Genomic DNA, 115343 nt, shown 5'->3' on the forward strand with positions numbered 1-115343 from the left:
AACCAATAATCAGGATTATGCTCACAACTGTCCCAATTGAGCAATTCTTCGGGATGAAAGCTGTGTTGAGCCATCGCATCAAAACGAACTTTTCGATTTAAATCTTCAATATCCACACCAATATTGGCGATTTTTTCACTGCTGGCCAATACATAATGCTGCTGACTATGACTATGATTAAAATGAAAATGTGGCAAATCCGGAAGAAAAGGCTTACCAAACGCAGACTTTGAAAAATCTGAATTTTCAACTGACCTATTTAGCCGCTGCCCGAGTAATTGATTTCGATATTGGTAAATGGCTTGTTTACGCACGGCAATTACCTCTTGACGACTCAAGCCATGCGGCTCCACAAAGAAGTCAGTAATTGCACTATATTCAAGCTGAATTTTCGCCATAAGTTATTGATCCAATATCTTTTACACTACGTCCATGACGCTATATTTTATGCGACTCTCCGACACAAAATACACCACAATACAGATGAGCGCATCGGTCCTTTGACTTATCGAGATTTTAAAACTCAGTTTAAAAATATTTCAAACCACTTAAGAAATACTTAATATTATAAATATATTCAAATACTTAAGTATAATAAATATTTTAAATACATCTTCAATTAGATAAAATACTCTAGATTCTTATAACTTTAATTTAAAACTCGGGGTAAATCAGATGCTAAGAAAAATCACGTTAATCAGTTCACTTTGTGTCCTACCATGTTTCGCTCAAGCAGGCTTATTGGATGCAGCTGTTGCAGTAATGGGTGCCAAAAATGGCGCGATTATGGACCAAGCTGAAGCGCGTATGAATCAAAGCCGTCAAGAAGCTGCCAATGCTGTAGCTCAAGCAGACCGTGGCTATGCCTCAAATTTCAATCAAGCTAACCAAACCAACAATAGTGTTTATAGCACCAGTTATTTAAAAACCTTAGATTGCACTGATCTGAGCGTTGAACGTAAAACTTTCGAACGCACATTGGAAGCATCGCAACTGGCATTAAGCCAAGTGTCTGCACAGCAAAATAATCAAGTTTCAAAATGGGCTGGTCTTGCTGGCAACGCGCTATCCGCATTTTCAGGTCAATCTGAAACAGCCGCGCGTATGGGACAATTTGCGACAGCTTTTTCTGGCAATAAAAATACACAACAGGATAGCAGCAGCGCACAGCAAGCCATGGAAATTGCTCAAGCTAATCTGGATAATATTGATATTTACCGCCAAGCTAAAAAGTGTAAAAACTAATTTCTACATCTTTTTAGATAAATAAAGTGAAATAAAAAAGCCTGCATATCTGCAGGCTTTTTTGTTCATCTAAACTTAGCGTTTGAATTTCTTTTCCGCCTTTTTGAACTTCTGAACATAACGACGTTTACGTGCCGCCGTACGCTCATCGATTTGGGATTTACGACCTTCAAATGGGTTATCAGAGGTTTTAAATTCAATTTTGACTGGCGTACCTTCAAGTTTATAAACTTTACGGAACACGTTTTCTAGGTAACGACGATAGTCATTTGGCGTTTTATCGACCTTGTTACCATGAATTACAATCGTCGGTGGATTTTGTCCGCCCATATGCGCATAACGCATTTTGATACGACGACCTTGAACCATTGGTGGTTGGTGCGCATCAGTTGCATCATTCAAGATCTGAGTGATTTTCGCAGGTGATACTTTCAAATGCGAAGAATCATAAGCACGGTGGATCGATGGATAAAGATCACCAACACCTGTACCGTGAAGTGCAGAAATTAAGTGAATTTTTGCCCATGGAATAAAGTCAAAACGACGTTCAACATCTAATTTACATTGTTTACGGTCGTAGTCAGACATGTTGTCCCATTTGTTGATGGCAATCACCATCGCACGGCCTGCTTCAAGCGCATAACCGATCAAATGCAAGTCTTGCTCAACGATCCCTTCACGTGCATCGACAACAATAACCACAACATGCGCATCTTTCATCGCTTGTAAAGTTTTCACAATCGAGAATTTCTCGATCATTTCGTCCACTTTACCTTTACGACGTACACCCGCAGTATCGATTAATGTGTATTTACGGCCATCACGTTCAAATGGGATATAAATCGAGTCACGTGTAGTACCTGGTTGGTCAAATGCAACCACACGGTCTTCACCCAACAAACGGTTCACTAGAGTCGATTTACCCACGTTTGGACGACCAATAATCGCTAAACGTAAGCCTGTGTCTTTATCGTGTTGTTCTTCACTTTCATCTTCAGGCACTTCAGCTAACACTTCTTCAAGCATTTGCTGAACACCACGACCATGGCTGGCAGCCACTTGAAGTGGTTCACCCATACCCAATTTGAAGAATTCAACTAAAGCTGCTTCGGCATGTACACCATCAACTTTGTTGGCAACAAGATAAACTTTTTTACCTAGCGTACGTAAGTCACGTGCAATTTGCTCATCAGATGCCAATAGGCCTGCGCGCGCATCGACCACGAAGACAATAATATCTGCTTCATTAATGGCAGTTTTTGACTGTTCTGCCATGTACGAGTCGATACCGCCCTCAGTTTCGCCAATACCCCCAGTATCAACGACGATAAAGGATTTATTTTGATAAGTCGCGTCACCATACTTACGGTCACGAGTCAGACCGGCAAAGTCAGCAACGAGAGCATCACGGCTCTTGGTTATCTGGTTAAACAACGTTGATTTTCCGACGTTCGGACGACCAATGAGCGCAATTACGGGTTTCATAGATTAACCTTTATTCCAGATCAGCCAGTTTGGTCTGGTCTGAACATCAGAAAGCTTAGGAAGAATGGAAATAGGATAAATGCCTAAAATAAATAAAAACACGGGGCATTGATGATTCAATCCCCCGCGTTAAAAATACGGTTTGGCTTATTTTAACATAAGCCGCAGAAAAATTAACGGTTCTGCCAAATGCTTAATGCACCCTTACGTGTCGACACATATAATTGGTTGTCAATTACACGTAGTGAACGTACTTCACCACTGGTTTTAGAACGACCAACCAACTCGCCTGTCGCTGGGTTGATTAAGTGAAGTACACCATCCAGATCACCAACCACAAGGTCTTGACCTAACATCACTGGGTTACTCAAATTACGATTAAGCAATTGGTCATTTTCCCACAATGTTTGACCAGTGGTAATTTCATAAGCCACAATTTTACCATCAGTTTGTGCCACAAAGACACCATTGCCCGCAACTTCAGGACGCTGAATGCTGCTCGCATCATTGCTCCAGATCACTTGTTGTGAGGCAAGATCAAGCGCTGTCACTTGGCCTTGATAACTGGTGGTAATTAAAAATTGACCTGCTACAGTCGGTTCACCGTCAATATCAATGAGACGTTGTACATCTGAACGACCGTCTGACACTGCAACACGACGCTGCATTTTCGGAATACCGCTCAATGCATCAATCACATAGATATAGGCATTTGAAGAAGCGATGAGAACATGACGTGCATCAAGTGATACCGGTGCTGCCATACCACGTAAACTAAATTGCACATTTGGCAAGTTATAGGTCCAAGTTTGTTGACCCGTTGCCACATCGTTTGCGTATACCGTACCATCGTTGGTGACTGAAATAACGCGACCTGCTTGAATCAACGACGGTGAAAGTAACGCGCCGGTTAATTGCGCCGTCCACTTTTGCTCACCTGTTGCCTGATCCAATGCAAATAATTGACCTTTTGCATTACCGACAACCACAATACCGTCAGCAGCTTCTACACCTGCAGTCAAACCTTGTTTAGAGATTTTCTTCTGCCATAAACGCTCTTTGCCTTTGTAGGCTTGAACTTCACCGTTAGGATTTACGCTAAAAACAACGCCGTTATCTGCATCCATACGTAAACGCAGTGGATCTGCTTCTTCAGTTGAAGCCACACTGTTTGAAAATACAGGTGCTAAAGTTTTTGCCTGTTCCAATTTTGGTAAAGGATTTGGTTTTACTTTTTCTACTTTTCCTTTATTTGCACAACCAGCCAAAGCAAGTGTTAAAACTGTCAGCGCACAGGTAATTTTGTATTTTCTATTCATTCAGTTGCTTCCACTTGTGTATCTATAATCGGACGTTCAATTTCAGGATCATCAACTAAAACGCCTACACTTTCGAGTTTAATTTGTAAAATTTGACGTTCTTCTTGTCGCTCAACCAAAGCATCCCATGCACTTTGATAAACTTTCTTTGCATTTTCGATATCATTTTTCGCAACATAGACATCGCCACGGGCTTCATCTGCAGTTGCTTGAAAAGCAGGTTCTTTAACCGCTTCTAAAGTTTTTAATGCTTCATCAAATTTCTTTTGTGCCAATTGTGCATACGCTAAACGTAATTTCACCAATTGAACTAAGCCCGCATCGTCAACTTTTGAATTTTCAACTTTTTTCAAAGCTTTTTCAGCGTTGGCATAATCCGCTTTATCATACGCCAATTTTGCCATAAGCAACTGAGTTTGGATGGCTTGTGGCGAATCTGGCGCTTCTTTTACAATTTTATCTGCAGTCGCAGAAAGTTGTGTAAAAGCGTCACCCGTCGCCGACTGAGCATCATCCATTAACTGCTGGACTTTGGCTGTTTGCATTTGCGATTCAGCCAAAGTTTTCTTCTGCCAGTATTCCCATCCGAAAAAGGCAATCAACGCAATTAAAATGCCGCTAACAATGGCAGAGCCATATTTTTTAGCAAACGATTTTAAATTATCAAGTTGTTCTTCTTCACTCAATGCGCTCATGAAATTACCTTTTTCCTTATGTTATAGGGATTATTTTGAAGAAATTTTTTCGATAATGAAGGCAACAAAGTCTGCCACATTCACTTCGTGTTGTTCTGCAATCGCTAGCTCTTTTACCAGCACTTGCCCTGCTGCTTGCTCACGTTCACCGTAAATCACAGCAAATAAAGCACCCGATTGGTCAGCTTTTTTCATTTGCGATTTCATTGAACCTTGTGAACCAACTTTTAAGCGAATGTTACTACCCGCTGCTTCAAGTTGATCACGTATTTGTTCAGCAAGCACCAACGCTTTACCTTGAGTTGCAGGATCTGAAACCAAGAATAGCTCACAGTCACGCACTGGGGTATTGTCTTCCACTTGTTCAAGTAGAAGAAGCAAACGCTCCATACCCATTGCAAAACCAACAGCAGGCACCGACTGGTCTGCTTTACCTTTAAGCTGACCGACTAAACCGTCATAACGACCACCAGCACATACCGTTCCTTGAGAACCTAAGTGTGTAGTTGTCCATTCAAAGACCGTTTTATTGTAGTAGTCGAGACCACGAACCAATTTTTGATTGATCACAAAACCAACACCAGCATCAGTCAAATACTGCTGCAATTGAGCAAAGTGAGCCAACGTTTCTTCACCCATAAAGTCGTGAAGTTTTGGCGCATTTTCCAAAATGCTTTGTGTTTTTGCATCTTTAGAATCCAAAATACGCAGTGGATTCGTAGTTAGACGACGCTGTGAATCTTCATCTAAGTCATTTTTATGCGACTCTAAAAATTCAACCAATGCCGCACGATAGGCAGCACGTTCATCAGACTCACCTAAAGTATTAAGTTCTAATTGAACTTTATCTGCAACGCCCATGCGTTTCCACAAACGCGCAGTCATTAAAATCAATTCTGCATCTTGATCTGGTGTTGCAACACCAAAGGTTTCTACGCCAAATTGATGAAACTGACGGTAGCGACCTTTTTGTGGTTTTTCATAGCGGAACATTGGGCCGACATACCATACACGCGGTGTAGCACCACGAAGTAAGTTATGTTCAAGCATTGCACGTACACACCCTGCTGTTCCTTCTGGACGCAAAGTCAAAGACTCAGGCGGATTACCTTTGTCTAAGAATGTGTACATTTCTTTTTCAACGATATCCGTTGCATCACCAATAGAACGTTTGAACAGATGAGTCTGCTCCACAATCGGCAAGCGAATTTGCTGATAACCATAAGCATCCATCAGGCTAGATAGATGCTGTTCTAGACGTCTCCATGCAGGACTTTGCGTAGGGAGAATGTCATTAAAACCTTTGATTGCGACGATTGAACTCATGATCTACTCAGAAAAACTTGTGCGAATAATCTCTTTAGCTTTAGCGTCTTCAAGATCGCTAACACGTTGACGAACCATCGCTTCGATTTCGTCAACCAACTGATTTGTGTCAATTAAATGGCTCTTTTCGCCATTACGATACACCAGTGAACGCGGACTTGCACCTACTACACCAATATCGGCTTCTTTGGCTTCACCCGGACCATTTACTTTACAACCAATCACCGATACATCCATTGGGGTACGAATATCTTCTAAACGCTCTTCCAATGTTTGCATGACTTTGATGACATTAAACTCTTGGCGCGAACAACTTGGGCATGCAATAAAGTTAATGCCGTTTGAACGTAAGCCCAATGATTTTAAAATATCAAAGCCAATTTTGATTTCTTCTTCAGGCTCTGCGGCCAATGAAATACGCATGGTGTCACCAATGCCTTCCATCAACAAACCGCCTAAAGCGATAGCAGATTTGACTGAACCCGTGCGGTAGACACCTGCTTCAGTCACACCTAAGTGTAATGGGTTATCAATTTGTGCAGAAAGTAATCGGTAAGCATCCATCGTCAGAAAGACATTGGATGCTTTGACTGACACTTTAAATTCATGGAAATTTAAACGGTCTAAAATATCAATATGGCGCATTGCAGATTCAAGCAAAGCCTGACCTGTAGGCTCACCATATTTCTTTTGAATATCTTTTTCCAGTGAGCCTGCATTGACACCAATACGCATTGAAATGTCATTGTGCTTCGCTGCCGCAACCACTTCACGAATTTTGGCTTCAGAACCAATATTACCCGGGTTAATACGCAAACAATCTGCACCAAGGTCTGCAACACGTAAAGCAATTTTATAATCAAAGTGAATATCGGCAACCAGTGGCACTTGCACACGTTTACGAATTTCACCAAAAGCTTCAGCAGCTTCCATACTCGGTACAGAAACACGCATGATGTCCGCACCGACGTCTACACAGCGCTGAATCTGTGCCACGGTCGCTTCGACATCACAGGTTTCAGTATTGGTCATACTTTGGATGCTAATCGGCGCATCACCACCGACATACACCGAACCTACTTTAATTTTACGCGTTGGACGGCGCTTAATTGGATTTTCAATCATTGTTCAGTCTGCTCTGTTGTCCCTTAACGTGATAAACGGAAATCTGCTTTGCCGTTTACGGTATATGGTGACAATGAAATATTTTCATTATTTAAGCTTAATGACACTGCTGTTGCATCATCCAAACGAATTTGGAATGGTGTTTCACCGTTTAAGTTGAGCGTCGATGCTTGACGACCTGTCGCCAACACCTTACCCGTCGAATCAACAATATGTACTGAAGTCGGGCTACTGAAGGTCAATGTCAATTGATCGCCACTGACCGCTGCATTTCCGCCATTCATGTCGAGGACTTGAACTTCTGAAGCGACATCACTGGTCACAGCGTCTTCATTATCGCTGCCCGAGGTCATGCCTTGAATCGCTGCCACGATCGCACCAATGACCACCAACACCGCCAATGCAATCAGACCCCGTTTGATCCATTTACGATTACGGTCACGATTAGAACCGGGTAATTTACCCATTATTTTAATCGGTGAATTGTTTAACGCGTGATTTGGCAACAATCCCGTATCGTTGGCATAAATATCATCAAAACGTTGAATGATATTGGTTGCATCAACTTTTAAATATTTGGCATAAGTGCGGTAGTAACCTTTAATAAAGGTCGCTTCAGGCAATGACTTATAATCATCTTGCTCAAGTGCAGTCAGTGTTTTTAATGGAATATTGAGTTCTGATGCGACAGCTTCAAGTTCCAGTTTTTGCGTAATACGTACTTGACGTAAATACTCACCTGGGCGTTGTACATTTCCTAATGCATTTGGAGCTACGCTCGAACCATTCGATTGCGGTGAATTAGGATTTACTTCCATACGGCCTCAGTACTGTACTGTAATTGCAAATAGCGTTGGTATTCAGGACTTTCTGGGAACAAAGCACGTAACTGGTTAACCAGTACTTGCATACCCAAATTGTCGCCATTGGCACGCGCTGTTCGAATGCCAATCCAGAGTGCACGCGCACCCTGATTTTTTTGTCCTACTGCACGTACAAATTGTTCATACATTTGTGTGGCAGCAGGGAACTGCTGATTCAAATAAAAGATTTCAGACAACTCTAACATTGAAACATAGGAATCACGATTAGCCTGCAAAGCTTGTTTGAATGATTTTTCAGCATTCGCCACATCACCCACTTTCAGGTAAATTCGACCTAAATTTTCCAATGCTTTGAAACGTTGATCATAACCTAAAGTTGAACCTGCGATGCTGAACTGTTCAATCGCATCATTATAACGCTCAACTTGGTATAAATACGTACCGTAGTTGTTACGTGCTTGAGAATTTTTTGAGTCTGCTGAAATTGCACGCTTAAAATAACTATCTGCTTTTTCTAAGTTGGCTGGACTGCCTTCTCGTTGTAGTAAGACACCCATCATCATATTGGCTTGGGAATCGCGAGAATCCACCTCTAAAGCCTGATCTAATGCACGTTTAGCAGAGTCCAAATCCCCTGCTTTCAGGTGTTCAACAGCCAATTGCGTTCTGATTTTTACGGCTTTCTCTGGGTCTTTTTTCCCAATCTCAGGCGTTTGACATGCTGTTAATGCCAAAACCGATGCACATAAAGCTGAAACGAAAGTGAACTTATACGTTAACTTTTTCAATTGGCTGCCTCTTTATTATCCTTGTGAGCGCAGTATCTCATTTTGCTGCGCAACTTTCTTTTTCCATTGCTCCGCACGACGAGTACGGTCAGCAACTTGCCCCACGAGTTGTCCACACGCAGCGTCGATATCATCACCACGTGTCTGACGAATCGTACACACAAAACCGGCATCAGACAAAGTTTTTTGGAAAGAAATAATACGGTTACGGCTTGAACGACCGTATGGCGCATGCGGGAACGGGTTAAACGGAATTAAATTAATTTTGCTTGGTAAGTTTTTCAACAGCTTTAACATTTGCTGTGCATGTTCAGGATGGTCATTTACACCATCTAACATCACGTATTCGATGGTCACGTGTTTACGCGAACTTTCATTACCATCTTTGGCGATATAACGCTGACAAGCTGCAATCAACTGTTCCAACGGATATTTTTTATTGATCGGAACTAGTTCGTTGCGTAATTCATCATTTGGCGCATGGAGTGAAATGGCCAAGGCCACATCAATGTCTTGTGCCAATTGGTCAATTTTAGGCACCACACCTGATGTTGATAAAGTCACACGACGCTTCGACATGCCATACGCAAAGTCATCCAGCATGATACGCATTGAATTCAATACGGCATCATAGTTCAACAGTGGCTCACCCATGCCCATCATCACCACGTTGGTCACTGAACGTTCACGATCCGCAACTGGCACATCTTCCATATAAGAGAAGTTCGCCATCCAAAGCTGTCCAATAATTTCAGCTTGACTCAAGTCACGTTGGAAGCCTTGTTTACCAGTTGAACAGAATGAACAATCCAGAGCACAGCCCACTTGTGACGAAATACACAAGGTCTTACGTGCGCCGGTTTTATCTTCTGCAGGAATGAGCACGGTTTCAACCAATGAACCTGCACCATCACCTACACGGAACACCCATTTACGAGTACCGTCTTTTGAGTAATTTTTATGCACCACTTCAGGCGCTTTAATTTCACAAATCTTTTCTAGTTTTTCACGCAATTTGCCTGAAATATTGGTCATTTCAGCAAAATCAGTCACGAAGAACTGATGAATCCATTTCATCACCTGCCCAGCACGGAACTTTTTCTCCCCCATTTCTTCGAAGAATTTTTCCATTTGCGGACGTGACATGCCCAGTAAGTTCACTTTCTCCACAGTATTTTGCTGCGTCGGAGCGGATGGAGATTGTTGCTGTGCATCAGAAACAGCTGATGTAGCGACTACTTCAGTACTCATGTGTAATTACCTAAACCATGTCTAAAGATCAAAGGAGATGCTCAGTATTTGAGCGAAGAATTATTCAGAGAATAAAAAAACCAGACAAGCAGTATACCACTTATCTGGTTTGAATACTGCGAATTAACGAGTACGTGGAGCGATCTCAGTTTGAGCGAAGAAGTAGTTAACTTCACGATCAGCAGATGCTACAGAGTCAGAACCGTGAGCAGCGTTTTCGTCGATGCTTACAGCGAAGTCTGCACGGATAGTACCAGGAGCAGCTTCTTTAGGGTTAGTTGCGCCAAGGATTTCACGGTGAGCAAGAACTGCGTTTTCGCCTTCAAGAACTGAAACTACAACTGGACCAGAAGTCATGAATGCAACTAGGTCACCAAAGAAACCACGTTCTTTGTGCTCAGCGTAGAAGCCTTCAGCTTCAGCTTGAGTCAAGTGTTTCATTTTAGTTGCAACGATTTGAAGACCAGCTTTTTCGAAACGAGCAAAGATGTCGCCGATGTGGTTTTTAGCAACTGCGTCTGGTTTAACGATAGATAAAGTACGTTCAATAGCCATGAGAGGCTCCTTAAGTCAATTTGACGTGAAAAATTTGCCGCATTATACCGAATAATGCGCTATTTTCTGCTTTTGCTATACAAAAAAATTGCTTTTTTCGATGTAGGGATTAACTTGCCTCATCAATCCAGGCCATCTGAATTCCCTCAAGCAGACCTTCAGTCGACTTTTCAGGGTCATCAGTGAAATTTGGCAATGCACATACCCATGCATGTAGGTCAGTAAAGCGAATCCATTGCGGATCAACATCAGGGTGAGCTTCATACAGCTCAATTGCGATATCAATGGTATCTGTCCAGCGTAAACCCATGGGTCTTCCTAACATCGTCTATAGAATGATGGCTTACTTTAACAAATTTCAGCAATTGGACGTGATAAACCCTTTTAATTTTTTTATTACCAGATTTTGCAATTGTGATGTCCACATCAAACTATAAAACCAAACCCAAAAGAGGTGCACAGAGAATAATCGCCACACCCACTGCAGCACCTATTGCAGCACCGACAGCAACATCACTCGGGTAATGCAAACCTAAGATCATGCGAGATAATGCCACCAATAACGTAAAGGGCAACATTAAGACCAACAGCATGGGTTGAATATAGCCCAGTACTGTTGTTGCCATCACTGCATGTAGAGTATGCCCCGATGGAAAACTAAAATGATCTAAAGGGCGTTCACCTAAGCGAATCACTTGATGCACTTGGTACGGTCTTGGGCGCACAGTTTTCTTTTTGAGGAGTTTATAGATCGAGGTGCCGACGGAACCACCCAGTAATACATAGACGATTTGCAAACTGTAAGACATGCCCTGCACGATCCAAACCGTCGCCAACATGACATACCAAAACACACCATCACCAAGTCGACTCACCATTTTAAATATGTCAGCGACAACTTGTTGATGCGAAAAATGATTGAGATAAATACAGCCTTTTAAATCGAGATGCAGCATTCTTGTTTTTGCATTTTTAAAATTCATCGCTAATCTCCTATCTACAATCAAAGCCTGACTGTGTTGGGGTTGAGCTAGATTTGTGTTGTTATTTTTACAAGTTGAGATCTGTATTTGACTCAGCTTAAGTTATATTTTTGACAGTGCAATGATGCTTTGATGACAGTTCAATGAATATTGGTTATGAGGATGCTCAACTTTTCTATACAACCAATAGCGCTAGCTTCATTGGCTCATCATGGCTTGATCCACCACGCGATATAGCGCGTGCTCAAATTGCTGTACAGGATATTGCCAACCAATTTTAGCTGCGTCGTTTGCCGCCTCGATGCCCATGGTTTTTAATTTAGCGCGTTGCGGTAATTGCTGCATGAGGCGAATAAATTCATCGGTTCGAGATAAATGACATAACCATCCCGTTTGCTGATTTCTCACGTGCAGTTGGGCACATGCAGCATTATATGCAATCACCGGCAATCCGCTGGCCATTGCCTCCAAAACCACATTACCAAAAGTCTCAACCTGACTTGCGAAAACAAAAACATCCGCACTGGCATAGGCTTCCGATAAAGCCTGACCACTTAAACTTCCCATAAAAATAACATCTAGGGATTTTGCCAGTTGCATTAATCGCTCACGATCTGGCCCATCCCCCACAATGACCAATTTCGTTCGTGCATCCATGGTCAACATCGAACGATAGGCTGAAATTAAAACATCTACCTCTTTTTCAGGAGATAGCCGACCGACATAGAGCATCACGCGGGTATGTTCATCTGCTTGCCACTGTTGTCTCAGTTCTGCTCGATAATGTGAGGGAGAAAATCGACTATGCTCCACACCTCGCCCCACCACCACCAATGGACAACTAAAACCTAATCGATGCAGGGCATCCGCAGTATCTTGGCTCGGGACACAGGTGAGTTGAGTATTGTTATGAAACCATCGTAAATAATGTTGTACAGGCTTCATGAAAAACGCTAAATCAAAGAAGCGACTAAAATCATGAAAGGCCGAATGAAAACCACTGGACACAGGAATCTGTAATGAACGCGCCAGTTGGAGCATAGCAAAACCCAAAGGCCCTTCAGTGACTATATGCACAATGTCGACTTGGGCTTTTTTTAAAGCTTTACTGAGTTTGATCAGTTGCGGCCAGCCAAATTGTAAACCTGAATACTTAGGAATCGACTGCGCTCGAACCAAACACTCTTGATCAGGTCTGAAATCCTGACAACTTTCGGACTGTTCAGGGCGTATTAAAAATATTGAGTTGCCTTGTTGCTGCAAGCCTTTACACAACTGCAATAAAGAATGTGCAACACCATTAATTTCTGGCGCCCACGTATCTGTAACAATGGCGATTTTTAGACCTGGACGGATTAATGTTGAGACCGTTTGCACATCCATTCGTGATTGCATATGCTTAAATTGGAACTGAAATCGCGCAGGTTCATCCTGCATACGCCCTAAATTAATAGCCGATTCTGTCATGATCTTACATGCTTCTTATAAATGTATAGTCACAGTTTAAGCAGCAGTTTTTTGCATTTTGATGATTATTTGATGACAGTTTATTGAAAAAAATTGACTAATTTCTTCTACAAAATCATGATTTATCCGTAATTTTTAATCACTTTTAAAATCGTCTGACCCGCACGAGAAGTGATTTGCATATCTGCGTTCATCCGCTCTAAATGCCCACTCATACTACGAAGCCCCACACTCAAACCGGCTTGATTGACCAAATTCACATCAAACCCCACACCATTGTCTTCTACTTCCATTATCAATGCCGAGTTTTCATAATAAATCCGAATCTGCACCACGGTCGCATGACTATGCTTCACAATATTGGTTAATGCTTCTTCGGCTACACGCTGTAGGGTTAAACATTCCATTGGAGTAACATCCACTTCCCATTTTGCAGGAACTGACCATTTAGCGTGTATATCGAGCTAATCAAATAACTGATTAAAACGGTGCCTAAAGGGTGCCATCCATAACAATGGGGTTTCAGGCAGTTTGGTGCCTAAACTTGAACCGCTATCAATGATATGTCGTAAATCATCTCTTAAAATTTTCAACATCGATAAAAATTGCGAATTGGTCAGATCTTTGGAACTCTGCTCAACCGATGCCATTGAACGAACCAAGGAGCCACCTAAGCCATCATGTAGCTCATGTGCAATTTGAATACGCTCTTGCAAGCGGGTATTTTCCATTTCTAACTGATAATGATTTTGTAGGGTATGCGTCAACTCTTCCTTTACTTGAGTGACCGTTGTTGCCAACGTTTGATTAAACTTTTCAATTCGTCTCACACTTTTAGTCAAGCGTAGTGCAAAAATAATCGCCACACCCAAGGTTGTTATCGGGGAAGCATATGCCGAAATCAAATCCCCTTCATTCATCATTAAGCGCCAACCGTCATGGGCACCAATTGGGACATAAATCAACAACATAATCCCTGCCAGCAACTTGGCTTCAACTTGTCCTGATTTATAAGCAATCCACGAAAATGTCAGGCAATTCAGCATATAGCAAGCATAGCCCACCATAAAACTCAAATCTAAGACAGGTTGTACCAAAGACTGTGGTGTAAAAAAAATCAAGCAACCCAATACAAAAACAGTCATCCCCATGACTTTTTCAAGACGTGGAAATTTTCGTCCTGCAAAACGCCAAGGATAGAGACAAGTCGCTGTCGTAAAACAAAGAAAGATAAAGATATGCAAACGATAGAAATCTAGCGTTGATAGCCCCCAAAGCGTCTCGGTAGCTAAAAGTTGCCCAACGTATAGCACCCAAAGAAAACTGGTTATGGCATACCAACCAAAAGCGTTCTCTTCGCGTCGAAACAGCCAAACCAGCCCCGCAATGATCCCCAAGATAAACTCAAAAATAGTGGTGTAGCTATGCAAGCCTCGCATAGCCAACCAATGTTTTTCATACACTTTGGTATTATCGTGATAGCGGTTTAAACTAACCTCACCAAGCCCTAGATTCAGTGCATTGACGCCCACCACTCGTATCAGCACTTCATTCTGACCTTGCTTTAGGCTGTTGGGTGGAATTACCCATTGCCGAGGCATATTCCAACTTCGTGACAAAGGCTCTTGTAATGAATCATCCTGCCAAAACAGCTGACCATTCAAATACACTTGCCCTGCCATATTGATGTAACTCACCATCAAAGAAAGCGGATCTGAGCCTGCATCTTGACACGTGTATTGCCATTTCAAGCGATACCAAGCTGTGCCAGAATAATTATCCCAACGATCTTTCCAACGATCTGGTAACTTTTCTATCGTTTGCCAATGCTCATGCCCGGTCAATTCTCCGCTTGGCATCTGCGCCTGAGCGACTTCTTGACTGACTAATTTTGACTGACATGATTGGGCAATAGCTTGTGGACTTAGCCCAATTGCACCAAATACAAGACAAAGAACGGTAAATTTCAGCTTTAAAGGTTTAATTAGAGAAATGAGGACATTTAAAAATGTCAGACGTGTTTGAACGCAATACGCCAAGCACATCGAACCTTTTTTCCGACATGCGCAACTTGGAGCATTTGAATGATAGCGATTCAATACTGACCTTCCCCGTTAGCCGAAATAAAATGGCTAAAATAAAAACAAGATCACATATTAAACCTATGAACTCTAATAAGAAAAACTTTTTCTGAATTATTTATTCTTAACGCTATATCGATATTTTAACATCTCGAATACTCAAGACATTCACATCCAACTTTATATTTGCAACAGAGAATGGAGCTACTTAGATTGAAGCTAGAGACTCACATTAATATCTATACTCAAGCTTCAATCTAGCGACATGAACTTAGCACTCTGCATATAATCACCTTAACCATGAAATAAAATCACTCGCTAAGCCTCTCAAAACACCATATTTACAAAGACTGTATCGCGGTAGATTCCTGCAGGTGTCGTTGCATTCACTCGCTCCACCAAACGCACAGCAATCACATAGTTATTTTTGCCAGCGCCTTGCTCTGTAGAAACATTCCACAGATTTTCCATCGCACCTGAAACAGTCATTCGTGTTTTGAGCTTAATCGGGCCATTCGTCACAAAACTACTGCCCGAAGTATCCTGCAAATTACGGCTATTAAAGCGTATGCGGTATTTACCGGAACAATCGACACTAAATGAACTCGCCGCTTGACTATTATAGTAATTCGCCAAGCGCATATTGGTTTCACTGATTCGTCCCATTTCACAACGATTCGGTGCAGCAAATGTTATTGAACTAAATAACGCTGCTGAGATGAGTAAAATACTTTTCATTGGAAATACTCCTTTATTTACACTGCAATGTAATTAATTCAGGAGTTTGGTTTTCTACCTTTTTCGGCACTGTTAATGCTGTTTGGCAAGATCGACCACCACTGGTCCTCACCGTCAACTTGTAGTAGCCTTCAACCAAACCATATAACATTACCGTGCCATCTGAACCCACTGGATAAACATCAGCTTCTGGGGTATCAATTGCAACTTCACTTCCTGCAACAAATTGATGACCTTGTTCATCCAATATTTTGACCAATATTTGTTGTGTATCAAATACTGAAAAATTAATGTTATAACCACGCTGTCTTAATGCGACTAAACGATGTGCAGCATTTGGAACTTTGCTTTCGATCGGTAATTGATTTTCATCAAATGAAATATCGTAATTAATATAAGGAACGATATCGTGTACAAAGGCATAGCCTTTTTTATTGGTTTTCGCGACTGGAGACATTGAACGCATGACATCAATATCTTCACGACCACCAACATTCACTAAAGCAAAGGCATTATCGACAAAACTGGTCAATGCGTATTGACCACCCAACCACACCATAGCGCCACGGTAGCCAACCTGTGTTGTTGAATCATTTTCACTATAGAGATGACTTAAGGTTAAATCACCAACATCAGTGGACAAACCACCATAGGCATTTAATACCGTTTCATCATTACGATAATCCACACCGAGCGCATAATTTGCACCATATTCACCGAATGCATTTTGAATGAAACGGACACCGCCGGATTTATTGGTACCCGCATCAGCCTGAATACGCTTACCACCACCAAAATTATAAGAAAATGTAATAAAGGCACCTGAGTCATCGCTATCTCCAAATTCTTGGAAATAGTTGGCGGTATACATTAAATTCGGTGTAATTTCGCGACTCACACCCACAGTGAGCATTTTGCGATTCTCTAACTCAAATAAAGGATCATTAGATTCATACTGGGTTTGTTCGATATAGTTCAGACTTAAATTTTGAAAGAATGGAAAATTAGCAAAACTCAAATACGCCATATTTTCAAATTTTGGAAAAATATGATTATCTTCATAACCTAACGCCCGATAATCATTTGTAGCGTAGCGTGAACTCACACCAAAATTAAGTTTCCCGAAATTACGACTGATAGCCAAACCTGCAGAATAGCCATCGTCATTATCGGTTTTACTGCCTAAAAAAATACTGTCTAAAACAAACCATCGATTGACCGCTTGCGTCCATAGCAGTCCTGCATTTTTTACTTTGTCACTATAGGTAGCACTTGCACCCAACGTGGTACGACTGGTGACACCTCTACGCCAATAGGCTGAACTGAAAAAATCGCGATAATCGCTATTTTCTTCGTCATAACTGAAGCGTAGTTTCCCTAATGATATGTTGTAATCATTTAAATTTTCTTTGAGCAATTTACTGCTAATTAACACCGGAAAACTTCGAACAGTGGTATTCCCCAATACATCTTGTACAACCATTTGCGCTGTACCAGCACTTTCAATATTGGCACCTGTTTGTAGGTTATAATCTCCAGGTGAAATCTTTTTCTGATAAATATTTACGCCATCAATATATAAATCAACAGTCGAAGGTAAAACTGCACTACCTTTTAGACTTGGAATATTCCAATACACAAAATCTGGACGTGACGTATAGTCTGTACCAAAACTCAAACCACCAAATCGCACACCATGAATTAATGCGCTATAGGCAGAGGTCGTATCACCAATAATCAGCTTGGTCGCATTTTTGGAGAAATCAAACTCAAGACTACTATTTAACCTTACAAATTTTTCTTCACGATAATCATCCCCTTTATTATTTCGATAAAAGGCATTATTTCTTAAAATCCAATTGTCTTTAAACACCCCAAGTTCAGGCAGTACACCAAAATTATTATGTTGAGTGTTATTTTCAAAGTGCATTTCATAATTGAGAAATGCACCAAAATTTGCAGGCATCGGCTGACTGATTAAGGCATCCGTTTCTAGCCCAAAGAAATATTTTGATGGAAGATTAATTTTGATAGCTTGCAATTGAGGATCAAATCCAGAATGAATATCTTGATCCGTTACCAAACAAAATGAATTTTTAGTTGCATGTCGTTTCAGAATTTCTACTTTAATTTGCAGCTTATCAAGATCTGCGCACTCTATATAAAACTTGTTATTTTCAGTCAGTAATAATACTTCGCTCTTGCGGTCTACTTCGTTTACCCAAATACTGGTTGGAAATAAATCATCAGGCATATCAACAGCTTCTGCATGAGCAGAATTAGCACATAAAATACAATATAGAAGCAATGTAATTCTATTCATAGCCACTACTCAACTAAATTAAACTCCAAAGGAGTGTCACCTTTATCTGTTTCCACAACGACTTTATAATTACTAGCGCCTTGTAAAGAAACACTCCCGATGTCGTATTGGTTTTTACCTAATGCCAATAAATATTTCATATCGGAAGATTCAGCGACTGTTTTCTTGCTTTTATCGATGACATAAAGTTTTTGGATTTGAATGTGTGATTTTGCTAAATTTTCAACCTGAATAATGGTGCGACCATTCGATTTTTTAGCAATAAATTTCAAATAAGCGGGTTCTTGTTTGCCGACAAAAAATGGCACATTAATACTTAATAACAGTGCAATTTTCGATTCAGAGTTCGTCACTTGTGGTAGCTCAGTATAAAGAATACGCCATGCTTCTTCTTGTTGTAGATTCATACTTTCTACAGATTGAGTAAATCCCACACGAACCATTTGTTTTGAATTTGGTTTTAAAATAAAGTTTTTCGGATTGATAATAATATTGGATTCAGGTGAAAGAACATCTTCGCCTGCAGCATTTTGAGTCCATTTAAATGCTTGAGCCTCAAAAATACGTGGTGTCTCATCATCCCCTTTCGACTCCAAAGTAAATGTCGCACTGCGTTGTTTAGATTTATCGGTTAAATATAACTGCACAGGGCTAATTGAAATACCTGCAAATATTTGAGGACTCAATAAGCAAGTCATTAAACTAAATGAAACGACTTTGAATAAACTTTTCATACACCCACCCCAGTACATTTAAATATTATTATCAATTCAAAAATAAAAAGAAGTTGACCCTAACTGTGTAGAATCAACTCCCTAAATTTGGATTAGTAAGCTACTTTGATATATAAAGTATCTTTGTATGTACCAGCACGTTGAGTACCTGAAATTGTATTTTTTGGAGCTACAGATACAGCAAAGTTATCAACGCTCATACCAGCTACAGGTGTAGAACCGATTGGATAATTCACACCACCTTTTGAAGTCGTGATTTTTGTAAATACTTTATCACTAGTGGTTTCATGTTTTACAAAAGTATCTGCACTTGAACCCGCGTTTAGCGTAGATAGATTTAATGTATATGGAGTGTTCGTTGTAACTGTAAAGCCACTAGCACCCGTATAACTGTCTTCAACGAGTTTGATGTCTTTACCTACCAAAAGCTCACATGCTTTAAGAATCTGTAACTTTATGTCGATTTCGCCTTCACACGGCGCACCGCCACATTGTTTAGATTCTTTTTTACCACCAGCGATTGCAGATGTTGCTGGAAGTGCTACGAACAATGTTGCAGATAGTACTGCGGTTAAAATTTTAGATGTAGACATTTCACTTCTCCATTCTCATATGAGATTTATTAGTATGTGCATCAAAGGATATTTATTAAGAAAAACTAATTAATCTTACTTTCCCTAGGTGCTGATTCATTCTTAATCATGTGGAGAAAAAAAGAACCTAATGTGGAATATTCACACGAATATTAATGTAATATTATTTTTTACGAATATTTAAATTATGTGGCTGTAATATATTAAATATTTTTAATTTTTATGTTTTTATTTAATTTTCCTCTTTATCCCAAATTTTGGGGATTTTTTTCATATCCCTATTTCTTGGTATAACATATCTTATTGTTTTTATTAAATTTAGTAACATTAAAAATAATATAGGCTGTTACATATTTCACCAAATATTTGTGAAATAGTTCAAAATAATTTTCAAACAAACCAATACTACGTGAATATTCAACTATATTAATAGTAAAGACCGATTAAATTTAAATTTTAAATAGAATCTCGAATGTATAATCACCACTTTCAGGTATGTCTTTTGAAACGCAATACAAGAATTACGTCACCAAATACTAAGCCTTTGTATTAAATTACAGGTTTTGAAACACGTCTTAGTTTCCAATGTTAAGCTTTTGTAAATCATATTTTCTTTCTTTAAATTTCAGATTTTTGTTTTTCAATTTTTTAGAATCTCATTTATTACATGAATTATCATGCATATTGAAATTCAGCTCCTCTCTTTCAACGCACTTTTTTACTTTGATTTTTTATTCAAAATACTGAATACCTCTTTTAAAACTGCCTACATTCTTCTTTAGAAAATTCTATAAATAAAAAAAGCCCCAAGTTATGGGGCTTTTTAAAAAATTTAACTTACTCACTGACTGGATAAAGCAATCCTTGATCGACTCGAAAGATTTGACCTGATCCAAAGTCAATCTGCTGCAACTCTCCTTTTAATTTTGGGAAGCCAGCAATTTTTTCCAATTGTGGTGAGCGTTGAAAATTTTTCGTTTTAGGATTGTACATCCAATAAATAAATCGCTTATCTTCTATTTTTCGACCTTCAGAGGTATCTGAGAGTACCACATCATAGTATCCATCAAAGTTTACATCTAAGAATCCCATACTATTACCAAATGCACTAAAGCCTTGTAATGACTGCAAGACTTTGTCATTTGACTTATTAATGACATCTACGCGTTTTAGAGACTTCCCATAAGGTTGGTCTGCGGATTGCACCCCATAGAACTTAAACAGCAGGATAGGTTTATCTACAGCTTTAAACGCAGGCTCAAACTGTAGATAACTTGTAGATGGTGGTGCCGTTTGTTCCGTCAGTTCAGCTTTAAACGATCCTGTATTTGCATTCAATGTTCCTGCCAATCGATAAGCTGTTACCGCATTTTGTTCAGTCACAACATTGACTGAGTTCAAGTCAATAAAATCTGCTTTTTGAGTCCCTTTAAAGTTAATTTGTTTGGGCTCTTGCAAATCAGTCAAAGTCCCGTGCGGATTCCATATGCCAGCATACAAATCTAAGAAATAACGCCCTTCAGTAGAGCGAAGCATCCGCTGCATGGATATCCGAACATCAGGTAAAGGCTTTAACTCAGACTGTGCTATATCTGAAACTTGTGCAAAACTCACCACAGGTAGACAAAGAGCGAGTAAGAGAGAGAGTTTTGATATTTTCATTGCAATTACACACTCCATGCAGCATGAATAATGCCTACTCTATCACAACCTAAATTCAACACAGATGACACAAATATAGGAGTTTTGAAACTACCTACGACTCAAACCACTAGATTAAATCGGTACCGCTTTTAAAGCCCATGTTTCCAAATCTAATGAAATACATTTCAAACCAATATTAGATTCAATACATAGATCTTTCAGCAATTCAAACTGATCTACCTTATGATCAATTACGGGCTTCACAAGCTCTTGCTTTCTTCTAAGATCAATATATGCATTTTTCCCAACATATACTTCAACAAAGGCTTCTTCAGGCAATTTTAACGTATAAATTGGACGCGTTTGCAATTGGACTCTTTGCCAAAGTTGGTCATTGATATATGCATGTGTTTTTGTAGAATAGTGATACCCGAATTGACCATCGCTAATATTTTTTACAATACGCACTTCCTCTTCGTATGCCCATTCCTGCATTTTATAAAGCAAACCATGCTTTATTAAAACTTCTTCATTATCCCAATTTAAAATATTTGAATTTCCTACCGACATTAATTTTTCAACACTTGCCACATTGGCCTGCTTCGGCGCTGTTTTTAAATATCTTAACTCTCCTTTTGTTGAAGGAATAATAAATTGATCACCATCTTCAAAACCTGCTTTGCATGTGTCTATTCCGATCACGACACCTTTTTTAACTATCCCCATAATGTGGCCAGATGAGTAGATTTAAAGCAGTTCTAGTCAAACTTAAAATCACATATTTTCTAGAAAACTGATTTCGGAATGCCCTACTGCTACCGATGTCGGTACATCCAAATCATAAAAACCAAAACCAGTGCATTCAAATGGGTCATTAAAATCTTCTAAATGTGAAAAACCTAGAGATTTTGTTTTCAAAATCGTTAAAGCAGCTTCAAAACTCACATATTTATATAAAATCATTATTCTAACCCACGCTAATATTGGGTTCCTTGTATCATAAAACTCAAAAGATAATTAAATAAATTCTTTTCTTTGCTTACGATTTTGTTCGATTGGATCCAAAGTATGAACGAGTACAAAACATTGTTTTGTACGAAGTACAACGAGGCAGCACACTGTTCTGAGTGACGCGTAAGAAATGAAAGCACTACTTTTTTATTTTTAAGGCACGTAACTTTAAATATTAAAAAACCCACTCAAAATGAGTGGGTCTTCGTATTCAAATCAATTGATTCAAGAAATTAGTTTTTCTCTTTATCAACGATTTTGTTTGCTTGGATCCAAGGCGCGAAAATGATGAAAGTATCGCTTACATCATTTGAGGCTCGTAGCCTTGATGCCGTCTTTTATAAGGGATAAAAAAGCCCCTGTTAAAAACAAGGGCTTTTTGACTTAGATATCAGAACTTCGTTCTTTTCTTTGTCTACGATTTTGTTCGCTTGGATCCAAGGTACGTAAAAATAGAAAAGCATGCTTTTCTATTTTTAAGGCACGTAACTTTAGATATTAAAAAACCCACTCAAAATGAGTGGGTCTTCGTATTCAAATCAATTGATTCAAGAAATTAGTTTTTCTCTTTATCAACGATTTTGTTCGCTTGGATCCAAGGCATCATCGCACGTAACTTGTTACCAGTTACTTCGATACCATGCGCCGCGTTTTGACGACGACGAGCAGTCATAGATGGGTAGTTCAACGCACCTTCTTGGATGAACATCTTCGCGTATTCACCAGATTGAATACGTTTAAGCGCATTACGCATAGCTTCACGAGACTGTTCGTTGATTACTTCAACACCAGTTACGTATTCGCCATATTCAGCATTGTTTGATACTGAGTAGTTCATGTCCGCGATACCGCCTTCGAACATTAAGTCAACGATCAATTTAAGTTCGTGTAGACATTCGAAGTAAGCCATTTCTGGTGCATAACCAGCTTCAACAAGAGTTTCGAAGCCCATTTTAACCAATTCAACAGCACCACCACAAAGAACTGCTTGCTCACCGAAAAGGTCAGTTTCAGTTTCTTCACGGAATGAAGTTTCGATAATACCAGTACGACCACCACCCACACCTGAAGCGTAAGAAAGCGCAACGTTACGTGCATTACCAGAAGCATCTTGGTGAACAGCGATAAGATCAGGTACACCTGAACCACGTTGGAATTCTGAACGTACAGTATGACCAGGCGCTTTTGGAGCAACCATGATTACGTCAAGGTCAGCACGTGGAACAACTTGGTTATAAAGAACAGAGAAACCATGAGCAAATGCTAGCGTTGCACCTTGCTTGATGTTTGGCTCAATTACGTCACGGTAAAGTTGTGATTGGAACTCATCTGGAGTCAAAATCATAACTAAGTCAGCTTGAGCTACAGCAGCAGGAACTTCTGAAACTTTAAGACCAGCATTTTCAGCTTTTTTCCAAGAAGTAGAACCAGCACGTAGACCTACAGTTACGTCAACGCCTGAATCTTTAAGGTTAAGCGCATGAGCATGGCCTTGTGAACCATAACCAATGATTGCTACTTTTTTGCCTTGGATGATAGATAAGTCTGTGTCTTTATCGTAAAAAATTTGCATTGCTGTCTCCGCTAAAATGCTTTTGTTTCCTTTAACTTGATACCGTGATTCTGTTTGATTATTCACGTTTCAAGTACCTCACCCATAGGAGTGAGGTGAATATATAAAATTAGATAGTTAAAACTTTTTCGCCACGTGCGATACCTGAAACACCTGAACGTACAACTTCTAGAATTGTATTTTCAGCTAAGGCATCAATAAAACCATCTATCTTTTCAGTTGTACCTGCGATTTGAATGGTATATGTCGTTGGTGTTACGTCTACGATTTGTCCACGGAAAATATCCGCAGTACGTTTAATTTCTGCGCGCGCTGAACCAAGTGCTTTGACTTTAATTAACATCAATTCACGTTCAATATGAGCACCTTCAGACAAATCAACAACTTTAACAACTTCGACAAGCTTGTTGAGTTGTTTGGTGATTTGTTCAATTTTATGCTCATCGCCATACGTGGTTAAAGTCAAACGCGAAAGCGTCGGATCTTCTGTTGGCGCTACGTTTAATGTCTCAATGTTATAACCACGCTGAGAGAATAAACCTACCAAACGTGAAAGCGCACCTGCTTCGTTTTCTACAAGTACAGAGATAATATGTCTCATTGTGTGCGCTCTCCTTTGCCTAACCACATATCTTTCATTGACTGGCCAGCAACCAACATTGGATATACATGCTCTGAACGGTCAACCATCACGTTAATAAACACGCACTTGTCATTGATCGCCATCGCTTCAGCAAGCTTCGACTCGAGTTCATCTGCATGGTCAATTTGAATACCTACATGACCATACGCCTCCATTAATTTAGGGAAGTCAGGAAGTGACTCAACATAAGAACTTGAGTGACGACCTTCGTAGTTCATGTCTTGCCATTGCTTAACCATACCTAATGCACGGTTATTCAAGCATAGAATTTTTACATTCAAGCCATATTGCTTACATGTAGAAAGTTCTTGGATACACATCTGAATCGATGCTTCGCCAGTAATACACACTACTTGTTGATCTGGGAAGGCAAGTTTTGCTGCCATAGCATATGGCAAACCTACACCCATGGTTCCTAGACCACCTGAGTTGATCCATTGACGTGGACGTGTGTATTTGTAGTAAAGCGCACCAAACATTTGGTGTTGACCAACGTCTGAAGTAATGATGGCTTGGCTATTGGTAATTTTATCCAACGCTTCAACAACTTGCTGTGGCTTCATTGAACCATCAGTTGGTTTATCATAGTTCAAACCATGAACTTGACGCCATTCATTGATTTGTTTCCACCAAGCCGCGATATCTTCTGGATTTGGTTTAGACACATTCAATTGCTTTAATTGAGCCAACATTTCAGTCAATACAGGCTCTACTGCACCCACAATTGGGATGTGCGCCATAATTGTTTTTGAAATCGTTGCTGGGTCTATATCAATATGAATGACTTTGGCATTTGGACAGAATTTCGCTGGATTATTGGTTACACGGTCATCGAAGCGCGCGCCCACACACAGAATCACATCTGCATTGTGCATCGTCATATTGGCTTCGTAAGTACCATGCATACCCAACATGCCGATGAATTGTTCATCATTGCCCGGATACGCACCAAGACCCATTAAGGTACTGGTTACTGGATAACCCAGTAAATGTGCAAGTTCTGTCAACTGTGCAGAAGCATTGCCTTGAACCACACCGCCGCCTGAATAAATAATTGGGCGTTTAGCATGAATCAATTCATCAATTGCTTTACGAATTTGACCTGAGTGACCACGATGCGGCGGTTGATACGAACGCATTTTCACTTTTTCAGGATATTCGTAAGCAAATTTCTCTGCAGGATTCGTTGCATCTTTTGGAATATCAACGACAACAGGACCCGGACGACCACTTGAAGCGATATAAAATGCCTTCTTAATAATCGAAGGGATTTCGCTTGCATGACGTACTTGGAAGCTGTGTTTTACGATTGGGCGCGAAATACCAACCATATCCGTTTCTTGGAACGCATCCTCACCGATAAGATGGCTTGCAACCTGACCTGACAAAATCACCATTGGGATTGAGTCCATATAGGCAGTTGCAATTGGAGTTACGGTATTTGTTGCACCCGGACCAGATGTCACCAGTACGACACCTGTTTTACCTGTGACACGTGAGTAAGCATCAGCCATATGACCAGCAGCTTGCTCGTGGCGCACTAGGTAATGATTGATTTTTTCTTGTTGAAATAGCGCATCATAAATATGCAGTACTGCGCCGCCTGGGTATCCAAAAACATGTTCAACGCCTTCGTCCGCTAAAGCGCGTACGAGCATTTCACCACCAGATAAAAGTTCCAACGTGATTCACCCTAATCTTTTTTCACGCACAAATGGAGGGCATTTGTCGTGGTTAATTCATTAACTGTGTGCTCTGTTATAGCACACAAATTTCATAGTTTTCATAGCAATAAGAAAAAAATCTGACCTGCTTGCTGTTTGAGCAATATGGGGTCTAAAACATGTTGGGATAAACATATTTTGTTGGCTTTGTTCAACCTCTCGGCTAGAGAAGAAGTCCATTGCTAAAATGCACTCATTCGAAGGGTGATCGATCTAAGGCATATAAAACTAAAGACAGCATTTTTGTAGTTTCAACCATTAAAGTCAAGTTTAAAAATCGGCTTTTTTCTGATTACTTACAGACCGTTTGTTTTTTAAGCACTCTCTCTTTCTTTGCATTCTTTGTAGTTTGTTTATTTATAACCAGTTAGCATGTATTTAATAAAATACTTTTATAAATCTAATAAATAAATTAAATGAATGGCTGTGGGTTTTTCATTCAATTGCCTCACTTTCAACTTAATGCATGGATTGGATCATAAGAACCCAACATTTTTATTGCTCATTAATTCCACAATTCATCATTCACAAAGTTACTCATCCCACGCGATGCCCCTTTTATCCTTTGTGCTAAAAAATGCATAGATTCTGCTGTCAAAAAAGCGCAAAATTTTCAGCATAATTTTGCATGATCACTATAACTTTGGGACTGAATTTATGATGAAGACGACGATTGCACGAACTGCCTGTATTTTATCTAGCATGGCGTTTTGCCTGACCAGTTTGGACCTTTCAGCGAAAGAATATTACAAATGGGTGGATGCTAAAGGTTCAACGCATTACACCACCACGCCACCGCCAAAAAATGCGCAGCGTAAAGGTAAAGTAAATACCTATGGCGCAACAACGACTACGCAATCAACTCCAGCAAAAAACCAAGAAGAGGTTTCACGTGAAGCCGAACAGTCGAATGAACAAAATGAGCAACAAGCAGAACAACAACGCGAAGCCAATGCAGCACTCCGCCAAGCTCAAGCGGTAGCTGCCGCAGCACAATAATTCACGCCAAAGTCCTGCTATATCGACTTAAATTATTTACATCTAGGCAGCATCGCAAAATTCACTCTAGGCGTATTTTGCGCTATGCTGTAGCACAAACTTTTTAACCGTTATTTCTATTTACGTTTATGACTACTCACATTGACCCTGAATATCAAGCCAGTGCGATTGAACCTACAGTCCAACAAGACTGGGAAAATCGCAAAGCCTTTAAAGTTGCCGACCAAGTAGAAGGACCACGTCGTTATATCCTCTCTATGTTCCCTTATCCAAGTGGCAAACTGCATATGGGTCATGTGCGTAACTACACCATTGGTGATGTGATCAGCCGTTTCCACCGTTTACAAGGTGAAACTGTGCTACAACCCATGGGTTGGGATGCTTTCGGTTTGCCTGCTGAAAACGCGGCAATTGCACATCAGGTGGCACCCGCAAAATGGACTTTTGAAAACATTGCCTACATGCGTGACCAGTTGAAAAAGCTTGGTTTGTCTGTAGATTGGGATCGTGAATTTGCGACTTGCACACCGGAATACTACCGCTGGGAACAATGGTTATTCGTTCAGCTTTATAAAAAAGGCTTAATTTACCGTAAGCTTTCTACAGTGAACTGGGACCCTGTAGACCAAACTGTTTTAGCAAACGAACAAGTTGAAAATGGTCGTGGCTGGCGTTCAGGTGCATTGGTTGAGAAACGTGATATTCCAATGTACTACTTCCGCATCACTGACTATGCACAAGAATTACTTGACGATCTAGACACATTAAAAGACGGCTGGCCACAGCAAGTTCTTACCATGCAACGTAACTGGATTGGTCGCTCACAGGGTATGGAAATCACCTTCCCTTCAGCGAATCCAGATATTTACGCAGATGGTTTAACTGTATTTACAACTCGTGCTGACACCTTAATGGGTGTGACTTATGTTGCAGTTGCAGCAGAGCACCCAATGGCACTTAAAGCTGCGGAAAACAACCCAGAACTTGCTGCATTTATTGAAGAATGTCGTATGGGCTCTGTTGCTGAAGCTGACCTTGCGACTGCTGAAAAGAAAGGTATGGCAACAGGTTTATTTGTTAAACACCCTGTTACTGGCGAACAAATTCCTGTTTGGATCGCAAACTACGTATTAATGTCTTACGGCTCAGGTGCGGTGATGGCAGTGCCTTCACACGATGAACGTGACTTCGAGTTTGCGAATAAATATGGCTTAACCATTAAGCAAGTGATTGATGCCAAAGGTGCAGACGATGCAGACTTTGACGCAACAACTTGGCAAGAATGGTACGGTTCTAAAGAAGGCAAACTGGTGAATTCAGGCGAATTTGATGGTTTAGATTTACAAGGTGCATATGATGCATTCCTTGCAAAATTAGAACCGACTGGACTTGCCAACTCGAAAGTTCAATTCCGTTTACGTGACTGGGGTGTTTCTCGTCAGCGTTATTGGGGTTGTCCAATTCCTATGATCAACTGTGAAAAATGTGGTCAGGTTCCAGTACCTGAAGAACAACTTCCAGTTGTATTGCCAACGGACGTGGTTCCAGACGGTTCAGGCAATCCACTCAACAAAATGCCTGAGTTCTATGAAACCACTTGCCCATGCTGTGGTGGCGATGCTCGTCGTGAAACAGATACTTTGGATACCTTTGTAGAATCATCTTGGTACTATGCACGCTATGCATCTCCAGATTTCACTGACGGTATGGTAAAACCTGAAGCGGGTCAAACTTGGTTACCTGTGAACCAATACATCGGTGGTGTTGAACACGCAATTCTTCATTTACTTTATGCACGCTTCTTCCACAAATTGATGCGTGATGAAGGTGTGGTACAAGGGAACGAGCCATTCACCAACTTGCTTACTCAAGGTATGGTTCTTGCGGATACTTACTACCGTGAATCAGAGTCAGGTAAGAAAACTTGGTTTAACCCTGCTGACATCGATTTAGAACGTGATGAAAAAGGTCGTATCATTTCTGCGAAATATCAAGGTGATGGTCAAGACGTCGTGGTTGGCGGTCAAGAAAAAATGTCGAAATCGAAAAATAACGGTATCGACCCGCAAGCCATTATTGACCAATACGGCGCAGATACTGCACGTGTATTCATGATGTTTGCTGCACCACCAGATCAATCACTTGAATGGTCTGACGCAGGTGTTGAAGGTGCAAACCGTTTCTTAAAACGTGTATGGCGCCTAGCATCTGGTTTCCTTGAACAAGGCAACTCTGCTGCAAACATCGACAAAGCGACACTATCTACCGCTGCACAAGACTTGCGTCGTAAAACACACGAAACCATTCAAAAAGTGGGTGATGACATTGCACGTCGTCATGCCTTCAACACCGCCATTGCTGCGATGATGGAACTTTTGAATGCAAACAATAAGTTTGAAGCCAAAGATGACAATGACGTTGCCGTTGCACGTGAATCAATCATTACCCTTCTAACTTTACTTGCTCCTTTTGCGCCACATTTAAGCCAAACCTTATTGGCTGAGTTTGGTATCGAATTAACATCAGCACGCTTCCCTGCTGTAGATGAATCTGCGCTGACTCGCAATACACAAACGATTGTAGTGCAAGTGAACGGTAAGCTTCGTGGCAAATTAGAAGTATCTGTCGAGGCCTCTAAAGATGACATTCTGGCACAAGCAAAAGCATTACCTGAAGTTCAACAATTCTTGACTGGTCCAACCAAGAAAGAAATTGTGGTGCCGAATAAATTAGTGAATTTGGTGGTTTAATTTAATCCCCCTAAATCCCCCTTTACAAAAGGGGGACTTCCCGCTCCCAATAAAAAATCGGGTCTCCTCCCTTTTTTAAAGGGAGGTCGGGAGGGATTAAAAAACAATTCCCAAACAAAGCCCGTTGCCAGTCAACGGGCTTTGACTTTACAATCCACACAGGATTTCAACATTATCCCTTCGGGAAACAGAGGACACTTTATGCACTTGGTTCAACGTGTTGCTGCAATTGTATTAACTATGGGCCTGAGCGCAGGCATGGTCGGTTGTGGTTTTCATTTAAAAGGCACCAACCCTGCTGCTGTACCTGTGGCCTATTCCAATATGCGATTGGCACTTCCTGAAGATACGGATGACTTACATGAAAAGTTAGCGATTTATTTAGGTTCTGCAGGCGTGCAATTGAGTAATAATCAAAATGCATATGTCTTACATGTGTTGGATTACACTCCGCGACGTTTAGAACTCAATGGTAAATTGGTTGAGACTTTATTGCGCTTAAACGTGACGTTCCAAATTGAAGATGCTCAAGGCAATCCTGTAACTGAACCCCGTACATTGATGGCAACACGTAGCTACCAATACGACGTTGCAACCGTGAACACCGATGACCAAGAAGAAAAATATTTAAAACAAGTGATTATTGATGACATTGCACAACAGATCGTGCGCCAAATTTCATCAAACCGCTTACCGAAAGCAAACCCACTAACTGCACCGACCAAAGCTGAGTAATTTTGATTTATGAAACTTGACTATCTTCAGGCATTAAAACGTGTAGATGAAGCGCAAGGTGCCTGGGTGCTGCATGGTCAAGAGCCTTTACTTGAACAAAATCTCCTGGATGCATTTCGTAAGAGTTGGAACACTCGAGAAGTCGAGCGTCAACGGTATGACATTAGCTCTGCTGCTGATTGGAAAAATGTCTTTAATGCTTTAAATAGCTTGTCATTATTTTCCAGTCAACTGGCAATTGAGGCACATGGCAGCATTAAACCCGATGCCAATGGACTAAAACTGTTAAAAAGCTATTTGCAGCAAAATGAAAGTAACTTGCTGCTCGTGGTCATGCCGAAGCAAGACAGTGCGAGTTTAAAGACCAGTTTTTTCCAAACCATTGATGCCAATGGAGTCAATGTTGCACTGACTGCAAACTACCCTAAAGATCGTCAGCAAATCTTAGCCACCGAGGCGCAAAAGCTTGGCATTCAACTCGCCAATGATGCTTGGCAATGGCTAGAACAGCATCATGAGCACAATTTACTGGCGGCAAAAAATAGTTTAATGCGTGTCGTAGATACTTTTCCTGAAGCAGAGATGATTCAGATTGATCATCTGTACTCTTGCTTACAAGATCAGTCACGCTACACCACTTACGATTTAAATGATGCAATGCTGCAAGGCAATTTGGCGCAATCAATTAAAATTTTTCAATATTTGATTGCATCTGGTGAGCCGATGTCACTCATTTTATGGAGTATCAGCAAGGAAATGCGCTTGCTGATGCAACTGTTTGAGCAACCACAAAATGCCTTACAAATTGGCATTTGGAAGACCAAGGTCGGGCTGTATCAACAAGCTTTACGCCGTTTAAATGCCAATGAGTTTTTGACGTGGCCTGCCCTGTTGTTACGTTTAGATGCCTCGATTAAAGGTTTGGGACATGAAAATGCCGAACATCTGATTATGCAAGCCATTGCTCAGATGTGCGGTAAAAGGTTATTTCCGTCCCTGTTGACTTAACTAAAAAAGCGAGCAAACCAACTTTTGCCTTTTTTCTGTTCCTGCGAGCGCAGATAGTGCAGCATATTGTCTCGCACTGAATCTACATAATCTTGATCATCATGCTGAATGTGATTAATCAGCCATTTAGACAATAAACGATATAAATCTTGTTCAACCGAAACACCATTTTCAAATTTGGTTCGATACTCATTCAGTCGCCTCACAAAATGCTCATGAATCCCACGATGAGACGGCAAATACTGATAATGTACCTGTTCCAATAAATTTTCTTCAAAGCTGAAATGCGATTGTGTATAGTCAATCAAATCATCCAAAACCTCTTTGATTTTCTCTCGACTGCCATTCACGAGGATTGCTTCCAACGTATTGATATAATCTAAAATCTGGCGATGTTGATTATCAATAACATCAATGCCGATATTATATTTTTCATTCCATTCCATATCTAACCCCGACTTATATTCCTATTTTATTTTGTATATTTAATGAAAAAAAACCACTTATCATTAAACCCATAATTTTTTTATGGGTTTTGATCTTAGCTGCATTTTTAGAACAAGACTATTGCAAAAAATCACACACGCTCAACAAAAACTGTGCACACTAAAGCACAAACACAATGCATATTTTTATTTTAATATCATTAACATAGGCTACAAAAAAGCTTTATAGCACCACTTTTTTTAATTTTCATTCAACTTTTTTCTAATTTGAAATTAGATTCAAATAAATAGGCATGAAATATGCTTTTTGTACTTTAATTGGCATTTAGTTACAGTTAAAAAATTATTTTACGCAGTAGAATGAGTCTGTTTACAGATTCTGCTAAGTCCCTTCATATCAATCGGAAAGCCTAAAGGGAAATAATAATCATTACTTCTTTGCTAAAATATTCACAATTTATCCGTATTTAACTCTTATAATTCAAATAACTTTCTTAACGCTTTACTGCCAATCATGCCAAAAATAAAACCAGCAAAATTGATCGTAGCCATCATCGCTGCTCTGGCGATCGCTGTCACAGCATGGCATTTTTTCAAACCAAAACAAGAGCAACCTCAGTACATTACGGCCGAAGTCAGCCGTGGGGATATTGAAAACTCAGTGCTTGCCACTGGTGTGCTTGAAGCAACTAAAATGGTCAGCGTAGGAGCGCAGGTTTCAGGTCAAGTAAAAAAAATGTATGTGCAACTTGGCGATGAAGTAAAACAAGGTCAATTGATTGCCCAAATTGATTCAGTGCGTCAGGAAAATGACCTCAAAACAGCCGAAGCCAGTATTAAAAATCAACAAGCGCAATTGGCAGTAAAAAATGCAAATTTAGCCAAAGTCGATGCTGAATATAAGCGTCAACAAGCGATGTATGCTCAAGATGCGACCAGTCGTGCAGAACTAGAATCTGCGCTAGCAAGCTATAAAACCGCACAAGCTGATATTGCAGCCATTGATGCACAAATCGAACAATCGCGCTTAACTTTAGCGACTGCAAAAGAAGACTTAGGCTATACACAAATTGTTGCACCCATGGATGGCACCATCGTGGCGATTGTGACGGAAGAAGGTCAAACCGTAAACGCCAACCAAAGTGCACCAACCATTGTGAAATTGGCAAAACTCAACACCATGACCATTAAAGCTGAAATTTCTGAAGCCGATGTCATGAAAGTCCAAGAAGGTCAAAGTGTTTACTTTACGACGTTGGGCGACAGTGAAACAAAACACTATGCTACCCTGCGCCAAGTTGAACCTGCACCAAATTCAATTAACACCGAAAGCAACAGCAATACCTCTTCGTCTTCAAGTACTGCGGTTTACTACAATGCGTTATTTGATGTCCCAAATGAAGATGGCAAATTGCGTATCGATATGACCGCTCAGGTGTATATCATTTTAGATGAAGCCAAGAATGTCTTAACGGTACCTGCCGCTGCCGTACAAACCTCAAACCGTCCACAACGTAGCCGAAATAATACGTCTACCGATGGTCAATCTGCGGATAAAAATGCCAACGCAGAAGCTAAATCGAACAAAGACCATCCAAATCGTCCTAAAGGTTTAGAACTGACTGAAGCTGAAAAGGCACTGGTCAAACAAGGTAAAGCGAGCGTTGCCATGGTGCGTGTATTACAAGCGGATGGCGCTGCGCAACCTCAACCCGTATTACTTGGCTTAAATAACCGTGTGACCGCACAAGTGATTCGTGGCTTAAAACAAGGTGATCAAGTCGTGATTGCCGACGGTTCAGACACTAGTAATGATTCTGCAAAACGCAGTAATCGCGGCGGCCCAATGAGAATGTAATGATGAGTCAAAATCAGACGCCTCTACTCGAGGTCAAGAATCTGACTCGTGAATTCCCTGCTGGTGAAAGCACAGTCCAGATTCTAAAAGGGGTTAATCTTGAGATTTACCCAGGTGAACTGGTGGCGATTGTAGGTCAGTCCGGTTCTGGTAAATCTACCCTCATGAACATTTTGGGGTGTTTAGATAAGCCAACCAAAGGCAGTTACAAGGTCAAGGGGCGTGAAACCCGTGAACTTGAACCTGATGAACTGGCACAGTTACGCCGTGAATATTTCGGCTTTATTTTCCAGCGTTATCACTTACTCGGTGATTTGAATGCTGCGGGTAACGTCGAAGTTCCCGCTATCTATGCCGGTGCAGATGCAACCGAACGTAATGCACGTGCCAAGCAACTGCTGACCGACCTAGGATTGGGTGAAAAAACTCAAAACCGTCCGAGCCAACTCTCGGGTGGTCAGCAACAACGTGTGTCGATTGCCCGCGCCCTCATGAATGGTGGTGACGTTATTCTTGCCGATGAACCCACCGGTGCATTGGATAAGAATAGTGGTATTGAAGTGATGCGGATTTTACGCGAACTCAATGCCAAAGGTCATACCATTATTTTGGTCACGCACGATCATAATGTTGCAAAAAATGCGACTCGAATTATTGAAATTTCAGACGGTAACATCATTTCAGATCAGCCCAATGTGCCTGAAACAGATGATGAACCTTTAGAAAAGCAACAACTCGTTCCAAACACCCAGAAAAAAACCTCGAGTTGGCGCTCTGCCGTTGACCGTCTTGGTGAAGCATTCCGTATGGCGATCCTTGCCATGAATGCACACCGGATGCGGACCTTCCTCACCATGCTCGGGATTATTATCGGTATTGCCTCTGTGGTCTCAGTGGTGGCCTTGGGTAATGGTTCGCAAAAGCAAATTTTAGAAAATATCAGCAGCTTGGGAACCAATACCATTACGGTTTATCAAGGTCGAGGCTTTGGTGATAATTCCAGATCATCCCAAGCCAAAACATTGATTCCTGCCGATGCGACGGCCCTTGCTGAACAGCCTTATGTCGATGGCGTTAGTCCTTCAGTCAATTCATCTGTTACAGCACGTTTTAAAGACACTGAAGCGTCGACCACAGTGAATGGCGTGAGTGAAGATTTCTTCTATGTCAAAGGAATGAACTTCGCTTCTGGTCAACCTTTTGATAAAGAAAGTGTGACTGAGCAAGCGCAAGATGTGGTGATTGATAGTAATACTAAAAATACTTTCTTTGCCGATGGCACCAACCCTGTGGGTCAAGTCATTTTGTTAGGCAGTGTGCCGAGCCGTATCATTGGCGTGATCGAAGAACAAAAAAGCATGATGGGCAACTCAGATAGCCTGAATGTGTATTTACCCTATTCAACGGTCATGAGTCGTATGTTAGGTCAGTCGAATGTACGTAGCATCATTGTCCGAGTGAAAGATGAATATCCAAGTGCTGCTGCTGAGAACGCCATCTTAAGCTTATTGGTACAACGTCATGGCGCGCAAGATGTCTTTACACAGAACTCCGATAGTATCCGCGAAACCATTCAACAAACCACGGCAACAATGACCCTATTAGTGTCTGCGATTGCCGTGATTTCATTGGTCGTCGGTGGTATTGGGGTCATGAACATTATGTTGGTTTCTGTGACTGAACGTACCCAAGAAATTGGTGTGCGTATGGCCGTGGGTGCACGTCAAAGTGACATTCTGCAACAGTTCCTGATTGAGGCGGTGTTGGTGTGTATCTTAGGCGGTGTGCTTGGGGTTTTATTATCTTTAGGTATTGGACAATTGATTAGTCATTTTGCCGGTGGAACATTTCAAATGGCCTATTCAACGACGTCTATCGTTGCTGCATTTGTCTGCTCAAGTATGATTGGTATTGTGTTTGGCTTTATTCCTGCACGTAATGCCGCACAGCTTAACCCTGTCGATGCGCTTTCTCGCGAATAAGGAATTAATGATGCAAATGACCTTAACTAAACTTGCAAGTGCCTTCATTCTCGGAAGTAGCTTAGTCGGCTGTGCCGCTGTGGTTAAAACGCCGTACGAAGCTCCTGCAACACAAATTCCGACGCAATTTCAAAATGCGAAAGCCATGAGTCAGCAAGTTCATGCAGATACTTATGCTGACCAATGGTGGACATTGTTTAATGATGCTCAATTGAACCAGTTGGTGAATCAAGTTTTAGCTGCCAATACTGACCTTGCTGTTGCAGGTATTAATTTACAGCAAGCTCGGCTACAAGCAGGTTTAGCTGAAAATAAACAAGGGCCACGCGTGAGTTCAAGTGTTTCAACTGGACATAACTTTGACCTTAATTCAGGTGATGATTCCTCAAAAGGTGTATCACTCAGCGGTGGCGTCAGTTATGAAGTAGATTTATTTGGTCGTTTGGCTAGCCAGACTGAAGCAGCAAAGTGGGAAGCTTTAGCGACTGAACAAGACCTGCAAGCCACTGCCCAAAGCTTGATTGCAACAACAGCAAACCTATATTGGCAACTTGGCTATTTAAATGAGCGCTACAGTATTGCGCAGCAAAATTTGGCCAGTACGCAAAAAACCTATGACTTGGTCAAGGTGCAATATAAAGCTGGCGCTGTGTCAGGTTTAGATCTAACCCAAGCAGAACAGTCGGTCCAAAGTCAAAAATCGACCTTAAGCCAAATTGCCCAACAAAAAGTGGAAACACGCACTGCATTGGCTGTGTTGTTACATCAACCTGTGCAACAACTGAATATTTCAGAGCCGCAGCGTTTACCTCGAATTGCATTACCTACGATTGCTGCAGGTTTACCTGCCGAGTTGTTGTCTCGCCGTCCAGATTTACAAGCGAGCGAATTAAGATTACGTAAAGCTTTGGCAAATAAAGATGCAACGAAAGCGAGTTACTATCCTTCGATTAGTTTGACTGGCAATTTAGGATCGAGCAGTACCTCTTTGAGTAATTTATTACAAAACCCTGCTTTGGCTTTGGGTGCAAGTTTAAGTTTACCTTTCTTGCAATATAACGATATGAAGAAAGACCTTGCGATTAGCGATTTAGATTATGAAAAATCTATTATTCAATATCGTCAGACCTTGTATCAGGCTTTTGCCGATGTGGAAAATGCACTATCCAATCGTACTGAGTTAAGTCAACAAGTTGCTTTGCAAGAGCGTAATGTACAGCTTGCAGAAAAGACTGAGCGTTTGACTGAAGTACGTTATCGAAATGGTGCAATTGCGTTGAAAAACTTGCTAGATGCACAGGAGACCACACGTAATGCGCGACTGTCTTTGGTTCAAACCAAACAGAGTCAATATAATGCTTATGTAACTTTAATGCAGGCGTTGGGTGGCAGTCCGATTCAACAGTTACCTTGATTTATATAAAAAAAGCCCTGAGGGGCTTTTTTTACATCTAAAGGGTTTAAATAACAAAAACTCTCTTTTTGAGATATTAAATTTGCTTTATTCTTTGGCAATATTTTAACAACTCTATAATTTTTAAGAATATGATCAATCAAAACCTAGCCATTATTTTACTATCAACCTTTGCTTTAAGTGCATGCGCAAAAACTACCAACGAGACTCAAGCACCTTCTAATCATCAAAATAATGCTTCTCCCGAATTACAAGCACAAATTCAAAAATTGCTAGAAAAAACCAAAAAGAATATGATTTTTGTGGAAGGTGGTACTTTTATGATGGGGGATTTTGATCATTATGACAGCAAGATTGATAGCAAACCTGTTCACAAAGTAACTCTAGATAGCTTTAGCATGTCTGCTTATAAAGCCACCTATGCAGATTTAGACATATACAGCGCTGCAACCAATACCCCTAAAGTAGGCTCAACCGAGTCTCACTCTTCACAATTTAGATATCCTGTTTCTTCTGCAGGTGTTTCTTGGCAAGAGGGACGAAATTATTGCCAATGGTTAGGTACACAACTAAAACTTGACATAGACCTCCCGACCGAAGCTCAGTGGGAATATGCTGCCCGCAATAAAGGCCAAAAGATTCATTTTCCAACCAATACAGGAAAAATCGAAAATGGCGTAAATGTATGGAGTTTTAAACAGCGACAAGCATTATTTCATGAATTTAAGTCTATTGGTGCTGAAATTTCTGTAATAGGCAGATACCCAGCTTCAGCACTAGGTTTTTATGATTTAATTACAGACAACTATGAATGGATGCTTGATTGGTATGCAGCAGATTATTATCAACATTCCCCTGAAAAAAACCCGAAAGGCCCTAAAGCAGGAACTGAGAAAGTCCTCCGTAGTGCTAAACCTCTAGATGGCCAAACCTTGCAGATGGGGGAGGGTTTAACTGTACGGCGTAGTCATACTCACCCTATTCAACCAGTAGATTTCCCTGAAAGATTTAAGGGAGTAATCAATCCAAACTTTGACAACTCTGTACGCTGTGTAGTAAACCAAACTAAAAAGATTCTATAGTCTAACGTAACGTTCAGCTCTATCAAGCTCAAGCTTGATAGAGCTGTATGTCCTTGTCGTCAAATGGAGCTAAAATATCTAAATTTGTAGCTAAAATTGCGTCGTTATCTGCATAACCATTCATATAATCCAACTGTTTAAATTGCATATCATCTTGATTTTTTACAATTAAATGATTCAAAGGGTAACCTTGTATCGGTTTTGCCTGCTTACGGTATTTAAGGAAATCTTTTAACCATTGGTTCTCTCGACCACCTGCATAATCTCCCCCGGAATTGAGTGCAATAATAATATCTTCAGCAATACTGACATCTTCGCCATAGTTTAAAAAGCGAATAATATCCCCTTCAATTTTTTGCATATTACTTTTGGACTGGGTTTTAGCACGAGGATGCACATGTTGAATGACATTCATCCATTCCTGAGTGGAGATACAGGTTTTAAATATATTAATAATGGCATTTTTCCGTGTTACAAAACGGTTAATCTCTACATCTAAACCACTCATGCTAATCGTCATATCAAATAAAGAAGCTGTACGAGTTGTCCAGTGTGTTACCCCATAGATCAATATCCCCTTGGTTTCAGGTGAGGCAATGACTAAACCATCTAAACCACTAGGTGAGTTGATATTCATAGCGGCTCTATAACGTTGTTGATCAGAAGAAAGGCCACTTATCCAAACACTAAAATCAATGACTAATTCATTAACATTTTGTGTCAAAGGATGATTATCTCCAATACAATAAGCTAATATTTGCGCTAATGCAGTGAAAGCTAATTCATTAATATATAAAAGCTGTTTAAATGACGCTTGTAATAATTGACTTTTTACAAACAGCGCAAAATACCACATTTGCTTGAAATCAACTTCAAAGTCTAAAGCTCCCTTTGCCCCGATCCCCCAACATACATGCAAAGCCACACGAAATTTAAATTTTCCACCTTCAAGAAATATTTGAAATTTCCCCTCAAACCCTCCACCAATACTTCCACCCACCGTCGGTGCTGCAGAGGCCAAATTAACAAACTTAGCTGGACTCTCTGTCTTATCGTTATACCACTCTATAGAGCCTAAAGCAGTAACACCCATTTGGGCTCCACCAAATGCTTTTACTTCAGCTGTCACTTGATTTTCTGTTGTTTTGTCAAAATCAGCATCATCAGGCTTTAAAATACCGCGGGAAGTAGCATTAGTACGCCTTGGTGTCCGTGTCGTAGGATAAACAACTTGAGGCGCACCAACAGTCATTGGCAAATCAACCGATAAATTACCTGCCAATCCAATATTTGCACCAGCAAAACCATGTAAACTACAACCGCGAATAAAGCGAATAGTACCTAGTGCCATATCTCCGACCTCTAGATTCCAACCATTTTCACTTGGATAAAAGCTTCTCCATTCTTTTTGCTTTTCAAATAATACAAATTTTGCAGAGAGATCGCCTTTTGCTCTAATTGAAGTTCCTTTATTAGTCGCATGTATTGAAGCTTCACCTCCATTTCCAGCAACTAAGCGCATCCATTGCGACTCAACACTAACATTGACCCCATTACTATTTTTATATTGTTCTGCAATTTCTCCACCAATCCCACCTATCATGTCGTAGATAACTTTTTCATCATCACCAAATTTCTTTTTATAAATTTCTACGCTTAGTTGCTCTTTTAAATCATCGAAGCTTTTCTTCATATCTAGTAAGTCAATTTCTATATCACCATCTTCTTCATAATTCCTAGATTTAATCGCAGCAGTTTTTATTTTTATTTTTGATTCACCATTTAGTCGCTTTGACTTTAATTGATCATATTCCTTCGCCGTTAAATATTTTCTTAATAGTTGTTTTTCCCCTGTTTTAGTATCTCCTTTGGTTTCTAAAACCAAAACTTCTCGCAAATCTGCTTTATTTCCAAATTTTTCATTTAATTTTTCTATTGCTTTTTGTTGATTAATATTTAATCTTTTTTCAATTTCTTCAATTTCAGCAGTAGACTTAGCAGTAGAGCTAGATAAATAGTTCATTTTTTCATCTAATTCATATTTTGTACGATGTATATTTTTTATAGAATCTTCTAAGTCACGCGTTATTTTTTCAAATGTATCGAAAGCATCCTGAGGTAATATTAACAATTCATCAGTATGAGGATTTACTACAATTGGTATTTTTTTAGCTTTACCTAAGCCGACAGTAGTATTTTCATTCGGGCTGCTCCCACCGATTGCTACACCTATACGAATTTGATTAATTTGATTTTTATCAATACAAGTGATCGAGGGAAAAAATTCACTCTCTTTATCTTGATTTCCTATTTTATATTTAACCTGACTACTTTTGGTAGTGAATGCAATTCCTGTTACCCCATTTTTTTCAGCACTCTTTGGAAAATTGTTTAAAATTGGCTTCTTATTATTTTTCTCAAATACTTGATATTGAATATTAGATATAGGTTTTGACTGTGAATTCATAAACTGAAAAACAGAATACGTCTTCAAGAAAAATACCTTAGCTTTATAAATTTTTTTTGTACATTTCTTTTTATATTCAATATAATTATTGCCTAAATCTTTAAGTGACCGTTCAAATGGTTCAATCAAACCATTACTATTACTTAAGTTTTTATTTTTCAGTATTTCTGCAAATTTTGGGTCTATTGGCTTACTACCCGATAATTCAAAAACTGATTTTTGAATGTTAATTTTTCCGATACCATTGTTTGAAAAAATTCCCTTCGTAGAATTCTCTTTCATTACTTTTATTGTATTTCTTAATTCTTTCTTTCTTAATTCATATTTCTGTTCACTTGGAAATTTAGAGTTTTCAAGTAACTTCTCTTCATCAATGACAATAATATTACTTACATCACTTTTAGAAAATAATGGGATCATCCATTCACTTTTAGCTGAATAAGGACTCTTAAATCCATAAACAAAAAATCTTAGTTGGCAAATACTCTCTACTATTACATTTTTTGTTTGCCCATTTTCATCAGTTACATCCTGTAGCTCTTTTACTACTTTGTTATTTTGTACTATTTGTACTTTATATTTTACTTTAGAGAGCGCTCCACCCCCCTGCTTACTAAGCTGAATTTTATTATCAATAACGTAATATTTATCCATTTTCTTATCCAATTTAGTTATTTTGCAAAATTTTATATTTTGAAGCGTCTTTATCTGAAATATGCACACCTATTCGCTCTGGACCATCAGTTTCGAATCTTTCCGTTTTACCATTAGCATCAGTCTTACCAATTTTTTGCGTACCATCAGATTTAAAAACTACATATTCAACACCTTGTCCTGGCTTACCAAATTCATCGACAATTTCAAATGTTAAGTAACAAGGTGACGAATTTAATTTAATTGGTGGAACCTCCACCTTTTCCCCTTCCACAAACTTATGCTGCCCCGCTTTCGCTTCAAACTTGCCACCCGTAGTCGGAAACACACCTGAACCATTTATTTTGATCTGTGAACCACCCGCAGTTAAATTAACCTCTTTAGGGCTGGTGATATAAACCGTATCTTCAGTAGAAACAATTTGAATGCCTTTACGTGCAATTAGATCGAGTCCATCACCTTGTGCCTGAATTTCAACTTTGCCTTTGCCAGCAAATGCACGTAAACCATCTTGTGCTGCAAATAAACTGATTTTTTTACCTGCATGGCCAATTAAGGATTTTTGCGTGGAAATATTCATACTATCGCCTGCAGTTTGGCTGATTTGACCATTTGCAGATACATGTATATCTTCATTACTGCTTAAAGCAATCGAATTGGGTGTGGCCAAGACCATAATGGCTGATTTAAACTCGGCAGCTTTTTGCTGATCATCCTGACTTAATATCTCAATAAAGGCTTGAAGACTCTCTAAAACTTCAAGCGGGTCGGTCTGTTGGTTTTTCGCTACATCACTCAGCCCTTTAGCATTATTCAATGCGCTTTCGATTTGAGTATGGGCTTCATTGCTCGCTAAATGCACCCCACCTGCCTGTGCTTGCTGATGTGTCGACACCAATAAACCTTGTCCAGCTCGAACTGCCCCCCATTGATCCGTCCTCAGCTCAAAACCTTCACCCCGACTTTCACTCTCAACCTTTTCTTTAGGATGACTTAAATGACCTAAATTCAGTTGTGTTGCACCATGGCTACTTTGCAACTGCGTACTAATTTGTCCCGTGGTGTCATCAAAGCGTAATTGACCAAATCCCTCTCCCGCCACTTCTTTAGAACGAATTCCCGCGAGTTTTTTGGTATCTGGTAATTGTCCTTTATTGTCAAATTTAGTGGGACTACGCTGCGCTTCATGAATACGACCCACGACAAAAGGTCGGTCAATGTTGCCATCAAAGAAATCAACGACAACTATTTCACCAATTCGAGGTAAGAAGCGTGCGCCATAACCTTCGCCGGCCCAAGGCGTCAGTACATCAACCCAAGCCGAGTCTGTGTCATTATTATTCGCACCTGCACCGCCATCATGACCATGATCATCGGAACGGGTAAATAGGAAACGGACTTTTATCCGTCCCCATTCATCAACATGGATTTCTTCACCAGCAGGACCCACAACTTTAGCACGCTGTGGATGTGTTACTGGTCGATGTGTGAGCGGATTAAATTCAGGGACGGTCGTTATATTTCGACGTTGCAAAGCCAAGGTATTGGCTTGGCGTTCATCCGCATCGCTTTGTTTGACTTGCCACTGACTTTGATGGATCAGTTGTGTAACTTGATCGGTTAAGTCTTTGGGTAAATTATTTTGGTTATAAAAAGACTTGGATAAAATCAAAAACTCTTGATCGGCACCACGATGCTGGTCAATCTCTGGATGCTCATCCAATTTGAACCAATAACCAACTTGTGTATCACGCACGGTACTTTTGGCAATAAATTGTTTGGCTTGAGCTGCATAATAATCACTAAAATTTTGATTGAGACGTTCAACTTGAGCACTATTAGAAGCTGTTGCAGCATCTTCACCATTCAGATCTTGCATCCATGCAGGGCTCACATGCCATGCCTGCTCTAAGCTTAAGCTCGCATTATCTTGATTTTGACTATGTAGGTGCTTGCTTTGTACTGCACCACCACCCTCGTCCTGTTCAAGCACATCCGCCTGCCACCGCTGCACATGCACCGACGTCGGTTGCAGACTGCGCTGACCGATAAAACTGGTCATACTGTCATTTTTTTCAGTCGCACTACTACGATGAAAACGGATATTACGTCGCTCCAAAGCTTGATATTGGCTATTTTCATCAATCAAACGTAGCTTTTGAGCTGCTATGGGTGTCACAGACGATGTTACAAAAGATTGAGCTTCATCAACCAACCAATGAATGCCTTCACTGCGTAGTAAGCGAGTAATAAAATCATAGTCAGTTTCATTACTTTGCATCATGAATGGCCGGACGTCATACTCTTTTTTTAAGCCACTTAAGTCCAAACTTAAGCTCGCTGCAAAAAGTGGGCTCTTTTTTTGCCATTCCTTAAAAATAATCTCGACCACATCTTTGACCGATTTATTCATAAACACGCGGCTATTACGACGCTTATGCCATAGTGCCGTTGCATCTTCTAAGGTCAACTTATACAGTGTTAATGCACCATCACTTTGGCCTTGAAATGCTTCTGTAATGATCCCTGTAATACGAAAAAGTTGCCCCGCATCGGTCACCTGATCGATTGCGACTTGCGTGCCAATAAATTGTTTCAGTTCGAGCGTGGCAGAAGTTGAGAGACAGATGAGCTGAACATTCAAACCTTCACTTAAGGCATGTTCCCCATCAATACGTTGCAAGAATACTTGTTCATTCAGCGTGGTATTGGAAAATTGAATATGCAAGGCACGTTTTTGTGGACTAATGCCCAATTTCTCAAGTGCAGAATAAATATTGTTCAGCATCGTTATTATCTAAAATCAGATTTTTATAAAATATGCGGGGTATTTAATCAAAAAAACTCATATTTTTCTAGGCATAATCTGCCTGCTTTTTTGGGTTTTATGTAAGTAAAAATTCAAATTTCTACATCAATTCTTTATGTTATTTTTACTCTATTTATTTCTGCATTAAAAAAATGTAGAGACCATCAAACTAAACTTCAGGTCTCTTCATACCACCTTACTGCTTTGCATCACGATTAATTGGTATTTAAAAATGCGTGAATATTCTCCAATTGTTCTTGTGCTTCGACATAGCCTTGCAAGGCCGCTTTTTCCAAATATTGCTGTGCAATTTTAAGATCACGCTCTACGCCCATGCCATGAATATATAAATAGCCCAATCGCGTTAACGCCGCAGCATTCATCCCCTGAGCCGCTTGTGCATAATAACTATGTGCCTGAGTTAAATCTTGCTGCACACCCAAACCATGTTCTGACATTTCACCAAGCTGGTACAAGGCAGTCACATTTCCTAATCCCGCCGCTTGCGAAAAATACTGCGATGCTTGTTGGAAATCTTGTGCTCCCCATTGTCCTTTTAAATTAACTAGACCCAGTTGCGTAAGTGCATCAGGATGGCCTAATTTCGCCGCCTTCAACAATGCTCGCTGGGTTTGAGCTTCATCAAACTGTACATCAGGCAAGATATTGTCCATGGCTAAACGGTAGAGATACCAAGCAGCATCCTGCGAACCTTGTTCTGCGGCTTTTTCCAGATAACTCAGACACTGATCACGATGTGCTAATGGATACTCTGGCAATGCATAAAACCGTCCAATCACATAGTTTTGATCGGCGACACAAGTAATGGACATATCATTTAAATGCCTAGCAGCTTCAATTAAAAGTTGCTGTGCTTGCTTGATATTTCGCTCAACACCGACCCCATGTAGGTAGCATAGTGCCAAACCGACTTGGTTAATGAATAATGGTTTGAATTGATACGCTGTTTGATATAACTCAAATGCTTTTTGCGGATCATCACTAACCAAATACTTTTCAAAATACAGTGCTGCAATAAGACTAATTGCATCAGCATCTTTAAGTTGAGCAGCTTCGGTCAGAAAGCGAAAACCTAAAGTTTCCTGCTTCTCCAAGTACCAACCATGAAAATGTGCAATGCCTAATAATCGGCTGGCTGCCGCAACTTTGTGCTCTTTGGCCTGCTGCAAAAGATCATGATAAACCCGCTGACGCTGATCGACATCGATCTTACCCATCAACACCGCTTGATAATATTCATACAACTGCTGCTGATGCCCTAAAAGCAATCCTCGCTTTAAATATTGCAATGACTTTTCATCATTTTGCGCAAGAAACTTTCCTTGTGCATAGAATTGCTGCAACTGCTGAATAGCCGCCATATGATCTTGTTGGGCAGCTTTCAGTAAATATTCCAATCCCAAAGCAATATTTGGCGTGGCTTGGTTTAAATAGTGCTGTGCCAATTGATACTGTGAATTGGCATGTCCATTGTCCGCATTTTTTTGCAACAAATCTAAATGTTGCTGCTCGGCATGCGTTTGATCTTCTGGGTTTAATTCGGCGAGTCGATATTGCGCATCCAAATGACCACGTGAAATCGCATGTCGATACCAATACTGCGCTTTTTCAATATTGGGCACACCGCCATAGACGCCTTCTTCAACTTGCCCCAACACATATGCAGCATCATCACTGCCTAAACTATTGGCTTTTTCCAACAAAGCCAGCGCATTTTCCACACTGACTTCTCGGCCTAAACCTTGTAAATGCATCTGCCCCATTGCGACATAGGCCTGCGGAATTTCATGCTGTTTGGCCAAATTTTGATACAACTCATAGGCCCGCGTATAGTCGGTTGGTGCATCAAGCATTAAACGTTCTGCAAATTTCAGCTGTGCATCTAATTGGTCTATCCACAAGTCATGCCCAACCGCTTTGGCCTGATCGCGTTTTACTGGATCGGGTCTTTTCCACATCCAAAATGCAAGTGCTCCCATCCCCAAAATTAGTATCAGTAAAAACCACATACTCGCCCCAAAAAAAATCAATATTTTAATTATTCCAACATTGTGTCTGATTTTAATTCTATATACAAAAAAAGCACCGCTTTCGGTGCTTTATTTTTTTCAAAATGCGATAGCAGTCATGCTTTTACACGCTTTGCGTCTAATTTTTTTAAAACCTCTGCCACAGCAACCATTGCAAAGCTCGATGTGACCGCAACTGCCGAGCCATAACCACCACAGCGCAGTCCTGCACTTGGACAAACATCAGCACTGGAAAATGGATTATCAATCGAATAAACACAGGTAATCCCAAACTTTTCTTTCGGCTTTTTACAAATGCCTTTGCCGCGTAATTGTGTGCGCAATTTAGCTAACATCGGGTCTTGCTCTGTTCTTGATAAATCTGCGACTCGGATTTTCAGCGGATCAAGTTTACCCCCTGCTCCACCGGAAACGATCAACGGAATTTTATTAAAACGGCAATGTAGCATTAAGGCAAATTTGGCCTTCACATCATCAATACAATCTAAAATCAGGTCAGGAGCACTTGCCAAAATTTCTTTGACATTTTCGGGTGTGAGATAATCATCAATCAAATTTATTTTGATTCGGGGATTAATCGCACGGCAGCGCTCTGCCATCACTTCAATTTTTTCATGTCCTAGTGTCGTGCTCATGGCCGGCAATTGTCGATTAATATTCGATGCAGCAACTACATCCATATCGACCAAGGTCAGCTCACCAATACCAGTACGCGCTAAAGCTTCGACCGCCCATGAGCCTACACCACCGATCCCAATCACCATGACATGACTTTTTTCATAATGATGAAAACTTTCATCACCATATATTTTGGCTACGCCAGCAAAACGGCGGTCATATTCATCATCTTGGAGCAGTTCAGTCATAGGTTTGGAGGCAGTGTTAAATCAGCCGCCATTTTAGCAAATTCGCTACTTATTTTCTTTGATAAAACGCAATTCAGCATACATCGCAATAGAGCGGCATTCGCATCAGGTCTAAATCCATCAAAATAAACATTTACAGCGAACGAAGATCTATTTTAAAAATATAACCATAGATCAAAAACTCAAGTGTGTATTGCTATGGACATCCATCCTCTTCCAAATAATTTAAAAATCACCGATGACAAAAATGAAATAGATTTAGACACCGTGCATCGCTTTTTAAGCCATACCTATTGGTCAAAAGATATTCCAAAACATGTGGTGAAAAAAGCGATTGAAAACTCTTTGGCCGTGGCCTTACTTCTCGATGATGAACTCATCGGTTTTGGTCGTGCCATTACGGATTATGCAACTTTTGCCTATTTAGCCGATATTTATGTCGCCGATGAGCATCGAGGCAAAGGCTATTCAAAATTGATAGTGAGTACTTTATTTGAAAAATGTGGCGCCGTAGATCTCAGACGCATGTTACTTGCAACGGCGGATGCACATGGCCTATATCGTCAATTTGGCTTTACCGATTTGGCTCAACCTGCAAATTTCCTCGAGATTCATCAAGCCAACATCTATCAACGATAGAGAAAATATCTCGGATAAAAAAAAGAGGCTTTCGCCTCTTTTTCGATCTTACAACCTTAGTCTTTATTCATAATAAAGAAATATTCACGGTAGTATTTGAGCTCTGCAATCGAGTCACGGATATCATCCATCGCCAAATGCGACGCATTTTTCTTCAAGCCACCCATGATTTCTGGGCGCCAGCGTTTCGCCAATTCTTTCACTGATGATACATCAAGATTACGGTAGTGGAAGTATTGTTCCATTTCAGGCATTAAACGATGTAAGAAACGACGATCTTGGCAAATTGAGTTACCACACATCGGTGATGATTTTGGATTCACCCATTTTTTCAAAAATTCTAAAGTTTGCTGTTCAGCATCTTGTGCTGTCAATTTACTACGACGTACACGTTCGATTAGGCCTGATTGACCATGTTGGCGAGTATTCCATTCATCCATCGCATTGAGCACACGGTCAGACTGATGTACCGCAAGCACAGGCCCTTCCGCCAGAATATTTAAATTATCATCCGTCACAATTGTTGCAACTTCAATAATCTGGTCGTTATCTGTATCTAGACCTGTCATTTCAAGGTCAATCCAAATCAGGCGTGTATCAGGTGTGCTGCTCATAAATGTGCAATCTTATTAGGCTGTAAAAATGAACATAGTAGCAAATTTATTGGGCTTGCGCTGTAAATAGACCCTGCTTTCATGCTATTTTTGCCATCTAGTTTTCATGGTTTTTTAGGATATGAATGGCTTTAATTCGTAAGCGCCGACTGACTGAACAGCAGCAACGTCGCATTCAGAAGCAACATAAATCTCGTCAGGAAGAAATCGATACTTCTGCAGATTTGGAAGGCTTGGTCGTCCAACATTATGGTCGTCAACTTGAAGTTCAAGCGCTGTCTACACCCGACCAGCATCCTGAAAAACCCATTGTGCAAGCAGGTGAACCTGAACCACATTGGAAACCTATCGAATTAGGCAGTGTTTGGCGCTGCCATACCCGTACCAATCTCGAATTATTGGTGACGGGTGACCGTGTCAAATGGCAAGCTGACCCGATCACAGGTTTAGGGATTATTACCGCGATTCATCCACGCCAATCTTTACTGACACGCCCTGACCGTTATCACAAAGTGAAACCTGTCGCAGCCAATGTCAGCCTGATTGTGATTGTATTTGCACCGCTTCCTGAGCCAGCACCTGGCCTGATTGACCGCTATTTGGTGGCCTGTGCAGATGCTGATATTCCAGCCTTATTGGTCTTAAATAAATCCGACTTGCTTAAAGACAACGATCCGATCTTAACGCTATTACAAGAATATCGTGACTTGGGCTATGAGGTCATGCAAACCCAATCCGATGGTGACTTAAGCGCACTTTCTGCTCGACTTTCTGGTGAAACTGTCGCATTTGTAGGTCAGTCTGGGGTTGGTAAGAGCACTTTAATTAATGCCATTGTTCCGGATGCTGCGCAAAAAACCAATATTATTTCGGAAAACTCCGCGCTCGGTCAGCACACCACCACCTCTACGCGCTTAATTGCGTTTGGTGAAGGTTCTGCATTGATTGATTCACCAGGAATCCGTGAATTTGGTTTATGGCACCTAGAATTGGAAAAAGTTCAGCAAGGTTTCCCTGAGATCGAGTCACATTTGGGCTATTGCCAGTTCCGTAACTGTACGCATAAACATGAAAAGCAATGTGCGCTTAGAATGGCGGCTCAAAATGGCGAAATTTTACCGCGCCGATTAGACAGTTATTTACGTCTGATCGACGAAATCACGGAAGCGCAGCAAAAAAATTAATTTTTATTCTGTTCATGCCCTTGAAGGGGTGATTTTGATCACCATATTTATGGGCTATACTCTTGGCAATTTAAAATTGTAGTTAGGTGAATTGTGGAACGTTGGTTCGAATTTATGGGGAATCACCCCTTCTTATTTGGAACGCTGGCTGTATTGGTCGTGCTGTTCTTTATTCTTGAAGGCCAGCGTAATGGTCGCAAAATTTCACCTCAATCTTTAGGGATTTTAGTTAAAGCTAAAAATGCTCAATTGATTGACTTACGTGATGCGAAAGACTTCCGCGAAGGTCATATTAGCGGTAGCCGTAATATTCCATATAGCCAAATTACAAAACACATTGAAGAGTTAAAAACTTCTGATCGCCCGTTGGTTTTTGTATGTAACCTTGGTCAAGTGGCAGGTTCTGCATTGCAACAAGTCGGTCATGCTGATGCATACCGTCTAGATGGCGGCATTAGCAACTGGAAAGCTCAAGGCTTACCTTTAGTTAAAAGCAAATAAGCGCTTCTTAGGAGATTAACATGGCTGAAGTTACGATTTATTCAACAACTGTATGTCCTTACTGCATTCGTGCAAAACAGCTCCTAGAGCGTAAAGGCGTGGCTTATAAAGAAATTAATTTATCAAATGAAGCGCCTGAAGTACGTGTTGAATTGATGCAACGCACCAACCACCGTACCGTTCCTCAAATTTTTATTAATGATCAGTTTATTGGCGGTTTTGACCAACTTTATGCTTTAGAGCGTGAAGGCAAACTCGACGGCATGCTATCTTAATTTTAAACATAAATCGTCACCTCATATTAAGGAATAAACAATGAGTGAAGAACAACAAGCTCAACCACAATTGGCATTAGAGCGTATTTATACTAAAGATATTTCTTTCGAAGTACCTGGGGCTCAAGTATTTACTAAAGAATGGCAGCCTGAACTAAATATCAACCTTTCTTCTTCTGCAGAAAAAGTTGATCCAACACACTTCGAAGTTTCACTGAAAGTTGTCGTTCAAGCGAACAATGCGGGTGACACTGCATTTATCGTTGACGTTACTCAAGCAGGTATCTTCCTGATCGATAGCGTTGAAGAAGAACGTCTTCCGTACATTCTTGGTGCTTACTGCCCAAATATCTTGTTCCCATTCCTACGTGAAGCAGTGAACGATATGGTTACTAAAGGCAGCTTCCCACAATTATTGCTTACACCAATTAACTTCGATGCTGAATTCGAAGCGAATTTGCAACGTGCGCAAACTGCTGCTGAAGGCCAAGCTTAATCGCTTATCTTTAAATCTAAAAAAGACCGCTTTTAGCGGTCTTTTTTATTGCTTTATTTATTCCCTCTTCTTCTAGGAGATGAGAAATACTGTTTCCAAGGGGAGAGGATTTTATTCCCTCACCCTAGCCCTCTCCCAAAGGGAGAGGGAACTTAAAGAGAATTACTCAGCATCTGCCATCAGATCAGCGCTCATACCTACAGTATTAAAGCCAGCATCAACATACAGAATTTCACCTGTAATACCATTTGCCCAAGGCGAGCAAAGGAACAATGCTGCATTACCGACATCTTCAATGGTGACATTGCGTTTAAGTGGTGCGACTTTTTCATTTAGGTCTAACATTTTACGGAAAGATTTAATCCCTGAAGCCGCTAAGGTACGAATCGGACCTGCTGAAATCGCATTTACACGAATACCTTCAGCACCAAGACTTGTTGCCAAATAACGTACGCCTGCTTCTAGTGACGCTTTTGCCATGCCCATAACGTTATAGTTTGGCATTACGCGTTCAGAACCTTGGTAAGTCAGCGTCAATAAGCAACCTTGACGTGCAGCCAATAAAGGTTTTGCCGCACGAGCCATCGCAATAAAGCTATATGCGCTGATGTCGTGAGCAATTTTAAAACCTTCACGGTCGGTAATATCAGTGAAATCGCCATCTAAAGTATGTGCCGGTGCAAAACCAATTGAATGCACAACACCGTCTAGACCATCCCAATGTTTAGCAAGTTCAGCAAAAGCGGTATCAATTTCAGCGTCCACTGCGACATCACATGGGAAAACTAAAGTTGAACCAAATTGTTCAGCAAAATCATCTACACGTTTTTTTAATTTTTCATTTGGATATGTAAAAGCCAGTTCTGCACCTTCGCGATGTAAAGCTTGCGCAATACCAAATGCGATTGATAACTTACTTGCAATACCCGCGATTAAAAAGCGTTTGCCAGCCAATAGTCCTTGTGCCATGTGAAACTCACTCAAAATAATTTAACAGCATAATGCCAAGTCTAAAGCATTTTAGAAATTGCATAATGCGCCTTTTTTTAGAAAACCATCATTGCATGCACGATGCGAATGAAACTAGATTCAATCAAGCAGCATCAATATTTATTGGCCCTTAAGCGTCCAGATGCAATGCTTGTAATGAATTAGTCCATAAGATCTGTGCAATCTCAGATTCAGTACGGTTTAAGCTCTGAGCTAACCCCTGCAAGACATAGGGCAAATTGACCGGCGTATTACGAGTACGCCCTTCCGTCGAATGCTGACAACATAAGGGTGTCATATCTGGACAGTCGGTTTCTAAGACCAAATGATCTACATCCAAAGTCTGAACCACTTGATGTAATTTTTTTGCATTAGGATTGGTGATTTGCCCTGTTATACCAATTTTAAAACCTAGTTTGGTAAATGCCTTCGCTTCTTCAACACCACCACTAAATGCATGTGCGATACCACCGAGTTTAAATTGATGCTGCTTTAGCATCGAAAGCACCTCCGCATGGGATTTGCGAATATGCAGCAAAATGGGTTTATCAAACTGCTGTGCTAACTCAAGTTGTGCGGAAAAATACTGCTGCTGCTTTTGAAAAAGTTCAGGCTGTTTATGCTGTTTCAAAAAGGTATCTAAACCTATTTCACCGACAGCAACACAATCATGCTGCTTTAGCATCTGCTCCACATCGAGCAAATGTTCTGTACGATGTTGCTCAATATAAAACGGATGTAAGCCGGGAGCTAAATAGCTTTTTGGAACATTGGATAAACGAGCTAAAAACTCTTGAGTTTGCAGCAAATCTTGAAAACGTGACTGTAAAAAACCAATCAATACCAACGCATCGACACCCGCCTGTTTGGCAGCATACGCCAACTGTTCCCGATCAGCGTCAAAATCAGGGACATCAAAATGCGTATGCGTATCAAACAGTGAGTAAGTCATTGAACTAATTAATTTGCTTTTGCGGCTGAGGCTTCAACAGCTTCAACAGCTTCAACAGCTTCAACAGCTTCAACTGGAGGTAGATATTGCTTTTTCAATACACTTTGCAATTGATCATAGGGAATGGTCAAGCGAGGTAAACCCACCACATACGGCCCAATTTCATATTCGGCATATTGCAAAATTAAACCTTGCTGACTCAGATAAAAATTATCAGACAGTTTAAATTTCCAAATCTGTTCGTATTCTTGAATATTGTCTGCCAACTTGGCATCTTTCACCCAAGTTTTAAAGACTTCATAGCCCCGCTTTTCAAGCTCTGCACGTTGATTAGGCAATAATATGTCATTGAGCTGTACCAATTTTTGAGTGCTTAAATCGAAGTTATAATATTGCTGTGCAGAAGAACCATGCGCTCCACCTAAATATGAACTGGTATTTAAAACCACTGTTGCCAAGGGTTTTTCAGCATTCAATATTTTAGGTTTAATCATCAAACTGATTTGCTGATTGGCACTTAAAGATTTCAATTCTTTATCTAAATTTAAAAACGCTTGCATATAAGGCTGCGTGGCTTTTTCCAATTTTAATTTGGGCGTTTCAACCTTGGCCAAAGCAGATTTTGTTTCAGATGCTGCAGGAACTTCACTTGCAGCGGGAGCATCAGTGCTCAGCGTCTTATCTTCTAAAGGCGAAATAGATAGAATTTCGTCTAACTGTTTTAAGATTTTCGCATCAATAAATTCATCAATAAAGGCTTGATTACTGTTTAAGCGTTCAACTGAAATTTCAGGACAGACCCCGCCATCACATTCAGGTAAATTCAGTTGTAATTTTTCCGCATCACCAATCAGTTTTGCACTCAAATCTGGCTGTTCAGTTTTGGCTTGATCCGGCTTTTTTTCAGGTTCAGCTTGTTGTGGCTGACACGCCGTGAATGCAACAGAAACTGCCAATATTGAGCTTGCCCAAATTTTATTTTTTTGCACCATTGCTTCAACCTTTCATTTCGAATGATTGATATTTATTTTGGTAAATATCTTATCAAATTAAATACTTTCGTTGTTTAGAACATATGCTGATAAACGTCAGCTTTCAATACTTGTTGTGTTTGTGCTTTGCTGAGATAAATATCCAGTTGTTTACCATCTTTGACAATTTCATCTGTACGGTAATGCAAACCGACACCTTCTTGATCAAAGAACCAATCTGCTTGGCCCCAATAGAGTTTTTTCGGTGCCGATTTTTTGACATCTACCTCTTGTTCATCTAGCCATTTGCTATAGGCTTGCTGCACAATAGCATCCATATTTTGCTGTTGCTTTGCATCAATAATATCTAAAGGTTTAAGATTCTTTTTCGCACGGCGGTCTGCCACAAAAAAATAATAACGCTCTTTGACCGTGATATTTTCCTGTTTGGTATCAACACCGATTTGCAGCAACACATATTGATTCTGTTGATATGGAACTCGTGTGTACATGGCCAATTCATAGGCTTTATTGGTTTTAAACTCTGCCTGCCAAGCATCTGATTTTTTCACATACGCATCGACGGCTTGTTGGAGATTCATATTTTGCTTTAATGCAATCTGATCTTGTACGACGCTGGCCTGATTCTTTTCAATCCAGCCATTCAACCATGTATCTACGGTCTGAATGGTTTGTATCTCTAAATCAATACAACTTTTATTTTCACAAAACGGTTTGGCGATTTTTGCGGCTTGCTCTTGGATATTTAAATAAGGCAAAACATCTGGATTAATCACAGCCGCTTCAGAAGCACCACCGTCGGCCGGCTTTGTCGCTTTGTTTTCTTTTCCTGAATCACATGCACTGAGCAGCAAAACACTCCCCAAAAGTGCAAAAACTGTAGCATCCTTGAATTTTTTCATGATGTCCTAAACGACCAAATGATTGCGTAATGTATGGATTTAAAAACTCTACCACAAAATAAAACAGCTTCACGAAGAAGCTGTTTTATTTCTGTAAAAGAACAACTTAGTGTTCACGTGTATTGCTGAACACGATATCCGGATAACGTTCTTGCATTAACTGTAAATTCACACGACTTGGTGCAAGATAAGTTAAATGACCACCGCCATCGACAGACAATTGGTCGTGTGCTTTTTTCTTAAATTCGTTGAATTTTTTCTCGTCATCACACGATACCCAACGTACGGTATTGATACTTACAGGCTCATAAATACAATCAACTTTGTATTCTTCTTTCAGACGATAAGCCACAACTTCAAACTGAAGCACACCCACAGCACCCACGATTAAGTCGTTACTGTTTTGAGGCATAAAGACCTGAGTAGCCCCTTCTTCTGAAAGTTCTTTTAAGCCTTTTTGTAGCTGTTTTGACTTCAAAGGATCTTTTAAACGCACGCGACGGAACATTTCAGGGGCGAAGTGAGGAATACCGGTAAAATGTAAATCTTCACCCGAAGTGAAAGTATCACCGATTTGAATCGTACCATGGTTATGCAAACCGATAATGTCACCCGGCCATGCTTCTTCAAGGTGTTGACGGTCACCGGCAAGGAACGTTAAGGCATCACTAATACGCACATCTTTACCTAGACGCACATGTTTCATTTTTAAGCCTTTTTCATACTTACCCGAACAGATACGCATGAATGCAATACGGTCACGGTGTTTTGGATCCATATTGGCTTGAATTTTAAAGACGAAACCAGTGAAGCCTTCTTCAGTCGCTTCAACTTTACGGTCTTGAGTTGGATGTGCTTTAGGTTCAGGCGCATATTGACTAAATGCATCCAAAACGTGGTCCACACCAAAGTTACCGAGTGCCGTACCAAACAAGACTGGCGTTTGACGACCTGCCAAAAATTCATCACGGTCTAAAGGTTCATTGGCCATTTGAACCAATTCCAATGATTCTTCAAATGCAGCCCAAGCGAGATCACCGACTTTTTCACGCAAATCTGCATAGTCATAGCCATCACGGACTTCAATATCCGTAATGGTTGAACCGAAACCTGCCTTATAAACGTAGAACTTTTCTTCGAGTAGGTTAAATACACCGGCAAAGTCACGACCTGTGCCCAGTGGCCAAGTAATCGGAACACATTTAATTTTTAAAACGTTTTCGATTTCATCAAGCAATTCTAATGGCTCACGAATTTCACGGTCCATTTTGTTGACGAATGAAATAATCGGCGTGTCGCGCATACGACACACTTCCATCAACTTGATCGTACGATCTTCGACACCTTTTGCACCATCAATCACCATAAGTGCAGAGTCAACGGCAGTTAATGTACGGTAGGTATCTTCAGAAAAGTCTTCATGCCCTGGGGTGTCGAGCAAGTTAATCATCTTGTCTTTAAACGGGAACTGCATAACCGAAGTGGTGATCGAAATCCCACGTTCTTTTTCCATTTCCATCCAGTCAGACGTTGCCGCACGATCAGATTTACGGCTTTTTACCATACCTGCAACCTGAATCGCCTGTCCCCATAACAACAGTTTTTCTGTCATTGTGGTTTTACCGGCATCGGGGTGGGAAATAATAGCAAAGGTTCTACGAGCCTTTACTTCTCTAGCTAATTGATCTTTAAACATGAGAAAAATCTACAATATGTACACAGTTATGTACACATTTCTAAATATGTACTAAAACTGAAAAAGTGGGAATTCAAAATTGGCGTAATTGTAGCAGATTTGAATAGGATTTTACTGATTGCGGATATGTCTTGATTTATCCACAATTGAAAGTATTGTTATCTTTTTAATCTATATCTTTGCTTCGGACTTTTCGGCTTATCAGGAATGGTACGTTTAATCAGACCAGCTTCTATTGCAGGATTTAAGTAATTCTTTTGGAACGTTGCTCGATGCGTTAATCCAACCAATTGCATCAATTCAGCTAAAGTATAATCTTCTTGCTTCATTGCCGAAAGTAAACGCTGTACATGATCGCTAGCTTGAGCGGCAGCATGATCGCTAGCTTGAGCGGTGTCATTTGAGCTGAGGATTGCATCTAAAATCATCTGCAAAATAAATTCTATAAACGGAGCTGAATCTGTTCGATCAGTACTGGCTTGCAAAGCCTCATAATAGGCTTTTTGATTTTGATAGATTAGGCTTTCAACTGGAATGTTTGCAAAGATTGGATTCCATCTGCTTAATATTAAAGTTTGCCATAGTCTCCCCATCCGACCATTGCCATCTGCAAATGGATGAATAAATTCAAACTCATAATGGAATACTGAGCTTTGAATCAGTGGATGCACATCACTGTCATTTAACCAATCGAGTAAATCAAACATCAATCGATTGATTTGATTAGCAGGTGGAGCCATATGCACCACTCGATCACCTGACATCACACCGACACCACCATGACGATATTGACCAACCTCATCAATCAAGCCTGTCATTAAAATTTGATGCGCTTGTAACAAGTCTGCTTCTTGACTCGGATTCCATTGCTGAAAGGCTTCATAGGCTTTAATGGCATTACGCACTTCCTGTACTTCTTTCGGAGGTGCAATCACCGTCTTACCATTTAAAATCGCCGTGATCTGCTCGGTACTTAGAGTGTTCCCTTCAATCGCAAGTGAACCTTGAATGGTACGGATACGATTAGCCTTCCTTAGCTTAAGACTATCTTGGATTTCTTCTAAAACGGTCAAGCGCCCTATATTCTCACTGATCTGTGCAATTAGATGGATGATTTTTGAGGTAATAGTATAAGGCGGTTGATATTTCATTATTAGTTTACTCAACTAAACTGTATTAGTTCTGACTTAATCTAAAACTATTTTTAAACCAGCACACTCAATTAACTTATAAATAAATTATAGAAATATTATCTCTAAATTTTTAGGCCAATCTCTTGAAAAAAAGTATTCATATTGATACAGCGAATACCAAGATCATTAGCAATATCAGGAACTTTTGGGCTTTGTGAAGGTTGATTTTTATTTAAACTAATATTTTTCGTTTCACTTGTTACAATCACTAAATTATCTTTCTTTGCAATTGCGATCAACCATCCATCTGCTATTTTTTCATGTGTCCAACTTTTGTCATTTGTTAAGGCTTTCTCACTATAACAGTCATGAGTTGCAATATGTTGGATAACTTCAGCCCATAAATCAGCATAATCTTTGTATTTACAAGACGCTCCTGTAAAGTTTTCTTCAAGCCATTTTTTAAAACTTTCATCTTGATAATGTTCATTAACAACAATATCTGGAAGTACTACTTGTGAATTGATGATGACTTTAATTTTCTCCCAAAAACTTGGAAAAAAATCAAATTGATAATATCTTTCATAAAAATTGATATAAATATTAGTGTCCAATAAATACTTAGTCATTGCCACCTCTATTCATCAAAATTTTATATCCTTTAAAACCGATACCTACAATATTAAATGCATCTGTATATGAAATACGATCATGATTTACTGCATTCATTACATATTTGAAAAATCTATTATCAACTCTAAATCTAATATTATTAGTATAACTTCCACCATTAGATTCATTTGGTAAAAAACGTTCAAGGTTTTCCTTTAGGTCTCTAGTACGATTCAGGTATTCTTCACGTGTAATCTTATTTAAGTCTAATAGTCTTCTTACAATTACAAATTCACTGACTTTAAATTTTCTAGCTAAAAAATTACTATCGGTTGAATTAAGCTGTAAGAAAATCTCTTGAGGAACTAAAATTTCTGCTGTTACTTTATTTATAAATGCTTCAGTTCGATCAAATTGGTAATCGCCAGCATCTACAATGTTAAATATTTCTTCAGTACCTACAAAAATATGCACTAACTCATGCACTAATGTAAAGAGTTGACCATTCTTAGTATCTTTCTGATTAATAAAAATTATAGGTGCTTTATGGTCAAGTAATACAAACCCTCGAAATTCTTTCACACTTAGAGGACGATGTGTATTGTCTTTCACTTTACCATTAAAAAAAACAAATACGCCTATACCATTAATCTTATCACGTAGATAATTTAATGGATTATCCGCTTGATTATGGAAAAACAAAGGAATTTCTAGCTTATTACGTATTTGTTTAGCTACCTCTAGAAAATTGGAATCAATAGAGAATTGCCCCACAAAATCTAAAGTTTCAGTAATTTCATTCTTCAAAAATTCCTGTTTGACCTCCATTTCTGCAATGGTATCTCTTAACTCTTCACTTGCTTCATCGATTGAATCTGACTCAAGGGTCCTGAAGTCCAATCGTTTGATGTCAATATCAATAGTTTTATTCAGTAATAAAAGACCTGTCGGAACATTAATTTTTTTTGCTATTTCAGATAACTGATTAAAAGTTGGCTGCTTTTCTCCACTTAAAAATTGATCTAAATTATTAATTTTTGTTCTTAAAACACTCAAAGAAATTTGGGCATTTTGAACATAATAATTCAATGTGTTAGTGTCGATACGCATTGACATTACATTCCCTCCTCTATGCCCATTTGACCTTGTCTTATGCTAACATAAATTAACTGTGCAATACTGTCTATAAACATTCATAACAGCACGGCACAATTTGACGTGAAATTTTAAAAAGAACTATTTTGAAGCATTCTTTTTTGTCCGTGTATAAATATGCTTCGCCAATCGCTTAGCAACTTTTTTACGCAACTCATCTGTACTCATAACCTTATTACAGACTTCCTCATTTCCTGCAAGTCGAACAAGAAACAGATCAATCAACTTTCCAGATAAGTACTCTGTAAAACTGTCTAAAGAATTTGCGTTCACCGCTTGTACTATCTCTTCATTTTCAATAGCTGCTTGCTCAACCTGATCAAAGAACAATTGATCAGCTACCGTAAAATCAGTACCAAATGCCTCATTCAATTCATCAATCAGATGCGATACATTATCTGTAGACTCTGCCTGCCCTGTTCCCACATCCGTTGAACCTTTCAAGGCATTCGCTTCACCATGCCCTAAATCGATACTATTTTCACTTAACTTCTGTAGTCGATAAAATTGAAGTTCAACAATTTTAGATAAATCAACTTCATTTTCTTTAGAGCCTTTAGGCAACTTTTGTAGTAAAGCTTTTAAATACGCATATCGTTGCTCATGCTCTGAATCTGTAAAGTCCATGATTTGCGAGACAAAGAGATATAAATTTAAATAGCTTTGTAATTGGCTCTTAAATAACTTTTGTTGCTCTTGTTGATGTACAAGGTCATCAGGATGAATTTTCTTATATTTATCAACAGCACGATCAATAATACTATTCAACTGCTTATGTTCATGCCCTGTTAGCTTGCTTCTATCCTTAAACCAAATATTGGCAAACTCATTTAAATCAGCATCAAAGTAAAACTTCCATTGATCCAATGTATGACCAAGCTCATTTAACTTTTGCTCATTTGGAATATCACCAAGTTTGGTCAGCTCGTAGAATGGCTTAAATGCTTTATAAATATCTTCATGGGTATTCACAAAGTCCAATACAAAAGTATCTTCTTTACCATAAGCACAACGGTTCAAACGCGATAAGGTTTGTACTGCTTGGATTCCAGATAACTTCTTATCTACAAACATGGTGTGTAGTAAAGGCTGATCAAATCCTGTTTGATATTTTTCAGCAACCAAGAGTACTTGATAATCATCTGTGTCAAATTGATCAGGTAATTCAGTTTCTTTAAAACCGTTCATTTTAGGTTCTGTATATTCAGTACCATCGACCTCTAATTTCCCTGAAAAAGCGACTAAAGACTTAATCCCTGTATATTTTTTTTCTTTAATATATTCATCGAATGCCAGCTTATAGCGTACTGCTTGTTCACGAGAATTCGTTACAACCATTGCTTTGGCACGACCACCAATTCGGTGCATCGTCACTGTTCTAAAATGCTCGACAATGATTTCTACTTTCTGAGCGATCACGCTTGGATGCATGGAAACAAAACGAGCCATCAAAGCTTTGGTTTTATTCTTTGCAAGTTCTGGATCATTGTCAGCGATTTTGATTAATTTAAAGTATTGTTCATAAGTCGTGTAGTTTGCCAATACATCTAAAATGAAGCCTTCCTGAATTGCCTGTTTCATACTGTAATGATGAAACGGAGCTTCGCCGTTATCACCTGCTTCATCAAAGCAAGCGAGCGTTTTCCATTTTGGTGTAGCGGTAAAGGCAAAGAAACTTAAATTAGGTTGGCGACTACGCTTTGATGCTTCTGCAAATAAATGTTTTTTCACGTCATCGGTGAGTTCGCTTTCATCCTCATCGCCATCATCTAAGAACTCTTGAGCAATTGCAGATTCAATCCCATCCTTATTTAGAATTTTACGTAATTCCATTGCCGTTTCGCCACTTTGTGAACTGTGGGCTTCATCGACAATAACAGCAAAATTCTTACCTTCTGTACTCAAATCAACCTTAATTCCCTTTTTCGCTTGGGTACGAATAGACTGCATGATGTATGGGAATTTTTGGATAGTAGTAATTATAATCGGTACATTTGAAGCCAATGCATTGGTGAGCTGTAAGGTATTCTCATCAATCTTTTGTACCACACCATCTTTATGCTCAAACTGTGCAATGGTTTCTTGTAACTGTCGATCAAGTACAATACGGTCAGTAATCACAATAATGGAATTAAAAATTTTCTGATCATCTGCATTGTGCATCGATGCCAATTGATGTGCGAGCCAAGCAATGGTATTTGATTTGCCTGAACCTGCTGAGTGCTGAATTAAGTAGTTATGACCTGAACCATTGGCTTTACTGTGTTTTGTGAGTTTACGCACAGCATCTAATTGATGGTAACGTGGGAAAATCACGGTTTCTTTTTCGATATATCGAAAACCAGTTTCAGTTCTAATTTTTTTGGTTTCTACACTCAAATGCATGTATCGAGCAAAGATTTCCATAAAGCTATGACGAGCTAAAGTTTCAGTCCACAGATAATGCGTGCGCACATCACCTTCTACAGGTGGATTACCTTTACCGTTTAAATAACCTTTGTTGAAAGGTAGAAAAAACGTATTTTCCCCATCCAACTTCGTGGTCATATAGACATCGCAGGTATCTACTGCAAAATGAACCAAGGTGCGCTTTTTAAAGTCAAATAAACGTCCTTTTGCATTGCGATCTTTCTTAAATTGAATTTTTGCATCTTCCACATTCCAACCCGATGCTGAAAACTCATTCTTAAGTTCAAGCGTAATCAGTGGAATACCATTGAGTGAAAGTACCATATCTGGAATTTCATTAAATTCTGTATGAAGCTGACGTGTACATTTAAGGACATTGGCATCGTATTGTTCTTGGGTAGTTTTATTGATGCTGGTATTGGGTGCAAAGTATGCCATTTTGATTTTTTTACCAAAGCATTTAAAGCCTTGACGTAAAACTGATAGAGCACCTTCGGTATCTAAAGCATGTGCTAAATCATTGACAATACGACTTGCTGTTTCTTCTTTACATGAGTTATGGATTTTTTCCCAAGTTTTTGGTTGCGTTTTCTGAATAAAGGCAACGACATCTTTAGGAAATAGAGCAATTCTTGGGTCATAATCTTTCGGGTTGCCTTTTACATAACCGCCAGCCGTTGTTAAGCTTTGTTCGATGGCTTGTTCAAAATAATATTCGCTATGCATGGCATTTCCCAAAAAAAATATGACCCAATGATTTTTTAGTTTACTTTAAGATTTCGAACATCGATTTTCCCTGTCACCACTTGCGTGATTAAGGTTGAGCGATATTCATTTAAAAGATGAACGAGTTTTTTGCCTTTACCAATAGCGCTATTAAACTTTTCATCTTCATTTTTTAAATATTCAATTAATTGCTTTTGCTCTTCCAAGGGAGGAATAGCCAAAGTTAAATCATTATACTTTTCAGCACTTACATTCTGAATCGTAGCTTGGATATTAATGGAACTAATCCAATCCCAATATTGTTTAGATTGAAGAAAATAATTAACAAATTCAGGATTATAATTTTCTTGATCTAACCTAGCACGAATTAGATAACCCGCATAACAGGCAATACCTATTGATTCAGCTTTGTAAAGATAACTTTTACCAACTGTTGCCCCACTTCTTGCTAGTAAAATATCTAAGTCATCCAATAGATATTCCTCTGCTTTTTCGAACTCTAGAGATTTAAATGTTTCATCCTTCAAATTTCCAGAATCATCAATATCAGTGATTCGTATATATCGTGGATTTTCTTTATCCTCGGATTCAGCTGATTCATTTGCACCATATTTCAGCTTTTCCGATAAAAGAAATTTTAACCTTTTAATTTTCCATTGTTGTGGAATATTACCTAAAATTTCTATACCACTCTCTTTCATCTCAACATCAGGATTTAAGCCCTTTGTCACCGCATGAGAAATCAAAGCCACACGTTGTTCAGCCAATTTCTCCAATAAAATTTCTTGCTTAGCAATCAGAGCATCGACTTGTGCAAGGCGTTTATCTAGAAAATCTGCAATGATTTTTTGTTCATCTAAACTTGGATAAACCATTCTAAATGAAGAAATATCATCCCAACTTGCACGAGGCATTTTTGAACCAAAAGTTGTTCCATTAACCTCATTAATGAAATCTTGCGATAAGCAGTAATAACTTAAAAACTTTGGATAAATTACCTCAGAAGATCTAAACACCAAAGCTTCAGTAGAAGATAAACCTTCTTCTTGAGCTAAAAAAACTTTAGCTAAATAGGGTCTTAGCTTACCAAATAGAACATCATCCTTTTGGAATCTATGACCTACCCCTTCACTTTCCAGCTCTACTGAATCAAGTAACTTACCTGTAAATGATTCAATATTTTCTAAACCAAAATATCTAAGATCAGATTCTTTGGCGTCAATTTTATCTCCGACATTAGTGACTACAAATTTCATGCGTTTAACATCCCAATGGCTAGGGATTTCCCCTAACCATTGCACGCCACTATCCTTATAACTTTCGTAACGTGGTAATTGGCTCATGCAGACAACCCCCCTAACATCTGCATAATCTCCTGCTCAAGCTGAACAATCTCAGACTTAATCTCCTCTAAAGGACGTGGTGGCTCATACACGTAGAAATGACGGTTGATTGGAATTTCATAACCGACTTTAGTTTTACTATAGTCAATCCACGCATCAGCCACATGCGGTAAAACTTCCGCTTTTAAATAAGCTTCGCAATGCGCTGTAACCAATGGCAATAACTTAGACAAGTCAGGCTCTTTGTCATAATTTACAGGCAAAGGTAAAGTCAAATTGTCAGGGAATGAAACAAGTTCTGTATCACGCAATTGCGTATCTGGCTCAATATTCCCTTTACTGTCTTTGCAGACATCCGCAGTCTGATCACGTTCAGACAATGCTTCCAAAATCGCTTTCTTCACAGGTGCGCCAAGCTTAAAGCTTAATCCCTTCAAAATTGGATCAAGGACTTTTAAAAATTCATCACGATTCTTCCAAACCTGATCAGAAATTTTTGCTGTAAGTGCCTTTTTAATCGCTTCCTGTTGTAAACGACCTGCTGCTTCTTCCTTTGCAATTTCAGCAGTATCTTTTACTTTTTTACTTTTCGCCAAGTTTTCAAAAGCAGATTGTTCATCTAACAAGGCAATACGTTCAGCAGAAATCATAAAGTTCAACCGCAAAGGACGTTCTACAGTCAGCTTCAAATAACCAAAATCTTGATTATTGAAAATCTTTGAACACACCTTTGCCTCACCTGCATTGGTTTTGATCATTGCACTGGTGTCTTGATCTTTAAATTTCGAATAGAACTTTGTCAGTTCAGCAATATGAGCTTTAGATAACTCATGACGCTTGTTACCTAAACTTTTCGCCATTTTCTGATAATGCGCCGTACCATCAATAAGCTGTACCTTACCTTTACGCTGTTCAGATTTTTTGTTCGAAATAATCCAAACATAAGTATAAATACCTGTGTTATAGAACATCTGATCAGGTAAAGCGATAATCGCTTCAAGCCAATCATTTTCGATAATCCAACGACGAATATTACTTTCACCACTGCCTGCATCACCTGTAAATAATGGTGAACCATTAAATACTACGGCAATACGTGAACCTTCCCCACCATTTTCAGGCGAAGGCTTCATTTTAGAAATCATGTGTTGAGCGAACAACAATGAGCCGTCATTGATTCGTGGCAAGCCTGCACCAAAGCGACCTGAAAAGCCTTGCTTCTCTTCCTCATCAATAAACTCTTTTTGGTTTTTCCATTCCACACCAAAAGGAGGATTTGAGAACATATAGTGAAAGTCTTTATCTGCATGACCATCACGAGGAACATAACCATCTTTTTCCTTGGCATTTTTCACACCAAGCGTATCGCCATACACAATGTTTTCAGCAGGTTCATCTTTAATCAACAAGTCAGAACAACAGATGGCGTATGACTCAGGGTTATACTCTTGTCCATACATATCCAGGCTAATCTTGTCATTGTATTTTTTGAGAAACTTTTCAGACTCAGACAACATCCCGCCCGTACCTGCCGTAGGGTCGTAAATACTACGGTGTACACCTGCTTTAACAAGTTCGTCCTGATCTTCTTCAAAGATCAAATTAACCATCAGTTCAATCACTTCACGAGGCGTAAAGTGATCCCCAGCTTCTTCATTGGCTTGTTCATTAAACTTACGTACTAACTCTTCAAATAGGTAGCCCATTTGTAAGTTACTTACACTACTAGGCGCAAGGCTTAAACCTGATTCAACCAAACCATTACGAAACTCTTGAAAGACTTTATATAAACGGTTTGCATCATCAAGTTTTTCAATTTCTTTAGCAAATTCAAACTTGGCAAAGATATCCTTCGCTTTAGGTGAGAAACCATCAATGTATTTTGTTAAATTTGCCGTAAATTGATCTGGATCATCTAGCAGTTTTTGTAGATTAAAACCACTGATGTTATAAAGATTTTGCTTACGATCTTTATCCGCAATTTGGCTCAACTGCTTTTGTAAAAAGACATTTGGGGTTTTATCTTGCAAATTCGCCACAGCTTTTTCATAGCATGCTTTCATCTCATCTGCATACGGTGCAAGAATCGCATCAAAACGCCCTAATACAATTAACGGCAACATCACACGACGATACTGCGGTGGACGATAAGGTCCACGAATAATATTGGCAATACTCCAAACTAATCCTACAATTTTGCCATGTTGTGAGTGTTGATTTACTTCATTTGTCATTTTCATTTCTCCAATTCAAAAATTCGGTTTATTGCGCCACTTTGGCTTGCACTAAAATTTGTTCGCTCTTCGCTTGATTGTATTCAGCTCTTAAAGCTGTCAATTGTTTGAATATTAAAGCTTCATTGTGTGCTTCTTCGGCAAGTCGAAGAATCTCTTCTTGTTGAAACATAGAGGGAATAACTATTTCAGCTTCTTTTAAGGTCGAAATACTGAGCATCATGAGCAATGATCCTCGACTATTCATTTCAAAATAAGATCGCATTGCTTGTGAATGATTAAAGTACCAAGCTAAAAATTCTGGCTTTAGGCTATCTACTTTGAGATTCACTACAATAAATTGATTACTTACTACAACTTGATCTGATTCATTACCTTTGAATACATAGGCTTTTGGCTCTCCACGAGCGACCACAATAATCGAGTTATATTTCAAATATTGAGGTCTTGAGTCGTAAGCCCATTCAAGTTCTGACCATTGATTTTCTGAAATAACTACTTGATCTTTGGATAAATCTTTAATTTGAATTGCTTTTACATCAAAAGTCACTGCTGGTTTCTCAAGGGGGCGTTGTGTAAACCCTGTATAAATCTCAGCAATATTTTTTAATTTAGTCTCCATAGTCCTTCCTTTAATAAACTTGGAGTACTTCGTTATTTTTCAGATATAATCTGTTTAACAAAGTCTCCTGTGATAGTGGATTTTGTTTTGAAAAGTTATCTGATCGCCAAATCCTAACTTTTCAAATCACGCAGTAGAACTCGTACTGAGTTTTTACTGCGTGAAGTTACTATACGATGCTTCCTTTGTTAAAGCAAATATATTTTGCACTTTTTATCGTACTGCAAAATATAATTATTTAATTTTCTAACTCTTCGTGATATTTTTTATAACCAATATACCCCTTTAATGACCATCTTTTCATCGCAAACTTAATGTAACGCTCTTCCTGTTCATCAATAATTTCACTATAAAAATCAGAATAATAATTAATAGTTTTCTTGACATCACTCACAGTGTTAAAGGTTTTCCGAACACTTTTACCTGCTAGTCGTACATGATATAAATCTGTTGGAGCTTCTTGTTCAAACCCGTCAAGATATCGATCTGCTTTAACCCATGCATCATCATTAGTACCTTGAATATTTAAACGGAGTTCAAGTAAGACGAAATTTCCAAGTCTTCTTTTTTGATAACGATCAACTTCTCTACAATTTTGTCCCTCAAAATTTCTATTCTCTGTCGCCCACAAATGCTCTACCGACAAATAATCATTGGTTTTACCAGATGATCTACTCTTTAAAATCTTATCTATATTAATAGTCTTATTAGGTTGTAAAGAAGATTCATAGTTCATTAAGAAGTAGCGAAGTCCTCTCCACCCATAAAAATCAAAAGAACTCTTACCATCCAAATAAAATGAGGCTTCGAACCAACCATCATGCGCAAGATTTTGAGTAAAACTAACCAGTAAATATTCCAATGCTTGGTCATCATTTGTTAGTGTTGTTTTTCCAACTACTCTATTCTCCTCTGCAATAAAACTGTTTAACAAACTCCCATAGTAGTACCTACTCGCATACTGGTATAAGTCACCCTGACCTGTATCTTTTCTAAATGTCATGCCGTTAGCGATATAAACTCTAAAATTTAACGTTTCTAATAATTGTAAATGCCGTTCAAGCATCTCACCCTTACCTTTATTTTTGAGTACCAATGCTAAAAACAAGGGCATAATTGAAGCATGAACATTCTGAGCACGAATGTTTTCAATTAGTGGTTGAATAGCTTTATCAAGCCCAACATAATTAGGGGCATAAAGATGTTCGTACCATTTTGCAGATAATTTTAAAAATTGAATAAAATCTTGTAGTTTGGTTATTGTTTGATTTTTCTTTTCACTGGACTGCAAACATTGATCTATTTTTATTCTTTCCTTAAGAACATCATACCCATACTGGCTATCCGTTTTATTCATTTTAAAAAATACAACCAAACAATATCTTAAAAATGAACTCTCTTCATTTGGTGATGTTTTTTTCGCTTTATTTAGTGATTGTAAAATATCAGACCAATGTTCAGTAATATCATCCCGCAATGAAAAAGCAGATAGCTTAATTGAACAATAAATTAAATAGTTTTTGACTTTTTCCAATTCACTGAGTTGTTTACCTCGATTGTTAATCACTTCAAACATGATACCAGTTTCAGCATCTTCAACTGGCGAATAAACTAAAAACCCTAAACGCTCTTCTAAAACATTTAAAATCTGCGTAATAAGAACTCCTGAAGAAGTTTTTTGAGTCAACCATTTATGGATCAAATCATGAGCATTCAATAGTCGTTCGTGTGACTCTAATGTAATAGGGCAATTTTCTAAATTACGATCAGATAAAATAACTTTCTCAAAAAATTTATTAGTATCTAAATTCAACTTCAAAACAAACTGATCATTACCAATATCACCACGCTTTAAATATTTGGTGCCAATACTCTCTTTGTCCTCTCTATCAGCAAATAGAGAAATACATTTTAAAAAAATAACCAAGGTAGTTAACCGCTGTTGACCATCTACAATATGATATTGATTAGACTGATCTTTATTCAGTGATAAAACAAGTGTACCTGTATAGTGCCTAACGGCTGAAGTATCTAAAAGAAGATGATCAATATCTTTCAATAATTCATCAATCTGCTTTTCATCCCATGCATACCCTCGCTGATAGTCTGGGATACAAAAAAAATTCCCCTCAAAAATCTCTGGTAATGTCCGAAGCTGATGTACAAAGTTATTTTTCATTAGGTGCCCAATAAATGATTTTTTGATTATGAACTAGAGTGACCAATTATATTTCAAATTCATTTATAACAATCTCAATTTAATCAATTTATTAAAAATAAGGGGCTTGCACCCCTTGCTATCCAGTAACCCTCAATTCACCGCCCTCACACTCCCCTGCAAGCCCTTCTGCATATCCTGCACAAAACCCTCACCTTGATTCGGCTTAGACATTGCCTTGGTTCTCGCTGTGGTTACAGACTGTGCTTGTTCAACGTCTCCCTTTTGATTTTCATCACTATAAAACTCCTCCACTAAATCCAACCCTTCTTCGCTGTTGACTTCAAACTGTGCATTGGCAAAACCCTGCCTTGCTGTATGATCTAACGCTGATTGATTAAAGCCGCTCTGCTTACTCTGTTGATCAATGTCTTTCGCCATCTGAATCGCTTGTTGAAGATTAACTCCCTCCCTGAGTGTCAAATCTACGTAATACACAGGAGTTCGATAACTTTGCGTGGTGGACTTACCTCTTAGGGTCAGTTGAAACGGTAGACATGACAGCAATCCATTCGATGCTGCATGGTAATAATTTAGCCGTGCTGCCAAAGTGCGGATACTGTTAAAACCTGTGGTTCTAAAAATGAATGTACCGAGTTCATCACTTTCATCCAAATTGACATGTAAACGTCCATAGGGCTTGCAGTTTCCTCCTTGTGCCAATGAGCATAAATCAGGGGATGGACAAGGATGTTGCTCTACGCCTTGATTAGTTAAACGTTGGCAAGTTTCACCATTACCGACACAGATAGGTCGCCCAGTCTGTCGGTCAAACAAAGTATACTCAGCTCTAAGATTCAAATCAGGATCATTGAAGATCATCCTTACTGGAATGGTACGGAGTTTTTGATTCGGTGCTTTACTGCGTAATTGCTCATCAAGCGGATGTTTGATCCACCCCTCTTTGCTTTGGATTTGACTGGTAATGGTAAATTGGTCGTCCTTTTCAGGCAGTCGTTTACCGTTCTTTTCAACAACTTTACCAATACTGATACGTCCAAGGATCGGTGGTGTGATTGCTAAACCTTTAATCATGATAATTTTCCTCTAAATAAAATTTTACTGTTGACCCTTTGTTATGTAAGCAAATACAAAACCGTTTAAAGATCAGATGAAATGCAAAGACCGCCATTGTTGGCCTACCGCTCCTTCGGGAGTCGGTAGGTCGGGGGTGGTTTTTTGCGCTTTTTTGAAGACTGGAAATATCGACGTGATGAATTCAGTCATTGGTATAGATCTGAAAGCGTCGTGTTCCTGCTTTGTTTTGCGGAAACTGCTCAAGCATTTCTGGGTGAAGTTTGAGTAAGGCTTTGCTGTCTAAACTGATTGAATCTTTGGATTTCTTCCACGTCACCGAACCATTCGCAAAGGTTGCTCGTTCAGCATCCTTCATCAACATCTGGATTTGATGCTTAGTTTCATCAAAGTTATTTTGATGCTGCTCAATGTGATGCTTTTCTTTAATCAGTTGAGCAAACAATTGATTGGCATGTTCGTTATGACTCAAGTCTTCAACAGTCAACGGAATATGTTGTGGATAAAGCTGCTGTATGGCTTTGGCTGCCGACTCACTGGCATCTGCATCAGGTGGTATATCTTTTTCCACACAATCCCAGAAGTAATGTTCCGCATTGATGATATGTTTGATCACGGATTCGGAGCGCGTCACTTTGAAGATTTTGGTTTCATGACCACAAATCAGCACACAAACATGTGCTGCTCGTTTGCCTGTCACTGCTAATTGATGTTGTACCTGACACAAGACATATAAAGGCACACCCTCTCGCCAAAGTTTTGCGCCGTACTCTCCTGCTGTTTTGCATTCCAGAATTTGAACTTCATCACTACCCACAACGGAGTAATCCAGATTGGCAAGCATAAAATGCTTATCAGGATCTGGATGCTGAAGCACTGCATTGATTCTGCGTACCTTGTTATTGGTATGCATGCTGTAGTACTCAGCCACCAATGGCTCTAGTTGCTTGCCCCAATAGAGTGGAGAGACACCTGAACTTTCATCTTCAATCGATTGTTTGACTCGCCCTGTCTTGATCATCCAAAGTTCGAGCATCGACATATAGGGATTCAATCCACAGGCTGCTGCACAATCACTACTGCCAATACCTTGGCGACGGACTTCAAGCCAGTCAGATTGAGTCATATTTTTAGTATTGACCAAGCGTTTTGCTGTAAACAGTTTTGGGGCATTAAAGGGTTTGCTGGCTTGTTGAATGGATGGGTTTAATATTGCTGTATTCATAGCTTGCTTCCTCATTTTATATGGATGGTGGCAAATAAAGGGCATAAAAAAACCACAGCCGAAGCTATGGTTTTAATAATTTTTAAAATTCTAAATTCCATTTAAAAATGCATAGTAAGGTCTAACTTTCCATGATTGAAAAATGTATATTTCGCACTATGCAAGCATGTTAAGAGCCTGCTCCAATCCTCGTTGCTTGATCGCTGCTCCTGCACCAAACCAAGCTGAATCGAGTCGATGATCTGTACTCATGGCACGTCGTTCATGATCAATAAATTCTGTAATTGAACACAGTAATCCATAGGCTGTTCCTTTAGCAGAACTCAACTCTGCACCACGTCCCTGACCATTAAACATGTCCATTGCTTTTGTCATCGCCTTGGCATTAGGTTCAGCTTTTTCCTTGGTATTTGCATGTGCCGCCTGAGTCGCAACATCACGGTAGAACTGAATAATATTGTCCTCCTGATCTGCCACACTCATGCTGGTGTTGTTGAACACTGCATCAAAGAAAGCTGCTGCTTCTCCTTGGGTGACTCTACGCTGACAGAGTTGCTTCATTTCGTACATGTGTTCATCCCATGCACGTACTGAAATGCCCAATTGCTGTTTGACCTTATCTGCATCAAACTTGGTGCTATGCGGAACCTTCACTACACCTGCACTGCTGTTCTGACCACGTAAAGCAATCGCCAAAGTGTTGTTGCAGACGACACGAATGGAAGTAAATTGTGCTGTTGTCGCCAGTGTTCCATCACATGCAGTTGCAAGAAGAATATAGCCATTACTAACATCCTTTCCTTTAAGTGCAGTAGATTGACCTGTACGTGCCAGCGCCCAGAATTTCTTGCCACCTTTAAGCACGCCTGCGGTTTCCAATTCAAAGCCTGATTGTTCAGTTAGATCACGATAGAACTCTAAGATCTCACGAGGTTGTACTTCCTGAAAACGTTGACTGACCACTGACAAAGGTGCATGGGTATCAGAACGGTACAGTACACGCTGTTCTTCATACGGCATGATGATGCTTTGTCCACGTTCATTCTGTGCCATATAACTGACATTAGATGACTCTATACGCCAGTCCATGCCTGCCTGCTGTGCCCAGACCTCAATCGGTTGGTTTTGACTTAGTTGATTTCCTAGTCCATGCCAAGGGGTTTCACCGACATAAGCCATTTGTTCAAGTTGATGTGCCATGGTTGTATTCCTTTTAATTTGAAATTTGATTCTGTGTTAATACCAACGATCTTTAGTGCAGAAGATGCGTTGGAAATTTTTGGTAGCAGTTATGACAGAAGCACAAACTTTGCTGTGGAGGTGTGCTTTGTTCTGTAAAAGAATTAAACAAACCACCAAGTACAGTTCCTGCAATTCCTCCAACGATGGGAGGTAAATTCAAAGACTTCGCAACGGTTGTGCCTAAGGCCCCTAAAGCTGCGGGTGATGCAAGATTTGATAATGTTGAATTTGCTTGTTGCGCATTCGCTTCAACAATCATGATATCGGTTGAATGACAAAAGGGACAATTCAAGCTCATGACTTGACTCCTAAATTTTGGGCATAAAAAAGCCTGCACGATGGCAGGCTTAATATTCATTTCTCATGTGTACTCAAAGAGCTTCATGATTCTCATTAGGATGTTATGTATCTGAAATAATTTGGAATACTATTCAGTGTAATCAGCTAATTGCATTTTTTTGATGTTTTCCCGCCAACTGCTTTGCTGTTATTTTATTTAACAAAATCTATATTACTCCCATGCCGAAGAGGAGTTAATTATGGCTTATTTATATCAATGTGCAGGATGTTATACAACACTTTATGGAGATGCCTTACCAGAAGGTGAGCATTACAATTATATCGTCAATGGAGAACTTTGCTCTTCATGTCAAGCAGAGCAAGACAATGATTATTATGACGATGATGATTGATATGAAGTTTTCGAATAACAAAGACATTCATCAATTCATTACGAAGCTTCTCAAGCAAAAGTCTATTCAGTTAGCTAAAGGGAAAAAGCACAACTTTTTAATGATCAATAATAGAAAGTTAGCCATTCCATCTACTCCGAGTGATTTTAGAAGTTTTCAACAATTTAAACATGATGTAAATCGATTTTTAAGAAGAAACTAATATGCAAACTCCAACATTACAATTCCCTACTGGTACAGCTCTTCTCAGAGAAATGGCAAATCATTTTGGTTTAAAGAACTATACTGGTCTAGCAAAGCAAGTGGATGAATATACAGATAATATTCACTATCCGCATTATTTTGAAGAGAGCTTTATCAAAGCACTTTTTACTACCAAATATTTCTCAGCAAAAACTCAAAGCAAAATGATTCATGCATTCAAGCAAGCGATGCAGGAATTTTATAGTTTCCAATTATTGTTTAGCCTGAATGGTGATGCTCATCAAAAGACCACAGATGACTTTCTGAACTTAATGATCTCAGTAAAATTTGTTCCTATCTTGAAACATCATTTGGTTTCACTTGGGTATGTGAGCAAAAAGCAAAAAACTCATTTTTTGCGTGAGCTTCTTAAGCAGAATTTTAATGCTAAGAAATTGGATAAAGAGCTCCAAGATCGATTCCGAGTATGGGGTAATTTAGATGAGCTGCCTGATCCCCAAAACCTACAACTTATTGTTAAAGATCATATCCATTTTACCAAGCAGATCGATACTCTCTCTGCTCTTTTAACAGCTCGAGCTTTAGACAGCCTTTATAAAAATGGCGTGACTGAGAAGGAAATATCAGATCAAGAGTTTGCTCCTTTTATTCAGCAACACCTCAATACTGAAAATGAATCCGCATATATACATTTATCTTTAAATGAGTTTATTTTCTCATCTTTATTACAGATCCCCAAAGACAATATTATTTTAGAGGAATACAAAGGTAATGCAGAAGGCACATTAGCACTATTAAATAAACGTATTCAGGGACTGTCTGACCAACTTCGCTTTAGTCTCACCAATATTGATTTATTTATGGATTCAATCAACCAAAACCTAGAGTTTGAAAGCCTTCGCTTTAGTGGTCATTGGGCTAAAGCACGTTATTGCCTATTTACTGGCAAGCTAGATGATGCAATTCAGAATTATCTAGAATGTGTGGAATGTTGTATGCGTTACGATGGACGTAACCTAGAACAAGTTTTGACTGAAGCCTTCACCGCTTGTTCTCTACTTCAAACTCCTAAAAATGACATACTTAGAAAATTCGCCAATATCGCCATTCGTTATCATCTACGTTTATCTAAAGTTGATTTAGATTTCGATAATCTTCCGCAAAAGTTTAAATTGGAAAATGTGTTCGAGACATGGGAACTTATTGCTTTTAGAGCAAGTACATATGAAGTCTTCGACGAAGAATTATTCCTTATGGAAGAATGTGATTTCCTAAAAAATATCCCGAAACAAAAATTTCTAATGTTGAAAGACAATATAAGAATTGACCTGACTCGACCAAACAAAGTTATCAAAGTCGATAGCCAAAATACTGTAAAAATGCCTCAATTGTTACATGCAATTCAGGTACGTGATGTTAAAGCAGTTAAAGCTTTACTTGATGCAGGTGCAGATGTTAATCAAATGAGTATCAACAACAATTCTGCTCTTACCATGTGCTTAAATGATAATATTCTTGAATTAACTGCTGAGCAAAGACAGATCTTATCCATGCTCTTGGAGCATACTTTTTTACCAGTAACATTAAACACAGTCACTTCAAAAAAACGTTTAAGTGCCCTTCATCTAGCCATTCAAATTGGTGATCTTGAATTAGTTAACACACTTATCCAAATAGGCTGCAATGTCAATTTACTCGCAGATATTGATCATCATAGCCCCTTACATATCACCTTGAAACTGCTTCATCTCTCGCAGAGGAAGTTTACTTTTGAAGACATGATTAAGCAGACCATATTGCATCCTGAGCAAAGCCAATACAGCCTACACCAGCATTCTGCGGGGAAACTCAAATTAGATGACGTTTTGAAAAATCTAAATTCGCCTATGGGAAGGGAAATTGGTAAAGAACTATTTGAAGTCATGAAGCCTAAAGTATCAACGGAACAACTTAAAAAAATAGTCTTTACCTTACTGAATGCAGGTGCAGATGTTAATCAACCTGCAAAATTACCTATCTCAGGCTACACTCCGTTTATGTTGGCTTTAGAAGGTGATGAATATGAAATTGCCAAATACATGCTAGACCATTGCAAGGCTGACATGAAAAAATCCTATATAGATCCACGTAATGGTCAATTGGTATTTCCTTCAGACATTATGCATCACTTCCAATCAACAAAGTGTAAACAACTGATTCACTAATGAATCTAATTCAAATAACTCTTTAGTCTTGCTGATCCACAGCAAGACTTCTTTATAATAATAACTAACTAAGCATAGATCCAGATCAGCATATATTTTAGCCGTACGTCTTAAAATTAATTTATCAATTCTAGTGCCTTCACCAATTGATTACTAAGATAAAATCATTAAGATTAATCAAAACATCTATCACGACTTTAAAACTATGACTCAAATTCGCATTGCCAGCTTTTGTGAAAAATATGGCTTCTCTTTACATCAAATCAGACATGTCACTCGTTCAGGAAAATTAGCCAAAATTACCAATGGCGTCATTGATGAAGAACAAGCTCTACAAGCCTTAGCAAACACTCAACCAAAAATGAAGGGGGTAATTACACTACAAAATGAAGTCACTGAATTAAAAAAACAATTGCAGAGTACACTTGATCTGAAAAACTATTATGAGGCAGAGCTTAATAAGCTTGGGATATTTCCAGCACAAATAGCTAAAATTTCACTTCCCCCTAAAACGATGAAAGATTCAAGTGATCATCCAACTTTATCTCAGGAGTGGATGAAAGATCAAAAGCACCAAATACCTGAATCTGAAAGAACGTTTAAAGCACGTAAAGTACCGATTCCTCCAGAGGCTTTTACCTCTAGCCTTCCAGATAAAAAATAATAGATTTTGATTCAATCATAATGCCACGGTGATCAGGTCATTGAAGCTGAAATGATTACAGACCAAGGCACTGCAAATTTATCATTTTAATCTCAAACCCGACCCTATAGAGAACACTGCTGATAGTTGTGTTCTCTATTAAAAATTCAATATTTATAAACCTCTTCGGTTTTTCGAATCGATCACACCTTTACCAAAACTACGCATGTTTGACTTATCTTTTCCTCTCGGATGCTGCTGCTCTTTTTCACAATTCACTAGATAAGGGGCAGCATAATTAAGAAAGTTAAAAACTTCATGCTCAACATCACGATGAATCATACCAATGCCTAATGTTCCCATCGCTTTATATGTATCCATATAGTCGGAATGGTTACAGTTAAAAATATAACCACATCCATGTGTAATCTGCTCCCAGCACTTACCTACCCACTCCCCTAACTCATAGCCTTCTTGATGTTTATTGCCATCGTACATAAGCAAAAGATGGCAATGGTAGCCCTTACTAACCCCATGCTCTAATGCCCACGCATAACCATACAAATCACTAAAGCAAGTATCCTGATCTGCGATACGCCGATGTAATGTTTCTAGCGCTTTATTGAACACTTGGATGTTGTATAAGGCTTGATATTCTTTCTTGATAGATAAATCCACTCGAACCACCAGTGTTCTCGCATAATGATGAATGAGTGTGGATGTATAATCAAAAAGGCTATGCTGATTCTTTAATTCACGTTGTTGAAAATCTATCAGTTGTTGTTTTACACAGCCAGATAATGACTGGATGTAAGTCAAAATATGCCAGACGGTCATCTCATCCAAACAGACTATACAATCATAGTCTGCCTGTGGCATTAGACTGAGTGTGTGATCAACGATGTTCACCACCTCAATGAATATCTGCACAGTATTGCAATAGAAAAAATTAGCGTTATAGATTGGCTTAAATGACTGAACTAATTTTTGTAGGTCTATCATAAAGTTTTGATAATATAGATCATAACTACCCAAGCATACCTCTTGAATGAAATGGTCTACTGCTGCCAATACTTCTGCTTCATGGTAAAGCTGATCATATTTAATATTCTGGTACATTTGGATTCTCTCTCGAAACATAAGGTTCATATCTAAGAGAGAGATGTAAAATTTTACTGATCAGGATTCTCTAGCAGGATGTTGTAGTCATCCTGCTCAACTGAATATGTGCTCATAGACGTTGGAACATACTATAGGGTTAGTTCTGAATATTTTAACACTGTGTCATTGATACATGATGTATAGCCCATTTGAGTATGGGCTATACCGAGCTAAGTGAATAACAGCACTCACCTAACTAGATAAGATATTGTTTATGTTTAATATATTATTTACATATTACTCTTGTAGTTAATAATATATATTACCTGTTAAGCAAGTCATTCTGATCTAACCATTGCACCGCAGTCCCATACAGCGAGAACAACAGAAATATGGGAATGTTGCAGAAGCTAAACTTACGCCTTAGGTTTAATTTTAACTTTAGATTTAACTGTCGTTTTAGTCACACTGCCCTTCACTAAAACTTTAGGGACTCGTACAGTAGCTTGTCGCTCATACAGCTCAATAAAACTATAATAATTTACCAATACTTCAAAGACCTGCTTTCGCCTTGACTGATCACCGATTTCAAGTAAAAACGATTGCTGATTCATCTCAGGAACAGATGGCATCAATGGAACAATGTTGAATGACGTTTTGTACCCATCCTGCTGAACAGAATCCATTTGGCTTTTCCACAATTCCCAGAATAAATTATCCATATCTCTTAGTTCCTCATACTTTCTCGCATCAAAAACTAAAATGAGATCAAGATAAGTATGCTGCCCACCATATTCACGCCATGCTCCAAAATATCCTGTCATACTGGATATGGGTTTCCCTCTGCGGTTACGTAAAAACATTTCAGTGATGTTTTTTGAAAAAATCTGCTGATTGACTTCCGCACCATTTGACCCCAGTCCAAAATGAACTCGATAGAGAGTACATTCTCTTTTCAGTAAACTTTTAACGTACGTCTGCAAGCTTTTCAGTCTGAGTTCACACTTCTTATAACAGGCTTCAATATGATCATTTGTAGCAATGTCCTCATCACCCACATCAACAGCTTGGACATAGTCGATATATTTAACGACCCTTTTATTGCTATCTGTTGTTGACTCATCTAAATCTAATGTTACTGAATGCTGCACCTGTTTCCAGATTTTCACATCCAACTTAGACTGTCTGATATTTGAGTGATAATCTAGTCGAAGTTGCTTGACCAGTGCATTGAATCTTTCAGCACCTTGCTTACTGGTTTTATCCACCAGTTGTTGTTGCATCTGCCAAAGATACATATTCTTTAAAAAGAATTGCACATTGATATTCAACTTAGACAAGAAAGGACTCATGCTTAATAGTTGTAAGTCAGATAAGTGACTGCATATCCATAACAACTGATGACCAATACGCGTTATCGAATGCTCGATTTCTTCAGCAGACAACTCAACATTTCCTAGTCGTATTGGCAGATTAAATGCACCGACTGTAGTATCCATCACAGTCGCCATAAATATTTCTATATTCTGAATTAGCCCCATAAAATTTGGAAAATCAACCAGCTGAATTGCCAACTCACGATTAAAAATTTGCGAAATCTTAAGTCTATTTTTTGCGATGGCTGGTAGGTGACGAACACTCCATATTTTATCATCTTCAAAGCGAGCCATGTCCTGAAATGATTTTCGACCCATCATCGTTAGATCGACAGGAAAATTACGTTCATCTAAAAGTTCAGAGGAATACCAAACTTGATTGATATTGTAATTTTGATTGTTGAGGAAATATTGGAATTGAATGACTTCATCTACATGCTGAAAAAAATTCAAAATCCAGTATTTAAAATCCCTTATTTTTCGCTTATCTGTTGATTTTATTACCCCATCAATTTCATCTTTTTTCAAATCCTGAGCGAGCTGTTCCCCCCAGTGGTGAATAGAAAAAGGGCGAGCAATCAGAAGCTTTTTTAACTCAGATTCAAATCTTTTAATAACTCTCTCAGCAACCTTTGCTTTATTGTTATTTAGAACTAATACAATGTGCAGGTTCAATCCAGACACCAAATCATGCTCAATCTTAGTCATCGTAAACAATAGTCCAGCAGCACCCTGAATAATTTGTTGTATCTGAGGAAGAAGCATCACCCGACTTTTTATAAACTCTGCATAATCCTCAATTCGAGCTGGCACAAAAGGAAGCTGAATATTTAAAGACAGGCAATAAAGTGAACCGTATCTGCCCAGCAGAGTATCAAATAGTTGCTCCGTTGTGACTTGAGGGGTTAGGGGTGGAATAACATAATTCTGAGGATAGGTGGCTGTACTTAAATATTGTTTCAACCACAGCAAAACATCTAAATACGTATGTCTCTGAATATGCTGTTGAAGATGCGTACCACTCACTTCTGTTGACAGCCCTGAAGTAATATTCACATTTAAAGGTGAATATAGGTACTGCTGTTGGTCGTTTAAATAAGATTGCGATTGACTCAGAGCTTTCAGCATTTGCTGGACTAAAAAAAGTCCATCACCCATTTTGAGATATGGCAGCATCAGCATATTCAGATCACAACTTAAAGCTTCGATCTCTTGTCTGATACACACCCAAGAAGTTGCCTTATTGTTGCTTAAATTATATCTAAACTGATCGAGTGAAGATGATGAATTTTGCTCAACCACAGACCATAAATACTGCAACTTTTCCAATTCTTCAATCAAATTTTTTGCGTGGTCTACACTACTTCCACTCTTTTCATAGGAAGCAATCATTTTTAATTTTTTTAATCTTAAAATACGGAATATATCTTCATCACTAATTTTTAATTTATTCTCATTTAAAGTGTCTAAAGTGCTTATATATCGATGTTCTTTCATAATTTTTAAATGTATTATTACACGTGATAATTAAATTATATCACTTTATAAAGATATAAAAATACTATTAAAAAATATTATTTGTATTCTACAGATTTAATAATCTTCTTTATTTTTATAAAAAATACGACTTTTAGATTTATTAATTTTCATTCATTATCGACAAAAAAAGCAGAAGCTTGTGCTCCTGCCTTGAAAATTCCACCCTTGATCCATCAGTATTTTTATATTTCCTAGATTAGCTTTCACAAATAAATTACTTGTGCAAGCAACAAACTATGAAGTACAGATACAGTATCGAAATTATTTCTCTCAATCAAAATTCACTTCTAATAAACAAACATCAGGAAATATCCCTGTGCAAAATTTCCCTTAATAATTCCGGCTGGGTTCTTAGTTCATGAATAATAGTTTCAGCAATGTACCCCCCACTATATGGCATTTTATAATCGAATTTTTCCATCTCTTTGGAGGGGTATTTAGCCTTAAGTATCTGATTCAGGATTTTAAGTTCACCTTGTAATTCTTTTATTTTTTTAGTTATTGCTGCTGGCTTTCTTCTCACACCACTAGAATCACCAGAGGCTTGCTTAGCTGACTGCTGCTCCAGCTCCCCAAGCAGGTTTTGCTTAAGCACAAGTTCAGACTGAAGCCATTCAATATCGTAAACCTCAAAAGCTTTGACCAGATCATCAAGCACAAAATGAACAGCTTGATTCAAATTAACCCATTTGCCACGACGCGCCACCTGCTCTCTTAAAGTGCGATATAAAATTTCCCGTCTTGGATATAAATGCTTGTCGTAACGAGCTTTAACAGCAAGGATTGCCTTTGCACTTTTGGCAAGTGTACGGTTCTGAATAAACTCCACCCCACCAAGAATTTGCACATAAGCAATTAAAATATCTGAATATTGCCTTTGGAAAATTTTGGCAGGCAAGTTATTCATCTCAAGTCTTAATGTATTTATCTGCATTAAAAGCTGTGCAATCTGGAATGGCTTGAAAGGGATTGAAACCACATCCCCCATCATTTCTAAATGAAAAGCTGACTGCTCACTCAATTGAAAATCATTCTGCTGCATTCTTTTTATGATTTTTTCTTTTTGATCAATATATGATTGATTCTCCGTTTCTATTAATTCATTATTCAATTCACACTGATAGTAGTAACAAAAGTTTAACCATATATCCTGCTCAAGCTGCTCTAACCTTGATAATTTTTTATCAATCATAATTCATTAAAATACAGATAATTACATAGCATAATACTACTATATTTCTAGATATGCGTACTGCTCTATTTTAAACATTTTCTAAATTTTATAGTTACCCCATCAATGAACTGATCTAATAGTTTTAACATTATAGGTTGATTTCCAGCCAATATTTAAGGTTAAAAAATTAGTTCTTTTATCTAATTGCGATAATCACAAAAGGATCAAAGATATGGGCTACTTAACATCTAAAGAAATTCGCCACAAACTCAAAAATTGCTCTGCATCGACTTTATGGCGTTACCAACAACCTAATCAAAAAATGTTCGAGCAACCAATGCCTCAACCTATTAAGAAATGCGCTGGCTCTACTAGCCTTTGGGATGAAGAAACGTTTAACGAATGGCTAATCAAATATTTCAATAACAACCAAATGAGTAATCTGTCTAGCTAGACAGATTACTTAATTTTTTCCACCATTTTTTATAAGCCTTCGACATCTCTTTTTGATAATCATAATAGTCATATGTCCCCTGTTCCCCAGGCATCACATGACCAACCATCAGTTCCGCAACATCCCTACTTGTAAACGCACTGAAATTTGTCCTTGCTGTACGCCGTAAATCATGCATAGACCAATGATCCATTTCAATTTTATAATTCTTCCTTGCAAATTGCATGAAGTTATAAGGGGTATCTGTTGGCCCACTACGCCCCATTGGCTCTTTGCCATTTTCATGTGGGAAAATGTATTCAGAATTACTCAAATCCATTGCAGACTGAAGCCACGGTTTGATCTCATCAATAATAGGTCGAACAATGTCCCCTTTACTTTCTCCTGTCTTATGATTTTCATACGGTACTGTCCATGTATTTTTACTAAAATCGAAATCTGATTTCCGTGCAAGCCTCAACTCACTATATCGATTACCATAAAACAAACATAACTTGAGAAATAAAACATTCCTTAATGATGTTCTAGACTCATCACAAATTTTAAAAATTAAAGACAACTCATCATCTTGTAATACTCGAACAGTTTTATTTTTCTTAATATTTAAGTCACGCTTTCCAGTGATATGTCTTATGGGATTTTGCTCAATTAATTTTCGATTAATCCCCCAATCCAAACACTGCTTTGTATTCGTAAGAATGCGATCAGTTATCGATGGCGACTGTTTAAATTGCTCTTCTAGTAAATCTAACCACATATGTAATGTGATTTGCTCAGCAGGTATGCTACCTAACTTTGGGAAAACATAAAGTTCAAATGATCTTAAATATTGATCTGCATTCTTTTTATTAGGAATACTATATTTCGCATGCCACTCACGAAATAACGCTTCAAAAGTTATAGCCTCTGTGATCTTGTGAAGCTCTACTTTTTTATGAATACGCGGGTCATGTCCCTTTTCTAAAATTGCTTTCATTTTCTGCAATTCAATACGAGCTTCTTTAAGACTCATATTTGGATAGGTTCCCAAGTCTAAACGAGCTTGCTTATCGTTATATCGAAAACGCATCTGAAAAGTGAGTTTTCCTTTTTGAGAAACACGAACGCTCAATCCATCTTGATCAGACTCTGTATGTATAGCTGAACGTTCACGATCTAGATTCTTCTTAAGCCACGTATCTGTTAAAGGCATTTTACTCCACCTGTGTACATATTTTTTTCAAATAGAAAATTCTAGAAAATGTGTACACACATATGTACACAAACATACTGACTAGACTTGAAATCTATTGAATGGGGTTGAAAGATATACCAGATAAAGAATATCAATATTTTTATATTTTTACAGCACTTACAATGCTTTTATTATCATATTTGAAATAGGTTGAATGGGCTTGAATAGATATCAAATATTTGGGTGGGAAATAATAGCGAAAGTACGTCGCTGAGCGACCTGTGTCGCTAATTCTTCTTTAAAACTCATGAAAGACACCTACTGCAAAACTCGCAGTGCAAAAGATCAGATCTGATCAATATGGAAAATTGGCGATATTGTATCAGATTGACCATTAAAAATAATCAACCACATCGGGTTGAGTCAAAATCTTAGCGTGGCGTGTCTTGATGTTTTACATTGGATGACGACCTGTTTTTATCGACGATATAGCACATTTCATTTTCTTTTTTTCTATACACATTGGCAATGCGATCAGACTACAAATGACCTTATTCAACTTTCGCTTTCATGCTTTCTTCAAGCTGTACCACTGGCATCGGCATTCCTAACAAATATCCTTGTAACTGTTGGCAACCTAAACGTTTTAAAATTTCTGCTTGTTGTTCTGTCTCTACACCTTCTGCAGTGACTGTTAGCCCCAGTCGAATTGCCAAGTGAATAATACTTTCTAAAATAATTTCTTCTTTAGAGCCAACGCTCAAATTGCGGATAAATTCACGGTCAATTTTCAGCTCATCTACAGGTAGTTCTTTTAAATACAAGAAACTTGAATGTCCTGTTCCAAAGTCATCAATCGCAACTTTAATCCCCATCTGTCTCAAATGTTCAAAAGTCACGATACTGGCATCGATATGATGCATCGCTGTTGACTCGGTAATTTCAATAATTAAATTTGACGGGTTAATTTCATAACGTGCAAAAAGCGACTCTAAAGTACTAAATAAATGTTTATGCTCAAACTGGATGGCCGATAAATTGACCGCAATCGGATACAGCGGCATATTCAGCTTTTCCCAGTGCTGAATTTGCTTACAGGCTTCTTCAAGCGCCCAATAGCCCATGGCAATAATCAGTCCAGTTTTTTCCGCACCATTGATAAACTTATTTGGCGTCAGCATACCTAAGGTTGGATGATTCCAACGAATTAAGGCCTCAACCCCACAAATTTCACGATCAGTGGCATTGAATTTTGGCTGATAAAATAAGATAAATTGTTGTTCTTCTACCGCTTTATATAAATCATTGATCAGTTTCGTCTGACTTTTTTCTTCAAATTGGTCAGCGGTATAATTAAAAAATGAATAGGTATTCCGCCCTTGATACTTTGAACTCAACATTGCTGTATCTGCATTGATCAGCAGATCTTGTAGGTTCGCACCATGTTCAGGGTACATCGCAATACCAATACTGCCTGAAATATTGATTTCCTTGCCTGCAATCAAAAAGCTTTCTTGCATCAATTCCAATATTTTTTCAGACATTGCTGTCGCAGAGTCATTGCTTGCCGACTCAAGCACAATCAGAAACTCATCGCCACCGATTCGTAGCAATTTGGCTTGATCATCGATTAAACGATGAATTCGCGTGGCAATTTGAATCAGCAATTGATCACCCACATGGTGTCCAAACACATCATTGACCGCTTTAAAACGGTCGATATCAATATAAATAAAAGCAATTTTATCTTGTCTTAAGCGATGCTCTGTAAATAGAAAATGTGCATATTCAGCCAAAAACAGTCGATTAGGTAAACGGGTCAAATTGTCTTGTACCGCTTGATTGGCCAATTCTCGATTTGCACGCATCAACTGTAAACTGCGATGCTCTAAACGTTGTTCTAATACCGCTACACTAAAGGCTGCCATCAACAATAAACTGGTGACAAATAAGACAATAAACAGCAATAAATTATGGTTTATCTGCGCTGCCACCAATACATCCATCGAGTTTAGCGGTACAAAATCAACAGCCGCCATACCAATATAATGCATAGCCACAATGCTAAAAGTCAGCATTAATGCGACAAAGACATTCAAAATATTCCGTTTTGGCGAATATTTATTTTTAAACGTCATCCAAAAGGCCAAACCCGAACCACAGATCGCAACTAAAATTGAACAGATAACAATTAAAGGTTCATACCGTTGTTCATAGCCCTGAACGGCTAAACTCAGCATACCGGTATAATGCATGCCGGAAATGCCAAGGCCCATTAACACTGAACCTAAAATTAAACGAGGAAAAGGTAATGTCTGTCGTGTGGTTAACCACACAGCAAAAGTGGAAGCAACGAAAGCAATAAAATAGGATATCAGGGTCAGACTGGTATCGAAACTATGGCTTGAAGGCAAATGGCTGGCTATCATGCTTACAAAATGCATGCACCAGATCGCAGCACCTAAAATTGCACCGCTGAAGAATAAAATGACATTTTCATATCTTGGTCGTGTTCCACGAAACAACATTTGTTCGAGTGAAACAGCAAAGTAACAACTTAATAATGCAACTACGATTGAACCAGCGACCAGACTGTAATCATAATGAATATGAGTCATATCAAGCGTTCCGCTTAGGTTATCGTGGCACTTTCTTTAACCGAATTACCCAATCTATCTCTTCCCTTTAACTTGTTACGTTTTCAATTACTTACTTATTTTCCCTTAGAATCTATTAGTCTACGATAATGGTCAAGTCTTTCTTTCAAGATTTTAAGCAACTGATTAATTTAAAAAAAGAAAGCTTGATCAAGTTCACTAAAACTTAAACTTTTGATAAAAAATGCATCAGGTGGTTTTTATTTTAGAACAGTTTCTAACCATAATAAAATGAATAAATTAGATTGATTTCTATATTGTTTTCTAGATTTAAATCATGCCTCTCTACACAAAAAAATAGCGAGCCGTAGCTCGCTATTTCTCAATAGGTAAATTCATCTTTTCCGTCAAAAACTTAAGCAATCAGCTCAATATTTTTATGGATGAATGGCTTACTTTTTGGCTGCTGTTGTTGGATTCGTACCTTGTAATTTGGCATAGTCCATTAGCACATTCGCTGCTTCCATCACAAAGACTTCTTCTTCAGGCAGTGCTGGACGTTGGTTCGCCTTCATTTTCGCACGTGCTTCCACCAATGCATCCATAGACGCTTGGTAGCTCTCCCAGTTGGCATAAGGCTTTTGACCCACCACTTTACGACGTTGATTTTCAGCATCCAAAGACTTTTGCTCAAGTGCCAACAATTCAGCTTTACGCTTCGTTAAGTCGAGTACCACACGCTTTTGCTCATCCGTCTTTTTTGCAATCGCTGTACGTTGCTCTAAATACTTAAATTGAGGATCAATCGTGACGCGTTGCTGAGATGACTTAATCAAATCTGGAACATAGGCTTGGATCGAGCCTTCACGTTTAAACGGTGCAGTTGGAATAGTATCCCACTGTAAAGCATTTTTCGATTTACGCTCACCAAACTCTTCATTGTAAATATCGACCAGCTTAATATCCGGTACGACCCCTTTATTTTGGGTACTGCCGCCCGTCACTCGGTAAAATTTACGTTGCGTTAAGGTTGCTTGACCATAGGCTAAAGAGTCAAGTTGTACCTGCGCTGTTCCTTTACCCGTTGTGGTACTACCAATCACCACACCACGCTCATAGTCTTGAATCGCAGCAGAATAAATTTCACTCGCAGAAGCCGAAGCCAAATTAATCAATACCGCCAATGGGCCTGCATAAGTTTGCGCGCCACCATCATCATCTTCAAACACGCTGACATTGCCATTACCATCACGGATTTGCACCACTGGACCTGATTTAATCACTTGTCCAAGCATACGTGCTACTTCTTCAAGTGAGCCACCAGGGTTGTTACGCAAGTCAATGATGATGCCTTCAACATTTTGCGCATCTAAAGTTTTTAAAGCTTTATTGGTATCTTCCGACACAGAACGGTAATCTGTACCCGCACGACGTGCACGATAGTTTAAGTAAAACGATGGAATTTCAATCACACCAAACTTATGTTTTTTGCCATCACGTTCAATTTCAACGGTACGTGAACGCACGCCTGCATCTTCTTCTTGAATTACATCACGTACAATAGTGACATTTCGCGCTTGATTCATGGACGCACCAGCACCCAATAAACGTAAAGTCACTTTGGTGCCACGTTTACCACGAATCAGTCCGACAATTTCATTGCTCGGCCAACCAATCACATCGACCATTTTGTCGCCATCTTGGGCAACACCAACGATGCGATCGCCTGACTTCACTTGTCCTGATTTGCTGGCTGGCCCACCTTCCACAATCGTCTCGATTTTGGTGTAGTCTTCATTACCACGTTCAGGACGGATCGATACCCCAATCCCTTCCAATTGCAGCGTGGTTTGACGGTTCAATTCCATCGCATCTACAGGTGGAAAGTAATTACTGTGCGGATCATACGTCAGCATCATGGCATTCAGAGTTTTATCAAGCACATCATCGCTTTTTAAACGACTAATCCGCTCTAACTGACGTGTATAACGCTTGGTTAAAGTCTGTACAGGTGTTAAGTCTTCAGGACCTGTTAAGTCTTGACCATTTGCCAGTGTTGGGTCATCTTTCAACGCTTTTTGTTTGGCTTTCTCTTCTTCTTTGCTGATGGTTAAGTTGATCAGCTGAGAGACCAACATTTTATTCCAATGCGCACGCTGTTCTTCTGTCGATTTAAAGAATGGCGCTTTTTCACGATCGGTTTCGATGTAGTTATTCGGTTGATTTAAATTCTGTGGCTTTTTCAGCTCTTCCAACATATAGGTGTAGAACTGTTTTAAGCGCTCACGATATTGCGCATGAATGGCATACGGCCCTGTTAAATTGCCCGCTTTGAGATTTGCGCCAAAAGTTGAGCCATAACGTTTTTTATAATTTTCAATATCCGATGCCAAGAACAACGTATGTTCAGCGTCTAAACTATCAATATAAAAATCTAAAATACGGTTAGATGTATTAACATCTAAACGCTGATTTAAATAGTGTTGACGGTCTACCAATGTTGCAAGCTGACGTGAGACCAAGGCTTGCTCTTGTGTGGGCTGAATGGTACCCGCGCTCACTGCTTCTGTATTATTGGCAGCAATTGCGTCATTCACCACATGAGTGAAAAAGAATCCACCTGTCGCAATCGCAACGGCACAAGCTAATGTTTGAAGTTTCATAAATAATTTGTACTTCCTTGGTATTAAGACCAATATTACCGTGTTGGTTTTCGACCTGAATTGAATAGATTCAAAATCTTAAACAACTTAATATGTTTATGTCGTGTAGTTTTATCATATTCTCTGCTGACAAAGTGTAGCAAATCATTGCAGAATTCAGGTATTGTTTTTCCTTAAAAATTCCAACACGGACACCGAATATGATTGGCGCATTAATGCTCGACATTGCTGGCACAGAACTTACCCAAGAAGATATTGAACTATTACAGGCACCACAAGTTGGCGGCATGATTTTATTTGGTCGTAACATTGAATCTCCTGAACAAGTTCGTGCCCTAACCGACCATATGCGTCAAATTCGTCCTGATATTTTAATTGCGGTCGATCAGGAAGGTGGTCGTGTACAACGCTTAAAACAAGGCTTCACACTCCTACCAGCTATGGGTAAGTTTGGAGAACTTTACTTAACTGAACCTGAAAAAGCTGTTGAACTGGCTGAACAATGTGGCTGGTTGATGGCAGCCGAAGTCCTTGCGGTCGGCATCGATTTTAGTTTTGCACCAGTGCTGGACCTAAATGATGTTAGTGATGTGATTGGTGACCGTGGTTTTGCCAAAAATATGCAAGATATCATTCCACTGGCAAGTGCTTTCTTAAAAGGTATGAAACGTGCAGGAATGGCATCTACAGGTAAGCATTTCCCAGGCCACGGTTCAGTGAAAGCAGACTCACACGTCGCTGCTGCTATTGACCATCGTAGTTATGAAGAGATCTACCAAAAAGACATGCAAAGCTTTATTCAACTGCAACCACAGCTTGATGCCTTAATGCCTGCGCATGTGATTTATGAAAATATTGATCCTAATCCTGCTGGATTTTCACCGTATTGGATTCAGAAAGTCTTACGTCAAGAGCTCCAATTTGATGGCGTTTTATTCTCCGATGATTTAAGCATGCAAGCCGCTTGTGTCGCTGGCGGCGCAGATGCTCGTATGCAAGCAGCATTAAATGCAGGTTGTGATATGGGCCTTGTATGTAATAACCGTGAATCTGCATGCATTGCGCTGGATGGCATTCAAAACTTGGCTCTCCCAAATCAAGAACGCCTAGAACGTATGCGCGGTAAAATCCCACAAATTGAGATTGGACAAAGCATTGAACTCGGAGCGGACTGGCAAAACGTGCGTAACCGTATTGTGGATTTTAAAAATCAATATTGCTAATCCAAGACTTTCAAAATTCTAGAAAATGGAGCACGACAAGGTGCTCCTTTTTGATTTATGATGAAGACAAAATAAGTGCTTCGGCGCTATACAAAAATTGCCAATAAAAACAACATTAGGTCAGGACGACATGACACAAAGTTTATCGGAACATCGACACATTTCCTTTACTGCACATTACACCGGCTATATTTGGTACAGCATGGGGATTTCGCATCCCATTTTTGCCACACGTAAAGGTAAATTTTTAGCACGTTTAGTCCATCCTTTAGAAAGCTGGGCAGAAAAGAATGTGGGCGGTAGCATGCGTTCGACGCTTAAACAGCGCCATGCCATGATCGATCAACATTTAGATCAACTCATTACCCAACACCCTCAGCTACAAGTCCTCGAAATTGCCTGTGGCCTTTCCCCGCGTGGTTGGAATTTTCGCACCAAGCATCCTGAAATTAACTATCGTGAACTCGACTTGCCGGATATGGCAAAAATCAAAACACAGGCACTCAAACAGATTGACCCGCATGCCCCCGAGGTCTTAACTGGCGACATTTTCACACAAGATTTTGAACGTATTTTTCAGAGTTTCAACCCTGAACGTCCTTTGGTGGTGATTAGTGAAGGGCTAATTAATTATTTTGATCAAACGCTACTGAATAAATTATTGCAAGGGATCACCGAATATGGCGCCTCATTTCAGGAATTACATTATCTGACCGACATCTATCCTGAACCCGTCAAGAACCGTTTAGCACGTTTTATTTGGGCCAGTAGTAAATTACTCAAAGTCATGTCTCGCAGCGCTTTTACTTTTCATTTTCAATCCCCTGCTGAATTACAGCAGTTTTTCAGTCATACAGGATTTGAAGAAGTAGACGTCGTTCAGCCGGCCTTATACTTTCCACAACAGCAACAAGAACAAGTGATTCCTTTCCACGATGCAGAGCAGCACTGTGGCGATTTGGTTTGGATGGTCCATGCCAAAACAAAAAAACAGCGCTAACGCGCTGTTTTTTATATGTTCATGTTTTAACTTACGGCTTCTAATATATGTTCATGTTTTAACTTACGGCTTCTAATAACAACACATCTTCTTTTTGGCGTTGTACAAAGCGCAATAAACGCTCCGCCAACTCAAAACTACCATGCTTAAACAAAGCACGAACCTGCGTATCTACAACGTCAAAGATGAGACATTCAATTTTAAACTCACCTTCTTCATCTTCTAGATGTAATGCCAAATCCCGAGGATATGCGTGCATGGAGTCCAACATTTCAGCCTGTACATTCAGCAACACGCCGAAATAATTTAAATCCGTAATTTGAGTTTCAACCACGAGGTCTGAATGGCGATGAGATAAATGCGTGAATGGCTGTTGTACACTTACACGCGCTTCGCCACGGCGTTCAATATTTTGCATTTGCTCTCGGCTCATTGGAATGATCCCATCCAACTGCTGAATAGACTCACCGCGTAGATAAGTTGCAAACAAATTCATGGTTTCCTTACGGCGTTGCAACTGCGGTAAATGATCCGCATTGGCAATCATGGCAAATTGCATATTCGGACATTGCAAGGCAAAGCCCGCATTTTCATGTGGCAAAGTAAAACTGTCGTACTGCCCGCAAGACACCAATACATCACACTGTGGAATCGGCACGTCTTGCAAACGCAGCAAACGGTTACAGTTAATGTCATAACGCTCTTGTTCGGTATTGGTGAATTCAGCCATTTGTCTAAAGAACAAACGCTTTGCTGTCGGTGACATCCGCGTCACATCCAGTTTGGCATGATTAACCAAATACAAAATCACCGCTTGACCAAATTCATCCATGCGCTGTTCTTTCATCAAATGCAAGGATTCTTCAAGCAACATGCGCCAGCTCTTGCGCGTTTTTTGCATTACGCCCATCAATATCATGCGGTCAATCAATTCAGGACGTTGATCCGCCAGTCCTGCAGCCACCACTGAACCGAGCGACATCCCCATCACGGATACTTTTTCTAGCCCGACGATATCCAACCAAACGCCTAACATCTGTGCCAGATCACCCAACTCTAAAGTCCCTGCCGACACCGAAGTATCGACATTGGTAATTTGCTGGTTTGAGCCCATGGAGGGTAAATCAATTAAAATAATTGGGCCTGCCGCAAATAATTGTTCGACACAATATTTGTAGGAATTAAAGTTTTGAAATGCCCCACCAATAATAACAATCGGGGTGCGATGAATGGTTTCAGGTTGTGCAATGGCCATATATTCGACCTTCCAGCCATCAATCCATGTCGTTCTGGCAGGCTGTTTAAAGCTTTGCTTGTCATACAGATCGAAAAAACTGTAATGCGTACTTTCCTGTACGGTGGGATCCATTTGGATAATGGAATTCATATTCCTTTCCTCCATTCCTGCCTTATTTTTATTGTCAGGAATTCATTTAGAGACTCTGCTCGACTTAGCGTCCTGCTCTTTAATCGTTATTTGTACGACTTCAATGTCGCTATTGTTTCATTCTATACAGAGGTTCATTTTACAAGCAACTGATATCCCCGCCGCTTATCTACTTTTGTTCTAAAAACAATTTCAAAATGTTAATTCTGGTCAGCATGTACAGTCGAATATGCACTTAAGTGCTTCATTGTTCAGTCACAGGCTGTTAATATCGAGTTGAAATTTCTAAGTGATCAAACCGCTATGCAAGAGTCTATTGAACAATACATGCAAACGGTAGGACAGCAAGCACGCACAGCATCACGTGTGCTCGCAGGGGCTTCTACCCAGACTAAAAATAATGCCTTATCAGCAATTTATACTGCTTTACAAAACAGTGAAACTGCAATTTTGGCAGCTAACCAAGTGGATATGACCAAAGCGCATAACAACAACTTGGATAGTGCTCTACTTGATCGCTTAGAACTTACCCCCACACGCTTTAAAGGCATGCTTCAAGGTCTAAAAGATGTAATCGCACTCACTGACCCGATTGGCGAAATTACCGATATGGCCTTTCGTCCGACAGGTATTCAGCTGGGCAAAATGCGCGTGCCGCTAGGTGTTGTCGGCATGATTTATGAATCTCGCCCGAATGTAACGCTTGAAGCCGCATCTTTAGCGCTTAAATCAGGTAACGCGATTATTTTACGTGGTGGTTCTGAAGCTTTGGAATCTAACCAAGCAATTGCGGCAGCGATTCAACATGGCTTAACTGCTGCAGGTGTACCTGAGCATGCCGTTCAAGTGCTTAATACCCCAGACCGTGCTGCGGTTGGCCAATTAATTACTATGCCTGAATATGTCGATGTGATCGTACCTCGTGGTGGCAAAGGCTTAATCGAACGTATCACCAATGAAGCACGTGTGCCTGTTATCAAACATCTTGATGGTAACTGCCATGTTTTTGTGGAAGCTCAGGCTGATTTGCAAAAAGCATTACCTATTGCGCTTAATGCCAAAACACACCGTTATGGCGTATGTAATGCCATGGAAACCTTGCTCGTCGATGAAAATGTCGCTGAAGAGTTTTTACCACGCATTGCTGAACTTTATGCTGAGAAAAAAGTTGAACTTCGTGGCTGTGCTGAAACCCAGCGCATTTTGGGTGAATCGATTGTTCCTGCAACTGAAGAAGATTGGTACACCGAATACTTAGGCCCGATTTTGGCAGTGAAAGTCGTTACTGGCCTAGATGAAGCGATCGAGCACATCAACAAATATGGCTCACACCATACCGACTCGATCATTACCGAAAACTTTAGTCTGGCTCGTCAGTTCTTGGCGCGTGTAGATTCGAGTTCAGTGATGATCAATGCCTCAACGCGTTTTGCGGATGGGTTTGAATATGGTCTTGGTGCTGAGATTGGTATTTCAACCGATAAAATCCATGCACGCGGACCAGTCGGTCTAGAAGGTCTAACTTCTCAAAAATGGATTGTGTTTGGTGATGGTCAAATTCGCCAATAACACCCAATAAGACAATGAAAGCTGTGCTTTTCTGATTAAAGGCACAGCTTTTTTTATGGCGATTTAAAAAACTAGACCCAGGGTTCACATATTGAAATATAAGCCTGCAAACACACAGGATATAGAATCGAAAACAGATTTTTTGACAATTAAATGCTTAAGAAGAATAAGAAAAGTTCAAATTACCTGCTTTTTGCAACAATTTGAGGATTACAGCGCAGCAACCGCATGTTATGTTCTATGTATATCCCTTAAATCGTATAAATTTTGAGGATTATTTTATTAATAAATGAAAACTATGAACTGATAAATTTTAATTATTATTGTGCTCAGGGTCGATAGTGCTTAAGTCTAATCTCCTAAAGTCTATCTAGGACGATAAAAAAACCCATGATAAAACATCATCACAGATCTAAATTGCATCAATCAATACAACTGCAATCAGATCAATATTATGGATAAGTATTTCAATTAGAATTCGGGTATTTAAACGTGTCTACATCAGTATTAGTAATTAACTGCGGATCTTCTTCTATCAAATATGCGTTAGTTTCTGAGCGCCGTGAAGATCGTATTTTTGGTCTAGCCGAGAACCTAGGTTCTGCTGATGCACGTATTAAAGGGGTCACTACAGGTGGTGATGCGCTTGAGCTGTCTATTCCATATGCTGACCATGAAAAAGCCCTCGAAACTATTTTAGAGCGTTTGGCTCACCATAATCCTCAAGCGATTGGTCACCGCGTTGTTCACGGCGGTACATTAACCAAAGCTGAGCTATTAACACCAGAAATTATTGAACGTATTCGTGAAGCAACTCCACTTGCTCCATTGCATAACCCGGCTCACTTGGTGGGTATCGAAGCAACCATGCGTTTGTTCCCTGAACTTCCGCAAGTAGCCGTATTTGACACTGCATTCCACCAAACCATGCCGTCTCATGCATACCGCTATGCTTTACCAAAATTCTTGTACACACAGCATAACGTGCGTCGTTATGGCTTCCACGGTACAAGCCATGCCTACGTATCTGAGCGTGGCTCAATGTTGGCAGGCAGCTTTAAACAAGGTGGCTGGTTAACTGCTCACTTAGGCAATGGTAGCTCGACTTGTGCGATTTGGAATGGTCAATCTGTAGATACGTCAATGGGTCTAACACCTCTTGAAGGTGTGGTCATGGGCACACGTAGTGGTGATGTTGACCCAAGTATTCACAGCTTCCTTGCGAGCAACTTAGGTTGGGATATCTACAAAATCGACAAAATGCTGAACAGCCAATCAGGCCTACTCGGTTTGTCTGATCTATCAAATGACATGCGTACATTGATCGAAGCATCAGAACAAGGTAACGAAGATGCCGCGCTTGCCATTGAAGTATTCTGCTACCGTTTAGCAAAATCTTTAGCAGGTCTCAGCTGTGGTCTACCACGTATTGACGGTTTATTCTTTACCGGTGGTATTGGTGAAAACTCTGCCTACATTCGTGAAAAAACGGTTTCATACTTACCACACTTTGGTTTCAACCTGAGTAAAGAATTAAATGACAACCTAAAACGCGGTACGGAAGGTCGTATTGACCACGGTACTGGCCCACAAATTTGGGTTGTTCCTACCGATGAAGAAGGCCGTATTGCCAAAGAAACTGAGCATGTTGTAGACGAGGTGACAGCGTCTGCTACAAAAAAGCCTGATGCTGAAGCTGCGATTGCATAAGCAATCGCATCAGCCCCTTCGCCTTCAATATTAATTTTTAGCTTTAATTTAGACACCGTATGAAAACAATTTTACTCGTGCCAACTGGGGAAGGTGTAGGTTTAACATCTGCATGCTTAGGTTTAATTTATGCTTTGGAATGCCAAGGGGTCAAAGCAGGTTTTCTGAAACCATTTTCACAGGAAAATGTCGCAGATACTGTAGACCGTACAACGGCTCTTTATCGTCATTTATTTAATAATGAAACGGTAGAACCCATTCACCATGCCACCATCGTGAAGCAACTCAGTCATGATGAAAGTGATGAACTGCTCGAAGAAGCTGTTCGTTTGCACCGTGAAATTGCAAAAAAGCATGACCTGATTATTGTTGAAGGCTTGGTTCCAAACAGCCGTGATAACTTTGCCTCAGAGCTCAACGCGACATTAGCAAAAGCTCTTGATGCTAAAGTAATTATTGTCAGCACAGCAGATATTCAAAATGCCACGAAAACGGCTGAGAAAATTGATAGTTCTCTACGCCAATTCGGTGGTGCGGCATCTGAACGTACTGCGGGCGTTTTGTTTATGCGCACACGTGGCTTGCCAGAAGAGTCTGCACAAATTCCAGTCACACTTGATCCAAATCTGCGTTTAATCAGTGATACCCATAAATTTGTACTCGAATTACAACAAAGTAATCCGCAAATTGGTTCTACACAGCTACCTGTTATTGGTCTCGTTCCATTTAGCAATACGCTCAGCGTACCGCGCATGTCTGACTTGGCGACGCATATTCAAGCGGAATGGATTAACCAAGGCGATGCCGCTCATCGCCGTGTACTGCATAGCAGCTTAGTTGCGTCGAATATTGAACATGAACTTCACAAATTTGTGGCAGGCGAACTGATTATCAGCGCCTCTGACCGTATTGATGTGTTGTTGGCTTCTAGCCTTGCAAGTAGCAATGGTATTCCACTTGCCGGTTTGGTTTTGACTGAACATCATCAACCGAACCCGCAAGTTTTGGATTTCTGCCAAACCGTGATTAAGCAAGGCTTACCGATTTTACATACGCCTTTAAGCACTTTTGAAACGGCACAACAACTTTCAAATTTAGGCAATGAAATTCCTGTCGATGACGTAGAACGTGCAGAGCAAGTGACTCGCTTTGTTTCAAGCCACATTAATGCTGAGTGGATTACTGAAGTATTGAATGGTTCGTATCAACCACGCTTGTCCCCTTCTGCATTCCGTCATGAATTAGTACAAAAATCCATTGCTGCGAAAAAACGGATTGTTCTACCTGAAGGTGATGAACCACGGACCATCCAAGCGGCTGCCATTTGTCAATCTCGTGGCATTGCACACTGTATTTTATTGGCAAAACCTGAAGCCGTAATTGAAGTTGCAAAAGCACGTAACATCGAACTTCCACATGATTTGGAAATCATTGATCCAGATCTGATTCGTGAAAACTATGTGCCGAAAATGGTTGAGCTGCGCAAAGGCAAACTCAATGATCTACAAGCACGTGAACAGCTACAAGATACTGTGGTTTTAGGTACCATGATGCTTGCACTCGATCAGGTGGATGGCTTAGTCTCAGGCGCAGTACATACTACGGCGAATACTGTACGTCCTGCATTCCAATTGATTAAGACTGCACCTGATTATTCATTGGTTTCTTCTGTGTTCTTTATGCTGTTGCCTGATGAAGTCTATGTATATGGTGACTGTGCCATTAATCCAGATCCAAATGCAGAACAGCTTGCAGAGATTGCGATTCAATCTGCAGATTCAGCAAAAGCTTTTGGTATTGACCCACGTATCGCAATGATTTCGTATTCAACAGGTACTTCTGGTGCAGGTGCAGATGTCGAAAAAGTGGCTGAAGCAACACGTATTGCCAAAGAACGCCGCCCAGACTTACTGATTGATGGCCCGCTTCAATACGATGCTGCATCGGTGGAAAGTGTGGGACGCTCTAAAGCACCTGACTCTAAAGTGGCTGGTCGTGCCAATGTGTTTATTTTCCCTGACTTAAATACAGGTAATACAACCTATAAAGCAGTTCAACGTTCTGCAAATGTAGTCAGTGTTGGCCCAATGCTGCAAGGTTTAAACAAGCCTGTAAATGACTTGTCTCGTGGCGCATTGGTCGATGACATCGTGTTTACCATTGCATTAACGGCAATTCAGTCTGAACAGCAAGAAGCTTAATTTTAGTTTCGAGTTCTAAACCACCCTTTCGAAAGATTGGGTGGTTTTTTGTTTTATATAACTTCCATTATATTAAAAATGGCTCAGAATTAGTGGAAATTTCTTTTAAATTCTATGGCTGAATTTTGAGTATTTGGTACATGACCAATAATGTATTCATTCTTCGCTTAAAAAAAGAAATCAAAGCTCTGATACACATATCTAATTTAAAAAATAAAAGGAAAAATTTACATAAATTAGAGCCTGGATATGAAACTAGGGCGTGACGTATTGCTTCAGTTTATGCCAATATTTATCTAGAAAAAGAAAAACATCGAAACAAAGATTTAGTTGGCCGTTACTATTGGATGGGCTTAGGTGCATTTGTTTCAAAAAATCTTAGCTGCCATTTTAAACATGGTTTAACTGCATGGGAATATAAATGGATTCCACTAGGGGTAATTCGTGATCCTGTACATACTTTTGCAAAAGGTAACTTATGGCTATTTATGGATATTGCACCTTGGCATTATGCTTTGAGCATGTCTTCATCCTCTTTTAATCAATGCCGAACTCAACGTGATGTTTCCAAATTTACTCATATTAAAGAAGAAGTTATAAACGTTCCTTGGTCAAATTGTTTACCCATAATTAAAAACTTAAAAGTACTTTAGAAATTAAAAGTGCTTTTGAATATCTACCAAAATTGAAAAGTATTCTGCCGAGTTCTTATAATATCAAAAACATGGAAAGAGAATATCAGGGGCGACACGCCGGTGTACTCGATAAGGTACCAGAAACAGTATACAGCGAACCATTATCAAACACTAAAGTCGCCAATTATGATAGCCGTATGGAATGGATTAAAAAAGCAGCAGAAAAATATCATCGTTTAATGCAAAGTGATAAAGGAAGATACTTTTTAGAAGAAGAACTAAAAATTATTGCGAAATGGGGCGATAGCAAAGCTAATTTTACAGTTGGAAAGGATAGTAATGATGGAAAAATTTAATTACTGCATTGTTATTTTTATGGTGGGTTATCTCCTTTCAGCTTGTCAACCTAGTGCAAAAAATACAGAGAATAATAATGTCATGAATCAACAGCGTTTTAGTTTACATTTAGGCCAACAAGGGTTTAAAGATTTTTCTCAACATAATCTTGGGCGTCCCGATAGTCATCCATCTAGAGCAGGTTTTAGAGAGTTAGATTTTACACCACCCAACTTAGGTCAGATTAAAGTTGAAAATGGTGAGAATAGCTTAGTGATAGATCATGTATTTTCAGTTCTAGGAACATCGTTTAATAATGAGGATGGAATACAAGGGCTTGATATTAATGCAGGGCTAAACAAAGAGGAATTTGTACGTCCTGAACAAGCCCACCAAGCTTATGTTGACTTAATGAGACGTATAAATCAGGCCGAATGGAAAAATTATTTCTATCGTTTTTCTGCACGAATAGCAAAGGAAGATAATATTCGATATCTAATGAAATCAGGTGATGTCATTGACCCGACTTATATCTTTAATTATGAAGAATGGAAAAAGATAATAAATACAGTTGGAGGGAACACTATAGGCTACCGATTATATGCCAATGGTATTCTTTTGGATCTGAGTATAAAACAAACTCAAAAAACTGAAGATGGTAAAGAACAATATATGGTTCGTTATGCTTTCAATACGATTCGTTATGATGAAAGAAATTCAATGGATGATTCAGAGAATAATATTGATACATACAAAATGACCTCAAAAGAGTTAGAACAAGCATTTGTAAATGCGCTGATAAGAAATAAAAAATCAAGAGAAATTGATGAAGAAGAAGTTATAGTACAAGGCTACCATATCGATGAAAATTATGAAGATCCTGATGTTTGGCAATATGTTAAATAATCAAATGTTGTCGCGTTTAGACTCAATTTTAAAGCACTTTTAAACAAAATTGATCATTGAAACTAAAGATTTGAAGATTTGAAGATTTGAAGATTTGAAGATTTGAAGATTTGAAGATTTGAAGATTTGAAGATTTGAAGATTTGAAGATTTGAAGAAGAATATTATTTTTATAAAATTTAAAGCAAAAAAAAGAAGATAAAGCTTTAGGCTTGATCTTCTTGTTGACCGTAGAACCAAGTTGCTGCGATAAACAGAGAAAAACCAATAACTGACAACACTGGAGTAACCATATATTTCACACTCTAACTTTGATGACGTCATTATGTAAAAGTTTTATGACAGTTATATGACAAATATGAAATATTCAAAAACAAAAAATATCATTTATTTTCAATAGTTTGAAAATAAAAACATATCTCTCCCTCTAGTTTTGTGACAAATATTTCATGAAATATGACAGTTAAAACGTCATTTTCAGGCCATTTATGACTGCGAAACATGGCGCTGTTTAAGCCTATTAAACTTTCGACCAAAGATTAAGCGAAATACCCACACAACTGTGTTTTTGTCTTATAATTTAGCCCGCTAGCTAACAGCCCGCTCAAGAGATATTTGTATGACAACTATTATCAAGCAAGATGACTTGATCACATCGGTTAAAGATGCGCTTCAGTTCATTTCTTACTATCATCCACAAGACTTCATCCAAGCGATGAGCCGTGCGTACGACCGTGAAGAAAATAAAGCCGCAAAAGACGCGATTGCACAAATTTTAATTAACTCTCGTATGTGTGCAGAAGGCCATCGTCCTATCTGTCAAGATACGGGTATTGTGAACGTATTTCTTGAAGTGGGCTTAGACGTTAAATTTGATTTAACCATGAGCCTAGACGATGCAATCAACGAAGGCGTACGTCAAGGTTATCTTGAAAACTCAAACATTCTTCGTGCATCAGTATTAGCTGATCCTGCTTTTGGTCGTAAAAATACCAAAGACAATACCCCTGCTGTAATTCACTACAAACTCGTTCCGGGTAATAAAGTTGATATTACTGTTGCTGCTAAGGGTGGCGGTTCAGAAAACAAATCTAAACTTGCAATGCTTAACCCTTCTGACTCTATCGTAGATTGGGTACTTAAAACTGTTCCAACAATGGGTGCAGGTTGGTGTCCTCCTGGTATGCTCGGTATCGGTATTGGTGGTACTGCTGAAAAAGCCATGATGCTTGCAAAAGAAGCATTGATGGAAGAAATCAACATGGACGAATTACTTCGTCGTGGCCCACAAAACCAAATCGAAGAACTTCGTATCGAAATCTTCGAAAAAGTAAATGCTTTAGGTATCGGTGCTCAAGGTCTTGGCGGTTTAACGACTGTTCTTGATATCAAAATCAAAGACTACCCATGTCACGCTGCAGGTAAACCAGTGGGTATGATTCCTAACTGCGCTGCAACTCGTCATGCACATTTCCAATTAGACGGTTCAGGTGTAGCGCATATTCAAGCGCCTAGCCTTGAAGACTATCCTGCAGTAACTTGGGATTCATCAACGTCTAAACGTGTTGACTTAGATAACATCACTCAAGAAGAAATGAACTCTTGGCAACCAGGTGACACACTACTTCTTAACGGTACAATCTATACGGGTCGTGACGCTGCGCACAAACGTATGGTTGACATGTTAAACAAAGGTGAAGAACTTCCAGTTGACCTAAAAGGTAAATTTATTTACTACGTTGGCCCTGTTGATCCAGTCGGTGACGAAGTCGTTGGTCCTGCTGGCCCAACAACTGCAACACGTATGGATAAGTTCACACGTCAAGTGCTTGAAGCAACTGGTATGTTCGGTATGATTGGTAAAGCGGATCGTGGTCCTGCTGCTGTTGAAGCAATCAAAGACAACAAAGCAACTTACCTCATGGCTGTCGGTGGTGCTGCGTACTTAGTATCGAAAGCGATTCGTGAAGCTGAAGTTGTAGCATTTGCTGACTTAGGTATGGAAGCGATCTACAAATTTGTTGTAAAAGACATGCCTGTATCTGTAGCTGTTGACGTAAATGGTACTTCTGTTCACGCAACTGCACCAAAAATCTGGCAAGCAAAAATTGGTAAAATCCCAGTAGTTGATGCTGCTGCGAACTAATTTCGCCACGTTCAAGATCAAAAAAAAGCACCCCATCGGGTGCTTTTTTATTGTCAATATTTAGACTGTCTGTCGAATGACATTCGCTATTTAATGCTTTCACACACTCAAAAACACGAGCTAATTACATTACCAAGTTAATGGATTCCACAGTTTAAAAGGCTTGGTCAACTGCACATCTTCCGCAGGATCATAATGAGGTGCTTTCAACTTCTGCGCACTTTTCCGCACTTTTCCAGTGTTTTGATCTTCTGCCACAAAGTTAAAACTGTTGGATTTCAACTCTGTAAATGCGATTTCATTTCGACCAATTTTTTCAGGCATGAGCAGCAATGGCCCTGAAACCGTTCTTTTACTGGATAAATTCTCTTCATCATATTTAATGAAGTAAGTTTGACCTGCTTCAACATCAAAGTCTAAATATTTAGGTTTTTGAAAATGATTCACCCCCAAAGGGCGACTCGATGATAAGCGGTAATTCCCCGCAGGTAACTCCACCCAGTAATAATGATTATTCAATAAACTTGGAATACGCTCACTGTTCAGAAATAAGCTGCTGGCCACAATTTCTTGACGATTCCATTTACTGTCTGGACGATATAAATACACAATCGCTGCTTGATCATGCTGAGCTTTCACTTCTTGAAAATGTCGGCCTTGTTTCTGATTGACCCAACCACCAATGGTAAACATACCCAATCGATATTGCTCAATATGACCCGGTTTACTTTCAGGATCCACGGGCTTTAATGTTGAAGCCAATGACGTTTGCTCAATGGCTGATTTTCCATGACAACCCAGCAGCGCTACACTGCTTAAAAGTAGAATTGCAACTCCACGCATGATTATCCCTCACTGCGTCTTTTTTTATTTTTACACTTTTGTTTTCAGTTTTTTACATTCAGGCATCCACGCCATCCTGCTGAGATTAACATTCTGCCTTTATTTTTGGAAATAAAAAACGTGTGCAAATCTTGGATTTACACACGTTTCAGACGAATAGCGCTTAAGCAGATTTAGAGTTCACAACTTTTAAATCTGACTTCGGTGCAGCTTCTTCAGTTTTCTTTGGTTGACGTTCTGATTTAAATTCAGGTTCCGCTTCACCATTAATCACCGCTTCATTGATGACAACCGTACCCACATCTGAACGACTTGGTAGGTCATACATCGTTTCAAGCAATGAATTTTCTAAAATCGAACGTAGACCACGCGCACCCGTATTACGGTCAAGGGCTTTTTTAGCCACGGCACGCAATGCTGAGTCTTCAAATACGAGGTCAACATTTTCCATTTCAAATAAATATTGGTACTGACGTGTCAATGCATTTTTTGGTTCAGTCAGAATCTGCATCAATGCTTCTTCGTCGAGTTCTTCCAAGGTTGCAATGACTGGCAAACGACCAATAAATTCAGGAATCAGACCGAATTTAACCAAATCTGTCGCTTCAACTTGGCGGAATAAGTCAGATAATTTTTTAGTTTCATCTTTCTTACGCACTTCAGCCGTAAAGCCAATACCACCTTTTTCCTGACGCTGCTGTACGATTTTCTCTAGACCAGAGAATGCGCCACCACAGATAAACAGAATATTTGAAGTATCAATTTGAATAAATTCTTGCTGCGGATGCTTACGACCACCTTGAGGCGGAATCGACGCAACCGTACCTTCGATCATTTTCAATAACGCTTGCTGAACACCCTCACCCGATACATCACGAGTAATCGATGGGTTTTCAGACTTGCGGGTAATTTTGTCGATTTCATCGATATAGATAATGCCTTTTTGTGCTTTTTCTACATCGTAATCGGCTTTTTGAAGGAGTTTTTGAACAATGTTCTCAACGTCTTCACCCACATAACCGGCTTCAGTTAAAGTCGTTGCATCTGCCATCGCAAATGGCACATCTAAAAGACGCGCAAGTGTCTGAGCAAGCAGCGTTTTACCTGAACCTGTTGGTCCAACCAACATAATGTTACTTTTCGAAATCTCTACTCCGTCTTCTGGTTTTTTACCACTGGTGCCAACTTTTAGGCGTTTATAGTGGTTGTATACCGCAACAGAGAGGGTCTTTTTCGCAACATCTTGCCCAATCACATATTGGTCAAGCGCAGCACGGATTTCATGCGGTTTTGGTAAAGGACGAGTTGCCCAGTCATTTGATTCAACTTGCTGACTGGTCTGAACTAGGTCAAGACATACGTCCACACACTCATTACAGATGTACGCGTCCTCACCTGCAATCAGTTTCCCGACTTCAGACTGCGTTTTACCGCAAAATGAACAATGCTTTTGTCCTTGAGGATGTTCGGACATATTCACTCCAATAATTAATTCTTTAAAACTTATGGGCGTTTAGATAAAACTTCGTCCACAAGACCGTATTCTTTCGCAGCTTGCGCTGTCATAAAGTTGTCACGGTCAGTATCTCGAGCAACAGTTTCGTAGTCTTGACCACTATGCTCTGCCATTAAACGATTTAAACGTTCTTTGATGAATAGAATTTCACGTGCATGAATTTCAATGTCAGATGCCTGACCACGGAAACCACCGAGTGGTTGGTGAATCATGACACGGGCATTTTCAAGACAGTAACGTTTGCCTTTAGCACCGGCATTAAGCAGGAATGCACCCATCGATGCTGCTTGCCCCATGCAGTAAGTCACAACATCAGGTTTAATAAATTGCATGGTATCGTAAATCGCCATACCTGCAGTAACCGAACCGCCTGGTGAGTTGATATATAAATGAATATCTTTATCTGGGTTTTCTGCTTCTAAGAACAACATTTGGGCAACAATCAAATTTGCCATGTTGTCTTCAACTTCACCGGTTAAAAAAATCACACGTTCACGCAAAAGGCGTGAATAAATATCAAAAGAACGCTCGCCACGAGATGACTGTTCTACCACCATTGGTACTAGTGCGTTTTCAATTGTTGGAACATACATACGTTATTTATTCCTAAATTTTTCTGACTCAACCCATAATTCACAATATGAGGGATATTTGTCGAAATTGCAAAAGATTCCCAATTAAATAACAGATATTTTTTTCATAAGCATTGTGAAATCAGGACAACTTATTTGGGGGCAAATTTCGATAAAAAAAGGCGCTTAATGCGCCTTTTTTTGAAAGCTAGAAATTAGCCTTGTTGACGAGCTTGTTGCTCTTTCAATAAGTCTTCATAGCTCACAGTTGTATCAGTTACTTTAGCAGAAGCTAAGATGTGATCTACAACTTGGTCTTCTAGAATAACAGCTTCGATTTGAGCACGTTGCTGTTTATCGTTGTTGAAGTATTCAATTACTTCTTTAGGATCTTCGTAAGAAGAAGCCATGTCTTCGATGTAAGCATCAACACGTGCAGCATCAACTTCAATTTTAGCATCAGCTAATACTTTGCTGACCAATACGCCAAGTTTAACTGATTTTTCAGCTTGCTCTTTGAATAGGTCATCTGGAAGCATGCTTGAATCAAACGCTTTAGCGCCTTGAGCACCAAACTGTTGAGTGAATTGTTGGATCATTTGTTGACGTTGACGGTCAATTTCTTGAGCAACCATTGCTTCTGGAAGTTCTACTTCGTTTGCAGCTACAAGCGCATCAAAAGTTGCACCTTTCACTTGGTTACGAAGACCGTTTTTCACTTCACGTTCCATGTTTTTACGCACGTCAGCTTTCAGCTTTTCAACGCCTTCTTCTTCAGTTAGACCGAAGATTTTTAAGAATTCAGCATCAACTTCTGGAAGTTTTTGTTTTTCAACAAGCTTAACAGTGATTTTGAATTGAGCAGCTTTACCAGCAAGGTTTTCAGCTTGGTAGTCTTCAGGGAAAGTTACATCGATAACTTTCTCTTCGCCTTTCTTCATACCAACGATACCGTCTTCGAAGCCAGGGATCATACGACCAGAACCAAGAACGAGTTTAAAGTCTTCAGCAGCGCCGCCTTCAAACTTCTCGCCATCAACAGTACCTTCAAAGTCGAAAGTTACTTGCATGTCTTTTTTAGCCATGCCTTTAGTTTCAACCCATGAAGCGCGTTGTTTTTGAAGATTTTCAATCATCTTCTCAACGTCTTTGTCGTCAACTGAAGTTGTTTTACGTTCAACTTCTAGACCTTCGAACTTAACTTCAACTTCTGGATAAACTTCTACAGTTGCTTCATAAACTAAAGCATCATCTTTCATTTCAGTTTTTTCAATGTTTGGCATACCAACAGCATTGATTTTTTCTTGTTGGATCGCTTCGAATACTGTGTCACGAATGATGTCGTTTACAACTTCTTGATAGATACCAGCACCGTATTCACGACGAACAACGTTTACAGGTACTTTACCTGGACGGAAGCCGTTGATCTTCACAGTTTTGGCAGTGCGTTTCAAGCGAGCTTCAAACTGCTCGTTAATACGGCTCGTCGGTACAGATACATTTAAACGACGGGCAACGCCCGAAACCGCTTCAGAAGTTACTTGCATGGCTTCCTCGATAATTTGTTAGTTAAAACAGTTTTAAAAAAAAGTGCCACATTATATGACAACAATTAAAGATATACAAAAATGGATTATAACACTATAAATTCAGGCATGGATGCCCTTCTTATTTTTAGAATTTTTCAGCTTTTTTCGAAGAAATATTGATTATTTTTTAATTCACCATTGAAAATGAGAAACTTTCTCACTATTATTCTTAATGATATTTTTTTAATTTATTTTCATATATTTATCTTGTCCATATTTGGTATTCTTTTATGAGTAAATTTAATCTCAACCCTCTTTCCGCTGCTTTATTTGGGGCAATTGTAACTACTACGAGTTTCGCACATGCTGAAACGACTGAATCTCAAGCTCAACAGATGGAAACCATTGTTGTTTCTGCAGCGGGCTTTGAACAAAAGATCAAGAATGCTCCTGCTTCAATCAGTGTTGTTACAAAAGCAGACATAGAAAAGAAAAATGCTTCTAGCATTGCAGATTTACTAGCTGACATTCCGGGCATTGATATTCGTGACGGTATTGGTAAAACATCCGGCTTAAACGTAAAAATGCGTGGTCTAGGTAATGACTATAGTTTGGTTTTAATTGATGGACGTCGCCAAACAACATCTTCTGACGTAACTCCAAATGGTTTCGGTGAATCATCAAATGGTTACTTACCACCCCTTGCTGCAATTGAGCGTATTGAGGTCATTCGTGGTCCTATGGCTACTCGCTATGGCTCAGAAGCAATGGGTGGTGTAATCAACATTATTACTAAAAAAGTGTCTGATACATGGACTGGTAATGTTACTGTGAGTGGTAATCTCATGGAACATAATGGGGAAGCCGACTCAGCAAAAACCAGTTTTGTTTTAAATGGCCCTCTTATAAGCGAACGATTAGGGATGCAGCTACGCGGTTCTTATTTAGACCGTCAAAAATCTGAACGTATTCCAGGTACATCTGGCCGTGACCCACGCCCAAGTGAAGCAGATAATTTTGATTTTGGTGGTAAATTATCCTTTAACTTAGATGATAAAAATAGTTTCTGGTTAGATGGCTTCCATTCAAGTCAAAACTATAAAAATGATGATAATCGACTGGGCACTCAAGACACACCGAGCCGTGCTAATGGTTATAAAGACGAACTAGAATTTAACCGTGATCAAATTTCTGCTGGACATGAGGGTAACTATGATTTTGGTAAATGGTCATCTTACGTAAGCCATACAACTACTGAAACCGTAGGCCGTACTATTCCACGAAACACATTCCCATTAAATGCATTTGCAGGCACAGATCGTACATTAGAAAACACTGACTTTGTTGCTGATACACATATCGTCATGCCTATTGCAGATCATAAAATCACAGTAGGTGCCGAATATAAAGAAGCAGAAATTGCCGACGATATTGCGGGAATAGGCTCAAAATTCAAAAAAGACTCATTATCTTTCTACGCTGAAGATGAATGGCGCCTTTTAGATTCAGTTGCTTTAACTTTAGGTGGACGTTATGAAGATCATTCAGGTTTTGGTGGTCACTTCAGCCCACGAGCATATTTAGTTTGGAATACTAATGAAAATCTAACACTGAAAGGTGGTGTAAGTACGGGTTACAAAGCACCTTCTGCAAAAGCATTACACAATGGCGTGATTAGTGTTAGTGGTCAAGGTGCAACTTTTGGTGTCGGCTCTCCTAATCTTAAACCTGAAGAATCCACCAACTATGAATTAGGCTTTAATTATAACAAAGGTAGCTTTGACTTAACCACAACGGCATTCTTTAATAAAATTGAAGATCTGATAACTGATGGAGCTGACCTTTGGAACTGTTACTCTGAAACAAATCCAAACCAAGCAGGTTGTGTCAGCTATGGTTCCCATATTACTCAAGATAGTTTTTCACAAAGTATTAATGCCAATGAAGCAGAAACTAAGGGCGTTGAAGTTAGTTTGAAATACAGCATTATCCCTGAATGGGATATTAAAGCTGCATATACCTATATGGAAAGTGAGATCACAAAAGGTGAAAATAAAGGCTCGTACCTAAATAACGTACCCAAAAATGCTTTTAATATGACATCTACTTGGCATATTAATCCTTCACTCGATGTTTGGTTACAGCATGAGTATAAATCTGATCGTAAACGTTATAGTACAGTCCAAACTGCTGGTGATGCTGGCATCATTTATGCTGCAACTGGCAATAAGTTAAAGGGGTATAATTTATTTAACCTCGGTACAAGTTATAGCCTTAACGACAATATTCGTATTAATGGTTCTATAAATAACTTATTAGATAAAGACTTCACAAGCAATGGAACTTATATCAATAGCCAAGGTGTAGAGACATCTTACTATGACTATATGACCATTGGTTCTTCAATGGCTGGAACTTACATAGCTGGTCGTAACTACTGGTTATCCATTTCTTATGATTTCTAACTTTTAGTACTTATAAAAGACAAAACTAAAAAACCTGCTTCGGCAGGTTTTTTTGCATAAATAATTTACGATTACTTCTTATTTAATTCACAATCATGTCTATATTTATAATCTCAATTAAACATAAAAAAACAATACATTTTATCAATATTTAAATAAAACATAGTCTTAATTAATACTTGTTATATCATTACATTAAATAGGACTATCACAATATGATTATTTATCGTGATTTACAATTACATAAAGATGTAAGAAAAAATAAGAATCATTATTATTCGCATACAAATTCACTATTCCAAATCGGGTTCGAAATGGCCTTCATTAAAACACGTAAGAAAATTGTTTCTACAGCGATAGCTTCATCACTTTCAATCATTGCAGGCAATGTAATGGCTGAAGAAAAAGCAGTCCAACTTGAGACGATTAATCAAACTGTAAACAAAGAGAACTATAAAGTAGAAAAAGCGTCATCAGATAAGTTTACGCAATCTCAACTAAATACGACTCAGACCATGGCCATTATCCCTGAGAAAGTATTAAAAGAACAAAATGCTACGACCCTAACAGAAGCACTACGAAACGTACCTGGTGTAGGCACATTCTCCCTAGGTGAGAACGGACGAATGAATACTGGTGATGCTGTTACCATGCGTGGATTTGATACAGCAAATAGTATCTTCATCGATGGAGTACGTGACTTAGGTAACGTTACTCGAGACATGTTCAATTACGAACAAATTGAAGTGTTTAAAGGCCCTGCTGGTACTGATAATGGCCGTACTGCCGCTTCAGGTTCAATTAATTTATCAACAAAAGAAGCAAAACTTCAAGACGCTAACAATGCAACTCTTGGTTTCGGCTCAGATGAATATTACCGAGCGACTGCTGATATCAATAAAGCAATAAACGATACAACTGCCATCCGTTTTAATGCCATGGGTGAAAACTCAGACGGTATTGGTCGTGACGGTGTTGAAAATGAAAAATGGGCTGCTGCACTTTCAGCAGGCTTTGGTTTAGGCACAGATCTTCGCTTTTTCTTAGACTATCTACATATTGAACAAGACAATGTCTTGGATGGTGGTATCCCAACTGTAGGTTTACCAGGGTTTGATGCAAATAAAAGTACGAATGCAAGTATTAAAAGTCTTGCGCCATATCTAAATAGCCATAAAGTTGATACTTCAAATTATTATGGTGCACCTGAAGATTTTGATGATGTCACTGCGGACATGGCAACTGCTCGTTTAGAGTATGATTTATCAGAAAATACGAAAATCAAAAATACTTCTCGTTGGGGCAAAACAGAGCATCAATATTTAACGACATTCTCAGGTAATGCCTTCACTACAACGTCAACTGACCTGAATGATCCTACTGCGATGCGCGTTTCAGGCAGTGCAAATAATAGTGATACTGAAAATGAAATTATAACTAACCAAACTAGCTTGGTTACAAGTTTCAATACAGGTCGCTTAAAACATGATGTCAGTACAGGGGTTGAATTTACACGTGAAGAAATGAAAACGCGTGGTTGGACTGCTACAGTTACCGGTACAAGTTCACTTTATAATCCACAAGGCACTGTACATACAGCTTTAGTCAGAAATACCAATGGTAAGGATGATTCTGAAGCGCAAATGGATACTTACTCTATCTTTGCCTTCGATACTATTGAAATTTCACCACAATTTTCTGTGAATGGTGGCGTCCGCCTAGACCGTTATAAACTTGATGCCGATACATTTGTGAATACGGCTGCTTCAGGTCAACCGGCAAATTATGTTGCACAAAGCTTTAAAGATGACGGCAACCTATTCAACTGGAAAGTTGGGGCACTATATAAACCAACTGAAAACGGTAGCTTGTATGCTAACTACGCCATCCAACAACAAGCACCGGGTACTATTACAGGTGGTGACGGTATTGGTAATGCCAATGCATTTGCCCCATCTGGTTCAGCGAGCAGCAATAACAACTTAGATCTTGATCCTCAAGAAATTGAAACCATTGAAGTTGGTGCTAAATGGGAATTTTTTGACAACCGTTTACTCTTAACAGGTGCACTTTTCCAAACTGAACTCACAAATGAGTTGGAAAAAGATGGTGAAGAATACTACCAAACTGGTGAAAAATCAGTTAAAGGTGTTGAACTTGGCGTGATTGGTAACTTAAATGACAATTGGCAAGTTATTGCTGGTTATACACATCAAAAAACAGACATTAAAAATGTAACCCAAGCTGCGAGTAACCAGCAAGTTTCAGCAGATGGTTCAAGTAATATGCCATTTACGCCTTCTGATGCATTCACATTGTGGACGACCTACAATATGGATAAATGGAGCATTGGTAGCGGCGCGCGTTACAATGGTGAAATGACTAAAAACAAAGATGGCAATCAGGTCGGTCCTGCTGTCATCCCTGACTACTGGGTATTTGACTCAATGGTTAGTTACCAAGCAACACCAAATGTAGGGATTCAATTCAACATCAACAATTTATTTGATGAAGACTACATTAACAGCATCAACCGTGGTGGATTACGTTACATCGCAGGTGCTGAACGTAACTATCGCTTAACATTTAATTTTAAGTTCTAAATTAAATATTCTAAAAAAAGCCTTAATCTTGTATTAAGGCTTTTTTATTTATGCTTATCTTATGTAGATTTGATTAAAATTAGATTAAGGTTAAATTATGCTTCTTCATGTCCCTCATGTCCTTTCAAAGCAACACGTTCAAAGCATCAGACAAGCGATGAACCAAGATAATCAGTGGGTTTCAGGAAAAAGTTCGGCCGGAGCACAAGCTCAAAACATCAAAAAAAATTTACAAATCAATTCAAACAGTCAGCTCTATCAGCAGTTAAGTCAGCAAGTATTACCGCAAATTAAAGAAAGTCTGCTCATTCAATCTTTTGCATTACCTAAAGAAATCTTGCCTCCGCTTTTCAATTGCTACCAAGATACCGGTCACTACGGTAATCATGTCGATAATGCAATCCATTACTATCATGAAAAAAATATAACTGTGCGTACAGATGTCTCAATGACCATTTTTTTATCAGAACCCGATGAATATGAAGGTGGTGAACTGATCATTGATGATACTTATGGTGAACATGAAGTTAAGTTAGATGCTGGCGATGCAATTATTTATCCAGCGACCAGTCTACATCGTGTTGAACCTGTGACTTCAGGCTCCCGTATAGCAGCTTGTACTTGGGTACAAAGCATGGTCAAAGATGATTGGCAAAGAAGCATGCTTTTTAATTTAGATCAGACCATTATGCAATTACGACAAAATTTAGGCGATAGCAAAGAAATATTACAACTGACGAATCACTACCATAATCTTTTACGTCAATGGGCAGTTCTATGAGTCAACATTCTCCATTGCAACCACTGACTCAGATTCCTGCTCATTTACAAACCATTGCCGATTACGAAAAACAGGCTGAACTGCACCTGTCACACATGGTATGGCAATACCTACAAGGTGGTTCTATGGATGAACACAGTGTACGTGGCAATTTGTCTCAGTTTGAACAGATACAACTTCTACCACGTATGCTCAGAAATCTGACCCAAGGTCATACCCAAATTGAGATATTAGGACAGCGCTTTCCGCACCCTATTTTTGTTGCCCCGATCGGACATCAACAACAATTTCATCCTGATGCTGAAGCTGCAACAGCCCTCGCCGCCGAAGTCCTTGGCAGCAATATGATCCTCAGTACGTTTACCAATACAGATATGCGTGAGTTAAAGCAGGGCAATCCATTCAAATGGTTCCAATTGTATTGGCAAGGTGAGCGCGAAAAGTCATTATCACTGGTCAAAATGGCAGAAGCACATGGTTTTAAAGCGATTGTGGTGACCGTTGATTCTCCACATTCAGGAATTCGTGACCGAGAGAGACATGCGTTTTTTGAACTTCCTAAGTATGAACCGCAGCCTCATCATTTTATTCAACAACCTCAAAGCAAGCAAAATGAACACCCATTATTTCAAGGTCTGATGAAAATCGCGCCGACATGGGCGGATATCCTTTGGCTCAGTCAAAACACCTCATTACCGATTATTTTAAAGGGCATTGTTAGTCCACATGATGCTGAACTTGCCCTGCAACACGGCGTACAGGGCATTATTGTGTCGAATCATGGTGGTCGAGTACTGGATGGTTGCATTCCCCCACTCATCGCCTTAGAACTGATTAAAAAAGTTGTGCCTCAGGATTTCCCAGTTTTATATGATGGTGGTATTCGTCGTGGTTCAGATGTGTTTAAAGCGATAGCCTTGGGTGCGTCTGCCGTATTAGTCGGACGTCCCTGCATTTATGGTTTAGCTACAGCGGGCGCTTTAGGCGTTGCTCATGTACTCAAAATACTGAAAGAAGAATTTGAGATTACGATGGCATTGATGGGAACAGCCACCGTCGATGAGATTAATAAAGATTATATTTTTCAAAAAAGCTAATTTTATAGAAAAATATTTTCCAGTAATGGCATCTTGACGCAAAAATAGGAAATTATTTCCGGAATATATGGACTAATATTTAGTTATACATTTACGAGCTTACGGTAAAGCTAAGTCATGTGAATCTTTACGGATTTATTTCGACTTTCGACTAAAGACTCCGATATTAAACTTGTAAATTGCTAGAATAGACACAATCTATATAAGTAGTACCTTGCCGTTTATCCACGACATTTATCCACGGTGCTATAAGGAGTTTTCACATGATGTTGGCAGATCCAAGCAAAAAATACCGTCGCATGTACCAACGTGTAGACTTACCAGACCGTCAATGGCCAAATAACGAAATCAATAAAGCGCCGATCTGGATGAGTACCGACCTTCGTGACGGTAACCAAGCGATCTTCGAGCCAATGAACATTGAACAAAAGTTCAAAATGTTCCAAATGCTTGTGAAAATTGGTTTCAAACACATTGAAATCGGCTTCCCTTCTGCATCACAAATCGACTTTGATTTCACTCGTTTGTTGATCGAAGGCGGTCATATTCCTGATGATGTATACATCGAAGTTTTGGTTCAAGCACGTGATCATTTGATTCAACGTACATTTGAATCATTACAAGGTGCAAAACGTGCCATCGTGCATATCTACAACTCAAACTCGCCAACATTCCGCAATAAAGTGTTGAATGTTGACGTTGCTGGTGCAAAACAATTAGCGATTAATGCCGCAACGAAAGTCAAAGAATACGCTGCAAAACAGCCTGAAACTGAATTTGTATTCCAATACAGTCCAGAGTGTTTTACTGCAACAGAATTAGAAGTTGCTAAAGATGTCTGTGATGCGGTCACTGAAATTTGGGAAGCATCTCCAGAGAACAAAGTGATTTTAAACTTGCCTGCAACGGTTGAAGTTTCAGGTCCGAATGTCTATGCAGACCAAGTGGAATGGATGCACCGTAACATTCAACGCCGTGACGGTGTGATTATTTCTGTGCACTGTCATAACGACCGTGGCTGTGGTATTGCCGCTTCTGAGTTGGCCATTATGGCTGGTGCTGACCGCGTCGAAGGTTGTGTGTTTGGTAACGGTGAACGTACAGGTAACGTGGACGTTGCAGCGATTGCATTGAACATGTATACCCAAGGTGTTGCGCCAAACTTAGATTTCTCAAACATTAACGAAATCATTTCAATCATTGAAGAATGCACAGGCTTGCCGGTACACCCTCGTCATCCGTATGCTGGTGATTTGGTCTTCACCGCGTTCTCTGGCTCACACCAAGATGCCATTAAAAAAGGTTTCGAGTTCCAAAAGAACGAAGAAATGTGGGATATGCCTTATTTGCCAATCGACCCGAAAGACTTGGGCCGCGACTATGATGCCGTGATTCGTGTCAACTCACAGTCTGGTAAAGGCGGTATTGCGTACTTGTTAGAATCAAATTACAACGTGGTGTTGCCTCGTCGTATTCAAATTGAGTTCTCGCAAATCGTACAGCAAAAAACAGATGAAGACGGTACCGAGATTTCTGCGCAAGCAATCTGGTCTTTATTTAAAGACACGTATGTGGCTGCCAAAGACACGCATTATGCGGCGAAAAACTACCGCTTACATGATGAAAATGGCAAACAAGTCATTGAGCTTGATGTCGAAGTGAACGGTGAGATCCAGCAATTACGCGGTGAAGGCAACGGCCCAATCTCTGCTATCTTAAATGCCTTGCAGTTACCGATTGATGTCTTGAACTATGAAGAACGTAGCATCAGTTCAGGCGCACATGCTAAAGCCTTGGCGTTGATTGAGCTTCAAGTGAAAGGCACAGGCAAGTCTGCATTCGGCGCAGGTGTACATGACAACATCGTGACTGCATCCATTGAAGCGATTATTGCCAGCACTAACCGTTTAATTGAACAAGGTGTTTTGAGTACTGAACAAGTGATTGCTGCTGCAGTCTAATTCAATGCTATAAATATCAAATAGCAATAAAATGACTTTAGAAGGATACCCTCAAGTGGTATCCTTTTATTATTCATACTAAAGATTTAAGGCGAATTATTCCTGTGTCTTTTCCAGCTGACTCAGTGGGCTTAGTTACCCCACAAAAGTTTATTTTTGAAGAGCCGTTAGAGCTCGAATGCGATCGCATACTCCCACGTTTTGAGCTCATGGTTGAAACTTATGGCGAACTGAATGCAGACAAATCTAATGCAATTTTGATTTGTCATGCACTGTCAGGCCATCATCATGCAGCAGGTTATCATCATGAAGATGACCGTAAACCGGGTTGGTGGGACGCATGTATTGGACCAGGCAAAGCCATTGATACGTCAAAATTCTTTGTCGTAGCATTAAATAATATTGGCGGCTGTAGCGGTTCTACTGGACCGACCTCTCCAAATCCTGAAAATGACAATCGCCCTTATGGTCCTGATTTCCCATTAGTGACTGTCCGTGACTGGGTCAAAACCCAAGCCATGTTGTCTGATCGTTTAGAGATTCAGCAGTGGTATGCGGTGATTGGCGGCTCTTTAGGGGGCATGCAAGCTCTACAATGGT

The 115343-nt window shown here is 39.4% G+C and carries 90 protein-coding genes and 2 pseudogenes (2 of these 92 only partly in view); 32 read left to right on the forward strand and 60 right to left on the reverse strand.

The genetic code is table 11. The annotated features are described in order from the left end of the window. Positions 1–398 carry the 5' portion of a 4'-phosphopantetheinyl transferase superfamily protein gene (locus MST17_RS13240; RefSeq protein WP_180005382.1) on the reverse strand. The gene continues 244 nt to the left of window position 1, outside the view, so the window shows 398 of its 642 coding nt (coding positions 1–398); it begins with the start codon at positions 396–398; its stop codon lies beyond the left edge, outside the window. Positions 399–675: 277 nt separating this feature from the next. On the opposite strand from MST17_RS13240, the gene MST17_RS13245 reads away from it, so the two are divergent. After that, a complete protein-coding gene (locus MST17_RS13245) occupies positions 676–1245 on the forward strand; it encodes a hypothetical protein (RefSeq protein WP_180025978.1) in 570 nt (189 codons plus the stop codon). Between the two features lie 75 nt (positions 1246–1320). On the opposite strand, the gene der is transcribed toward MST17_RS13245, so the two are convergent. The 24 genes from der to MST17_RS13365 all read right to left on the reverse strand — a co-directional run bounded on the left by der (position 1321) and on the right by MST17_RS13365 (position 26085). Next, positions 1321–2730, reverse strand: a complete 1410-nt coding sequence (gene der, locus MST17_RS13250; RefSeq protein ID WP_078189606.1) for a ribosome biogenesis GTPase Der — start codon at positions 2728–2730, stop codon at positions 1321–1323. Positions 2731–2903: 173 nt separating this feature from the next. After that, complete coding sequence (gene bamB / locus MST17_RS13255) at positions 2904–4049, reverse strand: outer membrane protein assembly factor BamB (protein WP_078192659.1); 1146 nt, start codon at positions 4047–4049, stop codon at positions 2904–2906. Further along, a complete protein-coding gene (locus MST17_RS13260; protein ID WP_078189608.1) occupies positions 4046–4744 on the reverse strand; it encodes a tetratricopeptide repeat protein in 699 nt (232 codons plus the stop codon). Before MST17_RS13260 ends, bamB begins: the two co-directional genes overlap by 4 nt. Positions 4745–4774: 30 nt before the next feature. Then, positions 4775–6070, reverse strand: a complete 1296-nt coding sequence (hisS, locus tag MST17_RS13265) for a histidine--tRNA ligase (protein ID WP_180005380.1) — start codon at positions 6068–6070, stop codon at positions 4775–4777. Positions 6071–6073: 3 nt separating this feature from the next. Further along, complete coding sequence (ispG, locus tag MST17_RS13270) at positions 6074–7195, reverse strand: flavodoxin-dependent (E)-4-hydroxy-3-methylbut-2-enyl-diphosphate synthase (RefSeq protein ID WP_180007218.1); 1122 nt, start codon at positions 7193–7195, stop codon at positions 6074–6076. A 23-nt stretch (positions 7196–7218) separates the two neighbouring features. After that, positions 7219–8013: a RodZ domain-containing protein gene (locus tag MST17_RS13275; protein ID WP_180025979.1), complete on the reverse strand. Its 795-nt coding sequence runs from the start codon at positions 8011–8013 to the stop codon at positions 7219–7221. Next, positions 8004–8753, reverse strand: coding sequence for a type IV pilus biogenesis/stability protein PilW (gene pilW / locus MST17_RS13280; RefSeq protein WP_373691629.1), 750 nt, complete (start codon positions 8751–8753; stop codon positions 8004–8006). The genes MST17_RS13275 and pilW overlap by 10 nt, the downstream gene beginning before the upstream one ends. Before the next feature lie 69 nt (positions 8754–8822). Beyond that, complete coding sequence (gene rlmN / locus MST17_RS13285) at positions 8823–10058, reverse strand: 23S rRNA (adenine(2503)-C(2))-methyltransferase RlmN (protein ID WP_078189613.1); 1236 nt, start codon at positions 10056–10058, stop codon at positions 8823–8825. 123 nt (positions 10059–10181) lie between these two features. Further along, positions 10182–10613 carry a nucleoside-diphosphate kinase gene (ndk, locus tag MST17_RS13290; RefSeq protein WP_078189614.1) on the reverse strand — a complete coding sequence of 144 codons (432 nt, stop codon included), beginning with the start codon at positions 10611–10613 and terminating at the stop codon, positions 10182–10184. A gap of 109 nt (positions 10614–10722) precedes the next feature. Next, positions 10723–10923, reverse strand: a complete 201-nt coding sequence (gene iscX / locus MST17_RS13295) for a Fe-S cluster assembly protein IscX (protein WP_078189615.1) — start codon at positions 10921–10923, stop codon at positions 10723–10725. Positions 10924–11044: 121 nt separating this feature from the next. Continuing rightward, positions 11045–11596, reverse strand: coding sequence for a phosphatase PAP2 family protein (locus MST17_RS13300; RefSeq protein WP_180025980.1), 552 nt, complete (start codon positions 11594–11596; stop codon positions 11045–11047). 198 nt (positions 11597–11794) lie between these two features. Then, on the reverse strand, positions 11795–13066 hold the full coding sequence (locus MST17_RS13305; RefSeq protein WP_373685438.1) for a glycosyltransferase family 4 protein: 1272 nt from the start codon (positions 13064–13066) through the stop codon (positions 11795–11797). A gap of 119 nt (positions 13067–13185) precedes the next feature. Beyond that, positions 13186–13470, reverse strand: a complete 285-nt coding sequence (locus MST17_RS13310; RefSeq protein WP_168378455.1) for a sensor histidine kinase — start codon at positions 13468–13470, stop codon at positions 13186–13188. Positions 13471–13527: 57 nt separating this feature from the next. Next, positions 13528–15102, reverse strand: a complete 1575-nt coding sequence (locus MST17_RS13315; protein ID WP_180082327.1) for a 7TM diverse intracellular signaling domain-containing protein — start codon at positions 15100–15102, stop codon at positions 13528–13530. A gap of 369 nt (positions 15103–15471) precedes the next feature. Further along, positions 15472–15882, reverse strand: a complete 411-nt coding sequence (locus MST17_RS13320; RefSeq protein WP_180025983.1) for a hypothetical protein — start codon at positions 15880–15882, stop codon at positions 15472–15474. Positions 15883–15895: 13 nt separating this feature from the next. Further along, positions 15896–18205 (reverse strand): fimbria/pilus outer membrane usher protein, encoded by a 2310-nt coding sequence (locus tag MST17_RS13325; protein ID WP_180025984.1) that lies wholly within the window; start codon positions 18203–18205, stop codon positions 15896–15898. Positions 18206–18210: 5 nt separating this feature from the next. Further along, the gene (locus MST17_RS13330; RefSeq protein ID WP_180005391.1) at positions 18211–18939 is read right to left on the reverse strand and encodes a molecular chaperone; all 729 of its coding nucleotides are present in this window, start codon (positions 18937–18939) and stop codon (positions 18211–18213) included. Between the two features lie 92 nt (positions 18940–19031). Then, a complete protein-coding gene (locus MST17_RS13335) occupies positions 19032–19532 on the reverse strand; it encodes a hypothetical protein (RefSeq protein WP_180005392.1) in 501 nt (166 codons plus the stop codon). Positions 19533–20369: 837 nt separating this feature from the next. Continuing rightward, positions 20370–21194: a hypothetical protein gene (locus MST17_RS13340; protein ID WP_257223976.1), complete on the reverse strand. Its 825-nt coding sequence runs from the start codon at positions 21192–21194 to the stop codon at positions 20370–20372. A gap of 114 nt (positions 21195–21308) precedes the next feature. Continuing rightward, complete coding sequence (locus tag MST17_RS13345; RefSeq protein WP_180025986.1) at positions 21309–21902, reverse strand: DUF2971 domain-containing protein; 594 nt, start codon at positions 21900–21902, stop codon at positions 21309–21311. A gap of 48 nt (positions 21903–21950) precedes the next feature. Continuing rightward, complete coding sequence (locus MST17_RS13350; protein WP_257220830.1) at positions 21951–22139, reverse strand: hypothetical protein; 189 nt, start codon at positions 22137–22139, stop codon at positions 21951–21953. Positions 22140–22743: 604 nt separating this feature from the next. Beyond that, positions 22744–23760, reverse strand: coding sequence for a ketol-acid reductoisomerase (ilvC, locus tag MST17_RS13355; protein ID WP_078192867.1), 1017 nt, complete (start codon positions 23758–23760; stop codon positions 22744–22746). A 109-nt stretch (positions 23761–23869) separates the two neighbouring features. Then, a complete protein-coding gene (gene ilvN / locus MST17_RS13360) occupies positions 23870–24361 on the reverse strand; it encodes an acetolactate synthase small subunit (RefSeq protein WP_078189625.1) in 492 nt (163 codons plus the stop codon). Beyond that, entirely contained in the window at positions 24358–26085 is a 1728-nt protein-coding gene (locus tag MST17_RS13365) for an acetolactate synthase 3 large subunit (protein WP_168378448.1), read from the reverse strand. The genes ilvN and MST17_RS13365 overlap by 4 nt, the downstream gene beginning before the upstream one ends. Positions 26086–26829: 744 nt before the next feature. Between MST17_RS13365 and MST17_RS13370 the strand changes: the two genes are divergently transcribed. The 4 genes from MST17_RS13370 (at position 26830) to holA (ending at position 31619) form a co-directional block, all read left to right on the forward strand. Beyond that, positions 26830–27126: a DUF4124 domain-containing protein gene (locus tag MST17_RS13370; RefSeq protein WP_373683082.1), complete on the forward strand. Its 297-nt coding sequence runs from the start codon at positions 26830–26832 to the stop codon at positions 27124–27126. Between the two features lie 128 nt (positions 27127–27254). After that, positions 27255–29876, forward strand: coding sequence for a leucine--tRNA ligase (leuS, locus tag MST17_RS13375; protein ID WP_180025987.1), 2622 nt, complete (start codon positions 27255–27257; stop codon positions 29874–29876). A gap of 201 nt (positions 29877–30077) precedes the next feature. Next, positions 30078–30611, forward strand: a complete 534-nt coding sequence (lptE, locus tag MST17_RS13380; protein WP_078192675.1) for an LPS assembly lipoprotein LptE — start codon at positions 30078–30080, stop codon at positions 30609–30611. 9 nt (positions 30612–30620) lie between these two features. Then, positions 30621–31619: a DNA polymerase III subunit delta gene (holA, locus tag MST17_RS13385; RefSeq protein WP_180007207.1), complete on the forward strand. Its 999-nt coding sequence runs from the start codon at positions 30621–30623 to the stop codon at positions 31617–31619. On the opposite strand, the gene MST17_RS13390 is transcribed toward holA, so the two are convergent. Further along, a complete protein-coding gene (locus MST17_RS13390; RefSeq protein WP_180007206.1) occupies positions 31616–32065 on the reverse strand; it encodes a bacteriohemerythrin in 450 nt (149 codons plus the stop codon). The genes holA and MST17_RS13390 overlap by 4 nt on opposite strands. A 514-nt stretch (positions 32066–32579) precedes the next feature. On the opposite strand from MST17_RS13390, the gene MST17_RS13395 reads away from it, so the two are divergent. The 4 genes from MST17_RS13395 (at position 32580) to MST17_RS13410 (ending at position 38401) form a co-directional block, all read left to right on the forward strand. Next, positions 32580–33923, forward strand: a complete 1344-nt coding sequence (locus MST17_RS13395) for a MacA family efflux pump subunit (protein ID WP_180025988.1) — start codon at positions 32580–32582, stop codon at positions 33921–33923. A 2-nt stretch (positions 33924–33925) separates the two neighbouring features. Further along, complete coding sequence (locus tag MST17_RS13400) at positions 33926–35905, forward strand: MacB family efflux pump subunit (RefSeq protein WP_180026034.1); 1980 nt, start codon at positions 33926–33928, stop codon at positions 35903–35905. Positions 35906–35915: 10 nt separating this feature from the next. Continuing rightward, on the forward strand, positions 35916–37319 hold the full coding sequence (locus MST17_RS13405) for an efflux transporter outer membrane subunit (RefSeq protein WP_180007263.1): 1404 nt from the start codon (positions 35916–35918) through the stop codon (positions 37317–37319). A gap of 131 nt (positions 37320–37450) precedes the next feature. After that, a complete protein-coding gene (locus MST17_RS13410; RefSeq protein WP_180007204.1) occupies positions 37451–38401 on the forward strand; it encodes an SUMF1/EgtB/PvdO family nonheme iron enzyme in 951 nt (316 codons plus the stop codon). Positions 38402–38429: 28 nt separating this feature from the next. Here MST17_RS13410 and MST17_RS13415 read toward each other — a convergent pair whose 3' ends face one another. The 4 genes from MST17_RS13415 to MST17_RS13430 all read right to left on the reverse strand — a co-directional run bounded on the left by MST17_RS13415 (position 38430) and on the right by MST17_RS13430 (position 47248). Continuing rightward, entirely contained in the window at positions 38430–41522 is a 3093-nt protein-coding gene (locus MST17_RS13415) for a hypothetical protein (RefSeq protein ID WP_180025989.1), read from the reverse strand. 13 nt (positions 41523–41535) lie between these two features. Then, positions 41536–44310, reverse strand: coding sequence for a type VI secretion system Vgr family protein (locus MST17_RS13420; protein WP_180025990.1), 2775 nt, complete (start codon positions 44308–44310; stop codon positions 41536–41538). Between the two features lie 236 nt (positions 44311–44546). After that, complete coding sequence (locus MST17_RS13425) at positions 44547–46361, reverse strand: tetratricopeptide repeat protein (protein WP_180025991.1); 1815 nt, start codon at positions 46359–46361, stop codon at positions 44547–44549. Positions 46362–46477: 116 nt separating this feature from the next. Next, on the reverse strand, positions 46478–47248 hold the full coding sequence (locus MST17_RS13430; RefSeq protein ID WP_180025992.1) for a ThiF family adenylyltransferase: 771 nt from the start codon (positions 47246–47248) through the stop codon (positions 46478–46480). A 198-nt stretch (positions 47249–47446) separates the two neighbouring features. Here MST17_RS13430 and MST17_RS13435 point away from each other — a divergent pair, with 198 nt between their 5' ends. Next, positions 47447–47887, forward strand: coding sequence for a GNAT family N-acetyltransferase (locus MST17_RS13435; protein WP_180025993.1), 441 nt, complete (start codon positions 47447–47449; stop codon positions 47885–47887). Between the two features lie 56 nt (positions 47888–47943). Here the strand turns inward: MST17_RS13435 and orn are convergent, their stop codons facing one another. Beyond that, the gene (orn, locus tag MST17_RS13440) at positions 47944–48501 is read right to left on the reverse strand and encodes an oligoribonuclease (protein WP_067763591.1); all 558 of its coding nucleotides are present in this window, start codon (positions 48499–48501) and stop codon (positions 47944–47946) included. Positions 48502–48626: 125 nt separating this feature from the next. Here orn and rsgA point away from each other — a divergent pair, with 125 nt between their 5' ends. From rsgA to secB, 4 genes are all read left to right on the forward strand, one after another. After that, complete coding sequence (rsgA, locus tag MST17_RS13445; RefSeq protein ID WP_180004539.1) at positions 48627–49685, forward strand: ribosome small subunit-dependent GTPase A; 1059 nt, start codon at positions 48627–48629, stop codon at positions 49683–49685. A gap of 93 nt (positions 49686–49778) precedes the next feature. Beyond that, positions 49779–50186 (forward strand): rhodanese-like domain-containing protein, encoded by a 408-nt coding sequence (locus MST17_RS13450; protein WP_078189639.1) that lies wholly within the window; start codon positions 49779–49781, stop codon positions 50184–50186. A gap of 20 nt (positions 50187–50206) precedes the next feature. Then, positions 50207–50461 carry a glutaredoxin 3 gene (grxC, locus tag MST17_RS13455; RefSeq protein ID WP_078189640.1) on the forward strand — a complete coding sequence of 85 codons (255 nt, stop codon included), beginning with the start codon at positions 50207–50209 and terminating at the stop codon, positions 50459–50461. Between the two features lie 40 nt (positions 50462–50501). Beyond that, positions 50502–50957 (forward strand): protein-export chaperone SecB, encoded by a 456-nt coding sequence (gene secB / locus MST17_RS13460; protein ID WP_078189641.1) that lies wholly within the window; start codon positions 50502–50504, stop codon positions 50955–50957. Positions 50958–51119: 162 nt separating this feature from the next. Here the strand turns inward: secB and MST17_RS13465 are convergent, their stop codons facing one another. The 17 genes from MST17_RS13465 to MST17_RS13545 form a co-directional block, all read right to left on the reverse strand. Further along, the gene (locus MST17_RS13465; RefSeq protein ID WP_078189642.1) at positions 51120–51926 is read right to left on the reverse strand and encodes an enoyl-ACP reductase; all 807 of its coding nucleotides are present in this window, start codon (positions 51924–51926) and stop codon (positions 51120–51122) included. 151 nt (positions 51927–52077) lie between these two features. Then, on the reverse strand, positions 52078–52899 hold the full coding sequence (locus tag MST17_RS13470; RefSeq protein WP_180025994.1) for a TatD family hydrolase: 822 nt from the start codon (positions 52897–52899) through the stop codon (positions 52078–52080). An 8-nt stretch (positions 52900–52907) separates the two neighbouring features. Continuing rightward, positions 52908–53891 carry an RsiV family protein gene (locus tag MST17_RS13475; RefSeq protein ID WP_180025995.1) on the reverse strand — a complete coding sequence of 328 codons (984 nt, stop codon included), beginning with the start codon at positions 53889–53891 and terminating at the stop codon, positions 52908–52910. Positions 53892–53965: 74 nt separating this feature from the next. Then, positions 53966–54793: a hypothetical protein gene (locus MST17_RS13480; RefSeq protein WP_180025996.1), complete on the reverse strand. Its 828-nt coding sequence runs from the start codon at positions 54791–54793 to the stop codon at positions 53966–53968. Positions 54794–54899: 106 nt separating this feature from the next. Next, complete coding sequence (locus tag MST17_RS13485) at positions 54900–56489, reverse strand: peptide chain release factor 3 (RefSeq protein WP_180025997.1); 1590 nt, start codon at positions 56487–56489, stop codon at positions 54900–54902. A 158-nt stretch (positions 56490–56647) separates the two neighbouring features. After that, on the reverse strand, positions 56648–57640 hold the full coding sequence (locus MST17_RS13490) for a Fic family protein (RefSeq protein WP_180025998.1): 993 nt from the start codon (positions 57638–57640) through the stop codon (positions 56648–56650). Positions 57641–57744: 104 nt separating this feature from the next. Then, positions 57745–58251 (reverse strand): DUF4411 family protein, encoded by a 507-nt coding sequence (locus tag MST17_RS13495; RefSeq protein WP_002050938.1) that lies wholly within the window; start codon positions 58249–58251, stop codon positions 57745–57747. Then, positions 58244–59350: an ImmA/IrrE family metallo-endopeptidase gene (locus MST17_RS13500; RefSeq protein ID WP_085064530.1), complete on the reverse strand. Its 1107-nt coding sequence runs from the start codon at positions 59348–59350 to the stop codon at positions 58244–58246. Before MST17_RS13500 ends, MST17_RS13495 begins: the two co-directional genes overlap by 8 nt. Before the next feature lie 120 nt (positions 59351–59470). Next, a complete protein-coding gene (locus MST17_RS13505; RefSeq protein ID WP_180025999.1) occupies positions 59471–62524 on the reverse strand; it encodes a type I restriction endonuclease subunit R in 3054 nt (1017 codons plus the stop codon). Between the two features lie 35 nt (positions 62525–62559). Continuing rightward, complete coding sequence (locus MST17_RS13510) at positions 62560–63867, reverse strand: restriction endonuclease subunit S (RefSeq protein WP_180026000.1); 1308 nt, start codon at positions 63865–63867, stop codon at positions 62560–62562. After that, entirely contained in the window at positions 63864–66101 is a 2238-nt protein-coding gene (locus MST17_RS13515) for a class I SAM-dependent DNA methyltransferase (RefSeq protein ID WP_180026001.1), read from the reverse strand. Before MST17_RS13515 ends, MST17_RS13510 begins: the two co-directional genes overlap by 4 nt. A gap of 28 nt (positions 66102–66129) precedes the next feature. Further along, positions 66130–66723, reverse strand: a complete 594-nt coding sequence (locus MST17_RS13520) for a restriction endonuclease subunit S (RefSeq protein ID WP_067666262.1) — start codon at positions 66721–66723, stop codon at positions 66130–66132. A 238-nt stretch (positions 66724–66961) separates the two neighbouring features. Then, entirely contained in the window at positions 66962–68902 is a 1941-nt protein-coding gene (locus MST17_RS13525) for a DUF262 domain-containing protein (protein WP_067666260.1), read from the reverse strand. A gap of 132 nt (positions 68903–69034) precedes the next feature. Next, entirely contained in the window at positions 69035–69976 is a 942-nt protein-coding gene (locus MST17_RS13530) for a hydrolase or metal-binding protein (RefSeq protein ID WP_067666258.1), read from the reverse strand. 184 nt (positions 69977–70160) lie between these two features. Beyond that, on the reverse strand, positions 70161–71201 hold the full coding sequence (locus MST17_RS13535; protein WP_067666256.1) for a YqaJ viral recombinase family protein: 1041 nt from the start codon (positions 71199–71201) through the stop codon (positions 70161–70163). Between the two features lie 156 nt (positions 71202–71357). Further along, positions 71358–72401, reverse strand: a complete 1044-nt coding sequence (locus MST17_RS13540; protein WP_067666254.1) for a DUF932 domain-containing protein — start codon at positions 72399–72401, stop codon at positions 71358–71360. A gap of 52 nt (positions 72402–72453) precedes the next feature. Beyond that, complete coding sequence (locus MST17_RS13545) at positions 72454–72741, reverse strand: hypothetical protein (protein WP_016654406.1); 288 nt, start codon at positions 72739–72741, stop codon at positions 72454–72456. A 241-nt stretch (positions 72742–72982) separates the two neighbouring features. On the opposite strand from MST17_RS13545, the gene MST17_RS13550 reads away from it, so the two are divergent. The 3 genes from MST17_RS13550 (at position 72983) to MST17_RS13560 (ending at position 76207) form a co-directional block, all read left to right on the forward strand. Then, positions 72983–73135 (forward strand): hypothetical protein, encoded by a 153-nt coding sequence (locus tag MST17_RS13550; protein ID WP_162840074.1) that lies wholly within the window; start codon positions 72983–72985, stop codon positions 73133–73135. Between the two features lie 203 nt (positions 73136–73338). Continuing rightward, positions 73339–75543 carry an ankyrin repeat domain-containing protein gene (locus tag MST17_RS13555; RefSeq protein WP_180026002.1) on the forward strand — a complete coding sequence of 735 codons (2205 nt, stop codon included), beginning with the start codon at positions 73339–73341 and terminating at the stop codon, positions 75541–75543. A 205-nt stretch (positions 75544–75748) separates the two neighbouring features. Continuing rightward, the gene (locus MST17_RS13560) at positions 75749–76207 is read left to right on the forward strand and encodes a hypothetical protein (protein WP_067666698.1); all 459 of its coding nucleotides are present in this window, start codon (positions 75749–75751) and stop codon (positions 76205–76207) included. A 153-nt stretch (positions 76208–76360) separates the two neighbouring features. On the opposite strand, the gene MST17_RS13565 is transcribed toward MST17_RS13560, so the two are convergent. The 3 genes from MST17_RS13565 to MST17_RS13575 all read right to left on the reverse strand — a co-directional run bounded on the left by MST17_RS13565 (position 76361) and on the right by MST17_RS13575 (position 81394). Further along, on the reverse strand, positions 76361–77305 hold the full coding sequence (locus MST17_RS13565; protein WP_050041756.1) for an inovirus-type Gp2 protein: 945 nt from the start codon (positions 77303–77305) through the stop codon (positions 76361–76363). Positions 77306–77703: 398 nt separating this feature from the next. Further along, on the reverse strand, positions 77704–80160 hold the full coding sequence (locus MST17_RS13570; RefSeq protein ID WP_171254420.1) for a hypothetical protein: 2457 nt from the start codon (positions 80158–80160) through the stop codon (positions 77704–77706). A 343-nt stretch (positions 80161–80503) separates the two neighbouring features. Beyond that, entirely contained in the window at positions 80504–81394 is an 891-nt protein-coding gene (locus tag MST17_RS13575; protein WP_067666701.1) for a hypothetical protein, read from the reverse strand. Between the two features lie 214 nt (positions 81395–81608). Here MST17_RS13575 and MST17_RS13580 point away from each other — a divergent pair, with 214 nt between their 5' ends. Next, positions 81609–81830 (forward strand): hypothetical protein, encoded by a 222-nt coding sequence (locus tag MST17_RS13580; protein WP_000541018.1) that lies wholly within the window; start codon positions 81609–81611, stop codon positions 81828–81830. Here MST17_RS13580 and MST17_RS13585 read toward each other — a convergent pair. The 4 genes and pseudogenes from MST17_RS13585 to MST17_RS13595 all read right to left on the reverse strand — a co-directional run bounded on the left by MST17_RS13585 (position 81823) and on the right by MST17_RS13595 (position 88264). Further along, complete coding sequence (locus tag MST17_RS13585; protein WP_004890115.1) at positions 81823–83022, reverse strand: integrase arm-type DNA-binding domain-containing protein; 1200 nt, start codon at positions 83020–83022, stop codon at positions 81823–81825. The genes MST17_RS13580 and MST17_RS13585 overlap by 8 nt on opposite strands. A gap of 219 nt (positions 83023–83241) precedes the next feature. Then, positions 83242–83313: pseudogene (locus tag MST17_RS17225) on the reverse strand (hypothetical protein); the annotation flags it as partial. A 242-nt stretch (positions 83314–83555) separates the two neighbouring features. Further along, positions 83556–85622: a bifunctional diguanylate cyclase/phosphodiesterase gene (locus MST17_RS13590; RefSeq protein WP_180026003.1), complete on the reverse strand. Its 2067-nt coding sequence runs from the start codon at positions 85620–85622 to the stop codon at positions 83556–83558. Between the two features lie 431 nt (positions 85623–86053). After that, complete coding sequence (locus MST17_RS13595; RefSeq protein WP_180026004.1) at positions 86054–88264, reverse strand: carboxy terminal-processing peptidase; 2211 nt, start codon at positions 88262–88264, stop codon at positions 86054–86056. A gap of 200 nt (positions 88265–88464) precedes the next feature. Between MST17_RS13595 and nagZ the strand changes: the two genes are divergently transcribed. After that, complete coding sequence (gene nagZ, locus MST17_RS13600) at positions 88465–89487, forward strand: beta-N-acetylhexosaminidase (RefSeq protein WP_180026005.1); 1023 nt, start codon at positions 88465–88467, stop codon at positions 89485–89487. Positions 89488–89617: 130 nt separating this feature from the next. Next, positions 89618–90487: a class I SAM-dependent methyltransferase gene (locus MST17_RS13605; protein ID WP_180026006.1), complete on the forward strand. Its 870-nt coding sequence runs from the start codon at positions 89618–89620 to the stop codon at positions 90485–90487. Between the two features lie 58 nt (positions 90488–90545). On the opposite strand, the gene MST17_RS13610 is transcribed toward MST17_RS13605, so the two are convergent. Next, positions 90546–91874 carry an alpha/beta fold hydrolase gene (locus tag MST17_RS13610; RefSeq protein ID WP_180026007.1) on the reverse strand — a complete coding sequence of 443 codons (1329 nt, stop codon included), beginning with the start codon at positions 91872–91874 and terminating at the stop codon, positions 90546–90548. Positions 91875–92177: 303 nt separating this feature from the next. Here MST17_RS13610 and MST17_RS13615 point away from each other — a divergent pair, with 303 nt between their 5' ends. From MST17_RS13615 to MST17_RS13640, 6 genes and pseudogenes are all read left to right on the forward strand, one after another. After that, positions 92178–93443 carry a glutamate-5-semialdehyde dehydrogenase gene (locus tag MST17_RS13615; RefSeq protein ID WP_078189652.1) on the forward strand — a complete coding sequence of 422 codons (1266 nt, stop codon included), beginning with the start codon at positions 92178–92180 and terminating at the stop codon, positions 93441–93443. Between the two features lie 492 nt (positions 93444–93935). After that, positions 93936–95153, forward strand: a complete 1218-nt coding sequence (locus MST17_RS13620; protein WP_180026008.1) for an acetate/propionate family kinase — start codon at positions 93936–93938, stop codon at positions 95151–95153. Positions 95154–95212: 59 nt separating this feature from the next. Beyond that, a complete protein-coding gene (gene pta / locus MST17_RS13625) occupies positions 95213–97354 on the forward strand; it encodes a phosphate acetyltransferase (protein WP_180026009.1) in 2142 nt (713 codons plus the stop codon). A 269-nt stretch (positions 97355–97623) separates the two neighbouring features. After that, positions 97624–98345 (forward strand): annotated as a pseudogene (locus tag MST17_RS13630) (DUF2515 family protein). Then, positions 98329–99231: a hypothetical protein gene (locus MST17_RS13635; protein ID WP_180026010.1), complete on the forward strand. Its 903-nt coding sequence runs from the start codon at positions 98329–98331 to the stop codon at positions 99229–99231. The pseudogene MST17_RS13630 and the gene MST17_RS13635 overlap by 17 nt, the downstream one beginning before the upstream one ends. 618 nt (positions 99232–99849) lie before the next feature. After that, the gene (locus MST17_RS13640) at positions 99850–101376 is read left to right on the forward strand and encodes a fumarate hydratase (protein ID WP_078189659.1); all 1527 of its coding nucleotides are present in this window, start codon (positions 99850–99852) and stop codon (positions 101374–101376) included. 129 nt (positions 101377–101505) lie between these two features. On the opposite strand, the gene MST17_RS13645 is transcribed toward MST17_RS13640, so the two are convergent. The 4 genes from MST17_RS13645 to tig all read right to left on the reverse strand — a co-directional run bounded on the left by MST17_RS13645 (position 101506) and on the right by tig (position 105854). Further along, positions 101506–102219, reverse strand: a complete 714-nt coding sequence (locus MST17_RS13645) for a DUF2846 domain-containing protein (RefSeq protein ID WP_180026011.1) — start codon at positions 102217–102219, stop codon at positions 101506–101508. 163 nt (positions 102220–102382) lie between these two features. Next, positions 102383–103693: an ATP-dependent protease ATP-binding subunit ClpX gene (gene clpX / locus MST17_RS13650; RefSeq protein WP_111884049.1), complete on the reverse strand. Its 1311-nt coding sequence runs from the start codon at positions 103691–103693 to the stop codon at positions 102383–102385. Positions 103694–103722: 29 nt separating this feature from the next. Next, entirely contained in the window at positions 103723–104328 is a 606-nt protein-coding gene (clpP, locus tag MST17_RS13655) for an ATP-dependent Clp endopeptidase proteolytic subunit ClpP (protein ID WP_078192707.1), read from the reverse strand. A gap of 194 nt (positions 104329–104522) precedes the next feature. Then, a complete protein-coding gene (gene tig, locus MST17_RS13660) occupies positions 104523–105854 on the reverse strand; it encodes a trigger factor (protein ID WP_078192708.1) in 1332 nt (443 codons plus the stop codon). A gap of 272 nt (positions 105855–106126) precedes the next feature. Here tig and MST17_RS13665 point away from each other — a divergent pair, with 272 nt between their 5' ends. From MST17_RS13665 to MST17_RS13690, 6 genes are all read left to right on the forward strand, one after another. Further along, on the forward strand, positions 106127–108301 hold the full coding sequence (locus MST17_RS13665) for a TonB-dependent receptor domain-containing protein (protein ID WP_180026012.1): 2175 nt from the start codon (positions 106127–106129) through the stop codon (positions 108299–108301). A 314-nt stretch (positions 108302–108615) separates the two neighbouring features. Then, the gene (locus MST17_RS13670) at positions 108616–110904 is read left to right on the forward strand and encodes a catecholate siderophore receptor Fiu (RefSeq protein ID WP_180026013.1); all 2289 of its coding nucleotides are present in this window, start codon (positions 108616–108618) and stop codon (positions 110902–110904) included. A gap of 97 nt (positions 110905–111001) precedes the next feature. After that, complete coding sequence (locus MST17_RS13675; RefSeq protein ID WP_180026014.1) at positions 111002–111685, forward strand: Fe2+-dependent dioxygenase; 684 nt, start codon at positions 111002–111004, stop codon at positions 111683–111685. Then, positions 111682–112782, forward strand: a complete 1101-nt coding sequence (locus tag MST17_RS13680; RefSeq protein ID WP_180026015.1) for an alpha-hydroxy acid oxidase — start codon at positions 111682–111684, stop codon at positions 112780–112782. The genes MST17_RS13675 and MST17_RS13680 overlap by 4 nt, the downstream gene beginning before the upstream one ends. Positions 112783–113045: 263 nt before the next feature. Then, positions 113046–114743, forward strand: a complete 1698-nt coding sequence (leuA, locus tag MST17_RS13685) for a 2-isopropylmalate synthase (protein WP_111884051.1) — start codon at positions 113046–113048, stop codon at positions 114741–114743. A gap of 104 nt (positions 114744–114847) precedes the next feature. After that, positions 114848–115343 carry the 5' end (the start) of a homoserine O-acetyltransferase gene (locus MST17_RS13690; RefSeq protein ID WP_168377871.1) on the forward strand. Its footprint extends 665 nt past the window's final position, so 496 of the gene's 1161 nt are visible here — the first part of the coding sequence; it begins with the start codon at positions 114848–114850; its stop codon lies beyond the right edge, outside the window.

The organism is Acinetobacter sp. YH16056_T (assembly GCF_024605895.1).
Taxonomy (GTDB): Bacteria; Pseudomonadota; Gammaproteobacteria; order Pseudomonadales; family Moraxellaceae; genus Acinetobacter; species Acinetobacter amyesii.

Coding starts and splice junctions, on each gene's coding strand:
- MST17_RS13245 (WP_180025978.1), top strand. CDS start 676: ATGCTAAGAAAAATCACGTTAATCAGTTCACTTTGTGTCCTACCATGT.
- der (WP_078189606.1), bottom strand. CDS start 2,730: ATGAAACCCGTAATTGCGCTCATTGGTCGTCCGAACGTCGGAAAATCA.
- bamB (WP_078192659.1), bottom strand. CDS start 4,049: ATGAATAGAAAATACAAAATTACCTGTGCGCTGACAGTTTTAACACTT.
- MST17_RS13260 (WP_078189608.1), bottom strand. CDS start 4,744: ATGAGCGCATTGAGTGAAGAAGAACAACTTGATAATTTAAAATCGTTT.
- hisS (WP_180005380.1), bottom strand. CDS start 6,070: ATGAGTTCAATCGTCGCAATCAAAGGTTTTAATGACATTCTCCCTACG.
- ispG (WP_180007218.1), bottom strand. CDS start 7,195: ATGATTGAAAATCCAATTAAGCGCCGTCCAACGCGTAAAATTAAAGTA.
- MST17_RS13275 (WP_180025979.1), bottom strand. CDS start 8,013: ATGGAAGTAAATCCTAATTCACCGCAATCGAATGGTTCGAGCGTAGCT.
- rlmN (WP_078189613.1), bottom strand. CDS start 10,058: ATGAGTACTGAAGTAGTCGCTACATCAGCTGTTTCTGATGCACAGCAA.
- ndk (WP_078189614.1), bottom strand. CDS start 10,613: ATGGCTATTGAACGTACTTTATCTATCGTTAAACCAGACGCAGTTGCT.
- iscX (WP_078189615.1), bottom strand. CDS start 10,923: ATGGGTTTACGCTGGACAGATACCATTGATATCGCAATTGAGCTGTAT.
- MST17_RS13300 (WP_180025980.1), bottom strand. CDS start 11,596: ATGAATTTTAAAAATGCAAAAACAAGAATGCTGCATCTCGATTTAAAA.
- MST17_RS13310 (WP_168378455.1), bottom strand. CDS start 13,470: ATGGAATGTTTAACCCTACAGCGTGTAGCCGAAGAAGCATTAACCAAT.
- MST17_RS13320 (WP_180025983.1), bottom strand. CDS start 15,882: ATGAAAAGTATTTTACTCATCTCAGCAGCGTTATTTAGTTCAATAACA.
- MST17_RS13325 (WP_180025984.1), bottom strand. CDS start 18,205: ATGAATAGAATTACATTGCTTCTATATTGTATTTTATGTGCTAATTCT.
- MST17_RS13330 (WP_180005391.1), bottom strand. CDS start 18,939: ATGAAAAGTTTATTCAAAGTCGTTTCATTTAGTTTAATGACTTGCTTA.
- MST17_RS13335 (WP_180005392.1), bottom strand. CDS start 19,532: ATGTCTACATCTAAAATTTTAACCGCAGTACTATCTGCAACATTGTTC.
- MST17_RS13340 (WP_257223976.1), bottom strand. CDS start 21,194: ATGAAAATATCAAAACTCTCTCTCTTACTCGCTCTTTGTCTACCTGTG.
- MST17_RS13345 (WP_180025986.1), bottom strand. CDS start 21,902: ATGGGGATAGTTAAAAAAGGTGTCGTGATCGGAATAGACACATGCAAA.
- MST17_RS13350 (WP_257220830.1), bottom strand. CDS start 22,139: ATGATTTTATATAAATATGTGAGTTTTGAAGCTGCTTTAACGATTTTG.
- ilvC (WP_078192867.1), bottom strand. CDS start 23,760: ATGCAAATTTTTTACGATAAAGACACAGACTTATCTATCATCCAAGGC.
- ilvN (WP_078189625.1), bottom strand. CDS start 24,361: ATGAGACATATTATCTCTGTACTTGTAGAAAACGAAGCAGGTGCGCTT.
- MST17_RS13370 (WP_373683082.1), top strand. CDS start 26,830: ATGGCGTTTTGCCTGACCAGTTTGGACCTTTCAGCGAAAGAATATTAC.
- leuS (WP_180025987.1), top strand. CDS start 27,255: ATGACTACTCACATTGACCCTGAATATCAAGCCAGTGCGATTGAACCT.
- lptE (WP_078192675.1), top strand. CDS start 30,078: ATGCACTTGGTTCAACGTGTTGCTGCAATTGTATTAACTATGGGCCTG.
- holA (WP_180007207.1), top strand. CDS start 30,621: ATGAAACTTGACTATCTTCAGGCATTAAAACGTGTAGATGAAGCGCAA.
- MST17_RS13390 (WP_180007206.1), bottom strand. CDS start 32,065: ATGGAATGGAATGAAAAATATAATATCGGCATTGATGTTATTGATAAT.
- MST17_RS13395 (WP_180025988.1), top strand. CDS start 32,580: ATGCCAAAAATAAAACCAGCAAAATTGATCGTAGCCATCATCGCTGCT.
- MST17_RS13400 (WP_180026034.1), top strand. CDS start 33,926: ATGAGTCAAAATCAGACGCCTCTACTCGAGGTCAAGAATCTGACTCGT.
- MST17_RS13405 (WP_180007263.1), top strand. CDS start 35,916: ATGCAAATGACCTTAACTAAACTTGCAAGTGCCTTCATTCTCGGAAGT.
- MST17_RS13410 (WP_180007204.1), top strand. CDS start 37,451: ATGATCAATCAAAACCTAGCCATTATTTTACTATCAACCTTTGCTTTA.
- MST17_RS13415 (WP_180025989.1), bottom strand. CDS start 41,522: ATGGATAAATATTACGTTATTGATAATAAAATTCAGCTTAGTAAGCAG.
- MST17_RS13420 (WP_180025990.1), bottom strand. CDS start 44,310: ATGCTGAACAATATTTATTCTGCACTTGAGAAATTGGGCATTAGTCCA.
- MST17_RS13425 (WP_180025991.1), bottom strand. CDS start 46,361: ATGTGGTTTTTACTGATACTAATTTTGGGGATGGGAGCACTTGCATTT.
- MST17_RS13430 (WP_180025992.1), bottom strand. CDS start 47,248: ATGACTGAACTGCTCCAAGATGATGAATATGACCGCCGTTTTGCTGGC.
- MST17_RS13435 (WP_180025993.1), top strand. CDS start 47,447: ATGGACATCCATCCTCTTCCAAATAATTTAAAAATCACCGATGACAAA.
- orn (WP_067763591.1), bottom strand. CDS start 48,501: ATGAGCAGCACACCTGATACACGCCTGATTTGGATTGACCTTGAAATG.
- rsgA (WP_180004539.1), top strand. CDS start 48,627: ATGGCTTTAATTCGTAAGCGCCGACTGACTGAACAGCAGCAACGTCGC.
- grxC (WP_078189640.1), top strand. CDS start 50,207: ATGGCTGAAGTTACGATTTATTCAACAACTGTATGTCCTTACTGCATT.
- secB (WP_078189641.1), top strand. CDS start 50,502: ATGAGTGAAGAACAACAAGCTCAACCACAATTGGCATTAGAGCGTATT.
- MST17_RS13465 (WP_078189642.1), bottom strand. CDS start 51,926: ATGGCACAAGGACTATTGGCTGGCAAACGCTTTTTAATCGCGGGTATT.
- MST17_RS13470 (WP_180025994.1), bottom strand. CDS start 52,899: ATGACTTACTCACTGTTTGATACGCATACGCATTTTGATGTCCCTGAT.
- MST17_RS13475 (WP_180025995.1), bottom strand. CDS start 53,891: ATGGTGCAAAAAAATAAAATTTGGGCAAGCTCAATATTGGCAGTTTCT.
- MST17_RS13480 (WP_180025996.1), bottom strand. CDS start 54,793: ATGAAAAAATTCAAGGATGCTACAGTTTTTGCACTTTTGGGGAGTGTT.
- MST17_RS13485 (WP_180025997.1), bottom strand. CDS start 56,489: ATGTTTAAAGATCAATTAGCTAGAGAAGTAAAGGCTCGTAGAACCTTT.
- MST17_RS13490 (WP_180025998.1), bottom strand. CDS start 57,640: ATGAAATATCAACCGCCTTATACTATTACCTCAAAAATCATCCATCTA.
- MST17_RS13495 (WP_002050938.1), bottom strand. CDS start 58,251: ATGACTAAGTATTTATTGGACACTAATATTTATATCAATTTTTATGAA.
- MST17_RS13500 (WP_085064530.1), bottom strand. CDS start 59,350: ATGTCAATGCGTATCGACACTAACACATTGAATTATTATGTTCAAAAT.
- MST17_RS13505 (WP_180025999.1), bottom strand. CDS start 62,524: ATGCATAGCGAATATTATTTTGAACAAGCCATCGAACAAAGCTTAACA.
- MST17_RS13510 (WP_180026000.1), bottom strand. CDS start 63,867: ATGAGCCAATTACCACGTTACGAAAGTTATAAGGATAGTGGCGTGCAA.
- MST17_RS13515 (WP_180026001.1), bottom strand. CDS start 66,101: ATGACAAATGAAGTAAATCAACACTCACAACATGGCAAAATTGTAGGA.
- MST17_RS13520 (WP_067666262.1), bottom strand. CDS start 66,723: ATGGAGACTAAATTAAAAAATATTGCTGAGATTTATACAGGGTTTACA.
- MST17_RS13525 (WP_067666260.1), bottom strand. CDS start 68,902: ATGAAAAATAACTTTGTACATCAGCTTCGGACATTACCAGAGATTTTT.
- MST17_RS13530 (WP_067666258.1), bottom strand. CDS start 69,976: ATGATTAAAGGTTTAGCAATCACACCACCGATCCTTGGACGTATCAGT.
- MST17_RS13535 (WP_067666256.1), bottom strand. CDS start 71,201: ATGAATACAGCAATATTAAACCCATCCATTCAACAAGCCAGCAAACCC.
- MST17_RS13540 (WP_067666254.1), bottom strand. CDS start 72,401: ATGGCACATCAACTTGAACAAATGGCTTATGTCGGTGAAACCCCTTGG.
- MST17_RS13545 (WP_016654406.1), bottom strand. CDS start 72,741: ATGAGCTTGAATTGTCCCTTTTGTCATTCAACCGATATCATGATTGTT.
- MST17_RS13550 (WP_162840074.1), top strand. CDS start 72,983: ATGGCTTATTTATATCAATGTGCAGGATGTTATACAACACTTTATGGA.
- MST17_RS13555 (WP_180026002.1), top strand. CDS start 73,339: ATGCAAACTCCAACATTACAATTCCCTACTGGTACAGCTCTTCTCAGA.
- MST17_RS13560 (WP_067666698.1), top strand. CDS start 75,749: ATGACTCAAATTCGCATTGCCAGCTTTTGTGAAAAATATGGCTTCTCT.
- MST17_RS13565 (WP_050041756.1), bottom strand. CDS start 77,305: ATGTACCAGAATATTAAATATGATCAGCTTTACCATGAAGCAGAAGTA.
- MST17_RS13570 (WP_171254420.1), bottom strand. CDS start 80,160: ATGAAAGAACATCGATATATAAGCACTTTAGACACTTTAAATGAGAAT.
- MST17_RS13575 (WP_067666701.1), bottom strand. CDS start 81,394: ATGATTGATAAAAAATTATCAAGGTTAGAGCAGCTTGAGCAGGATATA.
- MST17_RS13580 (WP_000541018.1), top strand. CDS start 81,609: ATGGGCTACTTAACATCTAAAGAAATTCGCCACAAACTCAAAAATTGC.
- MST17_RS13585 (WP_004890115.1), bottom strand. CDS start 83,022: ATGCCTTTAACAGATACGTGGCTTAAGAAGAATCTAGATCGTGAACGT.
- MST17_RS13590 (WP_180026003.1), bottom strand. CDS start 85,622: ATGACTCATATTCATTATGATTACAGTCTGGTCGCTGGTTCAATCGTA.
- MST17_RS13595 (WP_180026004.1), bottom strand. CDS start 88,264: ATGAAACTTCAAACATTAGCTTGTGCCGTTGCGATTGCGACAGGTGGA.
- nagZ (WP_180026005.1), top strand. CDS start 88,465: ATGATTGGCGCATTAATGCTCGACATTGCTGGCACAGAACTTACCCAA.
- MST17_RS13605 (WP_180026006.1), top strand. CDS start 89,618: ATGACACAAAGTTTATCGGAACATCGACACATTTCCTTTACTGCACAT.
- MST17_RS13610 (WP_180026007.1), bottom strand. CDS start 91,874: ATGAATTCCATTATCCAAATGGATCCCACCGTACAGGAAAGTACGCAT.
- MST17_RS13615 (WP_078189652.1), top strand. CDS start 92,178: ATGCAAGAGTCTATTGAACAATACATGCAAACGGTAGGACAGCAAGCA.
- pta (WP_180026009.1), top strand. CDS start 95,213: ATGAAAACAATTTTACTCGTGCCAACTGGGGAAGGTGTAGGTTTAACA.
- MST17_RS13635 (WP_180026010.1), top strand. CDS start 98,329: ATGATGGAAAAATTTAATTACTGCATTGTTATTTTTATGGTGGGTTAT.
- MST17_RS13640 (WP_078189659.1), top strand. CDS start 99,850: ATGACAACTATTATCAAGCAAGATGACTTGATCACATCGGTTAAAGAT.
- MST17_RS13645 (WP_180026011.1), bottom strand. CDS start 102,219: ATGCGTGGAGTTGCAATTCTACTTTTAAGCAGTGTAGCGCTGCTGGGT.
- clpX (WP_111884049.1), bottom strand. CDS start 103,693: ATGTCCGAACATCCTCAAGGACAAAAGCATTGTTCATTTTGCGGTAAA.
- clpP (WP_078192707.1), bottom strand. CDS start 104,328: ATGTATGTTCCAACAATTGAAAACGCACTAGTACCAATGGTGGTAGAA.
- tig (WP_078192708.1), bottom strand. CDS start 105,854: ATGCAAGTAACTTCTGAAGCGGTTTCGGGCGTTGCCCGTCGTTTAAAT.
- MST17_RS13665 (WP_180026012.1), top strand. CDS start 106,127: ATGAGTAAATTTAATCTCAACCCTCTTTCCGCTGCTTTATTTGGGGCA.
- MST17_RS13670 (WP_180026013.1), top strand. CDS start 108,616: ATGGCCTTCATTAAAACACGTAAGAAAATTGTTTCTACAGCGATAGCT.
- MST17_RS13675 (WP_180026014.1), top strand. CDS start 111,002: ATGCTTCTTCATGTCCCTCATGTCCTTTCAAAGCAACACGTTCAAAGC.
- MST17_RS13680 (WP_180026015.1), top strand. CDS start 111,682: ATGAGTCAACATTCTCCATTGCAACCACTGACTCAGATTCCTGCTCAT.
- leuA (WP_111884051.1), top strand. CDS start 113,046: ATGATGTTGGCAGATCCAAGCAAAAAATACCGTCGCATGTACCAACGT.